Raw genomic sequence first — 115343 nt, forward strand, 5'->3', positions numbered from 1 at the left:
CTGCACCGGGCCACGCTCGACCAGAGTCAGGACGAATTCGCCCTGCTCCAGGCTGATAAAGAAATTGGTGTTTTCGCTGCCGGCGGCGATCCCCTGGAAATCAAGCAGACGGCCAAGCCCGTAAGGGGCGAGAAAGGTTTCCAGCTCGGGCCGAGCCAGGGGAGTGAACACAGACATGGTCAAAAACTGCTCAGTTCAGGCGTCGCGGTCAGGCGACGCCGATTAAAAGTCGGGAAACTTACTTCCAGGTAAAGATTTCCCACGACGGAATCAGCATATCCGGCTGGTCGGAGCGAATGTAGTTCGCGTCCGTACCATCGGCGCGCACCAGGAAATACGGTTTGCCACCCTTTGGCGTGACCTTGATCGCATAGACGAAACCACTGCGACTGTATTCCTGGATAACCTTGTCGCCTTCCGTGTGCGTGTTAATGGTAACTTCCGGCTCCTTTGACGGCGCATCATCCGCCGCCATCGCTGCCAACGGTGAGGCAGCAATCAGACCGACCAGCAGCAAGCGATTTAACGTACGCATGATAACCTTGTCCCTTTGTCGTCAACGGTCCCGCTATTCTAGCGCCGGACCCGCCGAAAAGGTTGATCCTGCTCATGAGCCAAGCCCCCCTCGTCCTGGTGGACGGTTCGTCTTACCTGTACCGCGCGTTTCACGCGCTGCCACCACTGACCACTTCCAAAGGCCTGCCGACCGGTGCGGTCAAAGGCGTGCTGAACATGCTCAAGAGTCTGCGCAAGCAGTACCCGGACAGCCCGTTCGCCGTGGTTTTCGACGCCAAGGGCGGGACATTTCGCGATGAAATGTACGCCGAATACAAAGCCAACCGCCCAAGCATGCCCGACGACATGCGCGTGCAGATCGAGCCGCTGCACCAGAGCGTGATCGCCCTCGGTTTTCCGCTGCTGTGCGTGGAAGGCGTCGAGGCTGACGACGTGATCGGCACCCTGGCGCGCAGCAGCGCGGCGGCGGATCGCCCGGTGATCATCTCCACCGGCGACAAGGACATGGCGCAACTGGTCGATGGCCACATTACTTTGGTCAACACCATGTCCGGTAGCTCGATGGACGTGGAGGGCGTTAAGGAGAAATTCGGCGTCGCTCCGGAGCAGATCATCGATTATCTGGCGCTGATGGGCGATTCGTCCGACAACATTCCGGGCGTTCCCGGCATCGGCCCGAAGACTGCGTCCGGCCTGTTGGTCGGCGTGAATGGCGGCCTCACCGAGCTGTACGCCAATCTCGACATCGTCCCGACCCTGCCGATTCGCGGCGCGAAAACCCTGCCGGCCAAGCTTGAAGAGCACAAGGAGATGGCGTTCCTCTCCTATCAACTGGCGACCATCAAGGTCGACGTGCCGCTGGACGTCGAACTCGATGATCTGCAGATGGGCGCCGAAGACCCGGCCAAGCTCTACGAACTGTACTCGCTGCTGGAATTCAAAAGCTGGATCAACGATCTCGATCGCGACGCCAAACGTCTGGAACTGAGCGCAGCCAGCGAACCTGCGCTGGCCGGCGATCTGTTCAGCGCACCAGCGGAAGAAGCGCCTGCTGCTCCCGCCGAAGCTGCCTACGAAACCATCCTTGATCAGGCGCGCTTCGACGTCTGGCTGGAAAAACTCAACAACGCCAAGCTGTTCGCCTTCGACACCGAAACCACCGGCATCGACGCGCAGCAGGCGCAACTGGTCGGCCTGTCGTTCGCCGTGCAGGCCAACGAAGCCGCGTACATTCCGCTGACCCACTCCTACATCGGCGTGCCGGAACAGCTGGATCGCGACACCGTGCTGCGCGCACTCAAGCCGATTCTCGAAGACCCGAGCAAGCTGAAGGTCGGCCAGCACGCCAAGTTCGATATGAATATTCTGGCCAACTGTGCCATCGGCGGCGATCAGAGCCAAGGCATCAACGTGCGCGGCATCGCCTTCGACACGATGCTTGAGTCCTACGTGCTCAACTCCACCGCCACCCGCCACGACATGGACAGCCTCGCGCAGAAGTACCTGGATCACACCACCGTGAGCTTCCAGGACATCGCCGGCAAAGGCGCCAAGCAGCTGACTTTCGACCAGATCGCTTTGGAACAGGCCGGGCCGTACGCCGCCGAAGACGCTGATATCACCCTGCGCCTGCACCAGACGCTGTTCGAAAAACTCAGCGCGATCCCGAGTCTGGCCAGCGTTTTGACCGACATCGAGATTCCGCTGGTGCCGGTACTGGCGCGCATCGAACGCCAAGGCGCGTTCGTTGACGCTGAGTTGCTCGGCATTCAGAGCATCGAACTGGGCAACAAAATGGTCGCGCTGGAGCGCGAAGCCTTCGAGATCGCCGGGGAAGAATTCAACCTCGGCTCGCCGAAGCAACTGGGCGTGATTCTTTACGAGAAACTCGGCCTGCCGGTACTGAAGAAGACCGCCAAGGGTCAGCCGTCCACTGCTGAAGAAGTGTTGGCGAAACTCGCTGAAGACGATCACCGCTTGCCGAAGGTGCTGATGGAGCACCGCTCGATGAGCAAGCTGAAAAGCACTTACACCGATCGTCTGCCGGAGCAGATCAATCCGCGCACCGGGCGTGTCCACACCTCGTATCACCAGGCTGTGGCATCGACCGGACGTTTGTCCTCGAGCGATCCAAACCTGCAGAACATCCCGGTGCGCACCGCTGAAGGTCGACGCATCCGTCAGGCGTTCGTCGCGCCGAAGGGCTACAAACTGTTGGCGGCGGACTATTCGCAGATCGAGCTGCGGATCATGGCGCACCTGTCCAAGGACGAAGGCCTGATGAATGCCTTCCGCAACAATCTGGACGTGCACACCGCCACCGCTGCCGAAGTGTTCAAGGTCGAACTCAACGAAGTGACCTCCGACCAGCGCCGTGGCGCCAAGGCGATCAACTTTGGCCTGATCTACGGCATGGGCGCACAAAAACTCGGCAAGGACATCGGCGTCGATACCAAGACCGCCAAGGCTTACATCGATACCTACTTCGCCCGTTATCCGGGGGTTCGCGAATATATGGATCGCACCCGCGCGCAGGCAGCGGATCAGGGTTATGTCGAGACGTTTTTCGGTCGTCGTCTGTACCTGCCGGAGATCAACTCGAACAAGCCGCAGGAACGCGCCGCTGCCGAGCGCACAGCGATCAACGCGCCGATGCAGGGCACGGCTGCCGACATCATCAAGAAAGCCATGGTGGCGGTGGATAACTGGCTGGCAACATCCGGGCTGGACGCCAAAGTCATCCTGCAGGTGCACGATGAACTGGTGCTGGAGGTTCGTGAGGATCTGGTCGAACAAGTCAGTGCCGAGATTCGCGTGCACATGAGCGAGGCGGCGAAACTGGATGTGCCGCTGCTGGTCGAAGTGGGTGTGGGCAACAATTGGGATGAGGCTCACTGAGCCATTTGATCTCGGTCTGCCGCGACCTGTTGTCGCGGCAAAGCCGGTAAAACCTGCTTATTTCGAAAAGCGCTTGGGATTATTCCAAAGCTTTTTGAAAAAAATCTGAACTAATCTGGAAGGACACCACTCAGAGATACTGAATGGCTGGTGAAGCCCTTCGATGCTCCTATGTTGTGTTAAGTGTTGGCAGATATCTGAACCCCGCCCTAGCGGTTCGGAACTTAAACCCCGGAATTTCTCCCTCCCCAATGAAATCCGGGGCTTTTTTTGCCCAAAATTTGTCTGTAGCGCGCTCATGCTGCGTTGAAAGCACAGCTCAAATGCTCATTTAGGTCCCCTAAACTCCGCTTTTCACCGTGCTTTCGCCTTGCCTGAACACACTACAAACAAATTTCCATATCCCGACTTACTCGGCTGCCGCCTCGGCGCCTTTGTCTGCCAGTTCCATCCAGCCGGCCAGTACAGTGTAGGCCTCTTCCAGGCCCATGCGTTTTGGCGCGGAGAACAGCTGGATGGTGACCAGGTCGCCCCAACCCTTGCGGATTTCCGACTGCACTTTGAGCAGGGTGTTCTTGGCTGCGCCGTAGGTGAGTTTGTCGGCCTTGGTCAGCAGGATGTGCATCGGCATGCCGGCCGCAACGGCCCAGTCGAGCATCAGCAGGTCGAAGTCGGTCATTGGATGACGGATGTCCATCATCAGAATCAAACCCTTCAAACTCTCGCGGCCACCGAGGTAAGCCTCAAGGTGACGCTGCCAGTGCATCTTCAGCGGGATCGGTACTTTTGCGTAACCGTAGCCCGGCAGGTCGACCAGACGGCGATCTTCGTCTAGCTTGAAGAAGTTCAACAGCTGTGTGCGACCCGGGGTTTTCGAGGTACGCGCCAGGCTGGCGTGAGTCAAAGTGTTCAGCGCGCTGGATTTGCCGGCGTTGGAACGACCGGCGAACGCTACTTCGAAGCCTTCGTCGTCAGGGCATTGATCGACTTTGGCGGCACTGAGCATAAACGTGGACTGTTGGCACAGGCCGAGGATGGGATTCTTGAGTTGCATGGGATTTCCGATGTGGGCGGCGCCGGGATTGGGCGCGGAACGCGGTGTCGCTTCCGTTTCAGTGACGCCAGTATATAATGCCGCAGATTTTGTGTGTGCTTTGTCCCAGCGAAGGATGAAGTTCACGAGAGCGACAGACTTTGATTGCGCATTAGAACGCAGAACGCTCTCAACCCTGAAAAGGTCGTTTTATGACGAAATGGCTGCTGGCTGCCGGAGTCTTGATGCCGCTTTACAGCGCACAGGCTACACAGGATCCGGAAGCTGTGTACAACCGTGTTTGTGGTGCCTGTCATTCCGGCCAACTACCCATGGCGCCCGAAAGAGGCGATCAGGAAGCTTGGACGCCGAGGTTGGCGAAAGGTATGGAGACGCTGGTGCAACACGTGACCCAGGGTTTCAAGGCGATGCCGCCGCGTGGTTTGTGCATGGACTGCAGTGCCGAGGATTACCAAGCCATCATCCTGTGGATGAGCGAGTAAACCCGGTCCATAACTTAACCCTTAGCCGTAGTTGGATTAGCTGATGAACAAATTGATCGTGAGTCTGCTGTTGACCGTGGGAATCTCAGGCTTCGCCCATGCTGCCGGTGATGCCGCAGCAGGCCAGGCAAAAGCCGCCGTATGCGGAGCCTGTCATGGCCCGGACGGGAACAGCATGGCGCCAAACTTTCCGAAACTGGCCGGTCAAGGTGAACGCTACCTGACCAAGCAACTGCACGACATCAAGTCGGGCAAACGCACCGTTCTGGAAATGACCGGCTTGCTGACCAACCTGAGCGATCAGGACCTGGCCGACATCGCCGCCTACTTCGCCAGCCAGAAAGGCAGCGTCGGCGCCGCCGATCCGAAGATCGTCGCTCGCGGTGAAGCGCTGTTCCGTGGCGGCAACCTGGCCAAGGGCCTGCCAGCCTGCACTGGCTGCCATTCGCCGAATGGCGCTGGCAACGCCGCCGCCGGGTTCCCGCACCTGGGTGGCCAACACGCTCAATACATCGCCAAGCAGCTGACCGATTTCCGCAAGGAAGAAGGTGGCCGCACCAACGACGGCGACACCATGACCATGCAGACCATCGCCAAGCGCCTGAGCGACGAAGATATTGCTGCGGTCTCCAGCTACATTCAAGGTCTGCACTAAGAGCATTTGGCAGCGATAGATCTCGTGCAACGTTAACGCTCGATTAATCCGTCGCAGCAAGTATAAAAAGGGTGGCTTTGGCCGCCCTTTTTTGTGGCCGCTGCCGTTACACTACAGAACTCATGCCCGCCAGGATCTGTCTGAAAACAGGTCGCGCGAGGCGACCCAAATTGTCCAGGAGTAAAGCATGCGTAATCTGATCATCAGCGCCGCCCTCGTCGCTGCCAGCCTGTTCGGCGTGACCGCTCAAGCCGCCGAAGCCCCAGCCGCCCCTTACGTGGAACTGGCCAACCCGGTACCGGTTGCAGAGCCTGGCAAGATCGAAGTGGTCGAGCTGTTCTGGTACGGCTGCCCGCACTGCTACGCGTTTGAGCCGGTGATCAACCCGTGGGTTGAAAAACTGCCATCCGACGTCAACTTCGTGCGTATCCCGGCGATGTTCGGCGGCCCGTGGGACGCTCACGGCCAGATGTTCCTGACCCTGGAAGCGATGGGTGTCGAGCACAAGGTTCACAACGCCGTGTTCAACGCAATCCAGAAAGAACACAAGAAGCTGACCGACAAGAACGACATGGCTGACTTCCTCGCCACTCAAGGCGTGGACAAGGACAAGTTCCTCGCCACCTTCGACTCGTTCGCCATCAAAGGCCAGATCGTCAAGGCCCGTGAACTGGCCAAGAAGTACGAAATCACTGGCGTGCCAACCATGATCGTCAACGGCAAGTACCGCTTTGACATCGGCTCTGCCGGTGGTGCCGAGCAGGCGCTGAAACTGGCTGACCAACTGGTTGCCAAAGAGCGAGCGGCAACCAAGGCTGCCGCCAACTAAGCGCGGCGACCGCCATGCGCCGCTGGAAGTCTGAACGCATCGTTGGCCTGCATGATCCGCAGGTCAACGAGCATCACCTGGAGTCCACGGGCCTGCCCGCAGACCAGCGTCTGCGTTTGCTCAGTTTCAATATCCAGGTGGGCATCAGCACCGAGCGTTATCGGCATTACCTGACCCGTAGCTGGCAGCACCTGCTGCCGCACAACGGCCGCTCAGGCAATCTGCAAAAGATCGGCGACCTGCTCGGCGACTTCGATCTGGTCGCGCTGCAGGAAGCCGATGGCGGCAGCCTGCGTTCGGGCTACGTCAATCAGGTCGAACATCTGGCGCAGCTCGGCGCCTTCCCTTATTGGTATCAACAACTCAATCGCAACCTCGGTCGACTGGCCCAGCACAGCAATGGCGTGCTCAGTCGCCTGAAACCGTGGGCGATCGAGGATCACCCGCTGCCCGGTCCGAAAGGTCGCGGCGCGATTCTGCTGCGCTTCGGCGAAGGTCCGGAGGCGTTAGTGGTGGTGATGATGCATCTGGCCCTTGGCGCGCGAACCCGCAGCCTGCAACTGGCCTATATTCGTGAGCTGATCGGTGGCTACAAACACCAGGTATTGATGGGCGACATGAACACCCATGCCAGCGATCTGCTGCAACATTCTCCGTTACGCGATCTCGGCCTGCTGGCACCGCAGGTGGAAGCGACATTCCCCAGCTGGCGTCCTCAGCGTTGCCTTGATCATATATTGCTCAGCCCGACCCTGACCCTGGAAAAGGTCGAAGTGCTGGCCCAACCGATTTCCGATCACCTGCCGGTCGCGGTAGAGATTCGTCTGCCGGGTTCGCTCACGGCCGATGCATTGCCCGCGTTGAGTCCTGCCCCTCGCGGAACCCCTGAATGAGCGACGACGCCCAGCGCTGGAAAGAGAAGTACCTCAAAAGCATCGAACAGCAAGACAAGCTTGAACGGCGCTGGGCCGCCAGGCTCGACTTGCTGCGGCGCGGTCTGGTGCGCAGCACACTAGCGGCTGAAGGCACCGATAAAGTCGTCGATCAGTGCATGAAAGAGATGCGCGACGTGGTGCGCACCGACGATATGGACGCCGGCCTCGCCGCCCTGCTACCGCGCCTGGAAAAAGCCGTGCTCGATTCCGAGCAGCGCCGCGAAACCCGCATCGATCAAGTCAGTACCGCGCTGACATCGCTGGTCACTCAGTTGCAGGCTTTGCCGTTGCCGCGTGAAGTCGCTCAGCCACTGAAGAAATTCGCCAAACAACTGGATAGCCGCGTCGGTTCGGCGCGGGAAATGCCCCTGTTGCTGAGTGAACTCAGCGGCTTGCAGGGCAAGGCTTTGAGTCAGCTGGAAACGCCAGCCGAACCGGGGCGCCCAGGATTGTTGCAGCGTTTGTTTGGTAGCCGTGACAGCGAAGAAGCGCTAGCGACACAATCCCCCGCGCAGGTTCCAGCCTCGCCGCCAGAGCAACCGCTGGCTGCACCGTCACCCACAGCGGAAACCGCACAGCTCGCGCCTGTCGCGGCGGCTGAGCCGGTACCGGCAGCGCCTGCCAGCGAAGCACTTGCGCCTGTTGTCGAACCACCCACGCCAGCCGCTCCAACCCCGTTGGAACCGGCAAATGTAGTGGCCTTCGTGCCGCCAACGGTCGTCAGCGAAGTTATCAGTGAACCGCTCGAACCGGAGGCAGAGCGCTTCGAGCCCGAGCCTGTTTTCGCCCCCGCTTCAGCGCCGGCTCAAGCGCCGATCACCGCTGAGGCGGTCAATCCTGATGAACTGATCCACCCCGGTGATCCATCACCACCGATCATCGACAGCCTGCCCCTGCCCGAACCGATTGCTCAGGCGCTGGCCGCCATCGACCCGGAACAGCCCGAGCACGACATCCTGTTCGCCCTGCCGGACACCCCGGAGCCGTCTTACAGTTCCGTGGCCAAGCACATCGAAGACACCCTGATCGGGCTGCTCGACGACCTGACCCTGCCGGAACGCCACCGCCCGCAAGCCGAAGCCATGCGTGAGCGGCTAAAACACGGTTTGAACTGGTACGAACTGATCCCGATTCTCGACGATCTTGCAACGTTGATGCTGGCGATCACCGATAGCGGCCAGCACGAATTCGAAGCCTATCTGCAACAACTCAATGAACGCCTCGAAGCATTTCAGAGCAATCTGCAAGCCGCCAGCGAGGGCCATGCCGACAACAGCTCGGCGGCGAAAGCCATGGACACGCAGATCCGTGAGCAAGTCGACGGCCTGCAGACCAGCATGCAGGAAGCTGCGGATCTGGAAGACCTCAAGCACGTGCTGGAAAACCATCTTGAAGGCCTGCTCGGCACCATGGACCAGCACCAGAAGCAGCGCGACGCCCGTGAGCAGGAAGTCGCCACGCGGCTGAAAAGCCTGTCCGAACGCGTGGCGCATATGGAGCAGGAAGCCCAGGGTTTCCGCGAGCATCTTGAAGTACAGCGGCAGAAAGCACTGATCGACCCGCTCACCGGCCTGCCGAACCGCGCCGCGTGGAGCGAACGCCTTGAGCATGAAATCAAGCAGTGGCAACAGCACGGCAACACGCTGAGCCTGGCCATGCTCGACCTCGATCACTTCAAGCGGATCAATGACAACTACGGCCATCTGGCCGGCGACAAGGTGCTGAAAATCATCGCCACCGTACTGCGCAAACGTCTGCGCGGCGGCGATTTCATCGCCCGTTTCGGCGGTGAGGAGTTCGTTCTGTTGATGCCGGCGACGCCGCCAGCGGTCGGCGCAAAACTGCTGGAAACCCTGCGCGCCGCTATCGAAGCCTGCCCGTTCCACTTCAAGGGTGAACGAGTGACCATCACCCTTTCCATGGGACTGGCGACATTCCGTGCCGGAGAACACAGCGATCTTGTATTGAAAAGAGCCGATCAGGCGTTGTACCGGGCGAAAAATGCAGGGCGCAACAGGGTCGAGCTGGGCTGAGCAAATTGTTCCATTTTGTTTAAATCCGCCCACTGACCGTCGAGACGCAAGGCAGTACGTTACACTGTTGCATTACTGTCTTGCGTGTACTGTCCTCTGCCATGAAATTCTTTGCCCTCCTCGCGTCGCTGCTCGTTCTGGCCGGTTGTGCCAGCGCCCCGCGTTACGACACTAGCCATCCTTCAGCCAATTACGACAGCCGTATCCAGTTCGTGATCGTCCACTACACCTCGGCGTCGCTGGAACGCTCGCTGCAACTGCTGACCCATGGCGAAGTCAGCAGCCATTACCTGATCGGCGACGACAAGAGCGGCACCATCTACAAGCTGATGGAGGAAAACCAGCGCGCCTGGCACGCCGGCGAAAGCCAATGGCAGGGCCGTACCTGGCTTAACTCAAGCTCGATCGGTATCGAAATCGTCAATCCGGGCTTCAAGGACACCCCGACCGGCCGTCTGTGGTATCCGTACAGCGAAGCGCAGATTCAATCGTTGATCGTCCTGCTCAAGGACATCAGCAAGCGCAACGGCATCAGCCCGCGCCACATCATTGGCCATAGCGACATCGCGCCACTGCGCAAACTCGATCCGGGCCCGTTGTTCCCGTGGAAACGTCTCGCCGCCGAAGGCTTAGGCGTATGGCCGAACGAACAGGCAGTAGCGCGCCAGCAAATGCTGTTCAACAGCAGCGAACTGCCGAGCATCAGCTGGTTCCAGGCACAGTTGGCGCATTTGGGTTATGACACACCGCAGACCGGTGAGCTGGACGTTGCCACACGCCACGTCCTCGCCGCCTTCCAGATGCACTTCCGCCCTTCGCGCTTCGACGGCACGCCGGATGCACAAACGGCAGCGTTGTTGCTGGTACTCAATCAGACAAAATAATGACGCCCGCCCGACGGTCAGGGCGAAATTGCAATCAGCAGCTATAACTCATTGGTAATTCTTCGGATATTCCATGATGGTTGCTACCCGAGAGACGCTGCGTAGCTGGTTTTATCGCCCCTGGTTTTTGGCGATGATCGCGGCTGTCCTCAGTGCCAGCCTGCTGATCGCCGGCGGTATGTTCGTGGCGATGCGTCAGGTCGAGCAAAACGAAAGCCAACAAATGAACGCACAAGGCGAACGTTTTCTGGCCCGCCTCGAACAATTGTTTGGCCAGTTGCGTGAAAGTCTCGATGATCTGGAAGCGCAGCCCTTGCGCAGTTGTGACGATGAAATGATCGCCACCCTGCAGCAAGTCACCTTCAACTATCGCTTCGTCTATGAAGCGGCTTACATGGACGCCTCGCGGATCTGCTCCAACCGTCCGCGCCAGGAAGGTCTGTCAGTGGTCCGCGCGCCAGATATCAAAGGCCCGACCTACAGCTATTGGCTGAACACCACCACCGAACCTGATGAAAACCGCGCGGCGCTGATGTTGGGGCGCGGCAATTTCCGCGTGGCCACCTCGCGCGGGCATCTGACCGACATGGTCGATTTGTCCCCCGGCAGCAGCCTGCTGGTGGTGCTCGATCATGGCACCCGTGCTATCCCGGTGCTTGGCACGGCGCAAGCCTGGCCACCCACGGAACACTGGCCACCGAAAAGTCGCGATGCCCTGCAAGTTACGCAAACCCGGCTGATCTACCGCATGCCCACGGATAATCCGGAATATCAGTTGGTCCTGATCACACCCAGAACCGGCATGCACATTCCGGCTGTCTGGTGGTGGATCATCCCGGCGTGTCTGCTGCTCGGCGCGTTTGTCGGATTTTTCGTGTTCTTACTGGTGCGCCAGCGTCAGTCTCTGGATGCCGAACTACACGGTGCGATCCGCCGTGGCGAGTTGCAGGTGCTCTATCAACCGATCTTCGACCTCGATAGCCGCAACTGCGTCGGTGCCGAGGCCCTGCTGCGCTGGCGCCGCCCCGACGGTACGCTGACCAGCCCTGACCTGTTCATCCCCATGGCAGAAAACACCGGGCAGATCCGGCAGATGACCGACTTCGTCCTGCAGCGCCTGCTGGAGCAACTGGGCCAGTTGCTGCGCGCCAATCCGCAGCTATACATCTCGGTCAACCTGGCAGCCTGCGACGTGATGGTGCCGCGCATCGGCCAGGTCATGGCGCGGCTGCTCACCCTGCATCGCGTGGCGGCGCGGCAGATTGCCTTCGAGGTCACCGAACGTGGCTTGATTGATGTGGTTGTGGCGCGGGAAAACCTGCAAGCCTTGCGCAACGTTGGCCATCAGGTGTTGATCGACGACTTCGGCACCGGCTATTGCAGCCTCGCCTACTTGCAAACCTTGCCAGTGGACTGCTTGAAGATCGACAAAGCATTCATTGATGCACTGGGCCATGACGCGGCCAGCAGCGGCGTCGCCCCGCACATCATTCACATGGCTCAGGCGCTGGATTTGAAAGTGATTGCCGAAGGCATCGAGCTCGAATCCCAAGCGCAATTGCTCAGCAGCGAGGGCGTGAAGTTCGGTCAGGGCTGGTTGTTCGCCCATGCGCTGAGCGCGGTGCAATTCATCGAACTGATCACCCGTGGCCGGCGCCTTGCCGGTCGACGCATGGATGATGAAGCCTAGACAGCGAGCGCCATATAAAACTGCGTACCCTGCCCCGGCCGTGAGTAAACGCCCATACGACCACCATGCAACTGGACGATTTCCTTACACAACGCCAGGCCCAAACCGGCACCGCCCTTCTTGCGCCCTACCTGCACGAAAGGTTCGAAGATCCGCCCCTGCTGGCCGTAGGCAATGCCTTCGCCGTTGTCTTCGACGCTGATAATCAGCCGCTCGCCATGCCGACGTGCCTGCAAGCGGATCTGACCGTCGCGGGCGGTATGGCGCAAGGCGTTGTCGATCAGGTTATCCAGCACACGATCGAGCTGTGCCTGATCGGCCTGCAAACGTGGCAACGGTCCCTGCACTTCGACATGCAGGGCGATGCCCTTGGCCGCCGCCGAATCGGCAAAGCGCAGTTGCGCCTGCTCCAGCAAATCCTCGATGGAGCATGGTGCCAGCGTTAGTTTCTGCAGGCCGTTCTGATAACGCGAGAAGTTGAGCAAGTCGTTTATCAACTGCATCAAGCGCTGCATCTCTTCGTTCACGGTGTCGAGCAAATCGGCTTCGCGCGATTCCGGGGCGTACTTCGCTCGTTCGCGGAACAGCCCGAAGGCCATGTGCATGCCGGTGACCGGCGTGCGCAGCTCATGGGAAGCGCGCAACACGAATTCGCTGCGCACCCGCTCGAAGGCGCGTTGCTCGGTCACGTCATGCAAGACCATCACCGCGCCAAGGATATGCCCCTGCGTGTGGCTGACCGGCGTCAGGCTGTAGGTCAGCAAACGAGATTCGCCGTCGACCTCGATGCTCAGGTCTTCCGGTGCGCGCTCAAGCGAGCCACCGCGCAACACCAGTTGCAACTGCGCATCCAGCTCCGGCCGCTCCAGCGCGGTGCCCAAGCCTTGGCCGAGGCGATCATCGTCCCAACCCAACTGGCGCTGAGCCACCGGATTGAGGTGTTCCAGATGCCCCTCGCGGTCGATCATCAGCAAGCCGTCGTCGATACTGTCGAGCACCGCTTGCAGCCGCTGCTGACCGGCGAACAATTCGTCGACATTGGTCGCCTGATGTTCCCGCAGGGCCTCAGCCATCAGGCCGAAACGCTTGGTCAGCAGGTTCATTTCCATCGCCGAGGAAATCGGCAGGGTCACTTCAAAATTGCCTTGGCCGATATTGTCCGCCGCCTGCGCCAGCGCCTCAATCGGCGCGCCGAAACGCCGGGCAATCCCGTGGGCCGTGATGAAGCCGATGATCAACACCGCCAGCCCGACAAAACCCAACAGACCGGCGATCAACAATGCTCGGTCGCGCGCTTGATGCTGAACCGCGTTGATGTTGTCCAGTGCATGCTTGTGTTCAGTGATCAAACCGTTGCGCAGCGTGTTGAAGCGCTCTCTGAGGTTGGCGTTGCTGCTCAACGCAGTCGCCGGATCACGGGACACATCAAAGGCCTGAAGAAAACTCAGGTAATCAGCCTTGGCCTGACTGAAACCATACTGGCGGCCATCGCCAATGTGCTCTTGGGCGATACCGTCATCAAGCAACTTGAGATACTGCTGCTTTGACGCCTCGAACGCGACCGCATCGGGTTTTTCGGCGAGCATGAGGACCAGTTGATCACCCAGGGTTTGTCGCAGCTTGAGGCCCAGATCGAGAGTGACGAAGTTGTTACGCAGCGTCGTTTCCTGCGAGCCAGCCATTTGCATCACGCTGACCAGCCCGAGCAACAGCCCGAGCAAGGCCACGGTGATGAGCGCGGAAATGCTCAAGAACAAACGGGTCCGCAACTTCATCGCCAATTTCATCGTCGGGCGCTCACAGGTTGTACTGCTTGCGCTTGCGATACAGGGTCGAGGCATCGATGCCGAGCGTTTTCGCCGCCTGGTCCAAGGTGCCGGCGGTGGCGAGGACGGCGCCGATGTGGGCCTTCTCCAACTCGTCGAGACTCAACGCGGCACCGACTCGTGGCGCGTTGTTGGCCGGTTGTTCGGCCATGCCCAGGTGGCTGATCTCCACGCGTTCCTGCGGGCAGATGATGCTCGCCCGCTCGACCACGTTGCGCAACTCGCGAATGTTGCCCGGCCAGCGATAGCCGAGCAGTGCCTCGCGAGCCTCGTCGCTGAAGCCGCGTGCCGGACGCGCATACTCTTTGACGAAGCGCGCGAGGAAACGGTCGGCCAACGTCAGGATGTCCTCGGCACGCTCGCGCAGAGGCGGCAGGTGCAGAGTAATGACGTTGAGGCGATAGAGCAGGTCTTCACGGAATCGGCCGTCACGGACCATGTCTTCCAGATTGAGGTTGGTTGCGGCGAGGATGCGCACATCCGCGCGACGAGTCACCGGATCCCCTACCCGCTCATATTCCTTGTCCTGAATGAAACGCAGCAATTTTGGTTGCAATGTCAGCGGAAAATCGCCGATCTCGTCGAGAAACAGCGTACCGCCGTCGGCCTGATTGACTCGGCCCAGTGTACTTTCGCTGGCACCGGTAAATGCGCCTCGACTGTGGCCAAACAGCTCGCTTTCCATCAGTTCAGCGGTCAACGACGGGCAGTTGATGGTCACGCAGGATTTTTTCTCGCGCTTGCTCCAGCCGTGAATCGCTCGGGCCAGCTCACCTTTACCGGTGCCGGACTCGCCGAGGATCAGAATGTTGGCGTCGGTGCCGGCGACCTGACGTGCAGTTTCCAGTACGACTTTCATTGCCGGGCTGTGGGAATCAAGACCGTCCTTCGGTTTGCGGATCTCGCCTTCGAGGGCTTCGAGGCGCGCCGACAGTTGGCGCACTTCCAGTTGCTTGGCGGTGGCCAGACGCAGCTGATCCGGGCTGCACGGTTTGACCAGATAGTCGGCGGCGCCGGCCTGGATCGCGTCGACGGCGGTATCGACAGCCGAATGCGCGGTGACAATCACCACTCGCATCCATGGTGCCTGAATGCGCATCTGCGCCAGTACGTCGAGGCCGTTGTCTTCACCCAGACGTAAATCAAGGAAGCACAGGTCGAAGACCTGGCGTTGCAGCAAGGCGTCGGCCTGAGCCGCGCTGTTGGCTGTGGCAACCGTATAGCCTTCATCTTCGAGGCAATAACGGAAAGTACGCAGGATGGCGGATTCGTCGTCCACCAGCAGAATGCGGCCTTGATGCTCAGTGGCAGATTCCATTTTTCCTACGCTCCATAGTGATTGGTCTTGGGTTAGTCCCGGAAAAATCGGGCAAGTTGCATGGTTGATTCTGAACGATGCCAGCCATAGGAGGGTAGCTCTCTCCTGCCTTTACGGCCAATACGTTGATTTTGTTGGTTTTTTAAACAAATGCCGATTTGCAGGGCATTCCCTGCGTACTTTTCTGACATCTGCGCCCTGCTCTCAATTCCATAAGAATGAAATCTCCTACGAAAAAATCGTGCATTGCGCACGATCCCAGATGACCCATCGTGCAGGATGCGTCGCGAACGTTTTTTACTAAGATCATAACTAATTGATTTTATTGAATATTTTTCAGTTAAAAAACTGGCATGCAGGCTGCAATACCTCATTCAGCCCGGGCAGAAATGAACTGCCCCAACCGAATAAGAGTGAGGAACCCAGGATGACTCGCCAACGTGCCGCCCAAGTGCGTATCTCGCCACTGCATATTCAGCAAGGTCTGTTTGGCGTACTGGCGCTGTTGATCACCCTGATCGCCTGTCAGCAATACCTGCGCTGGGAAAACAGCCAGCAGGTTGAGCCGCTGATTTCGATCCAGCACAACACGCAAACGCACTTCAGCGCCGTCAGCAGCAGCCAGGCCGAGAGCGCCTCGATGCGCATGATGGATGTCGATCAGGCGCAGCCGCTGGATCAACTGCCACGTGAAGAGCGTTGGGTTTTCTAAAGAACACATGAATTCGGGCGCACAGCGCCAGAACACGTAACACCCCTAAATAGAGAAGTAAGGAGAATCACCATGTTGAGCTGGGCAATTACATTCTTGATCATTGCCATCATCGCTGCAGTACTGGGCTTCGGTGGTATCGCGGGCACCGCCACGGGTATCGCCAAGATTCTCTTTGTCGTGTTCCTGGTGATGTTCATCGCTTCCTTCTTCTTTGGCCGTCGCGGCCGAGGTTAACGATGACTGTGTTAAAGACACTGGCAGCCGCCCTGCTTCTGGGCGGTAGTGCCATGGCGATGGCGGCCAATGACGGCCAGACGCGGGTCAACGAACTGTTGAGTTCCGACCCGCAGTATCGCGAAACCTGGGAAGGCGTGGTGAAGAAGGAAGAACGCCTGCCGGAATGGGTGATGAACCTGTCCGGCACGCCTGACCAGCAGATGAATGCCGTGACTGAAGATGGCGACAAGTATCTGGTCGGCCCCCTCTGCGAATCCGCAGACAAGTGCCTCAACCACCGTTTGATCGTCGCCTTCAGTTTCGACAAGAAAGACGCTTACGCCATGCTCGTTGATGTGCCTGAAGGACTGCCGGCCGACAAGTCGCCGACGCGACATGCGACCTATCGCTTCCTCGGCAAACCCGATCAAGGCATGCAGGATCTTTTGATGGAAACCCTGAAGAAAGATCCGAAGTGGTACTGATTTGAACATGAAGGCAGCAGCCCTGCTGCCTTCCATTGCGCCCACCTGAGGAAGGCAGGCGCATGACCAAGGGGCCGGGACGTTCTGACTGTTGCAGGGTCGGAGTGACCTACGGGGACAGGGAGTGCCTGCGCAAGGGCCGGGTCAGGGTAAAAGCTGCGCCGCAGGTTCGCCGACCCGTAGTGGCTCGACGGACTTGCGCTGAGCTTTCCAACACGCAAAACATTGATCCAGAGCGTCCAGCTCATCCTTTTTATCGCTGACACTGCGCGCGAAAACATTACGCGGTGTTTCATGGCGACCGTATATCGACAAAGAGACCGCTTAAACAGTAGGACTTCTAGTCTTCCTGCGTAGGCTTTTTCCTAATTATTTCGTCGATTTTTCTCGTTCAAAAAATAACCAACCTAGGCTGTGATGACCGGTTCACGGCACTTATGCCGGCCGAAATGTCACAATCGAACCGGTTGGGACGCCAGTTTCATTTAAAAAAGCTCATGCCGATTCGGCATAGGGTAGGCGTTTACGGCATTAGACGGCGCAACCTTGCATCGGAATAGTTGCGCCTTTTTTCGCCTGCCGAAGAGCCGTAACTACGCGCTTCGGGGCACCTTATACGGAGGCAGATGCACAGACTTTTCCGCTAAAGAGCGTTCCAGTTCCTGCATGTGCCTGAGTCAAACGCAAGTAAGGGTAAAGATAATGAAGAAGGCAAAAATCAGCCTCGCCTGGCAGATCCTCATCGGTCTTGTTCTAGGGATTGCAATTGGTGCGTTGCTCAATCACTTCAGTGCCGAGAAGGCCTGGTGGATCAGCAACGTCCTGCAACCGGCAGGCGATATCTTTATCCGTCTGATCAAGATGATCGTGATCCCGATCGTCATCTCTTCCCTGATCGTCGGCATCGCCGGCGTGGGCGACGCCAAGAAACTCGGGCGGATCGGCCTGAAGACGATCATCTATTTCGAAATCGTCACCACCATCGCCATCGTTGTCGGCCTGCTGCTGGCCAACCTGTTCCACCCGGGCACCGGCATCGACATGAGCACCCTGGGTACGGTCGACATCTCGAAGTACCAGGCGACCGCCGCCGAGGTGCAGCATGAACACGCGTTCATCGAGACCATCCTCAACCTGATCCCGTCGAACATCTTCGCGGCCATGGCCCGCGGCGAAATGCTGCCGATCATCTTCTTCTCCGTGCTGTTCGGTCTCGGTCTGTCGAGCCTGCAGTCGGACCTGCGCGAGCCGCTGGTGAAGATGTTCCAGGGCGTCTCGGAAAGCATGTTCAAAGTCACCCACATGATCATGAACTACGCCCCGATCGGCGTGTTCGCACTGATCGCGGTGACCGTGGCCAACTTCGGTTTCGCCTCGCTGCTGCCGCTGGCGAAACTGGTGATCCTGGTTTACGTCGCCATCGCCTTCTTTGCCTTCGTGGTGCTGGGCCTGATCGCCAAGCTGTTCGGTTTCTCTGTGATCAAGCTGATGCGCATCTTCAAGGATGAGCTGGTGCTGGCCTACTCCACCGCGTCTTCGGAAACCGTGCTGCCACGCGTGATCGAGAAGATGGAAGCCTACGGCGCACCGAAAGCCATCTGCAGCTTCGTGGTGCCGACCGGTTATTCGTTCAACCTCGACGGTTCGACCCTGTACCAGTCGATCGCCGCCATCTTTATTGCCCAGCTGTATGGCATCGACCTGTCGATCAGCCAGCAGCTGCTGCTGGTCCTGACCCTGATGGTCACCTCCAAAGGCATCGCCGGTGTACCGGGCGTGTCCTTCGTGGTGCTGCTGGCCACTCTGGGCAGCGTCGGCATTCCTCTGGAAGGCTTGGCGTTCATCGCCGGTGTCGACCGCATCATGGACATGGCGCGTACCGCTCTGAACGTGATCGGCAATGCCCTCGCGGTACTGGTTATCGCACGCTGGGAAGGCATGTACGACGATGCCAAGGGCCAGCGCTACTGGAACTCCCTGCCACACTGGCGCAGCAAGGAAAAATTGCCAGCGGGCGAAATCTCCAAGCCGTAACGCAAAACCCTGTGGGAGCGAGCTTGCTCGCGAAGAGGCCGGCACATTCAACCATTATGTTGATTGACACACCGCCTTCGCGAGCAAGCTCGCTCCCACAGTGATTGATGCAAGGCTTACCAACGAACCCCGGAGAAATCCGGGGTTTGTCGTTTCTGGTGACCCCGCTATCATTCGCGGCATTCTTCGGGGGATTTGACTGATGCTTAATGGCCTGTGGCTTGGCTTCTTCATCGTGGCAGCCGTATCGGCGCTGGCGCAGTGGCTGATCGGCGGCAACGCCGGGATCTTCGCGGCGATGGTGGAAAGCATTTTCGCCATGGCCAAGCTCTCGGTCGAAGTCATGGTGCTGCTGTTCGGCACCCTCACCCTGTGGCTGGGCTTTCTGCGCATTGCCGAGAAGGCCGGCATTGTCGAATGGTTGGCCAAGGTCCTCGGCCCGCTGTTTCTACGGCTGATGCCGGAAGTCCCACCCGGTCACCCTGCCCTTGGCCTGATCACCCTAAACTTCGCCGCCAACGGCTTGGGCCTCGACAATGCCGCGACGCCCATCGGCCTGAAAGCCATGAAGGCGCTGCAAGAGCTCAATCCCAGCGCCACCATCGCCAGTAACGCGCAAATCCTCTTCCTGGTGCTCAACGCCTCCTCCCTGACCCTGCTGCCGGTGACGATCTTCATGTACCGCGCCCAGCAAGGCGCGCCAGATCCGACGCTGGTGTTCCTGCCGATCCTGCTGGCGACCAGTTGTTCGACGATCGTCGGCTTCCTCTCGGTGGCGTTCATGCAGCGCCTGCGGATCTGGGATCCGGTGGTGCTGGCCTATCTGGTACCGGGTGCGCTGTTGTTGGGTGGTTTCATGGCGTTGCTCGGCACCCTTTCAGCGACGGCTTTGGCGGGATTGTCGTCGATCCTCGGCAATATCACGCTGTTCGGGTTGATCATGCTGTTTCTGATCATCGGCGCGTTGAGGAAAGTGAAGGTTTACGAGGCGTTCGTTGAAGGCGCGAAGGAAGGCTTCGACGTCGCGAAGAACCTGCTGCCGTATCTGGTGGCGATGCTCTGCGCGGTCGGCGTACTGCGTGCGTCCGGGGCGCTGGACTTCGGTCTGGACGGCATTCGTCATCTGGTCGAGTGGGCGGGTTGGGACACGCGGTTTGTCGATGCGTTGCCGACGGCGATGGTCAAGCCGTTCTCCGGCAGCGCAGCGCGGGCCATGCTGATCGAGACGATGAAGACCTCGGGCGTCGACAGCTTCCCGGCGCTGGTCGCGGCGACGGTGCAGGGTAGTACCGAGACGACGTTCTATGTGCTGGCAGTGTATTTCGGCGCGGTGGGGATTCAACGCGCGAGGCATGCGGTGGGGTGTGCGTTGCTGGCGGAGTTCGCTGGTGTGGTTGGCGCCATTGCCGTCTGCTACTGGTTCTTCGGCTGAACAAAAATCCATACTGTAGGAGTGAGCCTGCTCGCGATAGCGGTGTATCAGTCACCGATGATGGCGATTGATAAACCGCTATCGCGAGCAGGCTCACTCCTACAGGGGTTGTGTGTCGGGCTTAAGGTTTTGGGGGGGCGAGTTTCTGGCCTTGATCGACAGCCCAAGCGACGACTTTCGCGGTCAGGCGATCACTGGCCTGGCCAAACCCGGCCACCACCGCCGGCACCTGCACATCGCTCAACGGCTGGCGCTCTTCAAAGCGGCGACTGGCGAGAATGCGCTGGTCATAACCGCGCACCAGCAACGCATCGACGCGCACCACAACGCTGGCCTGTGAGCCTTGGTATTCGGTCTGAAACGCCTGCAAACTCCCGCCCAATTCCAGATCCGCCGCAAAGTTGCTGTCATCGGTACTAAGCAACGTCACCCGACCATCACGCTGAAACCCATCGAGCAAGCGATTACGCACCAGCACCGGCGCCGGATCACTCCAGCGCGAGCCCTTGTAACTGCTGATCACGTCGCCCTGCGGAATCACCGCAATCGTCGGCCGGTTCAACGCCTCACTGGCCTGCAACTTGTTCAGCCGCAACGACCAAGACTGAGTCGCCGCTGAACTGGCCGAGGCGGGCGCCTGGGCGGCCGGCAGGCGATAGACATCCGACGGCTCCGACTGGGGCAGAATCGAACAGGCGCTGATCAGCGTGAAGCCGGCGAGAAGGGCAAGTCGAGTCAGCTTCATGGCGTGAATTCCTTGTTCTTGTCACGGCCCAGCAGGTAGCCGCTGGGGTTGGCCTCAAGGCGTTGGGAGATGGCGCGCAGCGAGGTCAGCGTCTCGCGCAGTTCGCGGATCGCCGGGGCCAGGCCATTGAGGCCCTGCATGCCGTTGTCGAGGGAGTTTTCGTTTTTGTTCAGCAGGGTGCTGATCGTCGCGGTACTTTGCTCCAGCGACTTCATGGCTTGTTCGGCACTGCCCAATGCCTGCTTGCCCTGATCGTTGATCAAGCCGTTGGCATTGCGCATCAATAACGAGGTCTGTTCGAGCATGCTGCCGGCCTGTTTGCCAACGCTCGCCAGTTGCTGCATGGCTTGCTTGATGTCACCGCGCTGATCGTTGATGGTGCCGGTGGTCTGCTCCAGATGGGCGAGGGTTTTGCTCACACGCTCGACGTTGTCGGCAGAGAACATCTGGTTGGCGTTTTGCAGCAGCGCGGTGATGCCGCTCATCAAATCATTGCTGTCATTGAGCAGCCGCGAAATAGGCGAGGGCGAAGCGACGATGGTCGGCAGATTGCCGTCATGTCCACGCAGTTTCGGGCTCTCGGGCGTACCGCCGCTGAGCTGGATAATCGACGTACCGGTGATCCCGGCCAGCGCCAGTTTGGCCTGGGTGTCTTCCTTGACTGGCGTGTCACCGGCCAGGCGAATCCGCGCCAGCACCCGCCGTGGGTCCTTCGGATCAAGGCGCAGGTTGATGACATCGCCGACCTTGATCCCGCTGTACTGCACCGGGCTGCCCTTGGACAAGCCACTGACCGCCTCACTGAAGACAATTTCGTAATCCTTGAACTCGGTGTCGACGCTGGACTTGGCCAGCCACAGGCCGAAGAGCAGGGCGCCTGCCACCACAATCACGGTGAACAGGCCGATCAACACATGATGCGCTCGGGTTTCCATGTCAGACCTCGTTGAGCAATTTGGCGGCGTCCAGCGCCGAGCGGCCGCGCGGGCCGTGGAAGTATTCGTGAATCCACGCGTCGTCGGTTTCCGAGACAACGTCGATGGGACCTGCCACTAGCACCTTCTTCTGCGCCAGCACCGCCACGCGGTCAGTGATGGTGTAGAGCGTGTCGAGGTCGTGGGTCACCAGAAACACGCTGAGGCCGAGTGCATCGCGCAGGGTCAGGATCAATTGATCGAATTGCGCCGCGCCAATCGGATCGAGGCCGGCAGTGGGTTCATCGAGAAACAGAATGTCCGGATCCAGCGCCAGCGCCCGGGCCAACGCCGCACGCTTGATCATGCCGCCAGACAACGACGCCGGGTATTTGTCCGCTGCCGACAGCGGCAGCCCGGCCAGCGCCAGTTTCACCGCGGCCAGGTGCTCGGCGTCGTTGCGGCTGAGGCCGGCGTGTTCGATAAGAGGCAGGGCGACGTTCTCGGTGACGGTCAGCGAGGAGAACAGCGCGCCTTTCTGAAACAGCACACCAAAACGGCGTTCGACCAGCGAGCGCTCATGCTCGGACAGGCTCGGCAGGTTCTTGCCGAACACTTTGACGATGCCTTCGCTAGGCCGGCGCAGGCCGACGATGCTGCGCAGCAACACCGATTTGCCGCTGCCGGAGCCGCCGACCACGGCGAGAATCTCGCCTTTGTACAAATCCAGATCGAGGTTCTCGTGCACGCTCTGGCTGCCAAAGCGATTGCACAGGCCACGGACTTCGATCACCGCCTCCGAGGGCCCGCGGGGTAGACGACTCACCAGCCCATCTCCATGAAGAACAGCGCGGCCACCGCGTCGAGCACGATCACCACGAAAATCGATTGCACCACGGCAGACGTGGTGTGCGCGCCAACCGACTCGGCGCTGCCACTGACCTTGAAACCTTCCAGACAACCAATCGCGGCAATCAGGAAAGCGAAGATCGGGGCTTTGACCAGGCCCACCAGAAAATGCTGGATGCCGATGTCCGATTGCAGCAACGACAGAAACATCGCCGGCGAAATATCCAGCGACACCGCACAGACCACGCCGCCACCGATGATCCCGCAAAGCATGGCGAGAAACGTCAGCATCGGCAGCGCCACCAGCATCGCCAATACCCGCGGCACCACCAGCAACTCCATCGGATCGAGGCCGAGGGTGCGGATTGCGTCGATTTCCTCGTTGGCCTTCATCGAGCCGATCTGCGCAGTGAAGGCACTGGCAGTGCGCCCGGCCATGAGGATCGCCGTGAGCAGCACACCGAATTCGCGCAGGAACGAGAAGCCCACCAGGTCCACAGTAAAAATTGTCGCACCGAAACTGGCCAGCACCGTCGCGCCAAGAAACGCCACCACCGCACCCACCAGAAAAGTCAGCAACGCCACAATCGGCGCGGCGTCGAGGCCGGTCTGCTCGATGTGCGCGATCATCGGCGTGATGCGCCAGCGCTTGGGCCGTAACAGGTTGCGAGCGATGGTTTCCATGATCAGGCCGACGAAACCGAGCAGTTGCAGAGTGTCCTGCCAGACGGTGTCGACGGCGCGACCAATGCGCGTCAGCAGTTGCACACTGACGCTGATTTCCGGTTCTTTGATCGGCACGCAGAAATCGGTCATCGAGCAGTACACGGTTTGCAGCAGCGCGCGGTCGGCGGAGGTCAGGGTGCAATCGGGGTGTTCGGCGGATTTGCCCAGGCGTTCGGAGCCGAGCAGTTCGACCAGCAACGAAGCGCCAGCGGTGTCGAGGGCGCCGAGGCTGTTGAGGTCGATCGGGGTGTTGGCATCGTACTGACCGTGGAGCTTTTCGCTCAGTTGCTTGAGCTCGGCGTAATGGGCAAGCGTCCAGTCCCCCGTGACCCGCAGGCGGGCAGGGGTTATCGACGTGTCCAGTTGAGCATTACCGCTGATCGAGCTGCTGGTCATAAGCTCCGTGCTTGTTCGGCCTTTATGCGAACTAACGTAATAGCACGAACCGGATTACTTTTCTTTGATCGCTGTGCTGTCCGTGACTTCGAAACGCAGCACGCCGATCACCTGGCCATCCTCGGTCAACACCCGCACCTGCCACTTGCCCGCCGGATTGCCAGGGAAATTCTGCTTGTGCGTCCACGCCCGGTAGCCTTCCTTGCGCCCGCCGTGGATGTCGAGGGCGATGCGGTCGACCTCTTTGCCGTTGAATTGCCAGACGTGATAAATCCGCTCATCGAGCCCGCGCGGCGCATTGATCGCGGTGTAGGCATAGAGGCCATCGCCACGAATCTGCTCGGCACTGACCGTGTCGAGGCTGGCGCCGGGGGTGCGGTCCTGCATTTGCGTGCTGATCGCCACGTCGGTCATCCACAGCGTCGCCGGCGGCACCCACGAACGCAGCGCCCAACCCACGCCACCGATGCCGACCGTGATGCACAGGATTGCCAAAGCATTGCGCACCGTGCGGATCGGGAAGATCGACGCCAGGCTCGGGAACGACAACAACACGGCAATGCCCAGCGCCCATTTGAAGCTTTGCGCGGTGGTCAGGTGCATGATCACCGGCAACGCGGTGAGCAGGGCGGCGAACAGGGTCAGCGTGTGCAGCGCGAGAAACGCCCAGCGCCGTGGCGCCAGCCATTTGTAATAAAGCGGATCGACGATGGAAATCAGTGCGGCGACGCTGAGCAGCCCGGTGAAAAACAACTGGCCGCTATTCCACGTCGTGGTGATGAAAAAGAACGGCAGGACGAAAAACAGGCTTTCCTGATGAATCATCTGCGTCGCGTAACGCAGCAGCGGCTGGGGAATCTCGCGTTTGAACACGCGGGTGAAGAGGCCGGTGAGGGTGTTTTCCAGCATCAGCCAGATCCAGCTGAGCAGCATGATCACGGTGATCCAGCTCGCCAGGCCCTGCTGACGATCGACCATGATGAAACTGCCGACCCCGGAGATGAACCCGCCAAGCGCAATGACCCCGGGATAACGCTTCATCAGTTCGAGAATGCGCTGGATCAGGAGCTGTATTTTTGGCATTTGGGCGGTTCACGACTTGAGGGGAAAAACCTCGACAGAGTAGCGCCCGTCGGGCGCTGTGGCGAGGCTGCCGGTCAGTAAATCCAACACCTCACCCTGTGGGAGCGAGCTTGCTCGCGAAGGCGGCGGGTCAGTCACCACATTTGTTGAATGACACACCGCTTTCGCGAGCAAGCTCGCTCCCACAGGGTCAGTGTTCGGCGGGTTTTCGGCGGTGATGCAAACGCCAGCCGATCAGGATCAACAACACCAGACCCAAGCCACCCGCACTCAACCACAAAACCTGATCATCACTGATCAACGGCTTCTCGATCCGCAGATACCCCGGTTGCAACAGCAACTCACGCATGGCCTTGTTCGCCGCTTCCAGCGTCACCCCTTGCAGCTCCCGCGCCGGGTTGGCAAAACGACCGTCCTGGTAATCACCGAGGGCGCTCCAGTAATAATCCGCCAGCGCACTGTTGCCTTGCACCGCCCACGCCTGATGGGCGATCGAGGCCTGCTTGATCCGCGCGAAAGTATCCGGGTCTAGGCCATTTTTCAGCAGATCAGCCTTGAGGTCCTCCAGCACCTGAATGGCTTCGTCAACGTCATCACGATCCAGATCGGCGTTCAGACTCATGAAGCCCACACCGCCAAACACCTCACGCTCAGCCCACGGCCCGTAGGACAAACCGTGGTTGAGACGGATCTGTCGGTACAACGCCCAGTCGAGGTAATCCTTGAGGATATCGAACGTCTGGTCGTACTGATCGTCCAGCACCGGTTCCGGCACCAGCCAGTGCAATTTGGCGCTGTCGCCGATAAAGCCACGGGTGAGCGTGCGCTCGTGGGCGGCGCTGGTGCGGATATCCGGCAGTGGGCGGTGTTCGCTTGGCTCGACCGCTTCGAGCGCGCCCCAAGTGCGTTCCAGATACGCCGGCAGCAGTTTGTCGAGTTCGCCGACGACAATCAGCGTCATGTTGTTCGGCGCGTACCAGGCCTTGCGCACCTTCTCCAGTTGCTCCTGAGTCAGATGGCCGACCTCGGCGCGTTGCGGGCATTTGAGGCCCAGTTCAACAGCTAGCTGATTGCTCGCGGTGTGGCCGAGGTCCTGACGATCGAGAAAGCGTTGCAGGCGTGTGTAATGGCCGCCGTCCTCGCGCTCGACCACACGTTTGGCGGCGTTGATCGCGTTGTCGTCGATACGCGTTTGCGTGAGCAGAGCGAGCAGCAGGTCGAGTACCTTGCGCTGGTTTTTCGCCGGAGCTTCGATGACGAAGGTGGTGTCGGCGTTGCTGGTGAAGGCATTCCAGTCACCGCCCAGCGCTTGCATGCGCTCCTCCAGACCACCTTCGCCGGTGGCGTCGATGCCACTGAACAGCAGGTGTTCGAGCAGGTGCGGCAGCTCCTTGTCATCGCACTCGAAATCATCAAGGCCGACGCCGACCACCAGCCGGATCGCCACGTGCCCCCGTTCGGTGCCGGGCTTGAGCATTAGCTGCAAACCGTTGGGCAGCGCATAGCCTTCAACCTGAAAACGATCCAGGGCGAAGGCGGGCAGGGAACCGAGCAACAGACAGGCGAACAACAGGCAACGCATAACAGGCTTCCGTACGGCTGATTTGGAGATCCGTGTCGTCAGTCAGGGCCCCATCGCGAGCAGGCTCACTCCTGCATTTGGAATGCGTCCCCCCTGTAGGAGTGAGCCTGCTCGCGATAGCGGCCTGAAGGCTGAATCAATGTAACTGACTAAACCCAGCCCCAGTCGTTCAAGGCGAATGCGTAATGTCGGCAATATCATCCGCCGCCAGCGCCCCGGTATCCGCCGTTTCCAGCACCACATACGCACTGCCGCAAAACAGCGAATTCAAGCGTTTCATGTCGGCAATCAACTCCAGGTGCAGCGAGCTGGTTTCAATACTCTGCACGATCTTGCGTTGCAAACGGCTGACATGCGCGTGGGCCAGACGACGTTCCTGCGCGCGAAAGCGGCGTTTCTCGCGGAGCAATTGCCGGGCACTTTCGCGGTCGCCGCTGAGAAACACCGACAGGCCCAAACGCAAATTGGCGATCAGTTGCTGTTGCAGCCCGGCCAGGTCCTCCAGACCTTCTTCGGAAAACGAGCGCCGCTGCGAGGTTTTCTGCTGCTGGATCTTGCGCAGCATGCGTTCGATCAAATCGGCGGCCAGTTTCAGATTGATCGCCAGCTCGATGATTTCGGCCCAGCGCCGACTGTCCTGCTCGCCGAGGTCTTCGCGGGGCATCTGCGCCAGGTACAGTTTGATTGCGCTGTACAGCGCTTCGACGTCGTCGGTCAGTCGACGCATTTCCTGGGTGACGGCGGTCTGCTTGCCGTGCAGCACATCGAGGGTCGCGTCGAGCATGTTGTCGAGCAGATCGCCCATGCGCAGGGTTTCCCGCGCGGCGTTGGCCAACGCCAGGCTCGGTGTGACCAGCGCGGTCGCGTCGAGATGGCGGGGTTTGGCGGTGCCGTTGACCTCCGGCCGCTCCGGCAGCAGCCAAGCACACAGGCGTGCCATCGGCCCGACGCTTGGTAGAAGAATCAGGCAGCGCGCGGTGTTGTAGAGCAGGTGGAAGCCGATGACCATTTCCTGCGGGCTGAAATCGAGGCTGTCGATCCAGTGCACCAACGGATCGAGTACCGGAATGATCAGCAGCAAGCCGATCAGTTTGTACAGCAGACTGCCCAGCGCCACTTGCCGCCCGGCCGCGTTCTGCATGCTGGTGCTCATGAACGCAAGAATGCCGCTGCCAATATTGGCGCCGATCACCAGGCCGATCGCCACCGGCAGACTGATCACACTGGCGCCGGCCAGTGTCGCGGTGAGCAACACGGCGGCGAGGCTCGAGTAGGAAATCATCGCGAACAACGCGCCGACCAAGGCGTCGAGAAGGATATCGCCGGTCAGCGAGGCGAAGATCACCTTGACCCCTTGCGCGTGGGTGATCGGTGCGGCGGCCTCGACGATCAATTGCAGCGCGAGAATGATCAGCCCCAGACCGATGCTGACCCGGCCCATCTGCCCGAGCCGCGTCTGTTTGCGCGACAGAAAGAATATCACCCCGAGGAAAATCAGCAGCGGCGACAGCCACGACAAGTCAAACGTCAGCACCCGCGCCATCAGCGCGGTACCGACGTCGGCGCCGAGCATGGTCGCCAGCGCCGGGGTCAGCGCCATCAGGCCCTGGCCGACGAAGGAAGTGACGAGCATGGCCGTAGCATTGCTGCTCTGCACCATCGCGGTAACGACGATGCCGGCGACAAAGGCCAGCCAGCGCTTGGACATGTTCTGGCCGATCACATGGCGCAGATTGGTGCCGTACACCCGCAGGATGCCGGTTCGAACGATGTGCGTGCCCCAGATCAGCAGGGCGACGGCGGAAAGCAGATTGAGCAGGGTGAGCATGCAGACCCCCTGTAATAGCAGTGCCTCAGAGAGGCAAGTTGACGGTACCGCGCGGTTTCTACGTTTTTGATACTTAAGCTGTAGTTGGCTAACGGTCTGGGCGCCAGCATTGCACAGCTAAAGTGTCGATTGAAACAAAAGTGTCATGAAAACGGGTTCATTCACCCACCTGAATCCGACACGTTCCCCCTGCGTTACTCAAAACAAATGTGGGAGCGAGCTTGCTCGCGAAAGCGGTGGGCCAGCCAACATTTCTGTCGACTGACACGAAGCCTTCGCGAGCAAGCTCGCTCCCACAGGGGTATTGCGTGCGTCTGGACTACCGGGTTACTGGCCCGGGATGTCCTTGCGCAGTTTCACCGGGTCTTGCTGCTGTTTTTTCTTGGCCATTGCGCCGCGCAGCTTGATGTTGATCGCTTCCACGGCCAGCGAGAACGCCATGGCGAAGTAGACGTAGCCCTTCGGCACATGCACGTCGAACGACTCGGCAATCAGCACGGTGCCGACCACCAGCAGGAACGACAGCGCCAGCATCTTCAGCGACGGGTGTTTGTCGATGAACTCGCTGATCTTGCCCGAGGCCAGCATCATCACCAGCACCGCCACGACGATCGCCGCGACCATCACCGGCACGTGGGACACCATGCCCACCGCCGTGATCACCGAATCCAGCGAGAAGACGATGTCGATGATTGCAATCTGGATGATGGTGTAGAGGAAGTTGCCACCCTTGCCGCCCGGGGTTTCGTCGCTTTCGTCTTCGCCTTCCAGCGCGTGGTACATCTCTTGCGAGCTCTTCCACAGCAGGAACAGACCACCGAAGAACAGGATCAGGTCACGGCCGGAAATGCCTTGGCCGAACACTTCGAACAGGTCGGCGGTGAGGCGCATGACCCAGGTGATCGACAGCAGCAACAGGATGCGGGTGATCATGGCCAGGCCAAGACCGAAGATCCGGGTGCGCTGTTGCATGTGTTTGGGCATGCGGCTGACCAGGATCGAAATCATGATGATGTTATCGATGCCCAGAACGATTTCCAGGGCGGTCAGGGTAAAGAAGGCAACCCAGATTTCGGGGTTGGTCAGCCAATCCATGTGTATTCCTTTGAGCGAGTGTTAAACCGAAAAAGGCCCGGGCTTCAAACCGCGAAGCCAGGACCCGAAACGGTGAGTCGTGGGCTTATAGAGTGCTGAACACCGGGAAAGTCCCCAACAGCAGTGCAGCAATCAGAATGCAGATACAAACCAGGATCGCCCATTTCAGGGTGAAACGCTGGTGGTCACCAAAATCAATACCGGCCAGGGCCACCAACAGATAGGTCGATGGCACCAACGGGCTCAGCAAGTGGACGGGCTGACCGACGATCGAGGCACGGGCCATTTCCACTGCGGTGATCCCGTAGTGGCTGGCGGCTTCGGCCAACACCGGCAACACGCCATAGTAGAACGCATCGTTGGACATGAAGAAGGTGAACGGCATGCTCACCAGCGCCGTGATCACGGCCAGGTAAGGGCCGAGGAAATCCGGAATCACCGCCAACAGGCTCTTCGACATCGCATCGACCATGCCGGTGCCGCTCAGGATACCGGTGAAGATACCCGCCGCAAAGATCAGCCCGACCACTGCCAGCACGCTACCGGCGTGAGCCGCAACGCGATCCTTCTGCATCTGCAGGCAAGGGTAGTTGACGATCATGGCAATACTGAACGCGACCATGAATAGAACCGGCAGCGGCAGCAGGCCAGCGATCAGGGTGCACATCAGGCCGAAGGTCAGGGCGCCGTTGAACCAGATCAGTTTTGGACGGCGGGCATCCGGGAACTGCGACACGCTGATTTCGCTGTGATCGATATCATCGCCAACCAGATGCAGCTCACCCAGACGCGCACGTTCACGTTTGCCGTAGAAATAAGCGATAACCAGAATCGCGACCACACCCGCGGCCATCGCCGGGATCATCGGTACGAAGATGTCCGACGGGTCAACATGCAGCGCACTCGCGGCCCGGGCAGTCGGGCCACCCCATGGGGTCATGTTCATCACGCCGCCGGCGAGAATGATCAGACCGGCCATGATCCGCGGGCTCATGCCGATGCGGCTGTACAGCGGCAGCATGGCGGCCACGCAGATCATGTAAGTGGTCGCGCCGTCACCATCGAGGGAAACGACGAGCGCCAGTACGGCGGTGCCGACCGAAACCTTCAGCGGGTCGCCCTTGACCAGTTTGAGGATCTTGCGCACGGCCGGGTCGAACAGGCCGGAGTCGATCATCAGGGCGAAATAGAGAATGGCGAACATCAGCATCACGCCAGTCGGCGCGAGCTTGGTGATGCCTTCGAGCATCATCGGGCCGATCTTCGGTGCAAAGCCGCCGAACAGGGCGAAGACGATCGGGATGATGATCAGAGCGATCAGCGCGGACAGGCGCTTGGTCATGATCAGGAACATGAACGTGATGACCATGGCGAAGCCAAGGAAAGTCAGCATGGGAATACTCCAGGCGTAGCGCGGCTAGTTAAATGAGCAGATCGGGCCGATCAGCGCAGAACGGGAAGCACGAGACGTACGAGCGGAGTTGAAGCGAGGAGGCGGGTTGCAGAGGACATCAGAATCACCATTGTTGTTGTTAATTGGGCCTTTAGTGCGAGGTATCACACGCATTGGCCAACCGGTCTGTTGCCGGAAGTGAGGCGATCCTAATCGGGCAAGCTTTCAGCTACCTTTCGCTGCAGAAAGCTTTGAATGAACGGTCAACCGGCCGTCGGATGCGATCTAGAGTCAATAAACACGGGAAGGGGAGCTTTCGAGATGAGCCAATCGCACAGCGGAGGCTGCCACTGCGGACACATTCGTTATCAGTTCAGCGGGGCGTTGCAGGACATAGCCCATTGCCATTGTTCGATTTGCCGCAAGGTCAGCGGCGGCATCGTCACGACGTGGATCACGGTGCCAGCCTCCAGTTTCCAATGGCTGGTCGGTACGCCGTCGCGTTACGACTCGTCTGCCAGTTGTACGCGGTTCTTTTGCCCACAGTGCGGCGCGCAACTGGCGTTGGTGACGTTGCTCAGCCCACAGAGTATCGACGTGACCATCGCCACCCTCGATCAACCCGAGCTGGCGCCCGCCGAACGACACATCTGGACCGACAGCCAATTGCCCTGGCTGCACCTGGACGAGCATCTGCCGGGCGAAGCCGAAGAAACGATCTGATCAGAAAACAGACAGATCCAGCGACCGCATCGCGCCCATCCAGATTGCGTGTTCGGTGTGGTCGAGCAGGTCATCGCCAGTGTCCGGGTGCAGAAACACCACCAGACCTTTGCGGTTCAACACCAGCCACGGCAGCACATCGCTGATCAACTCGGGGCCGAAGGCCAACTGGCAACTCCAGTCCGGATGCGGACCGACCGGACGTTCGTGAACGCGGCCCATTTTCACTGCAAATAACTGCGCGGCCTGCTCGCACAAGGCCCGTGCCTGTTCAATGGTGCTGGCGTCGAAATAGACGTGGGCGTGGTAGCCCTTGATCGCTTGCATCTGAAGCCCTCGGAAATCGGTTCGAACCCTCGGCGTTGCCCGTATGTCACACGTCATACAAGGGATAAGAAAAGGGATCAGCCATGAAAAATGCCGAAACCCCGGCGGTAAAAGTGGTGCTCTATGGTGCCATGAGTAGCCTGGGCAGCGCGTTGATGGCTGAGTTGCTGCGTCGTCAGCATGAAGTCATCGCCATTCTCGACGATCTGACCGCACTTGCGCCGCGTCCCGGACTACGCACCAAGAGCGGCGATCTGTTCGACTCCGAGAGGGTCAATCAAAGTGTGGCCGGCAGTTCGGTGGTCATCTGCTTATTGGATGCGCCAGGTTTGCCATTCAGCAGCGATCACGTTGAGCGCTCTGTCGTACTCGGCCCCGTCGAGCAGGTGCTGGCCGTCGATGCATTGGTCGATGGACTGCAAGCCGCCAACGTTTCGCGGCTGTTTCTGGTGGGGGATTTTGCCGTACTCGATGAGCCGGACGTCGATGATCGCCTGCAACGCCATGCTGCCGAAGAAATTCGCGAAGCCGTGCAAAGCAGCCCGCTGCACTGGACACTGGTCAATGCGCCACACGGCGTGGCCGGGCTGACCATTGAGCATTTCAGCCAGGTCGGCGGCAATCTCGAACCGGGTCTGGCCGAGCCACTGGAGCGGCTGAACCGCGTGGCGGTGGGGATTGCCGATGAGCTACGGCTGAATTTGCATGTAGGGCAGCATGTGAATTTCGTTGCGGCTTCAGATTCGTAAACGATCTTCAAACCGCGATCGAAGGCAGCGTCAAACCGTTGAGGGATTGCGCGCTGCTCGCCTGTTCCGCCATTAACCAATCGACAAACTGTTGAATCAACGCGCCCCGACGTTTGCGCTGGGGCAGCACCACGTAATAACCGAGGCGCGACAAGGTCGTTTCGGCGATGGGGCGGCACAGCAAACCCTGACTCAGCAAGTTATCCACAAGGTGCCGCCAGCCAATCGCTACGCCTTGACCGCCAATCGCCGCTTGAATCAACAGCGTGTAATTGTCGAAGCGCAATTGCCCCGGCGCCGGCGGCGTATTGATACCGAGTTCACGGAACAGACCACTCCAGTCAAACCAGTTGCTGCTGTTTTCCCCACGCAGGTGCAGCAACGGGAACTCCAGCAGTGCGTGAGCAGGCAAGGGCAGGGCGCGATCCTTGAGCAATTGCGGGCTGCACACCGGGAATACTTCTTCGCTGAACAACCAATGGCTTTCGCCCTGCTTGAAACGCCCATCACCGAACAGGATCGCCACGTCGATATCGGTGCGCAGCATGTTGTGGTTGCGTTCGCTGGTCACCAGGCTGACGTCGACCTGCGGGTTAGCTTCATGAAAGCGGTGCAGGCGCGGCATCAGCCAATAAGCAGCGAAGGCAAAGTCGGTGGCAACTTGCAGGACTTCATGTTGTTGCTGTGCGCTGATCGCGCTCAATCCTGCATCGATATTCTGTAAACCGAGAGTAACTTGCTCAAACAGTATCGCGCCGACTTCGGTCAGCTCGATCCCACGGTAAATGCGATCAAATAGTCGCGTACCGAGTTGTTCTTCCAGCCGTTTGATCTGCTGACTGATCGCTGGTTGCGTGGTGCCAAGCTCTACCGCCGCTGCGGTAAAGCTGCGCTGGCGAGCGGCCGCCTCAAAGGCGCGCAACAGGTCGAGGGACAGATCACCCAAGGCTTCATACATAATCTGTGCTTATCCTAGTCATTGTCCGGCGCGGGCTTTACCGGATAAAGCATGGACTCCATGCTCGATCGCAGCAATGTCGCATAAATATTTACTATGGAATGCCGCGATCACATGAAGCGCAAGAATATTCTTTTCATCATGGCCGATCAGATGGCCGCGCCAATGTTGCCGTTCTACGGCCCATCGCCGATCAAACTGCCGAATCTTTCCCGCCTCGCCGCCCAAGGCGTGGTGTTCGATGCCGCTTACTGCAACAGCCCGTTGTGCGCGCCATCGCGGTTCACCCTGGTCAGCGGCCAGTTGCCGAGCAAGATCGGCGCCTACGACAACGCCGCCGATTTCCCTGCCGATGTGCCGACTTATGCCCATTACTTGCGCCGCCTCGGCTACCGCACCGCGCTATCCGGCAAGATGCACTTCTGCGGTCCGGACCAGTTGCACGGTTATGAAGAACGCCTGACCAGTGATATCTACCCGGCCGATTACGGTTGGGCCGTGAACTGGGATGAGCCGGATGTACGGCCGAGCTGGTACCACAACATGTCTTCGGTGCTGCAGGCCGGGCCATGTGTGCGCACCAATCAACTGGATTTCGATGAAGAGGTGGTGTTCAAGGCACAGCAATATCTGTTCGATCACATCCGCGAGGACGGCGATCAGCCGTTCTGCCTGACAGTATCGATGACTCACCCACACGACCCGTACACCATTCCCAAGGCGTTCTGGGATTTGTACGACGATGCCGATATCCCGTTGCCTACAACCCCGGATCAACACGAACTCGATCCGCACTCACAGCGGCTGCTCAAGGTTTATGACCTGTGGGACAAGCCACTGCCTGTGGATAAGATTCGCGATGCACGCCGGGCATATTTCGGTGCATGCAGCTATATCGACGCCAACGTCGGCAAACTTCTGGAAACCCTCGAAGAAACCGGGCTGATCGAAGACACAATTATTGTCTTCTCCGGTGACCACGGCGACATGCTCGGCGAAAAGGGCCTTTGGTACAAAATGCACTGGTACGAAATGGCGGCCCGCGTCCCCCTGTTGATAAGTGCTCCAGGCCAGTTCGATGCCGGGCGTGTCAGCGCTGCCGTATCGACCGCAGACCTGTTGCCAACCTTCGTCGAATTGGCCGGCGGCACGCTGGAACCGGGCCTGCCACTGGATGGCCGCTCGCTGGTATCACACCTTCAAGGGCAGGGCGGTCATGACGAAGTGTTCGGCGAATACATGGCCGAAGGCACCATCAGCCCGCTGATGATGATCCGTCGCGGCGCCTACAAATTTATCTACAGTGAAAGCGACCCTTGCCTACTCTTCGACGTAGATAACGATCCGCATGAACTGGAAGAACTCAGCCAATCGCCGCAACATCGCCCGCTGTTCGACGATTTTCTCGCCGAAGCACGGGCCAAATGGGACATTCAGTCGATTCACCGGGAGGTCCTCGCGAGCCAGCGCCGCCGCCGATTTGTCGCCGACGCGTTGACCCTCGGCAAGCTGAAGAGCTGGGATCACCAGCCACTGGTGGACGCCAGTCAGCAATACATGCGCAACCACATCGACCTCGACGATCTGGAACGCAAAGCACGTTATCCACAACCCTGCCAAAACCAATAATGTTAAGGGGAAGTCCATGCGTAAGTTATCCACAGTAGTGACGATCGGCCTGCTCGCGCTGAGCAGCGCCTCGGCCTTCGCTGAGCAAAGCTGCGACACCGTGAAAATGGCCGATCCGGGCTGGAGCGACATCGCCGCGACCAACGCCATCACCGGGTTTCTGCTGGACGGCATGGGCTACAAGGCCAAGGTCGACACCCTCGCGGTGCCGATCACCTTCGGTGGTTTGAAGGACGGCCAGGTGGACGTGTTTCTCGGCAACTGGATGCCGGCGCAGCAGGGCTTCTACGACAAGTTCGTCGCCACCGGTGACGTCACGCAACTGGCGAAGAACCTCGACGGCACCGAATTCACCCTCGCCGTGCCGGACTACGTGTGGGACGCGGGTGTGCATAACTTTGCCGACCTGAACAAATACGCGGACAAGTTCGATCGTAAGATCTACGGCATCGGTTCGGGTGCGCCGGCGAATATCTCGCTGCAGGAAATCATCAAGAAGAACGACTTCGACATGGGCCAGTGGAAGCTGATCGAATCCAGCGAACAGGCGATGCTGGCTGAAGTGTCGCGGGCGGTGAAGAAACAGAAATTCGTCACCTTCCTCGGCTGGACGCCGCACCCGATGAACGTGCAGTTGAAGATGCATTACCTCAAGGGTGGCGAGAAGTACTTTGGCGACACCGGCAGCGTGTTTACGTTAACGCGCAAGGGCTACGCCGAGGCGTGTCCGAATGTGGGTAAATTGCTGACCAATCTGTCGTTCACGCAGGAGATGGAGAACAGCATCATGGCTGAGGTGGTGAACAAAAAGGTCAGCAATGCCGAGGCGGCGAAGGCTTGGATCAAGGCAAATCCGGCGGTGTTGGATAAGTGGCTGGATGGCGTCAAGACGTCTGACGGGAAGGATGCGTTGGCGGCGGTGAAAGCGAAGCTTTGATCGTGGGGTGGCTGGAATTGTGCTCGGCTCGAGATTTTTGCCCCCTCACCCCAGCCCTCTCCCCAGAGGGGCGAGGGGGAAAGGGAGCCGATATCTGTTGGATTCAACACTTGCGTTCAACTCTGAAATCGCAGGTCGGTGAATCTTGAATAAACACCACGGTCAGTCCCCTCTCCCTTGGGAGAGGGTTAGGGTGAGGGGCCTTTCCCCTGGCACCCTGATAACCTTGAACAAAACCCAACCGCGAGGACCCATGGCCTTCCCCAGCCGCCACTCTCTCTTCCCCTTCCTCACCTGGTTGCCGCGACAAACCCGCGCCAGCGTCGGACGGGATCTGATCGTCGGCCTCAGCGGGGCGATTCTTGCGCTCCCCCAGTCGATTGCCTACGCGTTGATCGCCGGTCTGCCACCCGAGTACGGCCTCTACGCCGCAATCATTCCGGTGCTGATCGCCTGCCTGTGGGGTTCGTCGTGGCATTTGATCTGCGGTCCGACGGCAGCGATTTCGATTGTGCTGTTTGCCAGTGTCAGCCCTTTAGCGGTTCCAGCCTCGCAGGACTACATCACCCTGATCCTGCTGCTGACCTTGCTTGCGGGGATATTCCAGTGGCTGCTCGGTTTGCTGCGCTTTGGCGCGCTGGTGAATTTCGTCTCGCATTCGGTGGTGCTGGGGTTCACCCTTGGCGCGGCGGTGGTGATTGCTATCGGGCAATTGCCAAACCTGCTGGGCCTGGAGTTGCCGGCAAAAGCCACGGCGCTGGCCAGTTTGATGGATCTGCTGCAACACCTGCGGGCTGTGGATAAACCTTCGCTGGTGTTGGGTTTGGCCACGGTGGTCGTCGGTCTGCTGCTCAAACACCTGTTGCCGCGCTGGCCGACGCTGTTGATCACACTGGTGCTGGCCAGTTTGCTGGTGTGGTTGTGGCCGGGCGTGTTCGGCCATGTGCATCTGGTCAGCGCGTTTGTCGGGCGTTTGCCGCCGTTCAGTGGATTGCCGCTGGATCTGGATTTGATCCTGCGATTGCTGCCAAGTGCTGTGGCGGTGGGCATGCTCGGCCTGGTTACCAGTCTGTCGATTGCGCGCTCGATTTCGGCGCGGTCGCAGCAATTGCTTGATGCCAATCAGGAAGTCCGTGCACAGGGCTTGTCGAATATTCTCGGGGCGTTCTTTTCCGGGTCGCTGTCGGCCGGGTCGTTCACACGCTCTGGCCTCAGTTACGAGGCAGGCGCTTGCTCGCCGCTGGCCGGAGTGTTTTCGGCAATCTGGGTGGCGTTGTTCGCAATTTTTGGTGCGGGGCTGATCGCGCATATTCCGATCCCGGCGATGGCCGGGAGCATTCTGTTGATTGCCTGGGGGCTGGTCGACCACCGAGGCATTCGCGCATTGCTGCGTGTCAGCCGCGCCGAGTTCGTAGTCATGGCGCTGACCTGCCTCGCGACTTTGCTACTGGAATTGCAGACGGCGATTTATGCCGGTGTGCTGGCCTCGCTGTTCTTCTACCTCAAGCGCACTTCGCAACCGCGCGTGCAGCACTGGCGCGACGGCGAAGACGATGTGTTGCGTGTCGGCGGATCGATCTTTTTCGGCGCCAGCCATTACCTGCAAGTACGTCTGCAACGGCTGCACGGCCCGCGAGTGGTAATTGAGGCGCAGCAGATCAACTTCATCGACTATTCGGGGGTGGAAATGCTGCATCAGGAGGCGCGGCGCTTGCTTGGCCAGGATCGCAGCCTGACCTTGCGCCGGGCGCGGCCGCAGGTGGTGGAGGAGTTGCGGAAGCTGGAAGGGCCGGAGAAATGTCCGATCCGGTTTGAAGACTGACCCAGAATCGGTGGTGAGGCCATTCGCGAGCAAGCTCGCTCCCACATTTGATCGCATTCCACTGTGGGAGCGAGCTTGCTCGCGAAGCTTTTTAAAGGGCCAGTTGTCGACGCAACTCTGTGAGCACGGGCGCAGTGTCCGGGCGCACACCACGCCACAGGAAAAACGCCTCAGCCGCCTGCTCCGCCAACATCCCCAAGCCATCCATCGCAACCGCCGCGCCATGTTCACGGGCCCAGCGGCAAAACGCCGTCGGCTCTTTGCCGTACATCATGTCGTAGCACAGGGTCTTGCCCGGCTCGATCAGGCTCGGTGCAATCGGCGGCACGTCACCAGTGAGGCTGGCCGATGTGGCATTGATGATCACGTCCACCGGCTCGCGCAACCAGTCGAAACCACTGGCCGAGACCGGCCCGAGGTCGCAGAACAACTCCGCCAGCAACTCAGCCTTGTCCACCGTACGATTGGCGATGATCACCGAGGCCGGTTGTTCCGCCAGCAACGGTTCCAGCGCACCGCGCACCGCACCACCGGCACCGAGCAGCAGAATGCGTTTGCCGGTCAGGCTGAACCCGGCGTTCACCGTCAGATCGCGCACCAGTCCGGCGCCGTCAGTGTTATCACCGAGCAGTGAGCCGTCGGCCAGTTTGCTCAAGGTGTTCACCGCACCGGCCCGTTGTGCGCGAGCGGTCAGGCTATTTGCCAGACGATAGGCGTCTTCCTTGAACGGCACGGTGACGTTGGCGCCGCGACCTTCCTGGAAAAACGCCGTGGCGCAGTTGGCGAAATCTTCAAGCGGCGCCAGCAAGGTGCTGTAGTCGAGGTGCTGGCCGGTCTGCTCGGCGAACAGCTTGTGAATCATCGGCGATTTGCTGTGGCCGATCGGGTTGCCGAAAACGACGTAACGATCCATCAGATGTCCTCAGGCCTCGGCCAGCCAGTCGCGGTCTTGCAGGAAGTACTCGGTCAGGCGTGCTTCTTCGCTGCCAGGCTCGGCTTTCGAGTCATAGCCCCAGCGCACTTGCGGCGGCAACGACATCAGGATCGACTCGGTACGCCCGCCCGATTGCAGACCGAACAAGGTGCCACGGTCATACACCAGGTTGAACTCGACGTAACGGCCACGGCGGAATTCCTGGAATTCACGCTGCTGAGCGGTAAACGCATCGTTTTTGCGGCGCTGCACGATCGGCAGATAAGCATCGATGTAGGCGTCGCCGATGGCCCGCATAAAAGCGAAGCTGGTATCGAAGTCCCACTCGTTCAGGTCATCGAAGAACAAACCGCCAATGCCGCGCGGTTCGTGGCGATGCTTGATGTGGAAGTAGGTGTCACACCAGGCCTTGTAGCGCGGGTAGACGTCCGGGCCAAACGGCGCGCAAGCCTGCTCGGCAACGCGGTGCCAGTGAACGCAATCTTCTTCATTGCCGTAATACGGGGTCAGGTCAAAGCCGCCGCCGAACCACCAGACCGGCTCTTCACCCTCCTTCTCGGCGATGAAAAAGCGCACGTTGGCGTGGGACGTCGGCACATGCGGGTTGTGCGGGTGGATCACCAGCGACACGCCAAGGGCTTCGAAACCGCGGCCAGCCAATTCCGGGCGATGGGCGCTGGCCGACGGTGGCAGACCACTGCCGAAGACGTGGGAAAAGTTGACACCGCCCTTTTCGATTACCGTGCCGTTCTCGATCACGCGAGTACGACCGCCACCGCCGGCGGGCCGGGTCCAGGCGTCTTCGACGAAGCGCGTGCCGCCGTCTTCGGTTTCGAGAGCCGCGCAGATGCGGTCTTGCAGGTCGAGCAGATAGGCCTTTACGGCGTCGGTGCGGGTCGTCATGGCTTCACCTTGAATCGGGCGGCGCCCCGGCAGACGGGCGACGCAAATGGGCGCGTAGCATACCACCGCACAACAACCCGCCGCAGTTGACGAAGATCAAGCATGGGAGTTGGATAGGGGGCTCACAAAAGACCCAAGGAGAGCAGGCAGATGGCAAAGCGTATCCAGTTCCGCGCCCACGGCGGCCCCGAAGTGCTCGAATATGTTGATTACCAACCCGCCGCGCCCGGCCCCAATCAAGTCCGCGTGGCGAACAAGGCGATCGGCCTGAACTTCATCGACACCTATTACCGCAGCGGTCTGTACGCACCGCCCGCCTTGCCGTCCGGCCTGGGTGCTGAAGGTGCGGGGATCGTCGATGCCGTGGGCAGCGACGTCACCCGGTTCAAGGTCGGTGATCGCGTGGCCTATGGCAGCGGCCCGTTGGGGGCCTACAGCGAATTGCATGTGCTGCCCCAGGACAATCTGGTGCATCTGCCCGACGAAATCAGTTTCGAAACGGCTGCCGGTGTAATGCTCAAAGGCCTGACCGTGCAATACCTGCTGCGCCAGACCTATGAACTCAAGGTTGGCGAAACCATTCTGTTCCACGCGGCGGCCGGCGGTGTCGGTTCACTGGCCTGCCAATGGGCCAAAGCGTTAGGCGTGAAGCTGATCGGCACCGTCAGCTCCAAAGAGAAAGCCGAACTGGCCAAGGCCAATGGCGCCTGGGCGACGATCGATTACAGCCACGAAAACGTTGCCCAGCGCGTGCTGGAATTGACCGATGGCAAGAAAGTCCCGGTGGTCTATGACGGTGTTGGCAAGGACACCTGGCTGACGTCCCTCGACAGCGTGTCGCCGCGTGGCCTGGTCGTGAGCTTCGGTAATGCTTCCGGCGCGGTGGACGGCGTGAATCTGGGTATTCTCTCCGCCAAGGGTTCGCTGTACGTGACCCGGCCGACGCTGGCGACTTATGCCAACAACGCCGAAAACCTGCAGCGAATGGCCGATGAGCTGTTCGAGATGATCATCAGCGGCAAGTTGAAGGTGGACGTCAGCCAGCGTTATCCACTGGCTGATGCGGCGAAGGCGCAAACCGAGCTGTCGGCGCGGCGCACTACCGGTTCCACCATCCTGCTGCCTTGATACCTCCCGGCGTCCTGCCAGTCAGGGTTTCAGAACCATGACTGACAGGACGCTTCGAGCGTGTTCAGTACTGCGGTGGATGAGCCGCCAACGGTCTTGGCGCCCAATGACCGACAGTCGCGGAATCAGGCTGTTGCAACGCGGCGAGGATTTGCCGCCACTCGGCTGACAACACCCAGTAATCCCCGCGTGCGCGCTGTTCGATATGCAAGGGATTGGAGGCGACCGGCATCAGACCGAAACGCTGGTACAGGCGCAGCTGCGATGCCCTGCACAACGCGGTGACACCTAGATAGCCCTGTTTTATGGCCCACTCGGCAGCGGCCGCCAGCAGGCTGTCGACGGCAATGGGCTGTTGGCTGGGCGCGTACGAGATCAAGCGACTGAGTTCGACATGCCGTGACAACGCCACCGTGGGCGAAACATGTTGCTGCGCCAGTGATGCCCACTCGAACGGCGCCGGAGTGGCCCTCAATACCGCCAGCAGTTGCTCGTGCCGATACAGCAGAAAGTGGGTACTGCGCGACCGTGTCGCCAGTCGGGTTTCGAGCATCCGCGCCCTGGACGTCAGCATGTAATGCTGCAGCCGAAGCCGAAATTGCCGATCGATAAACCGATCGAACACCTGGGTATCCGACCCCGCTTCAAGCATCACGATACGGCAACCCTCCTGATGACTGTTTAACGTCACCTGGAGCGCCTGCAGGTAATCCGTGAGTTGCAAATCCGTAGTGTCCATTCTTTCTCCGCAGACCTTAACTTATCGAAGTGTTTCGAGTGCAGGGAAAGGATGGTTGCTTTTGGCGATACCGCCACGAAACGCGGTCTGATAATCAGGTGGGAAAATTCAGTTGATTCAGATAGTTGATGATTTTTCCGACGCAGCAATTAGCATCATTGCAGGATAATTCGCAGGCACGTGTAGTACTCCTCGCCATCAAGGCGAGGAGTACCCACGTTACAAATGTTCGAGGCTGAATCAGTCGGGACGAATGACTTTGCCGGTCGCCAGATCACGAATCACGCTGGGGTTCTTGCGCCCACCCAGTTGCCCGCCCAGTATCAGATCGATCTGCCCTCGGAAATACTGCTCGACACGCAATCGCGTGCGCGCCGCCGGGCGGCCCTGCGGGTTGGCTGAGGTCGAAATCAACGGCCCGACCATCGAGCACAGATCGCGTACTTGCGGATGATCACTGACCCGCAGTGCGACGGTATCGTGCATGCCGGTCACCCATTCCGGGAGCAAGCCCTGATGCGGCACCAGCCAGGTGTTCGGCCCCGGCCAGGTGCTGGCCATGCGGTCGATCCATTCTTGCGGGAAGTCTTCGAACAGGAAGTCGAACTGGCGAATGTTGTCGGCAACCAGAATCAGGCCTTTGACCACCGAACGATTCTTGATCGCCAGCAACCGATCCACGGCCTCTTCGTTCCATGGGTCGCAACCCAGCCCCCAGACGGCTTCGGTTGGATAGGCAATCACCGCCCCGGCGCGAATCTCTCGTGCGGCTTGTTGCACACGCCAACTGTTAACCATGAAAAAACTCTCCGCAAACAGGTTTCGCGCAGTTTACCGATCTTCCTTGTAAAACCTAGCGTGTCCTGGCCAACCAGCGACCGTTTTCGCACACTGCACGGCCATCCATTTCCAGTTCGGTGAGTGCCGCCAGCACTTTGGGCAACGTCCAGCCGCTGCTGTCAGCCAAGCCTTCGCTGGTGTGCGGGGCAGCATGGAGCAGGATGAGCAACGGGTGATCGGCTTTCGCCGTGTCAGTGGATAGCGGCAGATGCTGCCAACCACGCAAGGCTTCGAGGATGTGCTCAATGGTTTCCACCAGCACCGCGCCATCGCGGATCAGCTGATGGCAACCGCGAGCGCCGGGGTGATGGATCGAACCGGGAATCGCGTAAACCTCGCGTCCCTGTTCCGCCGCCAGCCGTGCGGTGATCAGCGAACCGCTGGCGACGCTGGCCTCGACCACCAGCACGCCGAGGGACAAACCGCTGATGATGCGGTTACGTCGCGGGAAGTTGCTCGCCGTTGGCCCGGCATCCAGCGGAAACTCGGAAAGCACTGCGCTGCCGCACGCAATCATCGCGTCAGCCAGGCGGCGGTTGCGCTGTGGATAAAAATTTTCCAGCCCCGTGCCGAGGACACCGACCGTCAACCCGCCAACATCCAGCGCGGCCTGATGCGCAGCGGCATCGATGCCTAGCGCCAGGCCGCTGGTGATGACAAAACCGGCCCCGGCGAGACTGCGGGAAAATGCCGCTGCGGTGTCCATGCCCGGACGCGATGCCCGGCGACTGCCAACCATCGCCAGTTGCGGTTTTTCCAAAATCTGCGGATCACCGGCCACGAACAACATTGGCGGCGGGTCGGGAATCTGCGCCAGCAATGCGGGGTAATCGGGTTGGTCCCACATCAGCAAATGCTGATCCGGACGCTCTAGCCAGCGCATTGCATGACTGGCGCCGTCGCGAACTTCGGGGCAGCGCCGCGCTTCGGCGCACGCCGCCGGCAAACCGAGAGAACGCCAGGCGCTGGCCGGCGCGCTGATGGCTTTGGAGGCCGAGCCGAAGGCTTCGAGCAATTTGGCAAAACGCTTCGGGCCAACATCCGGCAAGCGGTGCAGGCGCAGACGCGCTTCCAGTTCCGCCGGGGAAACCGGCGTACAGACAGGCAACATGATGGATCATCCTTGATCGTTATAAGCCCCGAACCATTCGGAACAAGCTGTGGATAACTCTGTTGGTAACTTGTGAAGCACGCTTACGGATTGCGCACCTTGTCGAGCACCGCGAGCGAGCGCGATGCGTTGAGGACGAGGCCGTAGCTGAGTTTGTCGTAAGTGCGGAACACCATCAGCAACCCGGCGCGTTCATCGGGAATCTTCAGTGGCTGGCCGGTGATGCGGTCACGCACGGTTTCGCCGGTTTTCATCACCACCAGCACGTTGCCTTCGGCAAGACCGTCGCGCTTGCCTTTGTTCAACGTGACCACGTCCATCACACCAATCTGGGTGACGCCGCGCGGTACATCGATGATCACGCCGTTGATGCTGGTCGTTGGCGCGCTGGGCATGAAGGTCGAGTTGATCGAGCGCTCTTCGCCGCTGAACAAACGGTCGCCAAGGCGCACTTCCTGGGTGGTGCGTTGCAGGGCGAGGGTGGCGACGTCGCCTTCAGTGGCGACGATTTCGCCGCCGCCGATGTCGTCGGCGTTGATTCCCAGGAACTCCTTGGTCTGTGGATCGGTGTAGACCTTGCCCTGACGGAAGATGCCGTAGACCGGTTGATCAGGATCAAAATGGCCGCGCGCGAAGATCCGGTCACCGGTACCGCTGAGCACGCGTTCGGCATCGCCGGCAACGATGTACGGCGCCTTGTCGAAGTCCTCGACCTTGTCGACGATGCGGTTGCTCAGCAAAAAGCTGTTGATGGATTTCAGCGGAATGCTCGGAATAGCCTCGGCCACCGGGCTGGTGCGAATGCGTGGCGAGAGCTTGATGGTGCCGCGCGACTCGCCGCGATTAAGGGTCAGACGTGGCTGGCCATCGACATAACTGAGCGTCAGCGTGTCGCCGGGATAGATCAGGTTGGGGTTTTCGATTTGCGGATTGGCCCGCCACAGTTGTGGCCACTGCCAGGGCTCGCGCAGGTATTTGCCGGAAATGTCCCAGAGCGTATCCCCCGAAACCACCGTGTATTGCTGTGGAAAACCATCCCTGAGTTGCACTTGCCCTTGCGCCACGCCGGCCGAAGCCAACAGCAGCAGGGCGAGTAGTGTTTTCCTCATGCAGTGAATCCCTTTATCATGTGCATTCGCGTGAACCGTCAGAGCCCCCGTGGCTCGCTTGTGCAAAATGCACAAGCTACGCTTCACAACGGTAGCCTGCATCTTCGGACCTGCCAGGCCATCGCCCGACTTTACTCAACGTGTGCAGCAATCAAAGCCTATGGCCATTTTAAACATCCTCGAATTCCCGGACCCGCGTCTGCGCACTATCGCCAAACCTGTGGCTGTAGTGGACGACGAAGTGCGTCAGTTGGTCGATGACATGTTTGAAACAATGTATGAAGCGCCGGGCATCGGCCTTGCCGCGACCCAGGTCAACGTGCACAAACGTATCGTCGTGATGGACCTTTCCGAAGACCGCACCGAACCGCGGGTGTTCATCAACCCCGAGTTCGAATCGCTGACCGACGAAATGGACCAATACCAGGAAGGTTGCCTGTCGGTACCGGGTTTCTACGAAAACGTCGACCGCCCGCAAAAGGTCAAGATCAAGGCGCTGGACCGCGACGGCAAGCCTTATGAGCTGATCGCCGAAGGCCTGCTCGCGGTGTGCATCCAGCACGAATGCGACCACCTCAACGGCAAATTGTTCGTCGATTACCTGTCCACGCTCAAACGCGACCGGATCAAGAAGAAACTGGAAAAGCAGCACCGCCAGAACGCTTGATGCCCCTCTTCAAAGGCTTGCTGCGGCAAGCCTTTTTCTTTTTATGAGACTCCCTTCATGACTGAGCCACTGCGCATCGTTTTTGCCGGCACCCCGGAATTCGCCGCCGAACACCTCAAGGCCCTGCTGAAAAGCCCTTACGAGATCGTTGCGGTCTACACCCAACCGGATCGTCCGGCCGGTCGCGGGCAAAAACTGATGCCAAGCCCGGTCAAACAGCTCGCCCTGGAAAATAATATCCAGGTGTTGCAGCCGCCGACGTTGCGCAACGCTGACGCTCAGGCAGAACTGGCCGCACTGAAGCCGGACTTGCTGGTGGTGGTCGCCTACGGCTTGATCCTGCCGCAAGTGGTGCTGGATATCCCGCGTCTGGGCTGCATCAACAGCCACGCCTCCTTGCTGCCACGCTGGCGCGGTGCGGCGCCGATTCAGCGCGCCGTCGAACACGGTGACGCGGAAAGCGGCGTGACCGTGATGCGCATGGAAGCGGGCCTCGACACCGGACCGATGCTGCTCAAGGTCGTCACGCCGATCACCGGCGAAGACACCGGCGGCACGCTGCACGACCGCCTCGCCGAAATGGGCCCGCCCGCCGTGGTCCAGGCGATTGCCGGTCTGGCTGCAGGCACGCTGGAAGGTGAAGTGCAGAACGATGAGCGCGCCACTTACGCGCATAAGCTGAACAAAGACGAAGCACGCATCGACTGGAGCCGTCCGGCCGTTGAGCTGGAACGCCTGGTGCGCGCCTTCAACCCATGGCCGATCACCCACAGCACCCTCAACGGTGAAGCGCTGAAAGTACTGGCGGCGACACTCGCCGAAGGTAAAGGCGCGCCGGGTGAAATCCTCAGCGCCAGCAAGGACGGTTTGGTCGTCGCTTGCGGCGAGCGGGCGCTGTGCCTGACCCGCCTGCAATTGCCGGGTGGCAAGGCGCTGAACTTCAGCGACCTGTTCAACAGCCGTCGAGAGAAATTCGCTGTCGGCACCGTGCTCGGCGCAGCGGTGGACGCGCAATGAACCCGCGTCTGGCCGCCGCCAAGGCACTCGCCGCCGTGCTCAGCGGCAAAGCCTCGTTGAACAGCTCCCTGCCGACGCAACTGGACAAGGTCGAGGATCGTGATCGCGGCTTCACTCAGGATCTGGCCTTCGGCACTGCGCGCTGGCAGCCACGCCTGTCGGCACTGGCCGAGAAGCTGCTGCAGAAACCGTTCAAGGCTGCCGACGCCGATGTCGAAGCGCTGCTGCTGGTCGGTCTCTACCAATTGCTCTACACCCGCGTGCCGGCCCATGCCGCCATCGGCGAAACCGTCGGTTGCGCCGACAAGCTAAAAAAACCTTGGGCCAAGGGCCTGCTCAACGCCGTGCTGCGCAATGCCCAGCGCGAAAGCGAAACGATTTTCGCCGAGCTGGAACGTGACCCAGTGGTGCGCACCGCTCACCCGCGCTGGCTGCAAAAATCCCTGAAGGCCTTCTGGCCGGAACAGTGGGAAGCGATTTGCGAGGCGAACAATGCGCATCCGCCGATGATCCTGCGGGTCAACCGCCGTCACCACAGCCGCGACGCCTATCTCGGCTTGCTGACGGAGGCCGGGATTGCCGCGACGCCATGTGTGTACAGTCGCGACGGCATCATTCTCGAAGCCGCCGCCGACGTACGCAGCCTGCCAGGTTTCGCCGAAGGCTGGATCAGCGTGCAGGACGAAGCGGCGCAACTGGCCGCCGATCTGCTCGATCTGGCGCCGGGGCAACGCGTGCTCGACGCCTGCTGCGCGCCGGGCGGCAAGACTTGCCACATCCTCGAAGCCGAACCGGCGCTGGCCGGTGTAGTGGCGGTGGATCTGGAAGCCAAGCGTCTGGTGCGGGTCAAGGAGAACCTTGAACGCCTCGGTCTGAACGCCGAACTGATCGCCGCCGACGGTCGCGATACCGAAAAGTGGTGGGACGGCAAACCGTTCCAGCGCATTCTGCTAGACGCGCCGTGCTCGGCGACCGGCGTGATCCGCCGCCATCCGGACATCAAGCTGACCCGTCAGCCGGACGACATCGTCGCCCTCGCGCAACTGCAAGGCGAACTGCTCGACGCGATGTGGAAAACCCTCGAAGTCGGCGGCATCCTGCTGTACGCCACCTGCTCGACGCTGCCGACCGAGAATACCGAAGTCATCGCTGCGTTCCTTGAGCGTACCCCAGGCGCCCGTGAACTGGATCTGGCCACGTCGGCCGGAATCAAACAGCCCCATGGTCGCCAACTGCTGGCCCAGCAAGGTGGGCATGACGGGTTCTACTACGCCAAGCTGATCAAGATTGCTGCCGCACGCAGCTAAACGGATTTAACGGAGTGACTGGATGAAAATCATCATCCTCGGTGCAGGACAGGTCGGCGGTTCGCTGGCAGAACATCTGGCCAGCGAGGCCAACGATATTACGGTAGTCGACACCGACGGTGAGCGCCTGCGCGACCTCGGCGACCGCCTCGACATCCGCACCGTGCAGGGCCGGGGCTCGCTGCCGTCGGTGCTGCGTCAGGCCGGCGCCGACGACGCGGACATGCTGGTGGCGGTGACCAACAGCGACGAAACCAACATGGTCGCCTGCCAGGTCGCCCACACGCTGTTCCACACCCCGACCAAAATCGCCCGGGTGCGCGAAGCGTCCTACCTCAATCGCGAGGAGCAACTGTTTCAGAACGAAGCGATTCCGGTCGACGTGCTGATCAGCCCCGAGCAGGTGGTGACCAACTACATCAAGCGCCTGATCCAGCATCCGGGCGCCTTGCAGGTGATCGACTTCGCCGAGGGTGCAGCGCAACTGGTAGCGGTGCGCGCCTATTACGGCGGGCCGCTGGTGGGTCAGCAACTGCGGCAGTTGCGTGAGCACATGCCGAATGTCGAGACTCGCGTCGCCGCAATTTTCCGCCGTGACCGGCCGATCCTGCCCCAGGGCGATACGGTGATCGAGGCGGATGACGAAGTCTTTTTCATCGCCGCCCGTGAGAATATTCGCGCGGTGATGAGCGAAATGCGCCGCCTCGACGAAACCTACAAACGCATCGTCATTGCCGGTGGCGGGCAGATCGGTGAACGTCTGGCCGAGGCCATCGAAAGCCGTTATCAGGTGAAGATCATCGAGATGAATCCGGCGCGTTGCCGTTATCTCTCCGACACCCTCGACAGCACCGTGGTGCTGCAGGGCAGTGCATCAGATCGTGATTTACTGATGGAGGAGAACATTGCCGACGCCGATATCTTCCTCGCCCTCACCAACGATGACGAAGCCAACATCATGTCGTCGCTGCTGGCCAAACGGCTGGGGGCGAAGAAGGTCATGACGATCATCAACAACCCGGCCTACGTCGATCTGATTCAAGGCGGCGATATCGACATCGCCATCAGCCCGCAACTGGCGACCATCGGCACCTTGCTGGCGCACGTGCGTCGTGGCGATATCGTCAGCGTGCACTCACTGCGCCGCGGTGCGGCAGAAGCCATCGAGGCGATTGCCCACGGTGATGCGAAGTCGAGCAAGGTCATCGGCAAGCCCATCGAGAAGATTGGCCTGCCGCCCGGCACCACCATTGGCGCGGTCATTCGCAACGAGCAAGTGATCATCGCCCACGACGACACGGTGATCGAAGCAGGCGACCATGTGATCCTGTTCCTTGTGGATAAAAAGCATATTCGCGATGTGGAGAAGCTGTTTCATGTGGGGTTGAGCTTCTTTTGAGGTTTGCGCTGACGGCACTGGCGCCTTCGCGAGCAGGCTCGCTCCCACATCTGGAATGCGTTTCCCCTGTGGGAGCGAGCCTGCTCGCGAAGGCGTTCTCACTAAACCCCATCAACACCTGACAGTCCCAAGAAAGGAATCCACCGATGCTCGACTCCCTGGAAAAAATGCTCGCCAAGGGTGTGGATAACTCTCTGCTGCGCTTCGGCCTGGGCAAGGGTTATCTGGATCTGGGTGAAAACGCCAAGGCCGCCGAGCACTTCCAGCGATGTGTTGGTTTTGATCCAAAGTATTCGGCGGCATGGAAACTGTTAGGCAAGGCGCATCTGGCGCTGGGCGATCACGCCGCCGCACGTCAGGCGTGGGAACAAGGTCTGGAAGCGGCCCGCGCCCATGGCGACAAGCAGGCCGAGAAGGAAATGATGGTGTTTCTGAAGAAGCTTGATCGTCAGGCGCTATAAGTCAAAGGTAGCGAAGACCGATCCCGTCGGCATCTACCGTCACCACTTCCATCCGCACCCGCGGCGCGCCTGTGGGTAAACCCTGCACCTCGCCGTAAACCACTGCGCCTTTGGGCAAAGTAGCCAAAACCGGATGCTGCACAAACACCCCGGTAGGCGAGAGGTTGCGCGTCTGCCCGAGGCATTCGCCAAAGCTGTCGTGGGTAATCTTGATGCGGAAGGATTTGCGTTGTTCGGACATCTTGTTGCGCCCTTTGATGAACGGTTGTGGATAACCTCGCCAGTGAGGTTATCCACAGATCATGCCAATCAGCTCAGTACCAGCGCTCTTCGCCCGGCGGACGCTTCTTGAAGCGCTTCATGCTCCACATGTACTGGCTCGGGTACGCGGCGACGTAACGCTCGACGACTTTACTCATCGCGGCGCAGGATTCGGCGGTATCGGTGCTGTACATGGCTTCTGGCGCGGCTTCGAGGATCACTTTGTAGCCGGAACCGTCGGGCAGGCGCAGCGCATGCAGGAACACACCGACGGCTTTGCCACCGGCGAGCATGTTCGGCACGAATTTGCTGGTCAGCGCTTGAGTGGCGAAGAACGGCACGAAGATCCCGGCGGATTCGGCCGGTTCCGGGTCAGCAGGAATGCCCACTGCACCACCTTTGCGCACTTCCTTGATCACACTGAGGATGCCTTCCTTGGTGGAAGCAGCGACTTTGTTGCCCAATTGCACGCGCTGTTTGCGCAGCAATTCGTCCACAGCTTTGAGCTTCGGCGGACGGTAGAAAATGATCGGTTTGCACTGGCTGCAATAGAAGTGATTGAGCACTTCCCAATTGCCTAAATGGCTGGTGATGCCGACCACGCCTTTGCCCGAGGCCAAGGCATTCTTGAGGATGTCGAGACCTTCGACTTCGCGCACCAGATCGATCGAGCGCTGCGCCGGCCAGATCCACGCGCAGGCGCTTTCGGTCAGCGACTTGCCGATGTCTTTCAGGCTTTGGCCGACCAGACGTTCACGTTCGGCGGCATCCATCTGTGGAAAACATTTCGCAAGGTTGATCCGCACCACTTCGCGGGAACGGTTGGGGGTTTTCCACATGATCCAGCCAATCGCCGAACCTACGGCCTGCACGGCCCGCCATGGCAGCAGGGCAAACAGCCGCAGAGCGCCTACCAGCAAGGCGCCTTTAAACTTTTCCACAGGTCACTCCTGATCTTGTGCGGTGCGCGAGGCGGCCATTCTAACCGGCGTTGACGAGCTGCGCGTAGCGGTCGCAGTCCTGAGTGTGGTCCATGACCATGCCCGAGGCCTGCATCAGTGCGTAGCAAATGGTCGGGCCGACGAACGTGAATCCGGCCTTTTTCAAGCCTTTGCTCATCGCCAGCGCTTCGGGGGTGATCGCCGGGACTTCGCTGCGATCCTTGAAATGATTGATGAGCGGTTGGTCACCGACGAACGACCAGAGGAACGCCACCGGGTCCTCCAGCGCCAGCCAGGCCTGGGCATTACGCCGGGCGGCGTTGAGTTTCAGGCGGTTGCGGATGATCCCAGGATCGAGCATCAATTCGTCGATTTCAGCGTCGCTCATCTGCGCCACGCGCTGTACGTCGAAGCCGAACAACACCTCGCGATAACGCTCGCGCTTGCGCAACACGGTGATCCAGGACAGCCCGGCCTGGAACCCTTCGAGCAAAAGCAACTCGAACAAACCCTGCGCATCGCGTAGCGGCGTGCCCCACTCCTGATCGTGATAAGCCATGTACAGCGGATCTTCGGTACACCAAAAGCAGCGTGGCATAAGGCTCCAGGGGGTGGAGGTGCGACTGAATCGGGTATACTCCCGCTCTTTAAATCGCAGCCCAAGAAACAGGTGAATTTCGTGAGCCAGCCTACGCCAGCCGTGCGTACCTTCCAAGACTTGATCCTCGCGCTCCAGCAATACTGGGCCGAGCAAGGTTGCGTGGTACTTCAGCCCTACGATATGGAAGTAGGCGCCGGCACTTTCCACACCGCGACCTTCCTCCGCGCCATCGGCCCGGAAACCTGGAACGCCGCCTACGTGCAGCCAAGCCGCCGTCCGACTGACGGCCGCTACGGCGAAAACCCGAACCGTCTGCAGCACTACTATCAGTTCCAGGTCGTCCTGAAGCCGAACCCGGATAACTTCCAGGAACTGTACCTGGGCTCGCTCAAGCATGTCGGCCTGGACCCGTTGGTTCACGACATTCGCTTCGTCGAAGACAACTGGGAATCGCCGACCCTCGGCGCCTGGGGTCTGGGCTGGGAAGTCTGGCTGAACGGCATGGAAGTGACTCAGTTCACTTACTTCCAGCAGGCGGGCGGCATCGAGTGCTACCCGGTGACCGGCGAGATCACTTACGGTCTCGAGCGTCTGGCCATGTACCTGCAAGGCGTGGATTCGGTCTACGACCTGGTCTGGGCTGACGGTCCGTTTGGCAAGGTGACCTACGGCGACGTGTTCCACCAGAACGAAGTGGAACAGTCCACTTACAACTTCGAACACGCCAACGTCGACAAGCTGTTCGAACTGTTCGACTTCTATGAAAGCGAAGCCAAACGCCTGATCGAACTCGACCAGCCGCTGCCGTTGCCGAGCTACGAAATGGTGTTGAAGGCGTCGCACACCTTCAACCTGCTGGATGCGCGCCGGGCGATCTCGGTGACCGCGCGTCAGCAATACATTCTGCGCGTACGCACCCTGGCGCGTTCCGTTGCGCAAGCCTACCTGCTGGCGCGCGCCAAGCTGGGCTTCCCGATGGCGACCCCGGACCTGCGTGACGAAGTACTGGCCAAGCTGGAGGCAGCACAATGAGTGCGCAAGATTTTCTGGTTGAACTGGGCACCGAAGAACTGCCACCGAAAGCCCTGAACACCCTGGCTGAAGCGTTTCTCGCCGGTATCGACAAGGGCCTGCAAGCCGCTGGCCTGAGCTACGAGACTAAAACTGTCTACGCCGCACCGCGTCGTCTGGCTGTGCTGATCACCGCGCTGGCTACCCAGCAACCGGATCGCAGCATCAACCTCGACGGCCCGCCACGTCAGGCGGCGTTCGACGCTGACGGCAATCCAACGCAAGCAGCACTGGGCTTCGCCAAGAAGTGCGGCGTCGATCTGAGCGAAATCGATCAGAGCGGCCCGAAACTGCGTTACAGCCAGAGCATCGCCGGCAAGCCGACCGCGAGCCTGCTGCCGACCATCGTCGAAGACTCGCTGAACGACCTGCCGATCCCGAAACGCATGCGTTGGGGTGCGCGCAAGGAAGAGTTCGTGCGTCCGACCCAATGGCTGGTGATGCTGCTCGGTGACCAGGTCATCGACTGCACCATCCTCGCGCAGAAGGCTGGCCGTGATTCCCGTGGTCACCGCTTCCATCACCCGGAAAGCGTGCGCATCGGTTCGCCGTCGAGCTACCTCGCCGACCTGCGTGCCGCTTATGTATTGGCCGATGCCAACGAGCGTCGCGAGATCATCAGCAAGCGCACCGAAGAACTGGCCACCCGTCAGGAAGGCACGGCAATCGTTCCGCCGGCACTGCTCGACGAAGTGACCGCGCTGGTTGAATGGCCGGTGCCGCTGGTGTGCTCGTTCGAGGAGCGTTTCCTCGACGTGCCGCAAGAAGCCCTGATCACCACCATGCAGGACAACCAGAAGTACTTCTGCCTGCTGGATGCCGACGGCAAGTTGCTGCCACGTTTCATCACTGTGGCCAACATCGAAAGCAAAGACCCGCAGCAGATCATCGCCGGTAACGAGAAAGTGGTTCGTCCACGTCTGACCGACGCCGAGTTCTTCTTCAAGCAAGACAAGAAGCAGAAACTCGAAGCCTTCAATGATCGCCTGAAGAACGTGGTGTTCCAGGAAAAACTCGGCAGCGTCTACGACAAGGCCGAGCGCGTATCGAAACTGGCTGCCTACATCGCCGCACGCATTGGCGGCAACGCCTCGTGGGCTGCTCGTGCGGGCCTGCTGTCGAAGTGTGACCTGGCCACCGAAATGGTCGGCGAATTCCCGGAGATGCAAGGTGTCGCTGGTTACTACTACGCCCTCAATGACGGCGAGCCGGAAGACGTCGCGCTGGCGCTCAACGAGCAGTACATGCCACGCGGTGCCGGTGCGGAACTGCCAGCCACCCTGACCGGTGCAGCCGTCGCGATCGCTGACAAGCTCGACACTCTGGTCGGTATCTTCGGTATCGGCATGCTGCCAACCGGCAGCAAAGACCCGTATGCCCTGCGCCGTGCGGCCCTCGGTGTGCTGCGCATCCTGATCGAGAAAAAACTCGACCTCGACCTGAACGACGCCGTGGCTTTCGCCGTGACTGCGTTCGGCGCCAAGGTCAAGGCTGCCGGCCTCAACGAGTCCGTGCTGGAATTCATCTTCGACCGTCTGCGTGCGCGTTACGAAGACGAAGGCGTTGAAGTCGCCACTTACCTGTCGGTGCGTGCCCTGAAGCCGGGTTCGGCGCTGGACTTCGACCAGCGTGTGCAAGCAGTGCAAGCCTTCCGCAAACTGCCGGAAGCGGCAGCGCTGGCGGCGGTGAACAAGCGTGTGTCGAACCTGTTGAGCAAACTCGAAGGCGCGGTACCGACCGAGGTGCAAGCCAAGTACTTCGACAACGCCAACGAGTTCTCGCTGTACTCGGCGATCCAGCAAGCGGATCAAGCGGTGCAGCCAATGGCGGCAGCGCGTCAGTACAACGAATCGCTGGCACGCCTGGCAGCATTGCGTGAGCCAGTCGATGCGTTCTTCGACGCGGTGATGGTCAATGCCGACGACGCCAATGTGCGGGCCAACCGTTACGCGCTGCTGGCGCGTCTGCGTGGTCTGTTCCTCGGTGTTGCCGACATTTCGCTGCTGGGTTGAGGGATTGCTGTTGAAACTGCTGATTCTCGATCGGGACGGAGTGATCAATTACGACTCCGACGCTTACATCAAGTCAGTGGCGGAGTGGATTCCGCTGCCCGGCTCGATCGAGGCGATTGCGCAGTTGAGCAAGGCCGGCTGGACGGTGGCGGTCGCCACCAACCAGTCGGGCATTGCTCGCGGCTACTACGACCTCGCCACCCTCGATGCCATGCACGCGCGACTGCGTACGCTCGTGGCGGAGCAGGGCGGTGAAGTCGGGCTGATCGTGTATTGCCCGCATGGGCCGGACGAAGGCTGCGATTGCCGCAAGCCGAAACCGGGGATGCTGAAAACCATCGCGGCGCATTACAACGTGACGCTGGCCAATGTCTGGTTCGTCGGCGACAGCCTTGGTGACCTGGAAGCTGCCAAAGCCGTCGATTCACAGCCAGTTTTGGTAAAGACCGGAAAGGGCGCAAAGACTCAGGGCAAAACCCTGCCGGTTGGCACTCTGATTTTTGACGATCTGGCGGCGATTGCCGCAGAACTTATCCACAACTAGAGTACTTCTGAAGTTCCTGACCAGGGATTGATCGGGAGTGCGCTTGAACATTCGGGCATTGCCCCGTAACGGTAAACGTCACTATGTCGATACTGCGGGCCATCAGGATTTTTCTCTTTTACCTGCTGCTGGGCACCACCTCCCTGCTGTGGTGCAGCTTGAGTTTTTTTATCGCGCCGTTTTTGCCGTTCAAGGCGCGCTATCGTTTTATCAACGTGTACTGGTGCCGCTGTGCCTTGTGGTTGACCAAGGTGTTCCTCGGTATCCGTTACGAAATCAAAGGCGCGGAAAACGTACCTGACCGGCCCTGCGTGATTCAGTCGAACCACCAGAGCACTTGGGAGACGTTCTTTCTCTCCGCTTATTTTTCGCCGTTGAGCCAGGTGCTCAAGCGCGAGCTGCTTTATGTACCGTTCTTTGGCTGGGCCATGGCCATGCTGCGGCCAATCGCGATTGACCGTGACAACCCGAAAGCTGCACTGAAACAAGTCGCCGCCAAAGGTGACGAGCTGCTCAAGGACAACGTTTGGGTGCTGATCTTTCCTGAAGGCACACGCGTGCCGTTTGGCACTGTCGGCAAGTTCTCCCGCAGTGGTAGCGCTTTGGCGGTAAATGCGGCGCTTCCGGTCCTGCCGATTGCACACAATGCCGGCAAATTCTGGCCGAAAATCGGCTGGGGCAAGAAGTCCGGGGTGATCACCGTGGTCATCGGTGAGCCGATGTATGCCGAAGGCACAGGGCCTCGCGCCATTGCTGATCTGAACGACCGCGTACAAGCGTGGAACGAGAAGACTCAACGGGAAATGGGTTCGCTGCCACCGGCACCGCAAGCACCGGCTGCAAGCGATCAGATCGCTGTCTGAGATTTTGTGGATAACCTGTGTACGGTTTTGTTGAAAAAGCCTGAATATTGAAATTAAGTGATTGATTTACTTATATATTTCTCAAGCTCATAAAACACCGTAAAACGTGCATAAGTTTTTTTCGGATGTAAAAAGACCGGCTGATATAGCCGGTTTTTTTGTGCCTGTTCACTCGGCGATCAACGGTAATTCGAAAAGAAATGTGGTGCCTTGATCGACCATGCTGTGGCACGAGATTTTGCCGCCGTGGTGATCAACCACCGCTTTGACCATCGACAAGCCCAGGCCAACGCCGTCGATGCCTTGTGCGGAGGAAAAACGTCGGTACTGACTGAACAGGTCGGGCAACTCTTGTTCGGCGATGCCTTTGCCTTGATCGGTCAGTTCGCAACGTAGCCACTCTCCTTGGCAACTGACTCGTAGTTCAATCGTGGTATCTGCGGGGCTGTACTTGATCGCATTCTCCAGCAGGTTGAACAGCGCACGCGTCAGCAATCCCTGGTCAGCCATGATCAGGCGCTCTTGGGATTGCTCATCCATGTCGTGCAGCAGTTCGATGCGTTTCTGCTGGGCGATGGGCAAGGCCTGATCCAGCACGTCCAGCACCAACATAGCGAACAGGCTCGGCTGGAACTGATAGGCTTCGGACTCGGCCCGCGCCAGCAAGACGAAACCATCGGTGAGATCCAGCGCGCGACGCACCTGCCGCTCAATCTGTTCGAATAACGGCGAGTCCGCCCCGGCCTGATGGCGGTGAACATCGAGCAGGGCGAGGATCGCCGAATGCGGGGCACGCAAGTCGTGGGAAAGAAAGCGCAGCAATACCCCGCGTTGTTCCTCGGCGGCACGTTCGGCGCTGAGATCGGTGAGGCTGAGCAGCCAACCAATCGGCGTGTCTCCGTCCACCGGCAGCAGGGCGGCACGCTCCAGGCGCAGGCTGCGTTCCTTGTGATCGCGAAACTCCAACAGCGGAATGGCCGACAGTGACGGGCGCAACTCTGTGGACAACTCCGGGTAACCGAGGCTGGCCAGTTGATCGAGGACGTCGTCCCCCACCAGATTGTGATCGAATAGCTGGCGAGCCTTGCGATTGCCCAGCAGGATCTGGCCTTTGGGATCGCTGATCAGTGTGGCGACGGGCAAGTACTCCAGACCGTCGGCAATAAAGCGCCGGGTATCACGGGTGCGACTCATAGCCTGTTCCAGCGCCATGATCTGCCCCTGCAAGCGATCAGCACCGGTGAATTGCGAGCGACGGCGTTCGGGGAAAACCTTCGGCTCGCTGTCCAGTCGTGCCAGCTCCCAGCCGAAATAAGTCAGCACTACGCTCAGGCGCCGCCAGTTCCAGATCAGATAACCGAACAACATCCCCAACACGGCTGGCGTCGGCGACCACCAGCGGCGCGTTTCTGCTAAACCTGCACTGGTCAGCAACGCGCACGCCATGCTGATCAACGTGACCCAGAGCGCCCAGCGCGGGCGCCACAACAGCAGCCCAAGACTGCCGGCCACCAAGGCGACCGACAACAGGGCGCCTTTGGCGGCAGACGCATCGTGCAGGTTAATCTGCGCGCGATAAGACAGCAGCGCAGTCAGCGGCAACAGCACTAGACTTATCCACAACCATTCGCGCACCAACTGTCGAAACAATCGCTGCACCTGGCTCGGTTCACGGCTTTCACGCCGACGCTGATTGTTCATGGGGAAAAAGGGCAGGGCAGTGTGAATGGTTTCATGGGCCACAGGTCTGAGACGTAGACCCGAAGAATCATAGCGGACGTCGACCAACGGCGGGCCGCTTACTTTCACAGCTTGGGCCGAGCGACTATGGTTGTCCGCCAACTGCCCCAGCAACAAGGAATAACCGCGAATGCGCGTTGCGATTCTGGACGACGAACCCGCCGAACTGCGCCGGGTCGAGCAAACCCTGCAGCAAATGGCCGATGCCGGCGATCAGCCATGGTCGCTGCACAGCTTCGAGCGTGGCGAAGACTTGCTGCGCCAGTTGCGCCGGGAAACCTTCGACCTGCTGATCCTCGACTGGCAACTGCCAGACCTGACCGGCCTGGCCCTGCTGCGCTGGACTCGCGAACACATGGAAGCACCGCCGGCGGCGATCATGCTCACCAGTCGTGATGGCGAGAACGATATCGTCCAGGCGTTGAATGCCGGGGCCGACGATTATGTAAGTAAACCGTTCCGCGCCAATGAACTGAAAGCCCGAGTCGCCGCAGTACTACGTCGGCATAGCCAGCCACGCAGCACGGCGACGGAAGCGCTGAGCTTCAATGACCTGACGTTTGATGATGCAGAGCTGACCGTTACCCGGGAGGGAAAGCCGATCGTCATGACCGAGCGTGAATATCGGCTGGCGCGGTGTCTGTTCAGCAATCTGGGCCGGCCGTTGTCGCGGGATTATCTATATGAGCGGTTTTGGCCGCATGAAGAGATGGCGTCGTCGCGACCGTTGGATACGCATATCTACCGGTTGCGGAACAAGCTCGGGCTGACGGCGGATCGAGGGTGGCAGTTGCTGACGATTTATGGGTATGGGTATCGGTTGGAGAGTGTTGCAAGTCTCTTAAACTCGAAATCTAGTTGAGCGGTTCTCAGATGTTAAGAGAATTGCTCAACTGCCTGTTCTACCACCTTAGCCTCTACATCAATATATGATTCAAGTAACTCTACAGAGATTTGAGATGCTGTACGGTTGACAATATCAATAGCTTGGCCATTCTCATCCTTCCTTTTTCCCTTATCTGAGAAAAAGCTAGAATACTGACGAGGTGAAACACCATCAAAACTCTCAAAAATAACTTTTCCGTCAACAATTTGCTCTGACGATATCGCGTCAGAATGCAGTTCCATTGCTAAACTTTTCTCATAAGGTTCTATAAAAACAACTCTACTAATACCTGCTGCGATAATATGCCTAGCACAATTGTGACAGGGATACGTGGTGGTATAGAGAGTACAATTTTCTGAAGATGCATTTTGTTTTCTAGCCAAAGCCAAAATCGCTTCCATTTCTGCATGGATCGCTCTGGAGTATTCTATAATAGAACCTGCTCTTGTCTCTTCTTGTATCAGCTCTGCAATGTGACTGGCATTGGCCTCTGATATACTAACTTCACGACCGATAATGTCGATTATATTTTTTACTAATCGCCCCTTGTAATCATCGTTATAACATTTACGCCCATGATGAATACACCGTTGATCATTAACCTCGTCATCAGAACTGTAAAGCCCTCCATGCGCTTTAGGCACATCATTCCAACCCAATGAAAGTACGTTTCCATTTTTATCTGAGATCGCGGCTCCAACTTGTCGACTCAGACAGGCAGACTTCAGTGAGGCGGAGAAAGCAGCATACATTCCCGACTCATCCTTTGTTGGAGTTAGTCCATTCTTACCGTGAACTAATCCTACAAATCTTGAACATGGCTTGGTTAAATTAGCAACGCTATCTAGATTATATCGAATGAAATAATCAGAGCGTTGTATTGTTTTTTCTAATTTTTGACCGTACTTAGAATTTTCGTTTCTATCTCTTTCGACTAAAGCTAACGCAGAAGTCGGGCTAATCCCTTCTTGCTGTAAATTACGAAGTCGAGTTTGTTGTGGGCTAAGTACACCTACCAGATAAAATATACTTTTATAAACTTGCTTAAAAAGATCTGCCTCCGCAGGGTTTTTTAGCTGATCTACTATGTAAACCGTTCTAGGTGGGTCTTCCTCATTATTGACTTGTTTCTGTAACTCTCGCTCAATAGATATTTTTTTGATCGCTTGTATAGCAAGGGCTTTAGGGTTGACAGACTCTCTAATTTCATTACCCAAATCTTGAAGAACATCATACCTTTCAGCCCCCTCAAGCTGATAAATATTTTTAGTTTCATGTTTTTTGGGAAGAGGTTTTTTGGAGAAATACTCCTTTATAATGTCGCTGATTTTTATATATCGTACTGCATAACCAAAATTTTCAAACTGGGAGGACACTTCTCTAATTACGTCAGAAAGGTTACATCCGACAGCGCCACAGACACCAACTATAATTTCTTTCGTCTGCCGAGATTGAATTCTTTTCGTAATATCTCTTTCTGAGTCCTGATCACCATCATTCGCGGGGGAAACATTTGCAAGTTGGCCCGCAGACATCCTTATCTCCTTATAAAATAGATAATTACCAATCGCTTTTAGCAGCTCTCGATAATATTTTTTGCAACGCTTTCCTATGTTCTTCTTCTTTTCTTCTTTCAGCGAAAGCTTCCGCATTTACAACAACAGAAAAATTCTCGCTCAATTTCAATTGAGCTAAATTTCGGTCTAATTTTTCTGTATTTTTCATAATCCCCTCTCTTGTGTCCGTATCTGGTGGACAAGGCGGCTTATTCTACTGCCCGAGAAAGCAAAATCAACCAGTCCTTTGCCAATCATATTAGTTACTAATAACGCTGAAGCAATGAGATGGACAGCATTTTTCGGCCATAAACTCCTTTTCCTACATCAAATTTCGAAATTTCCGAATTGTTTTTTATAATTAAAAGTTATTAAAAAATATATTATTTTTATAAGCTGCTGATTTTAAATAAAAAACCCGGCCAGAGGCCGGGTTTATCTGAATCTACAAAAAATAGCATTTAAAAGTCTAGGTTCGAAACCGCCAGCGCATTGCTCTCGATGAAGTCACGGCGAGGTTCGACCGCATCACCCATCAGGGTGTTGAAGATCTGGTCTGCGCCAATGGCGTCTTCGATGGTGACTTTCAGCATGCGGCGCACGCTTGGGTCCATGGTGGTTTCCCACAGCTGATCCGGGTTCATTTCGCCCAGACCTTTGTATCGCTGAATGGTGTGGCGCTTGGTGCTTTCCGCCATCAGCCAGTCGAGGGCTTCCTTGAACTCGGTGACTGCCTTCTTGCGCTCGCCACGCTGGATGTACGCGCCGTCGTCGAGCAGGGTGCTCAGTTGAGCGCCAAGGGTGACGACGGTTTTGTAGTCGTTGCTGCCGAAGAAGTCGCGGTTGAAGGTGACGTAGTTCGACAGGCCGTGGGAGATCAGTTCGACCTCCGGCAGCCATACACCACGTTCACGGTCTTCACGCAGGCTGGCCTTGTAGACCAGACCGGACTTCTCGACGGTGCGCAGACGGACTTCGTACTGGGCCAGCCAGTCCTGCATCTTGGCGTGGTCGCCAAGCATTTCCAGGCTCACGGCCGGCAGGTAGATGAAGTGCTCGGTCAGCTCTTGCGGGTACAGGCGCGACAGGCGCTTGAGGGTCTTCATCACCATGCGGAAGTCGTTTACCAGACGCTCCAAAGCTTCACCGGAAATGCCTGGGGCCTCTTCGTTCAGGTGCAGGCTGGCATCTTCCAGAGCCGACTGCGTCATGTACTCTTCCATGGCGTCGTCGTCTTTGATGTATTGCTCTTGCTTGCCTTTCTTGACCTTGTACAGCGGCGGCTGGGCGATGTAGATGTAGCCGCGCTCGATCAGCTCCGGCAACTGACGGAAGAAGAAGGTCAGCAGCAGGGTACGGATGTGCGAACCGTCGACGTCAGCATCGGTCATGATGATGATGTTGTGATAACGCAGCTTGTCGATGTTGTATTCGTCGCGACCGATGCCGCAGCCCAGCGCGGTGATCAAGGTGCCCACTTCCTGGGAAGAGATCATCTTGTCGAAACGCGCTTTCTCGACGTTGAGGATCTTGCCCTTCAACGGCAGGATCGCCTGGGTCTTGCGGTTACGTCCCTGCTTGGCAGAGCCGCCCGCGGAGTCACCTTCCACGAGGTACAGTTCGGAGAGTGCCGGGTCTTTTTCCTGGCAGTCAGCGAGCTTGCCTGGCAGACCGGCAATGTCCAGCGCGCCTTTGCGGCGGGTCATCTCACGGGCCTTGCGCGCAGCTTCACGGGCACGGGCGGCGTCGATCATCTTGCCGACGACCAGCTTGGCTTCGTTCGGGTTTTCCAGGAGGAAGTCGGAGAAGTACTTGCCCATCTCCTGCTCGACCGCAGTCTTCACTTCGGAAGACACCAGCTTGTCTTTGGTCTGCGAGCTGAACTTCGGATCCGGCACTTTCACCGAAATGATCGCGGTCAGGCCTTCACGGGCATCGTCGCCGGTGGTGGCGACTTTGTGCTTCTTCGCCAGACCTTCCTGCTCGATGTAGTTGTTCAGGTTACGCGTCAGGGCCGAGCGGAAGCCCACCAGGTGGGTACCGCCGTCGCGCTGCGGAATGTTGTTGGTGAAGCACAACAGGTTCTCGTTGAAGCTGTCGTTCCACTGCAGGGCGATTTCCACGCCGATGCCGTCTTCACGCTGGATGTTGAAGTGGAACACCTGGTTGACCGCAGTCTTGTTGGTGTTCAGGTATTCAACGAACGCACGCAGGCCACCTTCGTATTTGAACAGCTCTTCCTTGCCGCTGCGCTCATCCTTGAGGACGATGCCGACACCGGAGTTGAGGAAGGACAGTTCACGAATGCGCTTGGCCAAGATGTCCCAGCTGAAGTGAATGTTCTTGAAGGTTTCGCTGGAAGCCTTGAAGTGGATCTGGGTACCGGTGGTTTCGCTGTCGCCAACGATGGCCATCGGTGCCTGAGGTACGCCGTGGACGTAGGTCTGTTCCCAGATCTTGCCGCTGCGGCGAACGGTCAGGACCAGTTCTTCGGACAGTGCGTTCACTACCGATACACCTACGCCGTGCAGACCGCCGGAGACCTTGTAGGAGTTGTCGTCGAACTTACCGCCAGCGTGGAGGACGGTCATGATGACCTCGGCGGCGGAAACGCCTTCCTCTTTGTGCACGTCTACCGGGATGCCACGGCCGTTGTCTTTAACGGTGATGGACTCATCCGGGTGGATGATGATGCTGATGTCGTCGCAGTGGCCGGCGAGGGCTTCGTCGATCGAGTTGTCGACCACCTCGAACACCATGTGGTGCAGACCGCTGCCATCGTCAGTGTCACCAATGTACATACCGGGACGTTTGCGTACGGCATCCAGGCCTTTCAGCACTTTAATGCTCGTTGAGTCGTACGTATTTTCTTCGCTCAATGCCTTCACTCCCGATGGTCGTGGGTCTGGGTGATACGGCCCTGTTCCACGTGGAACAGAGCGACTGGCGTTTCCGTCTGCCAGCCTTCCCTCAATAATTCGTGATCTACACAGGTGATGAACACCTGGCAGCGTAAGTCTTCCAGCAAACGGCACAGCGCGCGACGATGGCCCTCGTCCAGCTCGGACGGCAAGTCATCCACCAGATAAATACACTGACCGCGACGGGCCTGGCTGACCAAATGCCCTTGGGCAATCCGTAGTGCACAGACCACTAACTTCTGCTGACCCCGGGACAATATGTCCGCGGCGTTGTGAGCGCCCAATCTAAGACGCAAATCAGCTCGTTGCGGTCCGGCCTGGGTATGACCCATTTGCTGATCCCGTTGCACGGATCCAGCCAGTACAGCGCTCAATTCCCGGTCTTTGTCCCAGCCTCGGTAATAGCTGAGCGTCAAACCTTCAAGCTCAACCAGTTCGCTCAAGGTTTGTTCAAAGACTGGTTTCAAGGCTTTGATGTAGGCGCGGCGGTATTCATCGATTTCAGCGCTGGCCTGGCACAGTTCCCTGTCCCAAACCGCTTGCGAAACGGCGTCAAGTGTACCATGTCGCAGCCAAGAGTTTCTCTGGCGCAGGGCCTTCTGCAACCGCTGCCAGGTGGCCATAAAGCGCGGCTCGACGTGGAACACGCCCCAGTCGAGAAACTGTCGACGAATCTTCGGCGCACCTTCAAGCAAGCGGAAGCTGTCGGGGTTGATCAACTGCAGCGGCAGGATCTCCGCCAGCTGCGCAGCACTGCGGGCGTTCTGGCCGTCGATGCGGATCTGGAACTCGCCCTGACGATCGCGCGAGATCCCCAACGCACTGTGCCCACCCTCAGCCAATTCGACCTGACCGAACACGGTGCAGGCGAGTTGCTCGTACTGAATGACCGGCAACAGCCGCGTGCTACGAAACGAACGGGCAAGCCCCAGCAGATGAATGGCTTCCAGAACACTGGTTTTGCCGCTGCCGTTGGCGCCGTAAAGAATGTTGATGCGGGGGGAGGGGGAGAAGGTCACCGGGTGCAGATTGCGCACCGCGGTGACCGAAACACGACTTAAGGACATCCAGGGTCAGCTGATTACAGACGCATCGGCATGACAACGTAAGCCGAATCGTCGTTGTCGGACTCTTGCACCAGTGCACTGCTGTTGGAGTCGGACAGGATCAGACGAACCTGCTCGGTGGTCATCACGCCCAGCACGTCGAGCAAATAGCTCACGTTGAAGCCGATTTCCAGAGAGCCGCCGTTGTATTCAACGCCCACTTCCTCTTCCGCTTCTTCCTGTTCCGGGTTGTTGGCCTGGATCTTCAACTGACCGCTGGCCAGTTGCAGACGGATACCACGGTACTTCTCGTTGGACAGAATCGCGGTACGGCTGAACGCTTCACGCAAGGCCTGGCGATCGCCCAATACCAGCTTGTCGCCGCCCTTTGGCAGAACGCGCTCGTAGTCCGGGAACTTGCCGTCAACCAGTTTCGAGGTGAAGGTGAATTCGCCGGTGGTGGCGCGGATGTGATGTTGACCCAGCACGATGCTGACATTGCCGTCCGGCTCGGTGAGCAGACGCGCCAGTTCCAGAATACCTTTGCGCGGCACGATCACCTGATGGCGATCTGGCTGGCCGATATCGGCCTTCATCGAGCACATGGCCAGACGGTGACCGTCGGTGGCCACAGCGCGGATGATGCCTTCGGACACTTCCAGCAGCATGCCATTGAGGTAATAACGCACGTCCTGCTGGGCCATGGCGAAGCTTGTGCGTTCGATCAGGCGACGCAGTTTGCTTTGTTCAAGACTGCAAGTCAGCGAGCCCGGACCTTCTTCAACGGTCGGGAAATCGTTGGCCGGCAGAGTCGACAGGGTGAAGCGGCTACGGCCAGCCTTCACCACCAGCTTCTGCTCGTCGACCTTGATGTCGATCAGCGCGTCGTTGGGCAGGCTTTTGCAGATATCCATCAGCTTGCGCGCAGGCACGGTGATGGAACCTGTTTCAGCCGGCTCTTCAAGTTGCACACGACCGACCAGCTCGACCTCGAGGTCGGTACCGGTCAGCGACAGTTGCTGGCCTTCGACAACCAGCAGCACGTTGGAGAGTACCGGCAAGGTCTGTCGGCGCTCGACGACGCCTGCGACCAGTTGCAGGGGTTTCAACAGGGCTTCGCGTTGAATGGTGAAATGCATGGTCTAGTCCCTTGCCTTAATAAGCTGCGCTGGTGTTCATCAAGTGGTCAGTGTACGCAGCAGGTTCTTGTAGTCCTCGCGGATGTCCGCGTCGGATTCCTTAAGTTCGTTGATCTTTCGACAGGCGTGCAACACCGTGGTGTGGTCGCGGCCGCCGAACACATCGCCGATTTCCGGCAGGCTGTGGTTGGTCAGTTCCTTGGACAAGGCCATGGCGACCTGACGCGGACGAGCCACCGAGCGCGAACGGCGCTTGGACAGCAGATCCGAGATCTTGATCTTGTAGTACTCGGCGACGGTGCGCTGAATGTTATCCACAGAGACCAGTTTGTCCTGCAACGCCAACAGGTCTTTCAGGGATTCGCGAATCAGCTCGATGGTGATGTCGCGGCCCATGAAGTGCGAGTGGGCGATCACGCGTTTCAGCGCACCTTCCAGCTCACGGACGTTGGAGCGAATGCGCTGGGCAATGAAGAACGCGGCGTCATGCGGTAACTCGACTTTGGCCTGGTCGGCCTTCTTCATCAAGATAGCCACGCGGGTTTCCAGTTCCGGCGGCTCGACGGCAACCGTCAGGCCCCAGCCGAAGCGGGATTTGAGGCGTTCTTCAAGGCCTTCGATTTCTTTCGGGTAGCGGTCACTGGTAAGAATGACCTGCTGGCCACCTTCAAGCAGGGCGTTGAAGGTGTGGAAAAACTCTTCCTGCGAGCGCTCTTTGCGGGCGAAGAACTGAATGTCGTCGATCAGCAAGGCATCCACCGAACGGTAGAAACGCTTGAACTCGTTGATCGCGTTCAGTTGCAGTGCCTTGACCATGTCGGCCACGAAACGCTCGGAATGCAGGTAAACGACCTTGGCATTCGGGTTCTTCTTTAATAGATGGTTACCCACCGCGTGCATCAAGTGAGTCTTACCCAGACCAACGCCACCATAAAGGAAGAGTGGGTTGTAGCCGTGCTTGGGGTTGTCCGCCACTTGCCAGGCCGCCGCGCGGGCGAGCTGGTTGGATTTACCTTCGACGAAGTTTTCGAAGGTGAAGGTGCGGTTCAGGTAGCTGGTGTGCTTGAGCGCACCTTCGACCTGCACGGTGCGCTGTTCGGCGCGAACCGGGGCTTGCTGCGAAGCGGCACCGGACATCGGATCGAAACTATCGCGAGACGGTTCATCGCTGACTTCAGGGCTTTTCTGCGTCGAGCGCTTGGCCGTCGGTGCGGGCGTCTGCGTCGGTGCCTGCACGTTCGCAGGTGCGGCATTGACCTGAGCCTGGGAAACCTGAGCGGCGGCCAGCGGTGCATTCGGTGCGGCACGCGGTGCCGAGCTGCGCTTGCTGCCTATTAATAAGGAGAGCGCCGGCGCCGTGCCGTTGCCATGCTCATCCAGCAGTTCAAGGACGCGGCCCAGGTACTTTTCGTTGACCCAGTCCAGCACAAAACGGTTCGGTGCGTAGACGCGCAACTCGTCGCCTTCGGCTTCGACCTGTAGTGGACGGATCCAGGTGTTGAATTGTTGGGCAGGCAGCTCCTCGCGCAAAAGCTCCACGCACTGCTGCCAAAGTTCCACTGACACGGATATCCCCTAAGTTGAAAGCCGGTGAGGCAAAAACAAGCGGCCATTGTAGCGGCGAGCCGTCCACTTATCCACATGCAGGTTGCCCTGTGACCATGATTTATCAATGTGTTAACCGATGAAAAAGCGACCAACGGTGCGTGAATAAGCTCTGTGGATAACCGCCTCTAAGGGCACTGGACAACTGGGGGCTGAACTCGGTGGATAACCTGCCTGTGGATAACAGGCCTTTCCACACACAGGTTATCCGATAGTGCAGCACAGGCTGAACACGGTTTTCCACTGTAGTTGTCATTCTCTGTACATCAGGCGAAATAAGGGCTGATAGCACTTATCCACAGAAGGAGGCATTCCTAGCTTTTATAAGCTTTACAGAAAAGCTTTAAATAATTCCCTTCTTTATTTTTATGTTTGGCAGACAGGCTTTCAGCCAGAGACAGCCCTGAGATCTATTTATAAGGAAACGCTGGTTGGAAATTGACCTGAAGGCTTGCTTTCTCTAGAATCCCCGGTCTCTTAAAACGGGGGCCATTCCGGCCCGTTGTGGACGAACCAGGTAACACGACATGAAACGTACTTTCCAACCAAGCACCATCAAACGCGCCCGTACCCACGGTTTCCGTGCTCGCATGGCTACCAAGAACGGCCGTGCTGTCCTGTCGCGTCGCCGCGCCAAAGGTCGTGCGCGTCTGGCAGTTTGATAATCCGGTACTGGAGGTGAGTCAGGACTTCAGTCGGGAAAAGCGTCTGCTTACTCCCCGGCATTTCAAGGCAGTCTTTGACTCCCCTACCGGCAAGGTTCCGGGGAAAAATCTCCTGCTCCTTGCACGCAACAACGATCTTGATCACCCCCGTCTCGGGCTGGTTATCGGGAAAAAGAGCGTAAAGCTCTCCGTTGAGCGCAATCGCCTCAAACGTTTGATGCGCGAATCGTTCCGTCTGCACCAGGATTCACTGGTCGGCTGGGACATCGTTATCGTCGCGCGCAAAGGTCTGGGCGATGTAGAAAACCCCGAATTGATTCAGCATTTCGGCAAGCTCTGGAAGCGTCTGGCACGCAGCAAGCCAGTTCCAGAAGTCAAAACCGAAACTGTAGGGGTAGACAGTCCAGATGCGTAAACTGGCCCTCGTTCCGATCCAGTTTTATCGCTATGCCATTAGTCCTTTGATGGCCAGTCACTGTCGTTTCTACCCCAGTTGTTCCTGCTACGCGTATGAAGCCATCGAAAATCATGGCCTTCTGCGCGGTGGCTGGCTGACCTTTCGTCGTTTAGGTCGCTGTCATCCGTGGAATCCCGGTGGTTATGACCCGGTTCCACCTATCCCTACCTCCCGTTCTTCTTCGATGGCCGAGTAATCATGGATATCAAACGCACGATCCTGATCGTCGCCCTGGCAATCGTGGCCTACGTTATGGTCCTTAAATGGAACCAGGACTATGGTCAGGCTGCCCTGCCGACTCAGAATGTTGCTTCCAGTACGACTACATCCGGTTTGCCGGACACCGCCACTGGCAATAATGCTGCCGCCAGTGACGATATTCCGCGCGCCGCTAGCGATACCAGCGCACCTGCCGAAACACCGGTAGCCGCCAGCAAGGATCTGATCCAGATCAAAACCGACGTGCTCGATCTGGCGATCGATCCACAAGGTGGTGATGTTGCTCAACTGACCTTGCCTTTGTATCCACGTCGTCAGGATCGTCCTGATGTGCCGTTCCAGCTGTTCGATAACGGCGGCGAACGTGTTTATCTGGCACAAAGCGGCCTGATCGGCACCAATGGCCCGGATGCAAATCCGGCCGGTCGTCCGGTCTACTCTTCGGAGAAGAAGACTTATCAACTGGCTGACGGTCAGGACCAACTGGTCGTCGACCTGAAATTCAGCAAGGACGGCGTCAACTACATCAAGCGTTTCACCCTGAAACGCGGCCTGTATGACGTAGCCGTTTCGTACATTGTGGATAACCAGAGCGCTCAGCCCTGGAACGGCGCAATGTTTGCTCAGTTGAAGCGTGATAACAGCGCTGACCCTTCGTCCACTACTGCTACTGGCACCGCGACCTACCTGGGCGCTGCCCTGTGGACAAGTTCGGAGCCGTACAAGAAAGTGTCCATGAAGGACATGGACAAGGCACAGCTGAAAGAAACCGTCACCGGTGGTTGGGTAGCCTGGCTGCAACACTACTTTGTGACCGCGTGGATTCCGGCCAAGGGCGAAAACAACATCGTCCAGACCCGTAAAGACAGCAAAGGCAACTACATCATCGGTTACACCGGTCCTACACTGACCGCTGCTCCGGGTGCCAAAGTTGAAACCAGCGCTGTGCTGTACGCCGGTCCGAAAAGCCAGGCTGTACTGAAAGAGTTGTCCCCAGGTCTGGAACTGACCGTCGACTACGGCATTCTGTGGTTCATTGCCCAGCCAATCTTTTGGCTGCTGCAACACATCCACGCGATCGTTGGTAACTGGGGCTGGTCGATCATCTTCCTGACCATGCTGATCAAGGGTCTGTTCTTCCCTCTGTCGGCTGCCAGCTACAAATCGATGGCGCGCATGCGTGCCGTCGCGCCGAAACTGGCTGCTCTGAAAGAGCAACATGGCGATGACCGGCAGAAAATGTCGCAAGCCATGATGGAGCTGTACAAGAAAGAGAAGATCAATCCGCTAGGCGGCTGCTTGCCGATCCTCGTGCAGATGCCGGTTTTCCTTTCGCTGTACTGGGTTCTGCTGGAAAGCGTGGAAATGCGCCAGGCGCCGTTCATGCTGTGGATCACTGACCTGTCGATCAAGGATCCGTTCTTCATTCTGCCGATCATCATGGGCGCAACCATGTTCATCCAGCAGCAGCTGAACCCGACTCCGCCGGATCCGATGCAGGCGAAGGTCATGAAAATGATGCCAATCATCTTCACCTTCTTCTTCCTGTGGTTCCCTGCAGGTCTGGTGCTGTACTGGGTTGTGAACAACTGCCTGTCCATCACCCAACAGTGGTACATCACACGTAAGATCGAACGGGCTACCAAAGCAGCCGCTTGATTTACACTGTGGATAACCACTCAAAACGCCCCCTAGTGGGGCGTTTTGCTATCTGCCACTTTTGTCTGGATTCCGGTTTATGAGCACACCTCGTGAAACCATCGCCGCCGTCGCCACCGCTCAGGGTCGCGGCGGTGTGGGCATTGTTCGTATTTCCGGGCCGCTGGCCAGCGTTGCAGCCAAAGCTATAAGCGGCCGCGAGCTGAAACCGCGTTACGCCCATTACGGGCCATTTTTCAGTGATGACCAGCAAGTGCTCGATGAAGGTCTGGCTCTATATTTCCCGGGGCCAAACTCGTTCACCGGCGAAGACGTTCTGGAATTGCAGGGCCACGGTGGGCCGATCGTTCTGGACATGCTGCTCAAACGCTGCCTGGAACTGGGCTGCCGTCTGGCGCGTCCGGGTGAGTTCAGCGAACGCGCGTTCCTCAATGACAAACTCGACCTGGCCCAGGCCGAGGCGATTGCCGATTTGATCGAAGCGAGTTCTGCACAGGCGGCGCGCAATGCCCTGCGTTCTTTGCAAGGCGCGTTTTCCCAGCGTGTGCATAACTTGACCGAACAGTTGATCGGCCTGCGCATCTACGTCGAAGCCGCCATCGACTTCCCGGAAGAAGAAATCGACTTCCTCGCCGATGGCCATGTGCTGAGCATGCTCGACAAAGTCCGTGATGAATTATCCACAGTATTGCGCGAAGCCGGGCAGGGCGCGTTGTTGCGCGATGGCATGACCGTGGTGATTGCCGGTCGTCCGAATGCCGGCAAGTCCAGCCTGTTGAATGCGTTAGCCGGTCGCGAAGCGGCGATCGTCACCGAGATTGCCGGCACCACCCGCGATATTTTGCGTGAACATATCCACATCGACGGTATGCCGTTGCACGTTGTGGATACCGCAGGTTTGCGTGATACCGAAGACCAGGTGGAAAAGATTGGCGTTGAACGCGCATTGAAAGCCATCGGCGAAGCGGATCGCGTCCTGCTGGTGGTCGATGCAACCGCTCCGGAAGCACTGGATCCGTTTGCCTTGTGGCCTGAATTCCTCGAAACCCGCCCGGATCCGGCCAAGGTTACGTTGATCCGTAACAAAGCAGACCTGACTGGTGAATCCATTTCCCTGGAAGTCAGTGAAGATAGCCACGTGACGATCAGTCTGAGCGCCAAATCTGCAGGTGATGGCCTGGAACTCCTGCGTGATCACCTCAAGGCCTGTATGGGCTACGAGCAGACTTCGGAAAGCAGCTTCAGTGCTCGTCGTCGCCATCTGGAAGCGTTGCGCCATGCCAGTGCAGCCCTTGAACACGGTCGTGCGCAACTGACTCTGGCGGGTGCGGGCGAGTTGCTGGCCGAAGACCTGCGTCAGGCTCAGCACTCTCTAGGGGAAATCACCGGGGCATTCAGCTCTGATGATCTGCTGGGACGGATCTTTTCCAGCTTCTGTATCGGTAAATAAACCCTCCGCTTTCCACAGACAGGTCCATTCGCGACCTGTCTGCGCCTCCTCTTTCTCAAACCTTTCTCCAGTGCCGGGCAGATTTCGTCTCCCTGAGCGGATTTCTCGCGCCTGTTATTTCTTCATTCACCGTATTTCTGTGGATTAAGCCCTGTGAATAACTGCCACTAAGGGCAGTTGATAACAGGGCCTGAAAACTGGACATAACCCCCTCTGTGGATAACCAACCCTTTAATCCACAGGCTTAAACCGGTTATCCAAGGCCCTCATTGGCACATGGTCACAGGGTTTTGAATCTCTGTACATATTGTATATAAAGGCCTGTATCAATCTATCCACAGAAAATGGCCTCAGTAGAAATAAACATAAAAACAAAGGTTTTATAAATTTCTCTCTTTTTTATTCTTTTAACCTCGAGTTCTCCACAGCTGGTTAAATTTTGTGCAAAGGGTTCTTTAGGAAGGGCGAAGTCCCTATACTTGTCGACCAGGTTCAGAAACCTGATCTCAAACTATTCCTGAATTACCTACTTAAGCAGGCACGAGGTGCGTGGTGGATTTCCCTTCCCGTTTTGAAGTGATCGTCATCGGCGGCGGTCATGCCGGTACCGAGGCAGCACTGGCCTCAGCACGTATGGGTGCAAAAACCCTGTTGCTGACGCATAACGTGGAAACCCTCGGTGCCATGAGTTGCAACCCGGCCATCGGTGGCATTGGCAAAAGCCATCTGGTCAAGGAAATCGATGCCCTCGGCGGCGCGATGGCCACCGCTACCGATTTGGGTGGCATTCAGTTTCGCGTGTTGAACAGCCGCAAAGGCCCGGCCGTACGGGCGACCCGTGCGCAAGCTGACCGGATTCTGTACAAAGCCGCTGTCCGCGAAATTCTGGAAAACCAGCCGAACCTGTGGATATTTCAACAAGCTGCTGACGACCTGATCGTCGAGCAGGAACAAGTCCGTGGTGTTGTCACGCAAATGGGTCTGCGTTTTCTCGCCGATTCCGTGGTGTTGACCACCGGTACGTTCCTCGGCGGACTTATCCACATCGGTTTGCAGAATTTTTCCGGCGGTCGTGCCGGTGATCCGCCGTCCATCGCACTGGCTCACCGTCTGCGTGAACTGCCGCTGCGTGTCGGTCGCCTGAAAACCGGCACACCGCCGCGTATCGACGGCAAGTCTGTGGATTTCTCGGTAATGACCGAGCAACCAGGCGATACGCCGATCCCGGTGATGTCGTTCATGGGTAACAAAGAACAGCATCCACGTCAGGTCAGTTGCTGGATTACTCACACCAACGCCCGCACCCACGAAATCATCGCGGCGAACCTCGACCGTTCGCCGATGTATTCCGCTGCCGGTGAGATCGAAGGCATTGGCCCGCGCTACTGCCCGTCGATCGAAGACAAGATCCACCGCTTTGCCGACAAGGAAAGCCATCAGGTGTTTATCGAACCGGAAGGTTTGACCACCCATGAGCTGTACCCGAACGGAATATCCACAAGCCTGCCGTTCGACGTGCAATTGCAGATCGTGCAATCGATTCGCGGCATGGAAAACGCGCACATCGTGCGTCCGGGTTATGCGATCGAGTACGACTACTTCGATCCGCGCGACCTGAAGTACAGCCTCGAAACCAAGGTCATCGGCGGTCTGTTCTTTGCCGGACAAATCAACGGCACCACCGGTTACGAAGAAGCTGGCGCCCAGGGTTTGCTGGCCGGGGCCAACGCGGCACTGCGCGCCAAGGGCAAAGAAGCCTGGTGTCCGCGTCGCGATGAAGCGTACATCGGTGTGTTGGTCGACGACCTGATCACCCTCGGTACCCAAGAGCCGTACCGCATGTTCACTTCCCGTGCCGAGTACCGCCTGATACTGCGCGAGGACAACGCCGACCTGCGTTTGACCGAAAAAGGTCGCGAGCTCGGACTGGTCGATGACGCACGTTGGGCAGCCTTCTGCAAGAAACGCGAAAGCATCGAACTCGAAGAACAGCGCCTGAAAAGCACTTGGGTTCGCCCGAATACGCAGCAGGGCGATGCGATCGCGGAAAAATTCGGCACGCCGCTGACTCACGAATACAACTTGCTCAACCTCTTGAGTCGTCCGGAAATCGACTACGCTGGTCTGGTCGAAGTGACCGGCAATGGCGCCGAAGATCCACAGGTCGCCGAACAGGTTGAGATCAAGACCAAATACGCCGGTTACATCGACCGTCAACAGGACGAAATCGCCCGTCTGCGCGCCAGTGAAGACACGAAATTGCCTGTGGATATCGATTACACCAACATTTCCGGTCTCTCCAAGGAGATCCAGAGCAAGCTCGGCGCGACTCGACCAGAGACGCTGGGCCAGGCTTCGCGGATCCCGGGTGTGACCCCGGCAGCGATTTCGCTGTTGATGATTCATTTGAAAAAACGCGGCGCGGGCCGTCAGTTGGAGCAAAGCGCTTGAGTTCTAAGGTCACTTCGCAACACGCCGAAGAGTTATCCACAGGAGCCCGCGAGCTCGGTGTCAACCTCACTGAAGCCCAGCATGAATTGCTGCTGGGTTATCTGGCCCTGTTGATCAAATGGAACCAGGCCTACAACCTGACCGCTGTACGCGATCCGGACGAGATGGTGTCGCGTCACTTGCTCGATAGCCTGAGCGTGATGTCGTTCATCGAAAACGGCCGTTGGCTCGACGTCGGTAGCGGCGGCGGCATGCCGGGAATCCCGTTGGCGATCCTGTATCCGGACTCGCAAGTGACTTGTCTGGACAGCAACGGCAAGAAAACCCGCTTTCTGACCCAGGTCAAACTCGAACTTAAACTGGATAACCTGCAAGTTATCCACAGTCGTGTCGAAGCGTTCCAGCCTGCGCAGCCGTTCAACGGGATCATTTCCCGGGCGTTCAGCAGCATGGAAAACTTCACCAACTGGACTCGCCACTTAGGCGACGCCGATACACGCTGGCTGGCAATGAAGGGCGTTCATCCGGCCGATGAGCTGGTAGCATTGCCGGCAGACTTCAAACTCGATAGCGAACACGCCCTGGCCGTACCCGGTTGCCAAGGCCAACGCCATCTGCTGATACTGCGCCGCACGGCATGATTGGGAACACAAGCAAGAATGGCTAAGGTATTCGCGATAGCGAACCAAAAGGGTGGTGTGGGCAAGACCACCACCTGCATCAACCTCGCAGCATCCCTGGTCGCGACCAAGCGCCGGGTGCTGTTGATCGATCTCGATCCACAGGGCAACGCCACCATGGGTAGCGGTGTGGATAAACACGGCCTGGAAAACTCGGTCTACGACCTGCTGATCGGCGAATGTGATCTGGCTCAGGCCATGCACTATTCCGAACATGGCGGTTACCAACTGCTGCCGGCCAACCGCGATCTGACGGCGGCCGAAGTCGTGCTGCTGGAAATGCAGATGAAGGAAAGCCGTCTGCGCAGCGCGCTGGCGCCAATCCGCGAAAACTACGATTACATTCTGATCGACTGCCCGCCGTCGCTGTCGATGCTTACGCTGAACGCCTTGGTTGCTGCTGACGGGGTAATTATCCCCATGCAGTGCGAGTACTTTGCGCTTGAAGGTCTCAGCGACCTTGTGGATAACATCAAGCGCATCGCTGAACTGCTGAATCCGAACCTGAAAGTCGAAGGGTTGCTGCGGACCATGTATGACCCGCGCCTGAGCCTGATGAACGACGTTTCGGCGCAGCTCAAGGAGCACTTCGGCGATCAGCTGTACGACACGGTGATCCCGCGCAACATCCGCCTGGCCGAAGCGCCGAGCTACGGCATGCCGGCGCTGGCCTACGACAAGCAATCGCGCGGCGCCCTGGCTTATCTGGCCCTGGCCGGCGAGATGGTTCGCCGTCAGCGCAAAAACTCACGCATCGCCGCCGCTCAGGCAACTTAAGGAATCCCCATGGCCGTCAAGAAACGAGGTCTCGGACGTGGACTGGATGCACTGCTGAGTGGTCCGACCGTCAGCGCGCTGGAAGAACAAGCGGCGCAAGCTGACACCCGCGAACTGCAGCACTTGCCGTTGGATCTGCTGCAGCGCGGCAAATACCAGCCGCGCCGCGACATGGATCCGCAGGCGCTGGAAGAACTGGCAGCGTCGATCAAGGCGCAAGGCGTCATGCAGCCGATCGTGGTGCGCCCGATTGGCGGTGGCCGCTTTGAGATCATCGCTGGTGAACGTCGCTGGCGCGCGAGTCAGCAAGCCGGGCAGGAAACCATCCCGGCGATGGTCCGCGATGTGCCGGATGAAACCGCAATCGCCATTGCGCTGATCGAGAACATCCAGCGCGAAGACCTCAACCCGATCGAAGAAGCGGTGGCCCTGCAGCGTTTGCAGCAGGAATTCCAGCTGACGCAGCAGCAGGTCGCCGAGGCTGTGGGTAAGTCCCGCGTCACTGTGGCTAACCTGTTGCGGCTTATTGCACTACCGGAAGTCATCAAGACCATGCTGTCCCATGGCGACCTGGAAATGGGGCATGCCCGTGCTTTGCTCGGTCTGCCGGACAATCAGCAGGTGGAAGGGGCGCGACATGTTGTCGCACGCGGTCTCACCGTGCGCCAAACTGAGGCACTGGTTCGCCAGTGGTTGAGTGGCAAACCGGAGCCTGTGGAAGCGACCAAACCCGACCCGGATATCGCCCGCCTTGAACAGCGTCTGGCCGAGCGCCTAGGCTCTGCGGTGCAGATTCGCCATGGGAAGAAGGGAAAGGGCCAGTTGGTGATCGGTTACAACTCCCTCGATGAGCTTCAAGGTGTGCTCGCACACATCCGCTGAAACATTTCCTCATGTAGCGCGCAGTCGGAAATCACTACCTGACAGTTGAATAGGGGCAGAACCGCCCCTATACTCTGCGCGCATTTTGTCGGCACAAATTATGCCAAGTTATTGAATTCTGGCAGCCGACCATTGGAGAGCAAACGTGATGGAAACCCGCAAGCCAAACCGCCTGCCGTTCCATCGCCTGGCGGTTTTTCCGGTGTTAATGGCTCAATTTGTCATTTTGCTCATTGCCGCTTTGGCGCTCTGGCAATGGCACGGAGTCGTTGCCGGATACTCGGGACTTTGCGGAGGCCTGATAGCCTTGCTGCCCAATGTTTATTTCGCTCACAAGGCATTTCGGTTTTCCGGCGCCCGAGCAGCCCAGTCCATCGTCCGGTCTTTTTATGCCGGCGAGGCAGGCAAACTGATTTTGACGGCAGTGCTCTTTGCACTGGTGTTTGCAGGTGTGAAGCCACTGGCGCCGATAGCTGTATTCGGCGCGTTCGTGCTGACTCAGTCGGTCAGCTGGTTCGCTCCCCTGCTGATGAGAACAAGACTTTCGAGACCTTAGGGCGTTTGAGGCAACCATGGCAGAAACAACCGCTTCGGGCTATATCCAGCACCACTTGCAGAACCTGACCTTCGGTCAGCTACCTAACGGCGGCTGGGGCTTTGCCCATACCGCAGCAGAAGCCAAAGAAATGGGCTTCTGGGCTTTCCACGTCGATACCCTCGGCTGGTCGGTCGCGTTGGGTCTGATCTTCGTACTTCTTTTCCGCATGGCGGCAAAGAAAGCGACTTCGGGTCAGCCGGGTGCTTTGCAGAACTTCGTTGAAGTATTGGTCGAATTCGTCGATGGCAGCGTGAAAGACAGCTTCCATGGCCGTAGCCCGGTGATTGCACCGCTGGCACTGACCATCTTCGTCTGGGTGTTCCTGATGAACGCCGTCGACCTGGTACCGGTCGACTGGATTCCTCAGCTGGCCATCCTGATCACCGGCGACCACCACATCCCGTTCCGCGCCGTGTCGACTACCGACCCGAACGCGACTCTGGGCATGGCGTTCTCGGTTTTCGCATTGATCATTTTCTATAGCATCAAGGTCAAGGGCTTCGGCGGCTTCATCGGCGAACTGACCCTGCACCCGTTCGGCAGCAAGAACATCTTCGTTCAAGCCCTGCTGATCCCGGTGAACTTCCTGCTGGAATTCGTGACCCTGATCGCCAAGCCGATCTCTCTGGCTCTGCGTCTGTTCGGCAACATGTATGCCGGCGAGCTGGTGTTCATTCTGATCGCTGTGATGTTCGGCAGCGGCCTGCTCTGGCTGAGCGGCCTGGGCGTTGTTCTGCAGTGGGCGTGGGCTGTGTTCCACATCCTGATCATCACGCTGCAGGCGTTCATCTTCATGATGCTGACCATCGTCTACCTGTCGATGGCGCACGAAGAAAACCATTAAGGCCAGTCTCGACTAGTCTGATGTCCTTCCCGGTCAAACGGGAAGGGGCTCTTCACAGGGCACCTGAAACGATTTGTTTTACCGCTTTAATCTAAAAAACCTAAACCATACGACGTAAAAGTCGGGAGGAAAGATGGAAACTGTAGTTGGTCTAACCGCTATCGCTGTTGCACTGTTGATCGGCCTGGGCGCACTGGGTACCGCAATTGGTTTCGGCCTGCTGGGCGGCAAGTTCCTGGAAGGCGCAGCGCGTCAGCCAGAAATGGTTCCAATGCTGCAAGTTAAAATGTTCATCGTTGCCGGTCTGCTCGACGCCGTAACCATGATCGGTGTTGGTATCGCTCTGTTCTTCACCTTTGCGAACCCGTTCGTTGGTCAGATCGCTGGCTAATTACCCGGATTCTTCCGAGTAATTTGATGTGATGGACAACGTAACTGCGAGGTGTTGGCGTGAACATTAATGCGACCCTGATTGGCCAGTCCGTTGCGTTCCTGATTTTTGTACTGTTCTGCATGAAGTATGTATGGCCTCCGGTCATCGCTGCTCTGCACGAACGTCAAAAGAAGATCGCTGATGGTCTGGACGCTGCCAGCCGTGCAGCTCGCGACCTGGAGTTGGCCCAAGAAAAAGCGGGTCAGCAACTGCGCGAAGCGAAAGCTCAGGCAGCTGAAATCATCGAGCAAGCCAAGAAACGCGGTAACCAGATTGTCGAAGAGGCCGTTGAAAAGGCCCGTGTCGACGCTGACCGTGTGAAGGTTCAGGCTCAAGCCGAGATCGAACAGGAACTGAACAGTGTCAAGGACAAGCTGCGCGCCCAAGTGGGTTTGCTGGCTGTCGGCGGCGCCGAGAAGATCCTGGGTGCCACAATCGATCAAAACGCGCACGCAGAGCTGGTTAACCAACTGGCTGCTGAAATCTAAGCGAGGGCGATCATGGCAGAACTGACCACGTTGGCCCGACCTTACGCTAAGGCGGCCTTCGAGCACGCTCAGGCCCACCAGCAACTGGCCAATTGGTCAGCCATGCTCGGCCTGGCTGCAGCGGTGTCGCAAGACGACACCATGCAGCGCGTGCTCAAGGCCCCGCGACTGACGAGCGCAGAAAAGGCCGCCACGTTTATTGACGTGTGCGGCGACAAGTTTGATGCCAAGGCACAGAACTTCATCAATGTCGTTGCCGAAAACGACCGTCTCCCGCTTCTGCCGGAGATTGCCGCTCTTTTCGACCTGTACAAGGCCGAACAAGAGAAGTCGGTAGACGTTGAAGTGACCAGTGCTTTTGCATTGAACCAAGAACAGCAAGACAAACTCGCCAAGGTTCTCAGTGCACGACTCAACCGGGAAGTGCGCCTGCAAGTTGCGGAGGATGCTGCCCTTATAGGTGGTGTCGTTATCCGCGCCGGCGACCTGGTTATCGATGGCTCGATTCGCGGCAAAATCGCGAAACTTGCCGAAGCATTGAAATCTTGAGTTTGAAGGGGCAGCAGAGCAATGCAGCAACTCAATCCTTCCGAAATAAGTGAAATTATCAAGGGCCGCATCGACAAGCTCGATGTGACCTCCCAAGCCCGTAACGAAGGCACTGTCGTCAGCGTATCTGACGGCATCGTGCGGATTCACGGTCTGGCCGACGTTATGTACGGCGAGATGATCGAGTTTCCGGGCGGCGTCTACGGTATGGCCCTCAACCTGGAGCAAGACTCCGTAGGTGCCGTTGTACTGGGCGCTTACCAGTCTCTGGCTGAAGGCATGAGCGCCAAGTGCACTGGCCGCATCCTCGAAGTTCCGGTTGGTAAGGAACTGCTGGGTCGCGTAGTCGACGCACTGGGTAACCCTGTTGACGGCAAAGGTCCACTGGGCAACACCGAGACCGACGCGGTCGAGAAAGTTGCACCGGGCGTGATCTGGCGTAAGTCGGTAGACCAGCCTGTACAGACTGGCTACAAGGCTGTCGATGCCATGATCCCTGTCGGCCGTGGCCAGCGTGAGCTGATCATCGGTGACCGTCAGATCGGTAAAACCGCTCTGGCGATCGACGCGATCATCAACCAGAAAGACAGCGGCATTTTCTGCGTCTACGTAGCTATCGGTCAGAAGCAATCGACCATCGCCAACGTGGTTCGCAAGCTGGAAGAAAACGGCGCCCTGGCCAACACGATCATCGTGGCTGCCAGTGCTTCGGAATCTCCTGCGCTGCAATTCCTGGCACCGTACTCCGGTTGCACCATGGGTGAATTCTTCCGCGACCGCGGTGAAGACGCGCTGATCGTTTATGACGATCTGTCCAAGCAAGCAGTGGCTTACCGCCAGATTTCCCTGCTGCTGCGCCGTCCACCAGGCCGTGAAGCTTACCCAGGCGACGTGTTCTATCTCCACTCCCGTCTGCTGGAGCGCGCATCCCGCGTTTCGGAAGAATACGTAGAGAAGTTCACCAACGGCGCAGTGACCGGCAAAACCGGTTCCCTGACCGCACTGCCGATCATCGAAACCCAGGCTGGCGACGTTTCCGCGTTCGTTCCGACCAACGTGATTTCCATCACCGACGGTCAGATCTTCCTGGAATCGGCCATGTTCAACTCGGGCATCCGCCCTGCAGTGAACGCCGGTGTTTCGGTATCCCGTGTGGGTGGTGCCGCTCAGACCAAGATCATCAAGAAGCTCTCCGGTGGTATCCGTACCGCTCTGGCTCAGTACCGTGAACTGGCGGCATTCGCCCAGTTCGCTTCTGACCTGGACGAAGCGACCCGTAAGCAACTTGAGCATGGTCAGCGCGTTACCGAGCTGATGAAGCAGAAGCAATACGCACCAATGTCGATCGCTGACATGGCGCTGTCGCTGTATGCCGCTGAGCGTGGGTTCCTGACTGACATTGAAATCGCCAAGATCGGCAGCTTCGAACAAGCGCTGATTGCTTTCTTCAACCGCGATCACGCCGATTTGATGGCCAAGATCAACGTTAAAGGTGACTTCAATGACGAAATCGACGCTGGCATGAAAGCCGGTATCGAGAAGTTCAAGGCCACCCAAACCTGGTAAGCCGCAGCGGGAGCCGCGAGGCTCCCGCTTGCTAACCTGATAGGTGTTACATGGCAGGCGCAAAAGAGATTCGCAGTAAGATTGCGAGCATCAAAAGCACGCAAAAGATTACCAGCGCCATGGAAAAAGTGGCGGTCAGCAAAATGCGCAAGGCACAAATGCGCATGGCTGCTAGCCGTCCTTATGCGGAGCGTATCCGCCAGGTTATTGGGCATCTGGCCAACGCCAACCCGGAATACCGCCACCCGTTCATGATCGACCGCGCTATCAAGCGTGTCGGTTATGTTGTGGTGAGCAGTGACCGTGGTCTGTGCGGCGGCTTGAATACCAACCTGTTCAAGGCCCTGGTCAAGGACATGGCGGTAAACCGCGAAAACGGCGTCGAGATTGATCTGTGTGTTGTTGGTAGCAAGGGTGCGGCCTTTTTCCGCAACTTCGGCGGTAACGTCGTTGCAGCTATCAGCCACTTGGGTGAAGAGCCGTCGATCAATGATCTGATCGGCAGCGTCAAGGTGATGCTGGATGCCTACCTGGACGGCCGTATTGACCGCCTGTCCGTGGTGTCCAACAAGTTCATCAACACCATGACGCAACAGCCTACCGTGGAGCAGTTGATTCCACTGGTGGCCACCCCGGATCAGGATCTCAAGCACCACTGGGACTATCTCTACGAACCGGATGCCAAAGAGCTGCTTGACGGCTTGATGGTCCGCTACGTTGAGTCGCAGGTCTACCAGGCGGTGGTCGAGAACAACGCGGCTGAACAAGCTGCGCGGATGATCGCGATGAAGAACGCTACCGACAACGCCGGTGATTTGATCAGCGATTTGCAGCTGATCTACAACAAGGCGCGTCAGGCTGCGATCACCCAAGAGATCTCGGAAATCGTCGGCGGCGCTGCCGCGGTTTAACGGTTCAAATATTCAGAGGATCCAGCTATGAGTAGCGGACGTATCGTTCAAATCATCGGCGCCGTTATCGACGTGGAATTTCCACGCGACAGCGTACCGAGCATCTACAACGCGCTGAAAGTAGTGAGCGCGGCTGAAACCACTCTGGAAGTTCAGCAACAGCTGGGCGACGGCGTGGTTCGCACCATTGCGATGGGTTCCACCGAGGGCTTGAAGCGCGGTCTGGAAGTTACCGACTCTGGCGCAGCCATCTCCGTACCGGTCGGTAAAGCGACCCTGGGCCGGATCATGGACGTCCTCGGTAACCCGATCGACGAAGCTGGCCCGATCGACACCGAAGAGCGTTGGGGCATTCACCGTCCAGCGCCTTCGTTCGCTGAACAGGCAGGCGGCAACGACCTGCTGGAAACCGGCATCAAGGTTATCGACCTGGTTTGCCCGTTTGCCAAAGGCGGTAAAGTCGGTCTGTTCGGTGGTGCCGGTGTAGGCAAAACCGTAAACATGATGGAACTGATCCGTAACATCGCCATCGAGCACAGCGGTTATTCCGTGTTCGCCGGTGTGGGTGAGCGTACTCGTGAGGGTAACGACTTCTACCACGAGATGAAGGACTCCAACGTTCTGGACAAAGTGGCACTGGTTTACGGTCAGATGAACGAGCCGCCGGGTAACCGTCTGCGCGTAGCACTGACCGGCCTGACCATGGCCGAGAAGTTCCGTGACGAAGGTAACGACGTTCTGCTGTTCGTCGACAACATCTATCGTTACACCCTGGCCGGTACTGAAGTATCCGCACTGCTGGGCCGTATGCCTTCGGCAGTAGGTTACCAGCCGACCCTGGCTGAAGAGATGGGCGTTCTGCAAGAACGTATCACTTCGACCAAGGAAGGTTCGATCACTTCGATCCAAGCGGTATACGTACCTGCGGATGACTTGACCGACCCGTCGCCAGCGACCACCTTCGCCCACTTGGACGCCACCGTCGTTCTGTCCCGTGACATCGCTTCCCTGGGTATCTACCCAGCGGTAGATCCACTGGATTCGACTTCGCGCCAGCTGGACCCGAACGTAATCGGCCAGGACCACTACGACACCGCTCGCGGCGTTCAGTACGTTCTGCAACGTTACAAAGAGCTGAAGGACATCATCGCGATCCTGGGTATGGACGAGCTGTCGGAAGCCGACAAGCAGTTGGTAAACCGTGCTCGTAAGATCCAGCGCTTCTTGTCGCAGCCGTTCTTCGTGGCTGAAGTCTTCACCGGTGCTTCGGGTAAATACGTTTCCCTGAAAGACACCATTGCTGGCTTCAAAGGCATCCTCAACGGTGACTACGACCACCTGCCAGAACAAGCGTTCTACATGGTTGGCGGCATCGAAGAAGCGATCGAGAAAGCCAAGAAACTGTAATCCCGGCGCCCGGCAACGGGCGCTAATTTAGGTTGAGGCAATCAGATGGCTATGACAGTCCATTGCGATATCGTCAGCGCGGAAGGGGAAATCTTTTCCGGCCTGGTCGAGATGGTGATTGCGCACGGTGCACTGGGTGATCTTGGTATCGCTCTGGGTCACGCGCCGCTGATCACTAATCTGAAGCCAGGTCCGATCCGCCTGATCAAGCAAGGCGGGGAAGCCGAGGTGTTCTACATCTCCGGTGGTTTCCTCGAGGTTCAGCCGAACATGGTCAAGGTACTTGCCGATACCGTGCAACGTGCTGCCGACCTGGATGAAGCCTCCGCTCAGCAAGCCGTTCAGGCTGCCGAGAAGGCATTGCATGAACGTGGCGCCGAGTTCGACTACGGAGCTGCGTCCGCGCGACTGGCCGAGGCTGCAGCTCAGCTGCGCACCGTCCAGCAGATCCGCAAGAAGTTTGGCGGTTAATCCGTCAGCCGCTTGTTGTGCGATTGATAAAAAAGGGTAGCCTCGGCTACCCTTTTTTCTTTTCCGATTTTTACAACCCGGTCGCAGTTGCTGACCACCCAGGATTGGTAGCCAGTCATGTCTCTTGAAATCGTTATCCTCGCGGCCGGTCAAGGCACGCGTATGCGCTCGGCCCTGCCGAAGGTGCTGCACCCGATTGCCGGCAACTCCATGCTGGGTCATGTTATCCACAGCGCTAGGCAACTCGATCCACAACGCATTCATGTGGTGATTGGTCATGGTGCCGACGTGGTGCGCGAGCGACTGGCTGCCGACGATCTGAATTTCGTCCTGCAGGACAAGCAACTCGGCACCGGCCACGCCACCGCTCAAGCGGTGCCGTTCATTACTGCCGACACCGTGCTGATCCTCTACGGGGACGTGCCGCTGATCGAAGTCGAAACCCTGCAGCGTCTGCTCAAGCATGTCGTGCCTGGACAGATGGGCTTGCTCACCGTCGAGCTGGATGACCCGACCGGTTACGGCCGCATCGTGCGCGATGCCGACGGTAAGGTGGCCGCGATCGTTGAGCACAAAGATGCCAGCGAAGCGCAACGCGCAATTACTGAAGGCAACACCGGCATTCTTGCTGTCCCGGCCAATCGTCTGGCTGACTGGATGAGCCGTCTGTCGAACAACAACGCTCAAGGCGAGTACTACCTGACCGACGTGATCGAGATGGCGGTCAATGATGGTCTGGTGGTCGCCACCGAGCAACCACACGACCCGATGGAAGTGCAGGGCGCCAATGACCGCAAGCAGCTGTCTGAGCTGGAGCGTCATTACCAGTTGCGCGCTGGTCGTCGGTTTATGGCGCAAGGCGTCACTTTGCGTGATCCGGCGCGCTTTGACGTGCGTGGTGAAGTGACCGTCGGTCGCGATGTGCTGATCGACATCAACGTGATCCTCGAAGGCAATGTGGTCATCGAAGATGACGTGGTGATCGGCCCGAACTGCGTGATCAAGGACAGCACCCTGCGCAAAGGCGTGGTCATCAAAGCCAACAGTCATATCGAAGGTGCCGTACTGGGCGAGGGCAGTGACGCCGGCCCGTTCGCGCGTCTGCGTCCAGGCACCGTGCTTGAAGCACGCGCGCATGTGGGTAACTTCGTTGAGCTGAAAAATGCCCGCATGGGCGAAGGCGCCAAGGCGGGACACCTGACTTATCTGGGCGATGCCGAGATCGGTGCGCGTACCAACATCGGCGCCGGCACCATCACTTGCAACTACGATGGCGCCAACAAGTGGAGAACCGTGCTGGGTGCAGATGTGTTCATCGGTTCCAATAATTCGCTGGTCGCGCCTGTGGATATCTCCGACGGTGCAACCACGGCGGCCGGCTCGACGATTACGCAGAATGTGGATAACGCGCAGTTGGCCGTGGGCCGAGCGCGGCAGAGAAATATCGACGGCTGGAAGCGGCCGGAGAAGTTCAAGAAGAGCTGAGTTATCCACAGTTTCTTTTTAACGACGAAAATCCAATGTGGGAGCGAACTTGCTCGCGAATGCCGTAGATCATTCAACATTGATGTTGACTGACACGATGCCTTCGCGAGCAAGCTCGCTCCCACATTTTTGTTTGTGTCGTTTTCAAAAAAGCCTTGCTGCCGCTTGACGATTTAGAGCCGATAGGTTTTGATTGCTTCCGTTATCTTTCGAAACGAAACTTAAGTCGCCATGTCGAAACGCAACACGCCGCAACGCCGTCACAACATCCTCGCCTTGCTCAACGAGCAGGGCGAAGTCAGTGTGGATGAACTGGCCAAGCGCTTCGAAACCTCGGAAGTTACGATCCGCAAGGATCTCGCCGCCCTGGAAAGCCACGGTCTGTTGCTGCGCCGCTACGGCGGGGCGATCACCATGCCGCAGGAACTGGTCGCGGAAACCGCGCAGAGCGTTTCCAAGTACAAACAGGCCATCGCCCGCGCGGCGGTGAAACGCATCCGCGAACACGCGCGGATCATCATCGACAGCGGCAGCACCACCGCCGCGATGATCCCCGAACTTGGCCAGCAGCCGGGTTTGGTGGTGATGACCAATTCCCTGCACGTCGCCAACGCCCTGAGTGAACTCGAGCACGAACCGGTGCTGTTGATGACCGGCGGCACCTGGGATCCGCATTCGGAATCCTTTCAGGGCCAGGTCGCCGAGCAGGTACTACGCTCTTACGACTTCGACCAGTTGTTCATTGGCGCCGACGGTATCGATCTGGTGCGCGGCACGACGACTTTCAATGAATTGCTGGGACTGAGCCGGGTCATGGCCGAGGTGGCGCGAGAAGTCATCGTCATGGTCGAGGCCGACAAGATCGGTCGCAAGATCCCCAATCTGGAACTGCCGTGGAGCAGCGTCCATACCCTCATTACCGATGATCGCCTGCCTATCGAAGCGCGCGATCAGATACAGGCCCGCGGTATCACCGTGATTTGCGCGGCTGTCAGTCAGGAGAAATAAGCATGTGTGGAATTGTCGGCGCAGTTGCTGAACGTAATATCACCGCCATCCTGCTCGAAGGCCTCAAGCGCCTTGAATACCGTGGCTATGACAGCGCCGGTGTCGCGGTCTTCACCAACGACGAAACCCTCGAGCGCATGCGTCGCCCGGGCAAGGTCAGTGAACTCGAAGCGGCGCTGGCCGAACACCCACTGGTGGGCCGTCTCGGCATTGCTCACACCCGTTGGGCCACCCACGGCGCTCCTTGCGAGCGTAACGCGCACCCGCATTTCTCCGGCGACATCGCGGTGGTGCACAACGGCATCATCGAAAACCACGAAGCCCTGCGTGAACAACTGAAAGCGCTGGGTTACGTGTTTACTTCGGACACCGACACCGAAGTCATTGCCCACCTGCTCAACCACAAGCTCAAGGACCAGCCAGACCTGAGCGTTGCGCTTAAAGCGACGGTCAAGGAACTGCACGGTGCTTACGGTCTGGCCGTGATCAATGCCAAACAGCCGGATCGTCTGGTCGCCGCGCGCAGTGGCAGCCCGTTGGTGATCGGTCTGGGTCTGGGCGAGAATTTCCTCGCCTCTGACCAATTGGCCCTGCGTCAGGTCACGGACCGCTTCATGTACCTGGAAGAAGGCGATATCGCCGAAATTCGCCGCGATAACGTGCAGATCTGGGACATCAACGGTAATGCCGTCGAGCGCCAGACCGTGCAGTACAGCGATGGTGCCGAAGCTGCCGACAAAGGTGAATACCGCCACTACATGCTCAAGGAAATCCACGAGCAACCGGCCGTTGTACAACGCACCCTCGAAGGTCGCCTGAGCAACGATCAGGTGCTGGTGCAAGCGTTCGGTCCACAAGCGGCCGAACTGTTCGCCAAAGTCCGCAACGTACAGATCGTCGCCTGTGGCACCAGCTATCACGCCGGCATGGTCGCGCGTTACTGGCTCGAAGAACTGGCCGGTATCCCGTGCCAGGTCGAAGTCGCCAGCGAATTCCGCTACCGCAAAGTGGTGGTGCAGCCGGACACCTTGTTCGTGACCATCTCGCAGTCCGGCGAAACCGCCGACACCCTGGCGGCGCTGCGCAATGCCAAGGAACTGGGCTTCCTCGCCAGCCTGGCCATCTGCAACGTTGGCATCAGCTCACTGGTGCGCGAATCCGACCTGACCCTGCTGACCCAGGCCGGCCGCGAAATCGGCGTCGCCTCGACCAAAGCCTTCACCACGCAATTGGTCGGCCTATTGCTGCTGACCCTGTCGCTGGGCCAAGTGCGCGGCACACTGGCCGACGGCGTCGAAGCACGTCTGGTCGAAGAACTGCGTCGCCTGCCAACCCGTCTCGGCGAAGCACTGGCCATGGACAGCACGGTGGAAAAAATCGCCGAGCTGTTCGCCGAGAAGAACCACACGCTATTTCTCGGTCGTGGTGCGCAATTCCCGGTAGCAATGGAAGGCGCCCTGAAACTCAAGGAAATCTCCTACATCCACGCCGAAGCCTATCCGGCCGGCGAACTGAAACACGGCCCGCTGGCGCTTGTGGATAACGATATGCCGGTGGTTACCGTCGCGCCGAACAACGAACTGCTGGAAAAGCTCAAATCCAACCTGCAGGAAGTCCGCGCCCGTGGCGGTGAACTGATCGTGTTCGCCGACGAAAAATCCGGGATGACCAACGGCGAAGGCACTCACGTGGTGCAGATGCCGCACATCCACGACATCCTCTCACCGATCCTTTACACGGTTCCGCTGCAGTTGCTGTCGTACTACGTGGCGGTGCTCAAGGGCACGGACGTCGATCAGCCGCGTAACCTGGCGAAGTCGGTGACGGTGGAATAAGTTATCCACAGCTGACCTACGCGCAAAAATCGCAGCTTCGGCTGCGATTTTTGTATCTGACTCGAGAGGCACCATGGATCGCTTCCAGGAAATGCACATCTTCACCACCGTCGCCCAAGAGCAAGGCTTTTCCTCTGCCGCGCGGCGTCTGGGTTTGTCAGCGGCCAGCGTCACGCGTGCGGTGGCGGCGCTGGAGTTGCGCATCGGCACGCAGTTGCTGATTCGTACTACGCGCAGTGTGCATTTGAGCGAAGCCGGGCAGCGTTATCTGGAGGATTGTCGGAGGATTCTCGCTGAGGTGCAGGAAGCCGAGGATTCGGCAGCGGGCAGTCATGCCGAGCCGCGTGGGCAACTGACGGTCACAGCGCCGGTGTTGTTCGGTGATTTGTTTGTGACGCCGCTGATGGCGCGTTATCTGGCGCAGTATCCGGATGTCACGATCAATGCGGTACTGGTCGATCGGATCGTCAACATGGTCGAGGAGGGCATCGATGTGGCGGTGCGTATCGGTGATCTGCCGGACAGCAGTCAGCATGCTGTTCGCGTGGGTGAGGTGCGTAGGGTCATTTGCGGCTCGCCGGACTACTTTGCCAAATATGGCCGACCGGCTCATCCCCACGCGTTGGCGGGCGCGCCAGTGGTGGCGACTTCAGCGATTGGCCAGCAACGCAGTTGGCCGTTTCTCGACGCGGGTGAACCGCTTAGCGTGCGTCCTGAGCCGCGTCTGATCGTGACCGCCAATCAGGCAGCGATTACCGCAGCCTGCATGGGGCTGGGCTTGACTCGGGTGCTGTCTTATCAAGTTGCCAGCAAAATCGCGACCGGTGAGCTGGAAATCGTCCTCGCTGAATTTGAACTGCCGACATTGCCGATCCATGTGGTGTATCAGGGCGGGCGCAAGGCGCCGGCGCGGATCCGCAGTTTTGTCGATTTCACCGCCAACGCTTTGCGCGAACATCCTGCTTTGAAAGGCGCTGCGTTATTGCACCCAATGAAATAATCGATTGCAGTTACTGGTTATTCTGTTGTTTTTGCGATCAGCGCAAGATGGCCTCCATCGGCGCTCTCATTCCCGCAGTGGCGCCCCTGTTCAGCGGAGTCGACCATGCAAGCGATCAAACTCTACAACTTTCCACGTTCCGGCCACGCCCACCGTGTCGAGCTGATGTTGTCCCTGCTGCAACTGCCGACCGAGCTGGTTTTCGTCGATCTGGCCAAGGGTGAGCACAAGCAGCCGGCGTATCTGGCGATCAACAGTTTTGGCCAAGTACCGGCGATTGATGACGGCGGCGTGGTGCTGGCCGACTCCAACGCGATTCTGGTGTACCTGGCGCAGAAATACGGCAACGGCCGTTGGTTGCCAACGGATCCTGTCGGCGCCGCACGTGTGCAGCGCTGGTTGTCGGCCGCAGCCGGACCTATCGCTTTCGGGCCCGCTGCAGCGCGACTGGTCACGGTGTTTGGCGCACAACTGAATGCGGACGAGGCAATCACCCGGGCGCATAACCTGCTCAAGGTGATGGACATCGAGTTGGGCAAAACCGCGTACCTGGCCGGCGACGAACCGACCATTGCCGACGTTTCTGCCTACAGTTACATCGCCCACGCACCGGAAGGCAACGTGTCGCTGGACGACTACGGCAACGTCCGCGCCTGGCTGGCGCGGGTTGAAGCCTTGCCTGGTTTCGTCGGCATGCCGCGTACGGTTGCCGGTCTGCAAACCACTGCCTGATTTTCGCAATCGACACTGTGCCGACGGTGCAGGGGAGAGGTCGTGATGGAACGTTCACCGTGGCACGCTGGCGAACAGCAATTGCAGGCCCATGTCGGCGTTGCCGATCGTATGGAAGCCTTCGGGCGTAAGGTGATTCGCACCTGGATGCCGGATCAGCACCGTGAGTTCTATCAGCAACTGCCCTTCATGCTGTACGGCGCAGTCGATGCGCAGGGGATGCCGTGGGCCAGTGTGCTCGAAGGTGCGCCGGGGTTTGCCCGGTCGCCGGATCCCGAGCATTTGCATTTCGCCAGCCAGCCTGCTGCCGATGACCCGGCGCAACTGCGCAATGGCGAGCCGATCGGTTTGCTCGGCATCGAATTGCACACCCGCCGGCGCAATCGCCTCAACGGCCATGTCGGCAATCTGAGCGCTGATGGTTTTGACGTGAGCGTGGATCAGGCCTTCGGCAACTGCCCGCAGTACATTCAACTGCGTCAGTTTCAGCGGGTGCCGCTGACAGATCCGCAGACACGCCCGGCTGAGCATCTGAGCGGCCTTGATGATGCAGCCATGGCGCTGATCGCCGGCGCTGATACGTTTTTTGTCGCCAGTTATGTGGATGTCGACGGCCAGCGTGCGGTGGATGTTTCTCACCGGGGTGGCCAGGCCGGTTTCGTACGGGTGGAAGGCAATCGTCTGACCATCCCTGACTTTGCCGGCAACCTGCATTTCAACACCCTCGGCAATCTGCTGCTCAATCCCAAGGCCGGCTTGCTGTTCATCGACTTTTCCACAGGTGATCTGCTGCAACTCAGCGGGCGTACCGAGATCCTTCTCGATGACCCGCAGATCGAGGCCTTTCAAGGTGCGGAACGGCTGTGGACATTTGAGGTGGAAAAACTGGTGCGGCGTCCGGCAGCTCTGGCGTTGCGCTGGCGCTTCGAAGGCATGTCGCCGACCAGCCTGCTGACCGGTAATTGGGCCGAAGCCGACGCCCGTTTGCAGGCGCAGGCACTGGGTAATCAATGGCGGCCGCTGCGCGTGGCGAAGATCGAAGCAGAAAGTCGCAGCATCCGTTCAATCTATCTGGAGCCAACCGATGGCGCCGGGTTGCCAGTGTTTCTCGCGGGTCAGCATTTGCCAGTGCGTTTCACTATTGATGGCGAGGTGCATATCCGCACCTACAGTCTTTCGAGTGCGCCATCGGATGGTTTCTACCGGATCAGCGTGAAGCGCGAAGGGCTGATTTCCTCGCACCTGCATGAGCAGATTCGCGTTGGTGATGTGCTCGAGGCGCGGGCGCCGCAGGGACATTTCACCGTGGCGCCGCTGGAACAGCGACCGTTGGTGCTGCTGGCTGCCGGGGTCGGCATCACGCCGTTGCTGTCGATGCTGCGCGAGGTTGTGTACCAGGGCTTGCGCACGCGGGGGATTCGTCCGACGTTGTTGCTGCAGAGTTCGCGCAGTCTGGCGGATCAGCCATTTCGAAAGGAGCTGGATCGTTTGCTCGAAACCGCAGGCGATTCTGTACGAGTGCTGCGTCTGCTCAGCCAGCCGGAAGCCGATCTGCAAGAGGGTGAGGATTTCGATCTGCATGGGCGCATCGACGGCGCGGTGCTGAGGAACCTGCTGGAGGCCGAGGATTTCGATCAGCTCGACTTTGTGCTCTGCGGCCCCGGTGGTTTTACCCAAGGGCTGTACGACACTTTGCGCGAACTGGATGTGCGCGACACGCAGATTCACGCGGAAACCTTTGGCCCGTCGACCCTGAAACGTCAGGCCGATCCGGATGCGATCGTGATCGAGCAACCGCCCGCAGCGACCACTTCGGTGCCGGTGGTGTTTGAGCGCTCGGCGAAAGAGGCACGTTGGCAACCCGATGGCGGCAGTTTGCTGGAACTGGCAGAAAGTCGCGGACTACGCCCGGAGTTCAGTTGCCGTGGTGGGTCGTGCGGTACCTGCAAGACCCGGCTGGTCAGTGGCGCGGTGAATTATCCACAGGTGCCGGCGGATATTCCGGAGGCGGGGCATGTGCTGATTTGTTGTGCAGTTCCGGCACAAAGCAATCAGCCGCTTGTACTGGATCTGTAACCTGACCCTGTAGGAGTGAGCCTGCTCGCGATCGCGTCGGGTCAATCAACATCATTGTTGCTGACAGACCGCTATCGCGAGCAGGCTCACTCCTACAATGAATCTGTGTTGAATAGCATTAAGCGTAAGACAAGGATTTCTCTTCCAGCAATTCCTGATACAGCTCTGTCCACTTGCGGCCCATGTCATCGGCTGTGAATAACTGCCGGTAACGCGCTTCGGCTTTCACACCCATGGCGGCGGCGCGCACCGGGTCTTCCCACAGTGTGCGCATCGCCTCGCGAAACGCCTGTGGATGACTCGGAGGCACCACCAGCCCGGTTTCGTTGTGAATATTGATGTAGCTGGTGCCAGTGCCGATCTCGCTGGAAATCATCGGCTTGCCGTACATCGCACCTTCCAGCAGGGAGATGCCGAAAGCTTCCGAGCGCAGGTGCGAAGGGAAGACGATGGCGTAGCTCAGTTGCAGCAGTGCGACTTTGTCTTCGTCACCCAGGCGCCCGAGGAAATGAATGTTGCGCAGGCCCAGCGCCCGAGCCTGAGCGTGCAGTTCCAGTTCCAGAGGCCCGGCGCCGACAATGACCACGGGATAGTCCACGTCTTTCAGGGCCTCAAGCAGGATGTGCAGGCCTTTGTAGTAACGCATCACGCCGACAAACAGAAAAAACTTGTCCCCAACCCGCTGGCGCCAGCGATTCATTCGTTCGGTATCCGGCTGTGGATAACCGGCCTTGTTCAAACCGTAGGGAATCACTCGGGTCTTGTCCTGGAACTGCTGCAGCACATCGCTGGTGTGCAGGTAGTTCGGTGAAGCGGCAACGATGCGGTCGGCGCTGGCGAGGAAGCGATTCATCAACGGGCGATAGAGTTTGAGCAGGTGCTTTTGGCGAATGATGTCCGAATGGTAGGTCACCACGCTTGGTTTATTCATCGCACTGGCGAAATGCACCATGTCCATGAACGGCCACGGGAAGTGGTAATTGACCACGTCGGCCTCGGCGGCCAGCTCGCGAAACTGTTTGAACACACTCCAGGAAAAACCGGTGGAGGCGAATTGAATATCGAGTTTGGCCCGGTGCACTTCGTGCTGACCGAGTTGCACCACGGCCGGTGTCGGGTCAGCGCTCAATGTCAGCACCTGGCCATCGATGCCGTGCTGGGCGCCGCTCTCGCAGAGCTGGAAGATCACTTGCTCAATGCCGCCGACGGAGTCAGGCAGGTACGTCTTGAAAAAATGAAGAACTCGCATTCAACCTCCCATGGCCTGGCGGTAGGCACTGGCTGTGGCCTGTGCACAACGCTCCCAGGAAAAAAGCCGTGACTGCTGTAACCCGGCTTCTTGGCATGCCTGCCAATGCGCTTGATCGTCGATCAGTCGGCTCAGCGCGTCACGCAGGCCTTCTGCATCGTCAGCTTCAATATAGTTGCCCGCCGCGCCCGCGACTTCCGGCATCGCTGAAGAACGCGTGAGCACCACCGGTGTGCCGCTGGCCATGGCCTCCAATACCGGCAGACCAAAACCTTCATACAGTGATGGAAAAATCAGCGCCCGGGCGCCGGCCAGCAGTTGCGCGACCTGTTCATCGGGCAGATAACCGAGCAGGCACACGTGCCCGCTGGCCAGTGCCTGACGCAAGGGGTCGCTGAACTGTTCGCGCTCCCACCCGGCCATACCGACGATCAACAGCGGAAAGCGCTGGCGCACAGCCTCCGGCAACAGGGCATGGGCACGTAGGGCCAGGCCAAGATTCTTGCGCGGCTCCAGCGTACCCACACTCAGGAAATATTCCCGCGCCTCGACCGCGTGCGCCTTGAGCACCGCGTCAATGGTGCTCGCCTCGCGTGGATGAAAGCGCTCGGCGACGCCCAGTGGCGCCACCACAAAACGCTCGGCAGGCAGGCCGAAATAAGCTTGAGCTTCCTCAGCAATGGCTTGCGAGTCGGTGAGAATCACCTGCGCCTGTTGCACACCCTGAGCCAAGCGACGCTCGATTTCCTTGAGCCGTGCCGGGGGCTGGGTCTCGGGGAAATGCAGGTGTGTCAGGTCGTGCAGGGTGATTACGGTCGGGCCGTCGAAGGCCAGCGGCCACAGACTTGGCTCGTGATAGAGGTCGATACCTTGCGCGCGCCCCTGATCGAAGCGTTTCTGCTCCAGCCAGCGGCGCGCCTGATAGGCACCGGGGATTTGCCGCAGCAGTGGCGTCAGACGCGAGTAACCGGGCATGGCCGCTTCCGGCAGCGCCGAACTCCAGCCCCAGCCATGGAATAACGTCACATCCATATCAGGCTCGCTGCGCAAGGCGTTGACCAGTTCGGCGACGTAGTGGCCGATGCCGGTACGCGGCGCCTGGAGAATTCGTGCGTTAAGGGCAATGCGCATGCAGCCTCGCTGGCGCCGCCGGCGCTTGCAGAACATTCCGCACACTGCGTTCAGCCAGTTGCAGACTGGCTTCGCGCCAGCCGATCCACTGCCAGTCCGCGACGTCGCGAGCAGCGGGGAACTGGCCGTTGCGCTGGAATTGGTTGATCAGGTCGGCAAGGCTTTGCGGATCCTGCAGATCAAAGTACGCCATGAACTCGCCGCCGATTTCGCGGAACACCGCGATATCACTGCCCATCGCCGGCAAGCCACGCTGCATGGCTTCCACCAGGGGCAGACCAAAGCCTTCGACGAACGAGGGAAACACCAGCGCACTGGCGTGGGCGTAGGCGTGTTCAAGGCTGGTGTCACTGAGGTCGTTGAACATGAACAGACGCTGGTTCAGCTCGGGATGATTGCGCACCCGGGCGAGGAGGGTGTCGCATTTCCAGCCGACCCGCCCGGCGATGCACAGCCGGGCCGTCGAGCCTGTGGCCCAGGCGCGTTCGAAGGCATCGAGCAGATACGCATGATTCTTGCGCGGCTCGATGGTGCTGACCATCAGGTAAACCGGGTCTGTTGTCGTGAACAATTGTCTCAGGCGTGGATCAACCGTGGCCTGGTCGTTGTGCAGATCCAGTTCGGAGCCCAAGTGAAAGAAATCGAACCAGCGCTTATTGGACTGCTCGGCACCGATTCTGCGCTGCATCTCTTCATGCATTTGATCGCGCACCGTGGCGGAAATCGCCATGTAGCCATCCGCTGTGCGAGTGATCCAGTCGAACCATTCGCTGAAGACCTCGACCAGACGCGTATCGTAAAACTGTGGGTGAGTCAGCGGGATCAGGTCGTAGATCACCGCAATCATGCCGACGCCGTCGCGTTTTAGCCGCTCGACGTGGGCAAAAAAATCCGAGTGCCAGGATGAATCCAGCAGCACCAATTGATCGCCCGGCTGATGTTGCAGTGGTGAACAACGCTTGAGCAATTGCCTGCGGTTGATTCTTCGGATCAGGCGGATCGGCAGGCCGAATGCGCCGAAGATTGTGAGCCGGTATCCGACATACAAAATTCGTCGCGCCAGCTTCGAGGTGCATTGGGCGTCACGCCGCTGGTGCCATTGCCAGACGCGATGGGCGAGGCGCTCCAGGCGTCCACCGAAGGTTTCCAGCGCGTTGAAAAAAGGCGTATCGAGCGATGCCAGTTGCAATACGCGATAGAGTTCGCCATTGAGCACCACCACCGGCATGCACTCCACACCTGCGGCGCTGGCGGGCAGTTGCTTGATGACGTTGCGCACCACCCGCTGAATACCCGAATTGATGGCCGGGTGTTTGAACACATGGGTGCATTCGACGAGCAAGCGGGTCATGGCAAGCGCTCGGCCGGCCGGGCTTCGGTGTCGCGCATGATAGTGGTCTTGGCGCCGAGCCATGAGCAGCCAACGAAATCTTCCTGACGGTTGTTGATCACGTGGAACACCAACCCGTAGTCGCGCCATTCGAAATTGCGATCGAGGTGCGAGTCCAGACGCGACAGGCTCAGCGACACGGAATAATTGCCTTTGCCCAAACCCATGATGAACGAGAAGCGGTAGGTAAAGCGCTCGCCGGCGTGCAGGTCGGTCAATGCCTTGTCGAGGCGATGGGTGTTGATGCCGTACATCATCTGGCCCAGGCGATCCTTGAGGATAAAGCCCAGCACCAGTCGTTCGATGTCCTTGCGTACTTCGACCTGAACTTCGAGCACCACCGGTTGGCCGACTTCGGCGGCGTCGATGCTGCGATCGTTTTCATCGAGCAGGCGCACGCCGAGAATCGCCGCTTCGCCGGTGCCTGATATCGTTTGCACTTCGCCGCCGGCGAGCATTTCCTGACGGACGATCTGGCCTTCGCGTTCGGCCATCAGCGCGTTGTAGTAGTCGAGCACCGCCTCCGGTTTGCCGTACATGGCCATGCGGCCGTCCTTGAGCAGGATGGCCGAGTCGCAGATCGACTGAATCGCCGAGCGGTCGTGGGACACGATTAGCAGCGTGGTGCCGGATTTGCGGAAACTGCGGATGCGTTCGAAGCTTTTGTGCTGGAAGTAGGCGTCGCCCACCGACAGTGCCTCGTCGACGATAAGAATGTCCGGGCGCCGGGCTGTGGCAACGCTGAACGCCAGGCGCATCTGCATGCCGCTGGAGTAAGTGCGTACCGGATGGTCGATGGCGTCGCCAATCTCGGCGAAATGCTCGATCTCGGGCATCAGTGCTTCGATTTCTTCGAGCTGCATGCCCAGCAACTGACCGGCCATGATTGCGTTCTGGCGACCGGTGAAATCCGGGTGGAACCCCATGCCCAGTTCCAGCAGCGCGGCCACGCGGCCTTGCAGTTCGATCTTGCCGGTGGTGGGTTGGGTGGTGCCGGTGATCATCTTCAGCAGGGTGCTTTTGCCCGCGCCGTTGGCACCGACGATGCCCACCGCTTCACCGGGGGCGATTTCGAATTCGACGTCCTGCAGCACCCAGTGTTGGTGGTGGCGGATTGGCGAAAACGGAATCAGCCACTCAGCCAGTCGGCTCCAGCGGTTGGGATATTGTTTGTAGGCCTTGCTCAGGCCGGTGACGCGAATATGCCCCATCAGAGTTCATCCACCATTTCGCCAACGCGTTGGCGAAACAGCCGCAGACCGATCAGACAAAACAGCACGCCCGTAACGAAGATCGGCAGCAGCGAGCTCCAGACCGGCCACTGTCCGTAGAGAAACAGGTTCTGATAACTGCTGAACAGGTTGGTCAGCGGATTGAGTTGCAACAGGCGCTGCACCCATTCCGGCAGGATCGTGATCGGGTAAACGATCGGCGTCAGCCAGAACCAGAATTGCAGGCAGATGCCGAAGAGCTGGCCGACATCGCGGAAGAACACGTTCAATACGCCGAGCACCATGCCTAACCCGGCGCAGAACATCATTTGCAGGGCGATCAATGGAATCAGCGCCAGCAGCGCCATGCCCGGCCAGCGCCCGGTGATCAGCAGAAAGCCGAGAAACAGACTGATGATGATCGCGAAATTGATCCCGGCATTGCACAGCACAATCACTGGCAGACAGATACGCGGGAAACTGATTTTCTTCAGCAGGTTGGCGTTTTCCAGAAACATGTTCTGGCTGCGCAGGGTGATTTCGGAAAACAGTCCCCACGCCAGCAACCCGGCGCAGAGGTAAACACTGTAGGCCATGCTGTCATCCACACCCGGCAAGCGGGCGCGCATGATGTGGGAAAAGATCACGGTGTAAACAATGATCATCGACAGCGGATTGAAAATCGGCCACAAGGCGCCGAACAGCGAATTGCGGTATCGCGCTTGAAACTCTCGCTGCACGCTGCCGAGGATGAAACCCCGGTAGCCATGCAACGAGCGATACAGGGAAAGCAGCATTTAAACCGTCCTGCCGTATTGGTCTTCGAAGCGGACGATGTCGTCCTCTCCCAGGTATTCGCCGCTTTGCACTTCGATGATCACCAGATCGATCACCCCAGGGTTTTCAAGGCGATGGCGGTGGCCGGCAGCGATGAACGTCGATTCGTTTTTCGCCACCAGATGGGTACCGCTGCCATTGTTGGTGACCTTGGCCATGCCTTCGACCACTACCCAGTGTTCATTGCGGTGATGGTGCATTTGCAGCGACAACTTGCCGCCAGGCTTGACCACGATGCGCTTGATCTTGAAGCGCGGACCTTCTTCGAGAACCGTGTAAGTACCCCACGGGCGGCTGACGGTACGATGCAACCGATAGGCTTCGTGGGATTTGTCCTTGAGTTGCTTGGCCACGCGGCGTACGTCTTGCGCACGGTCGGCGTGGGCCACCAGCACCGCGTCGGCGGTGTCGACCACGATCAGGTTATCCACACCCACTGTCGCTACCAGCCGGCCATCGCTCTGGACGAAATTGTTATGGCTGTCGATAAAGATCGCTTCACCGCTGGCGCGGTTGTTGTCGGCATCGGCCGGTACCAGCGCCGCGACGGCGCCCCACGAACCGATGTCGCTCCAGTCGAAACCGGCGGGCACGACCACCACTTTTTCCGAGCGCTCCATCAGTGCGTAGTCGATCGAGATGTCAGTGATTTCCGCGAACAGTGCCGGCGACAGTTCCTGTTGCAGGCAGCCGACGGTTTCAATCGGCGCGCTGACATCTATGCAGGCGCGGGTCTGCTCCAGCAACTCGGGCGCGTGCAATTGCAGTTCAGCAATCAAGGTCGCGGTGGTGAAGCAGAACATCCCCGAATTCCACAGGAAGTTGCCGCTCTCCAGATAATGCGTGGCAGTTTGCAGGTCGGGTTTCTCGACGAAGCGCTGCACTTTCGCCGCGCCTCTGGCGTCCAGCGGGGCACCGGTTTCGATGTAGCCGAAGCCGGTTTCCGGCGCCGTCGGGATTACGCCGAAGGTCACCAGATAACCGTCTTTGGCCAGATTGACCGCGTGCTCGACGGCCGTTTTCAGCGCGTCCTGATTGACGATCAAATGATCGGCGGGCATCACCACCATGATCGCGTCGTCACCGTGCAGTGCTTGCAGCGACAACGCGGCAGCAGCAATGGCCGGCGCGGTGTTGCGCCCGGTCGGCTCCAGCAGGAAATGCCCGCGATGACGCGAGACATGGGCGGCGCAATAGTGATCCTTGCTCTGGAAGTAGTACTCGCGGTTGGTCACCGTGACGATGTCGCCCCAGCCGTCGAGCAACGCTGCCGCACGCTGATAGGTCTTGCCCAGCAGCGATTGGCCGTCGGGCAGATTCATGAACGGTTTCGGATGGCCCTCGCGGGACACCGGCCACAAACGGGTGCCGGCACCGCCGGACAGTATCACGGGGATCAGCATGGCCTACTCCTTGGCGACGCGTTTCATGTCCGCATCCATCATCATGCGGATCAAGGTATCCAGGTCGGTTTTCGGCTTCCAGCCCAGCACGCGCTGAGCCTTGGCCGGATTGCCGAGCAGCACTTCGACTTCGGCGGGGCGGAAGAACGCCGGGTCGATCTTCACGTAATCACGGTAGTTGAGGCCGACGTGATCGAAGGCGATGCGGCACATTTCCCGCACGGTAGTGGTGACGCCGGTGGCCACCACAAAATCGTCAGGCTTGTCCTGTTGCAGCATCAGCCACATGGCTTCGACGTAGTCGCCGGCAAAACCCCAATCGCGTTTCGCATCGATGTTGCCCAGGGCCAGCTCCTGCTGTTTGCCTTGCTTGATGCGTGCGGCAGCATCGGTGACCTTGCGGGTGACGAACTCGATGCCGCGCAGCGGCGATTCGTGGTTGAAGAGGATGCCGCTGTTGGCGTGCAGGTTGAAACTTTCGCGGTAGTTGACGGTAATCCAGTGACCGTAGAGTTTGGCCACCCCGTAAGGGCTGCGCGGATAGAACGGCGTGTTTTCATCCTGTTGCTCGGCCTGGATCAGACCGAACATTTCGCTGGTCGAGGCTTGATAGAACCGGGTGTGCGGGCTGAACTGGCGGATCGCTTCGAGCAGGTGGGTAACGCCCAGGCCATCGACGATGCCGGTGGTCACCGGTTGACTCCACGACGCGGCGACAAAGCTCTGCGCGGCGAGGTTATAGACCTCGTCCGGCGCTGATTGAATGACTGCTCGCTGTACCGAACAGGCATCGGCCATGTCACCGTCCAGATAGACGATGTCGGCTTCGACGCCCATTTCGCGCAGACGCCAGCGCGAGTCGCTGCTGCGTCGTGCAACGAGGCCGTGAACCTTGTAGCCCTTGTCGAGCAGCAACTTGGCCAGATACGCGCCGTCCTGGCCGGTGATCCCTGTGATGAGTGCACTTTTTGTCATTCTTGTCGTACTCGCGTCTCCCAGTCGGACAGGATCGTCCGCAGGGATTGTTGTGTGGTGATGGCTGGCGACCATCCGGTGGCTTTGGCCAGTTTTGCGTGGCTGCCGCAAACGCGACGCTGATCGGCGCGGCGTATGCGCGCGGGGTCTTGCACCAGTTGCATCTCCACTTCGGCCAGGTCGCCGAGTTGCTCGATCAGGCTGCGGATGCTTTGCTCACGACCCGAGCAGATGTTGTAGACCTGGCCGGGTGCGCCTTTTTCCAGCAGCGCGAGATAGGCCGAAATCACATCGCCGACATCGAGAAAATCCCGCGTCACGTCGATATCGCCGACTTCTAGCTGCGGGGCTTGCAGGCCCTGTTTGATGCGATTGATCTGGCGGGCGGCACTGGCGATGACGAAACTTTCTTTTTGCCCTGTGCCAATGTGGTTGAACGGCCGTGCGACGAGTACCGGCCAGCCCTCACTCAAACCCCATTGCAGGCTGAGAAACTCGGCCGAGAGTTTGCTCACCGCATACGGATTGCGCGGGCAGGGCGCTTGTCGTTCGGTGATCGGCAGATCGCTTTCGCTGACCTGGCCGTAAACGTCGCCGGAGCTGACGTACAGGAAGGTACCCTGAAAACCACGGGCCTTAAGAGCCTGCAACAGATTGAGGGTGCCGAGCAGATTGATGTCGAAGGTACGTGCCGGGTCGCGGAAGGCTTCGGGGACGAAAGTCTGGCCGGCCAGATGCATGACCGCGTCAGGCATTTGCGGCCACTGGTCGACAAGGCTGTCCGGATCCGTCAGGTCGTAACGTGAAGCTGCAGGCAGCAGTTCCCACGCTGAGTCAGGCGAGGCCAAACATGACTGAATATGTTGTCCAACGAATCCACTGAGACCCGTGACGAACAGACGCTTTTTCAAACAGCGACCCCTTAGTCTTGAACTTGCGCCACTTTCTCACAGGCTTTAAGGAGAGGTCTGTCAGACCGTAGGAAAAACCGGGTGAAAGACAGGCGAAGTCAGTTGTTGTAGTTGTTTGTTACCAATCTGTGCCAATTACTCAGCAATTTCAACAGGCCAAACCGTGACCGGTCAGTTCTCGTTAGCGTAGTCCGATTTATTCCCGTCCGGCGGTTCCCGGATCGTTGATGGATGTGTTTAGAATGGCCCTCGTCGCTATTCCCAAGGTTCGCCGTGGGCGTAGCGCAACGGGGTGAAACTGACCACTAAAACAAAAACGAAGACGTTCCCGAGGATGATGGACAAGCAGCAGCGATGCCGACTTGAACCAGCGCCCGGTCGTCATAGCATGAGGTTGCCAGGACGGCAGCTTCATCGTGGGATGCCATGAATTTCATTCTTTACTCGGACGTCAACGACCGCTCCATCAGCCAGAGTCTCGGGCGTCCCGAATACAGTTATTACTTCGTGCTCAAGGCCTATCGCCCGGTGCTGGAAAGCCTTGGGCATGTGCACGTGGTGTCGTCCACCGCCGATGTCGATCCGCTGTATCGACAACTGCTTGCCGCCGGCGAAGACAGCCTGTTCCTGTCGTTCACTCCACCGCAGAAAACCCCGGTCGACCTCGAATGCCCGACGGTGTGTGTGGTGGCCTGGGAGTTCGACTCGATTCCTGACGAGCAATGGGACAACGACCCGCGTCAGGACTGGACGCAGATGCTCGCTCGCCATGGGCGGGTTATCACCCTGTCGAGCCACACCGCCCGGGCCATTCGTCGCGCCATGGGCGAAAACTTCCCGGTGTTGGTATTGCCCACGCCGCTATGGGAAAACTTCGCGGCGATTCGTCAGCAGACGCTCAGTCTGCCGGTCAAACCAGGCACGTCGCTGGCGATAAAAGGCTGCATTTTCGATACCCGTACCCTTGGCCTCTGCGCCGATGCGCTGATCCCGACGCCGATCACGCCTGAAGAGGAAGCCGCGCTGGCGGCCGAAATCGAAGCCGCGCGGCCGCCACCGCTGACCCTCAAACGCCGCTTCGTCATTGCCCGGCATTACCTGCGTCTATGGGCGCTGAATCTGGGACACGCGCAGGCAGAGCCGGTGCCACGGGTGAAGTTTCTCTATCACTGGTATTGGGAAGGTATTCGCGATCTGGTGCCTGACATGCTGCACGGCTGGCTCGAACAGCGCCTGCCGGCTGTGTGCGGGCCGCTGCCAGTGCCCGTAGTCGAACCAGTGACGCTGGACTTGCCGGACACCACATCGGTGGTCGAAACCACAGTCGACGGTGTGGTGTATGTCACCGTGTTCAACCCCAAGGACGGGCGCAAGAACTGGCATCAACTGATTACCGCATTTTGTTGGGCGTTTCGCGAAACGTCCGACGCGACGCTTGTGTTGAAGATTACCCAGAACGATCTGGCGTCCTACTACAGCGAGTTGATGACATTGCTTGCGCAACTCACGCCGTTCGCCTGCCGGGTGGTGGTGATGCACGGTTACCTCGACGACGCGCAGTACGCCAGGCTGTATCAGGCCGCGAGTTTCTACGTGAACGCCTCGCGCTGTGAAGGCCTGTGCCTGCCGCTCATGGAGTTCATGTCCAGCGGCACACCGGTGATCGCCCCCGATCACACGGCGATGGAAGACTACATCGATGACGCGGTGGCATTCGTGGTCAAGTCCAGCGAAGAGCTGACGATCTGGCCGCAGGACACCCGCATCATCTACCGCACATTGCGTTATCGCCCGGACTGGGGCTCGCTGAAAAACGCCTACGAACACAGCTATCGGATGGCCAGGACCCAGCCTCAGGACTATCAGCGGATGTCCATGGCCGCCATCGAACGCATGCACGATTACTGCGCGTTCGCCCCGGTGCAAAAACGCATGGCGGACTTTTTCGCGCTGGCACCCAGGACTGCCGATGCCGCGCCCGTGACGGATAACGCCTCATGCTGATCATCATTCACTCGGAAACCAACCAGCACACCATCGCGCAGAACCTCGGACGTTCGGAGTACAGCTATTACTTTGTGCTCAAGGAATACCGTCCGGTACTCGAACGACTCGGGCGGGTGGTGGAAGTGCTCGATCCGAAGGTTGAGGTCGATGCGCTGTACCTGGAGTGCCTGAGCCGGGGCGAGCCGTGTGTGTTTCTGTCGTTCTCGCCGCCACATCGCACCCCGGTACACCTGGCGTGTCCGACATTGCCGGTGTTTGCGTGGGAATTCAGCACCATCCCCAACGAGCCGTTTGCCGCTGAGTCGCGCAACGATTGGCGCACGGTGTTGGCTGCCTGTGGCGCGGCGATCACTCATTCGAGTTACACGGTGAACGCCGTGCGCGAAGCGATGACGGATGACTACCCGATCGTTGCGGTGCCGGCGCCGGTGTGGGATCGCTTTGCAGCGCGTGGCGCGCAGTTGCATGGGGCACCGCGGGAAGAGCCGTTGCGCCTGACAATCAAAGGCCTGGTAGCAGACAGTCGCACGCTCGATCTGAATGCGTTCGGCCCGGCCCATTTGCGCAGTGGCCCCGGCATCGATTTCACCGCGCCGGTCGCCGAGCAGGAGCTATTGCTCGATGGCGTTGTGTACACGTCGGTGTTCAACCCCGGCGACGGGCGCAAGAACTGGGAAGACATGCTCAGCGCTTTCTGTGTGAGTTTTCGCGACGTCGAAGATGCCACGCTGGTGCTGAAACTGACCCACCACGATGCCGAAGAAGCCCTCAGCGACATCCTCCATCACCTGTACAAAAACCAGTCCTACCGCTGCCGCATCGTGTTGATCTATGGCTACCTTGCCGATCCGGATTATGAGCGGTTGGTGCAGGCCACCCGTTACGTGGTTAACACTTCGTATGGCGAAGGTCAGTGCTTGCCGCTGATGGAGTTCATGTCCTGCGGCAAACCGGCGGTGGCGCCGCGCACCACGGCCATGATCGATTACCTGAGCGCCGACAATGCCTTTCTGATCGAGTCCACCGACGAACTGACCGCCTGGCCGCACGACCCGCGTCGGGCCTTTCGCACCTTGCGTTATGTGACCAACTGGGCGTCGTTGTGTGCAGCCTACAAAGCCAGTTACGACGTGGCGAAAAACCATCCGGCGCGTTACGCACAGATGTCGGCACACGCCGTCAGCAGCCTGCAAGGTTTCTGCAGTCAGGCCGTGGCTGAACAGCGTCTGCAGGTATTCCTCGCACAGTTGTTCGAACAGCGCTGCATGGCCATGGAAACTCCCCAAGCATGAGCAGCAAACGGATCATGGACATTGAAGTCCTGCGCGCCATTGCCGTGCTGGGCGTGCTGTTCCACCACCTGCAGGGCAGCCTGTTCACCGACCCGGTGCCGTTGCTGGAGAAGATTCATGGCTGGGCGCAGCCATGGTGGGGCGTCGATCTGTTCTTCGCGATTTCCGGTTTTGTCATCGCCCGTAGCCTGATTCCGACGCTGCAAGGCTGTACGACTCGCCGGGAATATTGGCAGCAAACGCGCAATTTCTGGTTGCGCCGGGCGTTTCGCCTGTTGCCGTCGGCCTGGTTGTGGCTGGCGCTGATGCTGCTGGCCTGCGTGTTTCTCAATTGCTCCGGGGCGTTTGGCACGTTGAGCGCCAACCTGCAAGCGACGCTGGCCGGGGTGCTGCAGTACGCGAACTTCCGTTTTGCCGACAGCTTCTTTCATTACGAGTACGGCAGCAGTTTCGTTTACTGGAGCCTGGCGCTGGAGGAGCAATTTTATCTGCTGTTTCCGCTGTTGATTCTGCTGTTTCGCCGGCGTCTGGTCTGGGCATTGCTGGCGCTGGTGGCGGTGCAGATTCTGACCGTGCGCACGCCGTTGCTGATGGTCGTGCGTACCGACGCGCTGGCCCTCGGCGTGCTGTTGGCGATGTGGAGCGCGCAGCCGGGTTATCAACGCTGGGAGCCGACCTTCCTGCGTCGACCGTGGGCCGGCATTTCGGCGCTGATCGCCATCGGATCACTGTTGAGCTTCATGGCCACCGACCGTTTCACCTTTGCCCCTTACCGCATCGGATCGATTGCCGTACTCGGCGCCTTGCTGGTGTGGATCGCTTCGTACAACCGCGACTACCTGATGCCTGCCGGTGCTGTGCAGCGTGTGCTGGCGTGGGTCGGCAGTCGCTCCTACGGTATGTACCTGATCCACATTCCGGCCTATCAACTGGTGCGTGAACTGATCTTCCGTTTGCAGAACGCGGGTTTGCCCAGCCCTGCCGGGCATCCGATCGTCACCCTGTTGCTAGCGTTCGGCCTGATCGTGCTGCTCAGTGAACTGAATTATCGCCTTGTCGAAATGCCGATGCGCAACCGTGGCGCTGCGCTGGTCAAACGCCTCGGCACGTCCCGAACCGCCATCCCATCCTCTGGAGCCACCTCATGCTGAGCCTTTTGAAGAAACTCACGGCGGGCACGCCTGCTCCGGCCGCCGCGCAGCCCGTCGCGGCGGTCGCCGAGAAGACCGATCCGTACATGCTCGGCCTGCACGATGCGATGCTCAGTGGCTGGTTCAACCAGGAAACCGGCGAGCTGTTCAAAGACTTTCCGGTGACCGCCGATGACACCCTGCTCGACGTCGGCTGCGGTGATGGCGGCAACGTGCATTTCTGCGGCATGCGTGGGGCGAAGATCATCATTGCCGACATTGACGGAGCGAAGGTCGAAGCGACCCGTCAGCGTCTCAGCGATACCCCGGCGCGGGGCATCGAATGCCACGTCACCGACTGCAATCCGCTGCCGATTGCCGACGGCACGGCCACGCGTGTGGTCTCCACGGAAGTCATCGAGCACGTCGACGACCCGGCGCAGTTCCTTGCCGAACTGGTACGCGTCGGCAAGCCAGGCGCCCTGTACTTGCTGAGCGTGCCGCACCCTAGCTCCGAAGATTTGCAAAAAGATATCGCCGCGGCCGAGTATTTCCAGAAGCCCAACCACATTCGCATCATCAGCGAAGACCAGTTCAAGGCGATGGTCAGTGAAGCGGGGCTGGAGATCATCAGCCACAGCCAATACGGTTTTTACTGGTCGATGTGGATGTTGCTGTTCTGGGAAGCCAAGGTCGATTTCAGTAATCCGGATCATCCGCTGCTCAATCACTGGGCCGACACCTGGCAAGCGGTGCTGGACTCGCCGCGTGGCGCGCAGATCAAACAGGCGCTGGATGCGGTGGTTGCGAAAAGCCAGGTGATCATTGCCCGTAAACCCGCCGCACCCCTGTAGCTGCGGCACGCGGCGATCTTTTGATCTTGATCCTGAAAAAAGAAGATCAAAAGATCGCAGCCTCGTTTCACTCGACAGCTCCGACAGGGTTTTTGTGTAACCTTGCAGCCTTGTGTTGTCAGGGGGCTGGAAGGTATGCGGTTTATTGTGGGTCTGTTTTTGGGCATCGTTATCGCGGGTTGCGAGCAACACGACGCGCCCCCTCTCGACCAACAACTCTACATCTGGCAACGCCAATGGACGCCGGCCCACGAGGCGGCGCTGCGTGACAGTCGCCAGGATTTCTCGACGTTACGCGTCCTTGCACTGCAAGCCTTTCCCAATGCCGGATGGAGCCGCGCGCGGATCGATGCGCACTTACTGAAAGCCGATGGCCGTCCATTGATAGCCGTGATTCGTCTCGACGGCCAACTCAAGTCGCTGGATCAGGATCAGGTCACCGCGCAGATTCTGCAGGTGCTTGCCGATTGGCAGGCGCAAGGCCTGACGCTGAGCGGTGTCGAAATCGACCACGACGCGGGCAATGCGCGGTTGCCGGCGTTTGCTGAATTTCTCAGACATCTGCGCTCGGCCTTACCGACGAATCTGCCCTTGAGCATCACGGCACTACCGGCCTGGCTCGGCAGTGTGCAATTGCCCGAACTTCTGCAAACCGTCGACAGCAGCGTGCTGCAAGTCCACGCCGTCAGCGATCCGCGTCGGGGTTTGTTCGATCCTGATCAGGCGTTGAAGTGGGCCAAGGCCTGGGCACGGATTACCGACAAACCTTTTTATCTCGCGCTGCCGGCTTACGGTGTCGCGCTGTTGCCGGATGACGGCGGGGCGCCGGTGGTGGAAAGCGAGGTGCAACTTGAGCGCGGCGGTGAGCGTCAGGAGTTGCTCGCCGATCCGCTGCAGTTGAGCCAACTCGGCAAGACCCTGCGCGAAGACCCGCCGGCGCATCTGGCCGGGCTGATCTGGTTTCGCTTGCCGCTGGCCAATGATCGCCGCGCCTGGAGCCTGACCACCCTGCGCGCGGTGGCCCGGGGTGATCAACTCGTCAGCCAGCTCGGCGTGACGTTCAGCGAACACGACGGTCTCTACGACATCAAACTCGAAAACCCCGGTAACCTCGACAGTGCCTGGCCTGCGCAAATCACCTTGAAGGCGCAAAGCTGTGAAGGCGCCGATGCGCTCGCCGGTTACTCGTTGCAACTAGCCCCGGATCTGCTTACCTTCACCCGCCTGCGCGACGGCCGTTTGCCGGCGGGCGGGCAGCGCGCCATCGGTTGGGCGCGCTGCGCCAATATTGATCAAGGAGGTTCGCATGTTGACCCGTAACTGGCCCCGCCATCTGCTCTGCCTGAGCCTCTGCCTGCCGCTGGGTTCGGCGCTGGCCTGCGGACCGGATTTCCCCATGCGCCTGCTCGACAATCGCGGGCAAACCCTCGCGGATCTGCCTGAGGGCAACTTCAACTTCGAACTCAGTCGCCTCGGCAAAGCCATCGCCGGGCTGAAGAATGTCACCGCGGCAACGCACAATCCGAACGATATGTACGGCGAGGAAAACGCGGCCGCCGAGGCACGGGAGAAGGCCGAGCAGGCCGGACTGAGCGCCGAGCAGCAAGCGTTGGTCAAACAACTGCGTGGCCTGACCGATGCGCGTCAGGTCGAGGTGCAGGGCGCCAGTCTGCCGACGGAAATCCGTTTGTACGTGGCCGGTGCGGTGGCGTTTGCCACGGGCGATCATCAACTCGCCGTCGCGTATTTCAACAAGCTGCTGGCGCTGCCGGCAGATCAGCGTCCGTTGCGCAGCACGTGGGCGGCGTATTCGATGGGCCGTACCTGGTTTGCGATGAGCAGCGAAGGAGGGGATGGGGTCGAGGCGCTGGAACAATCGCGTGATGCGTTCCGCCAGGCCCGGCAACTGAGCATCGACGGTTTCAGCGATCCGCTGGAGTTGGGTGTTGCCAGCCTCGGTGAAGAGGCGCGGGTGTTGCGCTCGGCGGGCGACTGGAGCGGCGCCATCGAATTGTATGAAGCACAGAATCTGCACGGTTCGGCCGTGGGTTACACCTCGCTCAAGCAATTGATGAATGAACTGGCGGAGTTGCCCGAGGCCGAACTGGCCGAGCTGCTGCAACACAAAGCCGTGCAGCAAATGGTCACGGCATCGCTGGTCAGCCGCCAAGGCTGGTCGTTTGGCGATGAGCCGCCGAACGAGAAGAAACTGGTCAAGCTGCTGCAAAACAGCACCCGTGGCAGCCTCGACAACGCTGATCGTCTGGCGGCAATGAGTTATCAACAGGGTGATTACGCTGGGGCCAAGGCTTTTCTCGAGAACGCCGGCGACGGCGGATTGGCGTGGTGGCTACGGGCGAAACTGGCGGTGCGTGACGGCGATAAAAATGCCGCGGCCGCCGCCTATTCGAAAGCCGCGCAGGCCTTCCCGCAGAGCGAAGACTGGGGTTACCGGCGCACCCCGGACTGGGCGTATGAAGCCGTTCAGCCGAAGTGCCGGGTCGAGGGCGAAAGCGCGATTCTCGCCTTGCAGCGCGGCGAATACCTGCAAGCCTTCGTGCAGTTGTATCGCAGCAACAGCACCTATTGGTTCGACGCTGCGACCGTGGCCGAACGCGTGCTGACGGTCGAGGAATTGAAAAAATACGTCGACGACAACGTCCCGGCGCCGCCGGCGTTGACCCAGCAGGAGCGTGACAACTACGTGCCGCTGCCGGTCGCCGCCAGCCTGCGCAATCTGCTCGGTCGACGCTTGCTGCGTGAAGGGCATTACGCCGACGCGGTGGGTTATTTCGACAATTCCGACCTGCAAAACAAGGCCCGACTCTACGGCGAACAACGGCTGAAGGCTGATGCCGCGTGGTGGCCGACCAAGCGCGCCAGTGCCTTGTACAACGCGGCGTGGACAGCCCGCGAGTGGGGCATGGATATTCTCGGTTACGAGATGGCGCCGGACTACGCCACGTTCGGCGGCAACTACAGCCTGGAAAGTACCGAGCTGAAAGTCGGTCCGCTGGTGAGCGAAGCCGAAGTGCAACGTCAGGTCGCCAGCGAAGCGAAACCGGATCAGCGCTATCACTACCGTTTCGTCGCCACCGCGCTGGCCGGGCGCGCCGCTGACAACCTGCCGCACACCAGTCAGGCGTTTGCCGCAGTGCTGTGCAACGCCGCTGGCTGGAACAGCAGCCTGGAAGATCAGAGCGCGCTGTATCAGCGTTACATCAAGGAAGGTCCGTTTGTCCCGTGGGCGGTGGATTTCGGCAATCAGTGCCCGTACCCGGATTTCGAAAACGCCGACAAGCGTTACGTCACCCAGGTCACGGATGCCGTGCGTTCATCGCTGCGGCCGTACAAGTGGCCGGTGCAGATCGGCGCGGTTGTGCTGGTCGCCGGTGCTGCGTTGCTGTTGATCAGCCGTCGCCAGCGCAAGGTCCGTAAAGGCTAAGCTTGCTGGACGAAGGTCAGGCGCACGGCGAAACCGATCAGCAAGCTGCCGAACAACCATTGTTGTACGCGTTGGGCCGTTGGACTGTGTTGCAGCCAACGACCCAGCGCGGCGCCGGTGAGGGCGTAGGCACTGTCGAACAGCAGGCCGATACCGACAAGCAGCATGCCCAGCACGGCGAACTGGCTTAGCACCGCCACGCCGTCATTGACGATGAACTGCGGCAGCAACACCGAGCAGAACAGCAGCGCTTTGGGGTTGAGCAGGTTGGTCAGCAAACCGCGTCGGACGGCTTCGCGCCATTGCCCGTGCGCGTCGACAGCTTCACCGGTATTCAGGTTCGGCAGCAGGGTGCTGCGCAGGCATTGAATGCCGATCCACAGCAGATATGCTGCCCCCGCCAATCGCACCACCTCGAATGTCCACGGCGCCGCTTTGAACAGCGCCGCCAGCCCCAACGCCGCAAGGGCCACGTGACAACCACGGGCGATGCCCAGACCGACAGCGGTGGCCAGCGCCGCGCCGCGTCCCTGCCGAGCGCCGGTTTGCAGCAGCAGGATCATGTCCGGGCCGGGCAACAGATAGACCACCGCCAATGCCAGGAAGAACAGCCAGAGACTCGCCATGTTGCAGCCCTTTCGTTGTCGATTCGGTGCGCCAAGTCTAGGCCCGAAAGGTGAGGCAGGTGCTTGCGTAGTCCGCTTCAAAAGCCTGCTGCTTTGGCATAATCTGCTGGTTTTCAACGCCCCGACTATCAGGATCTGCCAACCATGAAACTCGACGCCTTCGACCGCAAGATTCTCGCGGCGCTGCAACGCAACGGACGCCTGAGCAATGTCGAGCTGGCGGACGAAATCGGCTTGTCGGCCTCACCGTGTCTGCGCCGGGTGCGGATGCTCGAGGAGGCCGGGGTGATTCGCGGTTATCAGGCCAATCTCGATCGCGATGAAGTCGGGCTGGGACTGACGGTGTTTGTCGGGGTCAAGGTCGAGCGCCACAACGATGCACAGGCCGAGGTGTTTTACACCGCAGTGACGGCATTACCGGAAGTGATTTCAGCATTTCTGGTGTCGGGGGAGTCGGACTTTTTGCTGCAAGTGGTGGTGCCGGATTTGCGCGCATATGACCGTTTTCTCAGCGGCTGCCTGTTGAAGCTGCCGGGGGTGAGTGACATCCGCAGCAACTTTGCGATTCACACGGTGAAGACGCCGGGGGCGTTGCCGCTGGGGCATCTTCCTGCCTGAGACCGAGTTGTCCCCAATCGCGAGCAGGCTCGCTCCCACATTGATCGCGGTGCTTCTGAACAAACGCGATCAACTGTAGGAGTGAGCCTGCTCGCGATAGCAGACGCCCAGTCACCACATACTTTTTTGCTTACATCTGCGTCGCCATCCCCTCGACATTCATCGCCGCCTGGCGCAACGCCTCTGACCGCGTTGGATGCGGATGGCACGTCAACGCAATGTCCTCCGCCGAAGCACTGAACTCCATCGCCACGCAAAACTCGCCAATCATTTCACTCACGCTCGGACCGACCAGGTGTACGCCGAGGACTTCATCAGTGCGCTCGTCGGCGATGACTTTGGCAAACCCCTCGGTTTCGTGGTTGATCTTCGCCCGGCTGTTGGCGGTGAACGGGAATTTGCCGACCTTGTAGGCGCGTCCTTCAGCCTTGAGCTGTTCTTCGGTCTTGCCGACGCTGGCCAGTTCCGGTTTGGTGTAGATCACGTTGGGGATCAGGTCGTAATTGACCTCGCCGGCCTTGCCATGGATCTGCTCGACGCAGGCCATCGCTTCGTCTTCAGCCTTGTGCGCGAGCATTGGCCCGGAGGTCACATCGCCGATCACCCAGACCCCGGCGGCTTCGGTGCGGTGCTGTTTGTTGGCGAGCATGCCGCGCTTGTCGGTGCTCAGGCCGACGTTTTCCAGACCTAGGCCCTGGGTATAAGGGCGGCGACCGATAGCGACCAGCACGTAATCGGCTTCCAGCAACTCGGCAGTGCCGCCAGCGGCCGGCTCGACGCTGAGTTGCACACCGTTGGCGGAAGCGGTGGCGCTGGTGACTTTCGAACTCAACTTGAATGCGATGCCCTGTTTGCTCAGCGAGCGTTGCAGGGTTTTGCCGGCCTCGCCATCGACGCCCGGGCAGATGCGGTCGAGGTATTCGACCACGGTGACCTGCGCGCCGAGCCGCCGCCACACCGAGCCCAACTCCAGACCGATCACACCGGCACCGATCACCACCAGGTGTTTGGGCACTTCACTCAGGGAAAGCGCACCGGTCGAATCAAGGATACGTTTGTTGTCGATCTCGACACCGGGCAGGGGAGTGGGCTCGGAACCGGTGGCGATGATGATGTCCTTGGCGGTCAGTTCGACTTTGCCGCCCTGATCGTCGGTCACCGTAACCTTGCCGGGGCCGTCGATATGGCCCCAGCCCTTGATCCAGTCGACCTTGTTCTTGCGAAACAGAAATTCGATGCCTTTGGTCAGGCCTGCCACGCTTTCGTCTTTCTGTTTCATCATTTGCGCGAGGTTTAGCGTCGGTTTGACCTCGATGCCGAGGTTGGCGAATTCCGCACCCATCGCCGCATCGTAAAGCTCTGATGCATGCAGCAAGGCTTTGGACGGCATGCAACCAACGTTCAGGCAGGTGCCGCCGAGGGTTGCCCGGCCTTCGACGCAAGCGGCCTTGAGGCCCAACTGGCCGGCGCGGATCGCCGCGTTATAACCACCGGGGCCGCCGCCCAGAATCACCACGTCATAGTTGCTCATGTGCTTGCTCCTGATGGATGGATGCAGATCGCTAACGGTAGTTCGGATAAAAATTACGAGCGTAATATGTGCGTTTGCGGACATTTCGGTCAAGGCTTCAGCCAAGCGACAGGTTGGGCATCTTTGAATAAGCGTAATTGTGTACGAATATTTCACGCTTTTCGTTATATCGTAACGATATGCAGTGTTGGCTAATGAATTGGGGTGATATGCAAGTCGATCTGGAGGTGGATGGCACGCACGTGACCGGACTGCCGCGCTTTCAACAGGCGGCCGTGCAGAGCCGGCGTCTGCGCCGCTGGGCGATCGGCTTCGGCGGATTGGCCGGGGCAGGCTGGGTGCTGGCGTTCTTTGTCGGGCTGTTTGCCCCGCAGTCATTGTGGCTGCCGCTGCTGGTCAATCAGAGCGCCGCGCTGCTGGTGCTGGTTGCCGGGCTGCAATCGGCGTGGTGGGTGACACAGTGGCGCGCGCGGGTGATCAATCCTGTGGTGCTGGCGCCGCTTGCCGTGGAGGAACAACCCGCGCCGCAAGGGTGGTATGAGCGGCTGCTGGATCGCTTGAGTCAGCGCGGTTTGCATTTGCTTGGTCAGATCGGCGCGGCGACGCTTTGGTTGGGGGGCTGGGCGCTGCTGACGGTGCTGAGCATCGAGCAAGTGTGGAACCTGACGTTGCCGGCCGCTGCGGTGGGTTTATCGGCAACGGTGGGCGCAGCGCTGGCATTGTTGCTGGCGTTCGGTCTGCTGGTGCTGGAGCGGCAACTGGCCCAGGAAAACCCGGCGCAATGGCCCGAAGCGGTTTCACTCGCGCAACTGACGCGTGTGGCGATCATCAGCCTGGTGCTAGGCGCACTGTGTTTGTTGTTCGCTGGCGAGAATGCAGTGTGGCCAGTTCGCGTCGCTGTCCTGATCGGTATCTTGCCGGGATTGGTCGCGATCGAGTTGTTATTGCGCGCCGTTCTTTCAGTGTTCAGCCCTCGTCGCGAGCAGCTTGAGCCGCGCCTGCTGGCGCGCAGTTTTGTCGCCGATATGTTGCGCTGGCCGCCACAACCTTTACTCGCGTTGCAGCATGAATTGCACAACCGTTTTGGCATCGATCTGCGCCAGATCTGGGCGTTCAGCTACATGCGCCGTGCTTTTCTACCGGTGCTGGTGCTAGTAGCTGCAGCCGGTTGGTTGCTCACCGGGATCCATGAAATTCCGTTACAGGGACGCGGTATTTATGAGCGCTTCGGCAAACCGGTGCAGGTATTCGGCCCGGGGTTGCACAGCGGCTTACCATGGCCGCTGGGGCGGGTGCGGATCATCGAAAACGGCGTGGTGCATGAACTGGCCACCAGCGTCGGCGACAACCCGGTCCCGCTGCAAGCCGACCCTGCTGAGGGTCCGGCACCGATGACCGCCAACCGTTTGTGGGACGCCAGCCACGTCAACGACAAATCGCAAGTGATCGCCAGCAGTCGTGGCGAGCAACAGAGCTTTCAGATCGTCAACATGGACGTGCGCTTCGTCTATCGCATTGGCCTCAGCGATCAGGCCGCACTGGCGGCGACGTATAACAGCGCCGATGTGCCAACGCTGATTCGCAGCACCGCCAGCCGGATTCTGGTGCACTACTTTGCCTCGCGCACGCTGGACGGCTTACTTGGTCAAGACCGGGTAGGGCTGGGCGATGAGATTGGTCGCGCGGTGCAGCGTGATCTGCAAACACTCAACAGTGGCGTGGAGATTCTCGCCACGGTCGTCGAAGCCATTCACCCGCCGGCCGGTGCTGCCAATGCCTATCACAGCGTGCAAGCCGCGCAGATCGGCGCGCAGGCATTGATCTCCCGCGAGCGTGGCGCGGCAGCTGAAGCGAGTAATCAGGCGCAATTGCAAGCCAGCCTGGCTCACGATCAGGCCAGCGCCAGTGCCCGGGAAATCAATGCTACGGCGCAGGCGGCAGATCTGAAATTCAGCGCCGAGCAAAAAGCTTACGCCAGTGCCGGCCAGGCTTTCGTGCTGGAGCAATACCTCGGTCAGCTCAGCCAAGGGCTGAGCAAGGCCAAGTTGCTGGTACTCGACCATCGTCTCGGGGGCAGCAGCAATGCGCCGACCATCGACTTGCGGACCTTCACGCTGCCGGCTGACCCGACGCCCGCGCGTACCACCGCTCAACCAGGAGTCGCCCATTGAGCCAGTCGCATACTCACGAACCGCATGATCACAGCGGCCACGATCATGGCAACGGCGGACATCACCATCATCATGGGCATCATCACCATCACCACGGTGCGCCGGAAGAGGCAGGGCCTTTCCCGTGGCGACGCATGAGTTGGGCCCTATTGCTGGTGGCGTTCGCCATCGCGGCGGCCAGCCTGGTGCAAGTGCGCTCGGGCGAGGCCACGGTCATCACGCGTTTTGGTAACCCTGCGCGGGTGTTGCTTGATCCGGGTTTGAGCTGGCGTTGGCCAGCGCCGTTCGAGGCGGCGATTCCGGTCGACTTGCGTTTGCGCACGACGTCCAGTGGCTTGCAGGATGTCGGCACCCGTGACGGCTTGCGCATCATTGTGCAGGCCTACGTCGCGTGGCAGGTGCAGGGCGATGCGGACAATGTGCAGCGTTTCATGCGTGCGGTGCAGAATCAGCCGGACGAAGCGGCGCGGCAGATTCGTACCTTTGTCGGCTCGGCGCTGGAAACCACCGCGAGCAGTTTTGATCTGGCGAATCTGGTGAACACCGATGCCAGTCAGGTGCGTATCGCCGATTTCGAAGCGCAGTTGCGCCAGCAGATCGATCAGCAATTGCTCGCGACGTATGGCGTGCGGGTTGTGCAAGTCGGCATCGAGCGTTTGACCTTGCCGTCGGTGACACTCACTGCCACGGTCGATCGCATGCGCGCCGAGCGTGAAACAATTGCCACTGAACGCACGGCGGTCGGCAAACGTGAGGCCGCGCAAATCCGTTCCGCAGCTGAGCGCGATGCGCGAATTGTGCAGGCTGACGCGACGGTAAAAGCGGCAGAGATCGAAGCGCAGTCTCGTGTCGAAGCGGCGCAGATTTATGGCCGTGCTTACGCCAGCTCACCGCAGCTCTACAATTTGCTGCGCTCGCTGGACACCCTCGGCACCATCGTTACGCCGGACACCAAACTGATTCTGCGTACAGACGCCGCCCCATTTCGAGTATTGGTCGACGGCCCGCCGACACTCGACAGCAAAACCGGATCGCAGCCATGAATGACGAAGTTCCACGTGGAACACATTCGCTGAACAGTCCGTGGATTCAAGCTGGGCGCTTGGCGTTTTTTGCCTTGTACGCGGTGACGATCCTGGCGGCGTTAGTTTGGGTGTTTTCCAATGTGCGGCAAATCGATCCGCAAAATCGCGCAGTGGTTTTGCATTTCGGCGCGCTGGATCGCATCCAGAATGCCGGTCTGCTATTGGCTTGGCCGCAGCCATTCGAACAGGTGATTTTGCTGCCGGCAGCCGATCGGGTGATCGAGCGTCGCGTCGAGAATCTGTTGCGCAGTGATGAGGCGCTGAAGGCCGATCGG

105 protein-coding genes (2 of these 105 cut by a window edge) are annotated in these 115343 nt (G+C 59.1%); 63 read left to right on the plus strand and 42 right to left on the minus strand.

Annotated features, from left to right (window positions below; translation table 11 throughout):
- Window positions 1-177 carry the 5' portion of a homoserine kinase gene (locus tag BMY54_RS00300; RefSeq protein WP_093429503.1) on the minus strand. It extends 777 nt beyond the left edge of the window, so 177 of the gene's 954 nt are visible here — the first part of the coding sequence; the start codon lies at window positions 175-177; its stop codon lies off the left edge, out of view.
- 61 nt (window positions 178-238) lie between these two features.
- Complete coding sequence (locus BMY54_RS00305; RefSeq protein WP_093429504.1) at window positions 239-535, minus strand: DUF2782 domain-containing protein; 297 nt, start codon at window positions 533-535, stop codon at window positions 239-241.
- Window positions 536-609: 74 nt separating this feature from the next.
- On the opposite strand from BMY54_RS00305, the gene polA reads away from it, so the two are divergent.
- Window positions 610-3414 carry a DNA polymerase I gene (gene polA / locus BMY54_RS00310; RefSeq protein ID WP_093429505.1) on the plus strand — a complete coding sequence of 935 codons (2805 nt, stop codon included), beginning with the start codon at window positions 610-612 and terminating at the stop codon, window positions 3412-3414.
- 409 nt (window positions 3415-3823) lie between these two features.
- Here the strand turns inward: polA and yihA are convergent, their stop codons facing one another.
- Window positions 3824-4468, minus strand: coding sequence for a ribosome biogenesis GTP-binding protein YihA/YsxC (yihA, locus tag BMY54_RS00315; RefSeq protein ID WP_008081236.1), 645 nt, complete (start codon window positions 4466-4468; stop codon window positions 3824-3826).
- A 191-nt stretch (window positions 4469-4659) separates the two neighbouring features.
- On the opposite strand from yihA, the gene BMY54_RS00320 reads away from it, so the two are divergent.
- The 7 genes from BMY54_RS00320 to BMY54_RS00350 all read left to right on the plus strand — a co-directional run bounded on the left by BMY54_RS00320 (window position 4660) and on the right by BMY54_RS00350 (window position 11976).
- Complete coding sequence (locus tag BMY54_RS00320) at window positions 4660-4950, plus strand: c-type cytochrome (RefSeq protein WP_034152239.1); 291 nt, start codon at window positions 4660-4662, stop codon at window positions 4948-4950.
- A gap of 43 nt (window positions 4951-4993) precedes the next feature.
- Window positions 4994-5605, plus strand: a complete 612-nt coding sequence (locus BMY54_RS00325) for a c-type cytochrome (protein WP_008081240.1) — start codon at window positions 4994-4996, stop codon at window positions 5603-5605.
- Between the two features lie 187 nt (window positions 5606-5792).
- The gene (locus tag BMY54_RS00330; RefSeq protein WP_093429506.1) at window positions 5793-6434 is read left to right on the plus strand and encodes a thiol:disulfide interchange protein DsbA/DsbL; all 642 of its coding nucleotides are present in this window, start codon (window positions 5793-5795) and stop codon (window positions 6432-6434) included.
- A gap of 14 nt (window positions 6435-6448) precedes the next feature.
- Window positions 6449-7327, plus strand: coding sequence for an endonuclease/exonuclease/phosphatase family protein (locus BMY54_RS00335; protein ID WP_093429507.1), 879 nt, complete (start codon window positions 6449-6451; stop codon window positions 7325-7327).
- Window positions 7324-9402, plus strand: a complete 2079-nt coding sequence (locus BMY54_RS00340; RefSeq protein ID WP_093429508.1) for a GGDEF domain-containing protein — start codon at window positions 7324-7326, stop codon at window positions 9400-9402. Before BMY54_RS00335 ends, BMY54_RS00340 begins: the two co-directional genes overlap by 4 nt.
- 101 nt (window positions 9403-9503) lie before the next feature.
- Entirely contained in the window at window positions 9504-10286 is a 783-nt protein-coding gene (locus tag BMY54_RS00345) for an N-acetylmuramoyl-L-alanine amidase (RefSeq protein WP_093429509.1), read from the plus strand.
- A 76-nt stretch (window positions 10287-10362) separates the two neighbouring features.
- Window positions 10363-11976, plus strand: a complete 1614-nt coding sequence (locus tag BMY54_RS00350; protein WP_175559542.1) for an EAL domain-containing protein — start codon at window positions 10363-10365, stop codon at window positions 11974-11976.
- On the opposite strand, the gene BMY54_RS00355 is transcribed toward BMY54_RS00350, so the two are convergent.
- Together BMY54_RS00355 and algB are read right to left on the minus strand one after the other, a co-directional pair.
- A complete protein-coding gene (locus tag BMY54_RS00355) occupies window positions 11973-13763 on the minus strand; it encodes a KinB sensor domain-containing domain (RefSeq protein WP_093429511.1) in 1791 nt (596 codons plus the stop codon). The two genes, BMY54_RS00350 and BMY54_RS00355, sit on opposite strands and share 4 nt — an antisense overlap.
- A gap of 10 nt (window positions 13764-13773) precedes the next feature.
- On the minus strand, window positions 13774-15120 hold the full coding sequence (gene algB / locus BMY54_RS00360) for a sigma-54-dependent response regulator transcription factor AlgB (RefSeq protein ID WP_007954049.1): 1347 nt from the start codon (window positions 15118-15120) through the stop codon (window positions 13774-13776).
- A gap of 427 nt (window positions 15121-15547) precedes the next feature.
- On the opposite strand from algB, the gene BMY54_RS00365 reads away from it, so the two are divergent.
- The 5 genes from BMY54_RS00365 to BMY54_RS00390 all read left to right on the plus strand — a co-directional run bounded on the left by BMY54_RS00365 (window position 15548) and on the right by BMY54_RS00390 (window position 20002).
- On the plus strand, window positions 15548-15832 hold the full coding sequence (locus BMY54_RS00365) for a hypothetical protein (RefSeq protein ID WP_093429512.1): 285 nt from the start codon (window positions 15548-15550) through the stop codon (window positions 15830-15832).
- A gap of 72 nt (window positions 15833-15904) precedes the next feature.
- Window positions 15905-16069, plus strand: coding sequence for a DUF1328 domain-containing protein (locus tag BMY54_RS00370; RefSeq protein ID WP_003177151.1), 165 nt, complete (start codon window positions 15905-15907; stop codon window positions 16067-16069).
- A 2-nt stretch (window positions 16070-16071) separates the two neighbouring features.
- Window positions 16072-16536 carry an inhibitor of vertebrate lysozyme family protein gene (locus tag BMY54_RS00375; protein ID WP_093429513.1) on the plus strand — a complete coding sequence of 155 codons (465 nt, stop codon included), beginning with the start codon at window positions 16072-16074 and terminating at the stop codon, window positions 16534-16536.
- 702 nt (window positions 16537-17238) lie between these two features.
- Window positions 17239-18570: a glutamate/aspartate:proton symporter GltP gene (gltP, locus tag BMY54_RS00385; RefSeq protein WP_093429514.1), complete on the plus strand. Its 1332-nt coding sequence runs from the start codon at window positions 17239-17241 to the stop codon at window positions 18568-18570.
- 202 nt (window positions 18571-18772) lie between these two features.
- Window positions 18773-20002 carry a nucleoside recognition domain-containing protein gene (locus BMY54_RS00390; RefSeq protein ID WP_093429515.1) on the plus strand — a complete coding sequence of 410 codons (1230 nt, stop codon included), beginning with the start codon at window positions 18773-18775 and terminating at the stop codon, window positions 20000-20002.
- A gap of 121 nt (window positions 20003-20123) precedes the next feature.
- Here BMY54_RS00390 and BMY54_RS00395 read toward each other — a convergent pair whose 3' ends face one another.
- The 9 genes from BMY54_RS00395 to BMY54_RS00440 form a co-directional block, all read right to left on the minus strand.
- Window positions 20124-20747 carry an ABC-type transport auxiliary lipoprotein family protein gene (locus tag BMY54_RS00395; protein WP_093429516.1) on the minus strand — a complete coding sequence of 208 codons (624 nt, stop codon included), beginning with the start codon at window positions 20745-20747 and terminating at the stop codon, window positions 20124-20126.
- Window positions 20744-21682, minus strand: coding sequence for an MlaD family protein (locus BMY54_RS00400; RefSeq protein ID WP_093429517.1), 939 nt, complete (start codon window positions 21680-21682; stop codon window positions 20744-20746). The genes BMY54_RS00395 and BMY54_RS00400 overlap by 4 nt, the downstream gene beginning before the upstream one ends.
- Before the next feature lies 1 nt (window position 21683).
- Window positions 21684-22487: an ABC transporter ATP-binding protein gene (locus BMY54_RS00405; RefSeq protein ID WP_093429518.1), complete on the minus strand. Its 804-nt coding sequence runs from the start codon at window positions 22485-22487 to the stop codon at window positions 21684-21686.
- Window positions 22484-23632 (minus strand): ABC transporter permease, encoded by a 1149-nt coding sequence (locus BMY54_RS00410; RefSeq protein WP_093429519.1) that lies wholly within the window; start codon window positions 23630-23632, stop codon window positions 22484-22486. Before BMY54_RS00410 ends, BMY54_RS00405 begins: the two co-directional genes overlap by 4 nt.
- 54 nt (window positions 23633-23686) lie before the next feature.
- Window positions 23687-24715: a DUF5924 family protein gene (locus BMY54_RS00415; protein ID WP_016986428.1), complete on the minus strand. Its 1029-nt coding sequence runs from the start codon at window positions 24713-24715 to the stop codon at window positions 23687-23689.
- A 190-nt stretch (window positions 24716-24905) separates the two neighbouring features.
- On the minus strand, window positions 24906-26297 hold the full coding sequence (locus BMY54_RS00420; RefSeq protein ID WP_093429520.1) for a M16 family metallopeptidase: 1392 nt from the start codon (window positions 26295-26297) through the stop codon (window positions 24906-24908).
- A 169-nt stretch (window positions 26298-26466) separates the two neighbouring features.
- Window positions 26467-28125, minus strand: a complete 1659-nt coding sequence (locus BMY54_RS00425) for a Na/Pi cotransporter family protein (protein ID WP_093429521.1) — start codon at window positions 28123-28125, stop codon at window positions 26467-26469.
- 327 nt (window positions 28126-28452) lie between these two features.
- Complete coding sequence (locus tag BMY54_RS00435; protein WP_093429523.1) at window positions 28453-29220, minus strand: TerC family protein; 768 nt, start codon at window positions 29218-29220, stop codon at window positions 28453-28455.
- Window positions 29221-29305: 85 nt separating this feature from the next.
- Complete coding sequence (locus BMY54_RS00440; protein WP_007911819.1) at window positions 29306-30613, minus strand: CitMHS family transporter; 1308 nt, start codon at window positions 30611-30613, stop codon at window positions 29306-29308.
- A 321-nt stretch (window positions 30614-30934) separates the two neighbouring features.
- Here BMY54_RS00440 and BMY54_RS00445 point away from each other — a divergent pair, with 321 nt between their 5' ends.
- On the plus strand, window positions 30935-31336 hold the full coding sequence (locus BMY54_RS00445; RefSeq protein WP_093429524.1) for a GFA family protein: 402 nt from the start codon (window positions 30935-30937) through the stop codon (window positions 31334-31336).
- Here the strand turns inward: BMY54_RS00445 and BMY54_RS00450 are convergent, their stop codons facing one another.
- Window positions 31337-31663, minus strand: a complete 327-nt coding sequence (locus tag BMY54_RS00450; protein WP_093429525.1) for a DOPA 4,5-dioxygenase family protein — start codon at window positions 31661-31663, stop codon at window positions 31337-31339.
- An 83-nt stretch (window positions 31664-31746) separates the two neighbouring features.
- On the opposite strand from BMY54_RS00450, the gene BMY54_RS00455 reads away from it, so the two are divergent.
- The gene (locus BMY54_RS00455; RefSeq protein WP_093429526.1) at window positions 31747-32412 is read left to right on the plus strand and encodes an NAD(P)-dependent oxidoreductase; all 666 of its coding nucleotides are present in this window, start codon (window positions 31747-31749) and stop codon (window positions 32410-32412) included.
- Window positions 32413-32419: 7 nt separating this feature from the next.
- On the opposite strand, the gene BMY54_RS00460 is transcribed toward BMY54_RS00455, so the two are convergent.
- A complete protein-coding gene (locus BMY54_RS00460; protein ID WP_093429527.1) occupies window positions 32420-33370 on the minus strand; it encodes a choline sulfate utilization transcriptional regulator in 951 nt (316 codons plus the stop codon).
- A gap of 114 nt (window positions 33371-33484) precedes the next feature.
- Between BMY54_RS00460 and betC the strand changes: the two genes are divergently transcribed.
- The 3 genes from betC (at window position 33485) to BMY54_RS00475 (ending at window position 37758) form a co-directional block, all read left to right on the plus strand.
- On the plus strand, window positions 33485-34999 hold the full coding sequence (gene betC, locus BMY54_RS00465) for a choline-sulfatase (RefSeq protein ID WP_093429528.1): 1515 nt from the start codon (window positions 33485-33487) through the stop codon (window positions 34997-34999).
- Window positions 35000-35015: 16 nt separating this feature from the next.
- Entirely contained in the window at window positions 35016-35936 is a 921-nt protein-coding gene (gene choX, locus BMY54_RS00470) for a choline ABC transporter substrate-binding protein (protein ID WP_093429529.1), read from the plus strand.
- Window positions 35937-36189: 253 nt separating this feature from the next.
- Complete coding sequence (locus tag BMY54_RS00475) at window positions 36190-37758, plus strand: SulP family inorganic anion transporter (RefSeq protein ID WP_093429530.1); 1569 nt, start codon at window positions 36190-36192, stop codon at window positions 37756-37758.
- A gap of 91 nt (window positions 37759-37849) precedes the next feature.
- Here the strand turns inward: BMY54_RS00475 and aroE are convergent, their stop codons facing one another.
- Together aroE and hemF are read right to left on the minus strand one after the other, a co-directional pair.
- Entirely contained in the window at window positions 37850-38671 is an 822-nt protein-coding gene (aroE, locus tag BMY54_RS00480; protein ID WP_093429531.1) for a shikimate dehydrogenase, read from the minus strand.
- 9 nt (window positions 38672-38680) lie between these two features.
- Window positions 38681-39595 (minus strand): oxygen-dependent coproporphyrinogen oxidase, encoded by a 915-nt coding sequence (hemF, locus tag BMY54_RS00485; protein WP_093429532.1) that lies wholly within the window; start codon window positions 39593-39595, stop codon window positions 38681-38683.
- 150 nt (window positions 39596-39745) lie between these two features.
- On the opposite strand from hemF, the gene BMY54_RS00490 reads away from it, so the two are divergent.
- The gene (locus BMY54_RS00490) at window positions 39746-40723 is read left to right on the plus strand and encodes an NADPH:quinone reductase (RefSeq protein ID WP_093429533.1); all 978 of its coding nucleotides are present in this window, start codon (window positions 39746-39748) and stop codon (window positions 40721-40723) included.
- Between the two features lie 64 nt (window positions 40724-40787).
- Here BMY54_RS00490 and BMY54_RS00495 read toward each other — a convergent pair whose 3' ends face one another.
- From BMY54_RS00495 to BMY54_RS00510, 4 genes are all read right to left on the minus strand, one after another.
- Window positions 40788-41462 carry a hypothetical protein gene (locus tag BMY54_RS00495; RefSeq protein WP_093429534.1) on the minus strand — a complete coding sequence of 225 codons (675 nt, stop codon included), beginning with the start codon at window positions 41460-41462 and terminating at the stop codon, window positions 40788-40790.
- Window positions 41463-41702: 240 nt separating this feature from the next.
- Window positions 41703-42260, minus strand: a complete 558-nt coding sequence (locus BMY54_RS00500) for an L-threonylcarbamoyladenylate synthase type 1 TsaC (protein ID WP_093429535.1) — start codon at window positions 42258-42260, stop codon at window positions 41703-41705.
- A 55-nt stretch (window positions 42261-42315) separates the two neighbouring features.
- A complete protein-coding gene (gene dprA, locus BMY54_RS00505) occupies window positions 42316-43416 on the minus strand; it encodes a DNA-processing protein DprA (RefSeq protein WP_093429536.1) in 1101 nt (366 codons plus the stop codon).
- An 80-nt stretch (window positions 43417-43496) separates the two neighbouring features.
- Window positions 43497-44522, minus strand: coding sequence for a LysM peptidoglycan-binding domain-containing protein (locus BMY54_RS00510; protein ID WP_077575172.1), 1026 nt, complete (start codon window positions 44520-44522; stop codon window positions 43497-43499).
- Between the two features lie 160 nt (window positions 44523-44682).
- Between BMY54_RS00510 and def the strand changes: the two genes are divergently transcribed.
- The 5 genes from def (at window position 44683) to BMY54_RS00535 (ending at window position 49373) form a co-directional block, all read left to right on the plus strand.
- A complete protein-coding gene (gene def / locus BMY54_RS00515; RefSeq protein ID WP_016984087.1) occupies window positions 44683-45189 on the plus strand; it encodes a peptide deformylase in 507 nt (168 codons plus the stop codon).
- Between the two features lie 57 nt (window positions 45190-45246).
- The gene (gene fmt, locus BMY54_RS00520; RefSeq protein WP_093429537.1) at window positions 45247-46206 is read left to right on the plus strand and encodes a methionyl-tRNA formyltransferase; all 960 of its coding nucleotides are present in this window, start codon (window positions 45247-45249) and stop codon (window positions 46204-46206) included.
- On the plus strand, window positions 46203-47513 hold the full coding sequence (gene rsmB, locus BMY54_RS00525; RefSeq protein WP_093429538.1) for a 16S rRNA (cytosine(967)-C(5))-methyltransferase RsmB: 1311 nt from the start codon (window positions 46203-46205) through the stop codon (window positions 47511-47513). Before fmt ends, rsmB begins: the two co-directional genes overlap by 4 nt.
- Before the next feature lie 22 nt (window positions 47514-47535).
- A complete protein-coding gene (trkA, locus tag BMY54_RS00530; RefSeq protein ID WP_093429539.1) occupies window positions 47536-48912 on the plus strand; it encodes a Trk system potassium transporter TrkA in 1377 nt (458 codons plus the stop codon).
- Window positions 48913-49058: 146 nt separating this feature from the next.
- A complete protein-coding gene (locus BMY54_RS00535; protein ID WP_093429540.1) occupies window positions 49059-49373 on the plus strand; it encodes a tetratricopeptide repeat protein in 315 nt (104 codons plus the stop codon).
- Between the two features lies 1 nt (window position 49374).
- Here the strand turns inward: BMY54_RS00535 and BMY54_RS00540 are convergent, their stop codons facing one another.
- From BMY54_RS00540 to BMY54_RS00550, 3 genes are all read right to left on the minus strand, one after another.
- The gene (locus BMY54_RS00540; RefSeq protein WP_093429541.1) at window positions 49375-49614 is read right to left on the minus strand and encodes a PilZ domain-containing protein; all 240 of its coding nucleotides are present in this window, start codon (window positions 49612-49614) and stop codon (window positions 49375-49377) included.
- 73 nt (window positions 49615-49687) lie between these two features.
- The gene (locus tag BMY54_RS00545) at window positions 49688-50575 is read right to left on the minus strand and encodes a lysophospholipid acyltransferase (RefSeq protein WP_093429542.1); all 888 of its coding nucleotides are present in this window, start codon (window positions 50573-50575) and stop codon (window positions 49688-49690) included.
- Window positions 50576-50615: 40 nt separating this feature from the next.
- Window positions 50616-51173: a DNA-3-methyladenine glycosylase I gene (locus BMY54_RS00550; RefSeq protein ID WP_093429543.1), complete on the minus strand. Its 558-nt coding sequence runs from the start codon at window positions 51171-51173 to the stop codon at window positions 50616-50618.
- Window positions 51174-51254: 81 nt separating this feature from the next.
- Here BMY54_RS00550 and glyQ point away from each other — a divergent pair, with 81 nt between their 5' ends.
- From glyQ to BMY54_RS00570, 4 genes are all read left to right on the plus strand, one after another.
- Window positions 51255-52208 carry a glycine--tRNA ligase subunit alpha gene (gene glyQ / locus BMY54_RS00555; RefSeq protein ID WP_003187265.1) on the plus strand — a complete coding sequence of 318 codons (954 nt, stop codon included), beginning with the start codon at window positions 51255-51257 and terminating at the stop codon, window positions 52206-52208.
- Window positions 52205-54259, plus strand: a complete 2055-nt coding sequence (gene glyS / locus BMY54_RS00560) for a glycine--tRNA ligase subunit beta (RefSeq protein WP_093429544.1) — start codon at window positions 52205-52207, stop codon at window positions 54257-54259. Before glyQ ends, glyS begins: the two co-directional genes overlap by 4 nt.
- Window positions 54260-54263: 4 nt before the next feature.
- Window positions 54264-54803, plus strand: coding sequence for a D-glycero-beta-D-manno-heptose 1,7-bisphosphate 7-phosphatase (gmhB, locus tag BMY54_RS00565; protein ID WP_175559537.1), 540 nt, complete (start codon window positions 54264-54266; stop codon window positions 54801-54803).
- 83 nt (window positions 54804-54886) lie between these two features.
- The gene (locus BMY54_RS00570; RefSeq protein WP_093429546.1) at window positions 54887-55666 is read left to right on the plus strand and encodes a lysophospholipid acyltransferase family protein; all 780 of its coding nucleotides are present in this window, start codon (window positions 54887-54889) and stop codon (window positions 55664-55666) included.
- 168 nt (window positions 55667-55834) lie between these two features.
- Here BMY54_RS00570 and BMY54_RS00575 read toward each other — a convergent pair whose 3' ends face one another.
- Window positions 55835-57367: a sensor histidine kinase gene (locus BMY54_RS00575; protein ID WP_093429547.1), complete on the minus strand. Its 1533-nt coding sequence runs from the start codon at window positions 57365-57367 to the stop codon at window positions 55835-55837.
- A 169-nt stretch (window positions 57368-57536) separates the two neighbouring features.
- Between BMY54_RS00575 and BMY54_RS00580 the strand changes: the two genes are divergently transcribed.
- Entirely contained in the window at window positions 57537-58268 is a 732-nt protein-coding gene (locus tag BMY54_RS00580; protein ID WP_093429548.1) for a response regulator transcription factor, read from the plus strand.
- A 14-nt stretch (window positions 58269-58282) separates the two neighbouring features.
- On the opposite strand, the gene BMY54_RS00585 is transcribed toward BMY54_RS00580, so the two are convergent.
- From BMY54_RS00585 to dnaA, 6 genes are all read right to left on the minus strand, one after another.
- A complete protein-coding gene (locus BMY54_RS00585; protein WP_093429964.1) occupies window positions 58283-59827 on the minus strand; it encodes an anti-phage dCTP deaminase in 1545 nt (514 codons plus the stop codon).
- 25 nt (window positions 59828-59852) lie between these two features.
- Window positions 59853-60017, minus strand: a complete 165-nt coding sequence (locus BMY54_RS30530; RefSeq protein WP_175559538.1) for a hypothetical protein — start codon at window positions 60015-60017, stop codon at window positions 59853-59855.
- Window positions 60018-60309: 292 nt separating this feature from the next.
- A complete protein-coding gene (gene gyrB / locus BMY54_RS00590; protein WP_093429549.1) occupies window positions 60310-62727 on the minus strand; it encodes a DNA topoisomerase (ATP-hydrolyzing) subunit B in 2418 nt (805 codons plus the stop codon).
- Between the two features lie 5 nt (window positions 62728-62732).
- Complete coding sequence (recF, locus tag BMY54_RS00595; protein ID WP_038359568.1) at window positions 62733-63836, minus strand: DNA replication/repair protein RecF; 1104 nt, start codon at window positions 63834-63836, stop codon at window positions 62733-62735.
- 14 nt (window positions 63837-63850) lie between these two features.
- Window positions 63851-64954 carry a DNA polymerase III subunit beta gene (gene dnaN / locus BMY54_RS00600; protein ID WP_007911887.1) on the minus strand — a complete coding sequence of 368 codons (1104 nt, stop codon included), beginning with the start codon at window positions 64952-64954 and terminating at the stop codon, window positions 63851-63853.
- 39 nt (window positions 64955-64993) lie between these two features.
- Window positions 64994-66520, minus strand: coding sequence for a chromosomal replication initiator protein DnaA (dnaA, locus tag BMY54_RS00605; protein ID WP_093429550.1), 1527 nt, complete (start codon window positions 66518-66520; stop codon window positions 64994-64996).
- Window positions 66521-67086: 566 nt separating this feature from the next.
- On the opposite strand from dnaA, the gene rpmH reads away from it, so the two are divergent.
- From rpmH to BMY54_RS00730, 24 genes are all read left to right on the plus strand, one after another.
- Window positions 67087-67221, plus strand: a complete 135-nt coding sequence (gene rpmH / locus BMY54_RS00610; RefSeq protein WP_003213577.1) for a 50S ribosomal protein L34 — start codon at window positions 67087-67089, stop codon at window positions 67219-67221.
- A gap of 16 nt (window positions 67222-67237) precedes the next feature.
- Complete coding sequence (gene rnpA / locus BMY54_RS00615; RefSeq protein ID WP_042704971.1) at window positions 67238-67639, plus strand: ribonuclease P protein component; 402 nt, start codon at window positions 67238-67240, stop codon at window positions 67637-67639.
- Window positions 67632-67877, plus strand: coding sequence for a membrane protein insertion efficiency factor YidD (gene yidD / locus BMY54_RS00620; RefSeq protein WP_010465488.1), 246 nt, complete (start codon window positions 67632-67634; stop codon window positions 67875-67877). Before rnpA ends, yidD begins: the two co-directional genes overlap by 8 nt.
- 2 nt (window positions 67878-67879) lie before the next feature.
- Entirely contained in the window at window positions 67880-69559 is a 1680-nt protein-coding gene (gene yidC / locus BMY54_RS00625) for a membrane protein insertase YidC (protein ID WP_064389679.1), read from the plus strand.
- A gap of 79 nt (window positions 69560-69638) precedes the next feature.
- Window positions 69639-71009 (plus strand): tRNA uridine-5-carboxymethylaminomethyl(34) synthesis GTPase MnmE, encoded by a 1371-nt coding sequence (gene mnmE / locus BMY54_RS00630; RefSeq protein ID WP_093429551.1) that lies wholly within the window; start codon window positions 69639-69641, stop codon window positions 71007-71009.
- A 552-nt stretch (window positions 71010-71561) separates the two neighbouring features.
- On the plus strand, window positions 71562-73460 hold the full coding sequence (gene mnmG / locus BMY54_RS00640; protein ID WP_093429552.1) for a tRNA uridine-5-carboxymethylaminomethyl(34) synthesis enzyme MnmG: 1899 nt from the start codon (window positions 71562-71564) through the stop codon (window positions 73458-73460).
- Window positions 73457-74101 carry a 16S rRNA (guanine(527)-N(7))-methyltransferase RsmG gene (rsmG, locus tag BMY54_RS00645; RefSeq protein ID WP_038359549.1) on the plus strand — a complete coding sequence of 215 codons (645 nt, stop codon included), beginning with the start codon at window positions 73457-73459 and terminating at the stop codon, window positions 74099-74101. Before mnmG ends, rsmG begins: the two co-directional genes overlap by 4 nt.
- Before the next feature lie 18 nt (window positions 74102-74119).
- Window positions 74120-74917, plus strand: a complete 798-nt coding sequence (locus tag BMY54_RS00650; protein WP_008084406.1) for a ParA family protein — start codon at window positions 74120-74122, stop codon at window positions 74915-74917.
- Window positions 74918-74926: 9 nt separating this feature from the next.
- Entirely contained in the window at window positions 74927-75799 is an 873-nt protein-coding gene (locus tag BMY54_RS00655; RefSeq protein ID WP_034152184.1) for a ParB/RepB/Spo0J family partition protein, read from the plus strand.
- Window positions 75800-75947: 148 nt separating this feature from the next.
- Window positions 75948-76355, plus strand: coding sequence for a F0F1 ATP synthase subunit I (locus tag BMY54_RS00660; RefSeq protein WP_003229783.1), 408 nt, complete (start codon window positions 75948-75950; stop codon window positions 76353-76355).
- A 16-nt stretch (window positions 76356-76371) separates the two neighbouring features.
- Window positions 76372-77241, plus strand: coding sequence for a F0F1 ATP synthase subunit A (gene atpB / locus BMY54_RS00665; protein ID WP_093429553.1), 870 nt, complete (start codon window positions 76372-76374; stop codon window positions 77239-77241).
- Between the two features lie 133 nt (window positions 77242-77374).
- Window positions 77375-77632, plus strand: coding sequence for a F0F1 ATP synthase subunit C (gene atpE, locus BMY54_RS00670; RefSeq protein ID WP_003097235.1), 258 nt, complete (start codon window positions 77375-77377; stop codon window positions 77630-77632).
- A gap of 59 nt (window positions 77633-77691) precedes the next feature.
- Window positions 77692-78162: a F0F1 ATP synthase subunit B gene (locus tag BMY54_RS00675; RefSeq protein ID WP_003229781.1), complete on the plus strand. Its 471-nt coding sequence runs from the start codon at window positions 77692-77694 to the stop codon at window positions 78160-78162.
- A gap of 12 nt (window positions 78163-78174) precedes the next feature.
- Window positions 78175-78711 (plus strand): F0F1 ATP synthase subunit delta, encoded by a 537-nt coding sequence (locus BMY54_RS00680; RefSeq protein ID WP_007911956.1) that lies wholly within the window; start codon window positions 78175-78177, stop codon window positions 78709-78711.
- A gap of 21 nt (window positions 78712-78732) precedes the next feature.
- Window positions 78733-80277, plus strand: a complete 1545-nt coding sequence (gene atpA / locus BMY54_RS00685) for a F0F1 ATP synthase subunit alpha (RefSeq protein ID WP_016984064.1) — start codon at window positions 78733-78735, stop codon at window positions 80275-80277.
- A gap of 50 nt (window positions 80278-80327) precedes the next feature.
- Window positions 80328-81188 carry a F0F1 ATP synthase subunit gamma gene (atpG, locus tag BMY54_RS00690; RefSeq protein ID WP_008084419.1) on the plus strand — a complete coding sequence of 287 codons (861 nt, stop codon included), beginning with the start codon at window positions 80328-80330 and terminating at the stop codon, window positions 81186-81188.
- Between the two features lie 27 nt (window positions 81189-81215).
- Window positions 81216-82595 carry a F0F1 ATP synthase subunit beta gene (gene atpD, locus BMY54_RS00695; protein ID WP_007911961.1) on the plus strand — a complete coding sequence of 460 codons (1380 nt, stop codon included), beginning with the start codon at window positions 81216-81218 and terminating at the stop codon, window positions 82593-82595.
- A gap of 45 nt (window positions 82596-82640) precedes the next feature.
- Window positions 82641-83066, plus strand: coding sequence for a F0F1 ATP synthase subunit epsilon (locus BMY54_RS00700; protein ID WP_093429554.1), 426 nt, complete (start codon window positions 82641-82643; stop codon window positions 83064-83066).
- Window positions 83067-83183: 117 nt separating this feature from the next.
- Window positions 83184-84551 (plus strand): bifunctional UDP-N-acetylglucosamine diphosphorylase/glucosamine-1-phosphate N-acetyltransferase GlmU, encoded by a 1368-nt coding sequence (gene glmU, locus BMY54_RS00705; protein WP_093429555.1) that lies wholly within the window; start codon window positions 83184-83186, stop codon window positions 84549-84551.
- A 231-nt stretch (window positions 84552-84782) separates the two neighbouring features.
- Complete coding sequence (locus tag BMY54_RS00710; RefSeq protein ID WP_007911964.1) at window positions 84783-85559, plus strand: DeoR/GlpR family DNA-binding transcription regulator; 777 nt, start codon at window positions 84783-84785, stop codon at window positions 85557-85559.
- 2 nt (window positions 85560-85561) lie between these two features.
- Complete coding sequence (glmS, locus tag BMY54_RS00715) at window positions 85562-87394, plus strand: glutamine--fructose-6-phosphate transaminase (isomerizing) (RefSeq protein WP_093429556.1); 1833 nt, start codon at window positions 85562-85564, stop codon at window positions 87392-87394.
- Between the two features lie 73 nt (window positions 87395-87467).
- Complete coding sequence (locus BMY54_RS00720; RefSeq protein WP_093429557.1) at window positions 87468-88394, plus strand: LysR family transcriptional regulator; 927 nt, start codon at window positions 87468-87470, stop codon at window positions 88392-88394.
- Between the two features lie 105 nt (window positions 88395-88499).
- A complete protein-coding gene (locus BMY54_RS00725; RefSeq protein ID WP_093429558.1) occupies window positions 88500-89126 on the plus strand; it encodes a glutathione S-transferase family protein in 627 nt (208 codons plus the stop codon).
- A 45-nt stretch (window positions 89127-89171) separates the two neighbouring features.
- On the plus strand, window positions 89172-91202 hold the full coding sequence (locus BMY54_RS00730) for a pyridoxamine 5'-phosphate oxidase family protein (RefSeq protein WP_093429559.1): 2031 nt from the start codon (window positions 89172-89174) through the stop codon (window positions 91200-91202).
- A gap of 118 nt (window positions 91203-91320) precedes the next feature.
- Here the strand turns inward: BMY54_RS00730 and BMY54_RS00735 are convergent, their stop codons facing one another.
- The 8 genes from BMY54_RS00735 to BMY54_RS00770 are packed head-to-tail and all read right to left on the minus strand — an operon-like array spanning window position 91321 to window position 100309.
- Window positions 91321-92451 carry a glycosyltransferase family 4 protein gene (locus tag BMY54_RS00735; RefSeq protein ID WP_093429560.1) on the minus strand — a complete coding sequence of 377 codons (1131 nt, stop codon included), beginning with the start codon at window positions 92449-92451 and terminating at the stop codon, window positions 91321-91323.
- Entirely contained in the window at window positions 92452-93582 is a 1131-nt protein-coding gene (locus BMY54_RS00740; protein ID WP_093429561.1) for a glycosyltransferase family 4 protein, read from the minus strand.
- Window positions 93566-94933, minus strand: coding sequence for a glycosyltransferase family 4 protein (locus BMY54_RS00745; RefSeq protein WP_093429562.1), 1368 nt, complete (start codon window positions 94931-94933; stop codon window positions 93566-93568). The genes BMY54_RS00740 and BMY54_RS00745 overlap by 17 nt, the downstream gene beginning before the upstream one ends.
- Window positions 94930-96183 carry an ABC transporter ATP-binding protein gene (locus BMY54_RS00750; RefSeq protein WP_093429563.1) on the minus strand — a complete coding sequence of 418 codons (1254 nt, stop codon included), beginning with the start codon at window positions 96181-96183 and terminating at the stop codon, window positions 94930-94932. The genes BMY54_RS00745 and BMY54_RS00750 overlap by 4 nt, the downstream gene beginning before the upstream one ends.
- A complete protein-coding gene (locus tag BMY54_RS00755) occupies window positions 96183-96980 on the minus strand; it encodes an ABC transporter permease (RefSeq protein WP_093429564.1) in 798 nt (265 codons plus the stop codon). Before BMY54_RS00755 ends, BMY54_RS00750 begins: the two co-directional genes overlap by 1 nt.
- Window positions 96981-98423, minus strand: coding sequence for a mannose-1-phosphate guanylyltransferase/mannose-6-phosphate isomerase (locus tag BMY54_RS00760; protein WP_093429565.1), 1443 nt, complete (start codon window positions 98421-98423; stop codon window positions 96981-96983).
- A gap of 3 nt (window positions 98424-98426) precedes the next feature.
- Window positions 98427-99398, minus strand: a complete 972-nt coding sequence (gene gmd / locus BMY54_RS00765; RefSeq protein WP_093429566.1) for a GDP-mannose 4,6-dehydratase — start codon at window positions 99396-99398, stop codon at window positions 98427-98429.
- Window positions 99395-100309 (minus strand): GDP-mannose 4,6-dehydratase, encoded by a 915-nt coding sequence (locus BMY54_RS00770; RefSeq protein WP_093429567.1) that lies wholly within the window; start codon window positions 100307-100309, stop codon window positions 99395-99397. Before BMY54_RS00770 ends, gmd begins: the two co-directional genes overlap by 4 nt.
- A 426-nt stretch (window positions 100310-100735) precedes the next feature.
- Between BMY54_RS00770 and BMY54_RS00775 the strand changes: the two genes are divergently transcribed.
- From BMY54_RS00775 to BMY54_RS00800, 6 genes are all read left to right on the plus strand, one after another.
- Entirely contained in the window at window positions 100736-102313 is a 1578-nt protein-coding gene (locus BMY54_RS00775; RefSeq protein WP_093429568.1) for a glycosyltransferase, read from the plus strand.
- A complete protein-coding gene (locus BMY54_RS00780) occupies window positions 102307-103608 on the plus strand; it encodes a glycosyltransferase (RefSeq protein ID WP_093429569.1) in 1302 nt (433 codons plus the stop codon). Before BMY54_RS00775 ends, BMY54_RS00780 begins: the two co-directional genes overlap by 7 nt.
- Complete coding sequence (locus tag BMY54_RS00785; protein WP_093429570.1) at window positions 103605-104759, plus strand: acyltransferase family protein; 1155 nt, start codon at window positions 103605-103607, stop codon at window positions 104757-104759. The genes BMY54_RS00780 and BMY54_RS00785 overlap by 4 nt, the downstream gene beginning before the upstream one ends.
- Entirely contained in the window at window positions 104753-105592 is an 840-nt protein-coding gene (locus BMY54_RS00790) for a class I SAM-dependent methyltransferase (RefSeq protein WP_093429571.1), read from the plus strand. Before BMY54_RS00785 ends, BMY54_RS00790 begins: the two co-directional genes overlap by 7 nt.
- 135 nt (window positions 105593-105727) lie before the next feature.
- The gene (locus BMY54_RS00795) at window positions 105728-106912 is read left to right on the plus strand and encodes a DUF3142 domain-containing protein (protein ID WP_093429572.1); all 1185 of its coding nucleotides are present in this window, start codon (window positions 105728-105730) and stop codon (window positions 106910-106912) included.
- Entirely contained in the window at window positions 106899-109037 is a 2139-nt protein-coding gene (locus BMY54_RS00800) for a hypothetical protein (RefSeq protein ID WP_093429573.1), read from the plus strand. The genes BMY54_RS00795 and BMY54_RS00800 overlap by 14 nt, the downstream gene beginning before the upstream one ends.
- Here the strand turns inward: BMY54_RS00800 and BMY54_RS00805 are convergent.
- Complete coding sequence (locus BMY54_RS00805) at window positions 109034-109663, minus strand: LysE family translocator (RefSeq protein WP_093429574.1); 630 nt, start codon at window positions 109661-109663, stop codon at window positions 109034-109036. The two genes, BMY54_RS00800 and BMY54_RS00805, sit on opposite strands and share 4 nt — an antisense overlap.
- A 144-nt stretch (window positions 109664-109807) precedes the next feature.
- On the opposite strand from BMY54_RS00805, the gene BMY54_RS00810 reads away from it, so the two are divergent.
- On the plus strand, window positions 109808-110281 hold the full coding sequence (locus BMY54_RS00810) for an Lrp/AsnC family transcriptional regulator (protein ID WP_093429575.1): 474 nt from the start codon (window positions 109808-109810) through the stop codon (window positions 110279-110281).
- Between the two features lie 130 nt (window positions 110282-110411).
- Here the strand turns inward: BMY54_RS00810 and lpdA are convergent, their stop codons facing one another.
- Window positions 110412-111812 (minus strand): dihydrolipoyl dehydrogenase, encoded by a 1401-nt coding sequence (gene lpdA / locus BMY54_RS00815; protein WP_093429576.1) that lies wholly within the window; start codon window positions 111810-111812, stop codon window positions 110412-110414.
- Window positions 111813-112021: 209 nt separating this feature from the next.
- On the opposite strand from lpdA, the gene hflK (BMY54_RS00820) reads away from it, so the two are divergent.
- The 3 genes in view from hflK (BMY54_RS00820) to hflK (BMY54_RS00830) are tightly spaced (each overlapping or abutting the next) and all read left to right on the plus strand, a layout consistent with a single transcriptional unit that may run on beyond the window.
- Window positions 112022-113983: a protease modulator HflK gene (gene hflK, locus BMY54_RS00820; protein WP_093429577.1), complete on the plus strand. Its 1962-nt coding sequence runs from the start codon at window positions 112022-112024 to the stop codon at window positions 113981-113983.
- Entirely contained in the window at window positions 113980-115026 is a 1047-nt protein-coding gene (hflC, locus tag BMY54_RS00825) for a protease modulator HflC (RefSeq protein WP_093429578.1), read from the plus strand. Before hflK (BMY54_RS00820) ends, hflC begins: the two co-directional genes overlap by 4 nt.
- On the plus strand, window positions 115023-115343 hold the start of the coding sequence (hflK, locus tag BMY54_RS00830; RefSeq protein WP_093429579.1) for a protease modulator HflK. It continues 729 nt past the right edge of the window; 321 of the gene's 1050 nt are visible here — the first part of the coding sequence; its start codon is at window positions 115023-115025; its stop codon lies beyond the right edge, outside the window. The genes hflC and hflK (BMY54_RS00830) overlap by 4 nt, the downstream gene beginning before the upstream one ends.

Origin of the sequence: Pseudomonas sp. ok266, assembly GCF_900110195.1 — a bacterium.
GTDB lineage: Bacteria > Pseudomonadota > Gammaproteobacteria > Pseudomonadales > Pseudomonadaceae > Aquipseudomonas > Aquipseudomonas neuropathica.

Bases quoted from the DNA above. Each gene is read 5' to 3' on its own strand.
- atpD (WP_007911961.1), top strand. From the start codon at position 81,216: ATGAGTAGCGGACGTATCGTTCAAATCATCGGCGCCGTTATCGACGTG.
- BMY54_RS00785 (WP_093429570.1), top strand. From the start codon at position 103,605: ATGAGCAGCAAACGGATCATGGACATTGAAGTCCTGCGCGCCATTGCC.
- BMY54_RS00775 (WP_093429568.1), top strand. From the start codon at position 100,736: ATGAATTTCATTCTTTACTCGGACGTCAACGACCGCTCCATCAGCCAG.
- algB (WP_007954049.1), bottom strand. From the start codon at position 15,120: ATGGAATCTGCCACTGAGCATCAAGGCCGCATTCTGCTGGTGGACGAC.
- BMY54_RS00585 (WP_093429964.1), bottom strand. From the start codon at position 59,827: ATGTCTGCGGGCCAACTTGCAAATGTTTCCCCCGCGAATGATGGTGAT.
- BMY54_RS00735 (WP_093429560.1), bottom strand. From the start codon at position 92,451: ATGCGAGTTCTTCATTTTTTCAAGACGTACCTGCCTGACTCCGTCGGC.
- BMY54_RS00745 (WP_093429562.1), bottom strand. From the start codon at position 94,933: ATGACCCGCTTGCTCGTCGAATGCACCCATGTGTTCAAACACCCGGCC.
- fmt (WP_093429537.1), top strand. From the start codon at position 45,247: ATGACTGAGCCACTGCGCATCGTTTTTGCCGGCACCCCGGAATTCGCC.
- BMY54_RS00450 (WP_093429525.1), bottom strand. From the start codon at position 31,663: ATGCAAGCGATCAAGGGCTACCACGCCCACGTCTATTTCGACGCCAGC.
- glmU (WP_093429555.1), top strand. From the start codon at position 83,184: ATGTCTCTTGAAATCGTTATCCTCGCGGCCGGTCAAGGCACGCGTATG.
- glmS (WP_093429556.1), top strand. From the start codon at position 85,562: ATGTGTGGAATTGTCGGCGCAGTTGCTGAACGTAATATCACCGCCATC.
- trkA (WP_093429539.1), top strand. From the start codon at position 47,536: ATGAAAATCATCATCCTCGGTGCAGGACAGGTCGGCGGTTCGCTGGCA.
- aroE (WP_093429531.1), bottom strand. From the start codon at position 38,671: ATGGATCGTTACGTCGTTTTCGGCAACCCGATCGGCCACAGCAAATCG.
- BMY54_RS00335 (WP_093429507.1), top strand. From the start codon at position 6,449: ATGCGCCGCTGGAAGTCTGAACGCATCGTTGGCCTGCATGATCCGCAG.
- atpB (WP_093429553.1), top strand. From the start codon at position 76,372: ATGGCAGAAACAACCGCTTCGGGCTATATCCAGCACCACTTGCAGAAC.
- BMY54_RS00780 (WP_093429569.1), top strand. From the start codon at position 102,307: ATGCTGATCATCATTCACTCGGAAACCAACCAGCACACCATCGCGCAG.
- BMY54_RS00510 (WP_077575172.1), bottom strand. From the start codon at position 44,522: ATGAGGAAAACACTACTCGCCCTGCTGCTGTTGGCTTCGGCCGGCGTG.
- BMY54_RS00325 (WP_008081240.1), top strand. From the start codon at position 4,994: ATGAACAAATTGATCGTGAGTCTGCTGTTGACCGTGGGAATCTCAGGC.
- BMY54_RS00575 (WP_093429547.1), bottom strand. From the start codon at position 57,367: ATGAACAATCAGCGTCGGCGTGAAAGCCGTGAACCGAGCCAGGTGCAG.
- BMY54_RS00350 (WP_175559542.1), top strand. From the start codon at position 10,363: ATGGTTGCTACCCGAGAGACGCTGCGTAGCTGGTTTTATCGCCCCTGG.
- BMY54_RS00490 (WP_093429533.1), top strand. From the start codon at position 39,746: ATGGCAAAGCGTATCCAGTTCCGCGCCCACGGCGGCCCCGAAGTGCTC.
- BMY54_RS00365 (WP_093429512.1), top strand. From the start codon at position 15,548: ATGACTCGCCAACGTGCCGCCCAAGTGCGTATCTCGCCACTGCATATT.
- BMY54_RS00425 (WP_093429521.1), bottom strand. From the start codon at position 28,125: ATGCTCACCCTGCTCAATCTGCTTTCCGCCGTCGCCCTGCTGATCTGG.
- BMY54_RS00445 (WP_093429524.1), top strand. From the start codon at position 30,935: ATGAGCCAATCGCACAGCGGAGGCTGCCACTGCGGACACATTCGTTAT.
- dnaN (WP_007911887.1), bottom strand. From the start codon at position 64,954: ATGCATTTCACCATTCAACGCGAAGCCCTGTTGAAACCCCTGCAACTG.
- BMY54_RS30530 (WP_175559538.1), bottom strand. From the start codon at position 60,017: ATGAAAAATACAGAAAAATTAGACCGAAATTTAGCTCAATTGAAATTG.
- BMY54_RS00370 (WP_003177151.1), top strand. From the start codon at position 15,905: ATGTTGAGCTGGGCAATTACATTCTTGATCATTGCCATCATCGCTGCA.
- rsmB (WP_093429538.1), top strand. From the start codon at position 46,203: ATGAACCCGCGTCTGGCCGCCGCCAAGGCACTCGCCGCCGTGCTCAGC.
- BMY54_RS00410 (WP_093429519.1), bottom strand. From the start codon at position 23,632: ATGACCAGCAGCTCGATCAGCGGTAATGCTCAACTGGACACGTCGATA.
- BMY54_RS00750 (WP_093429563.1), bottom strand. From the start codon at position 96,183: ATGGGGCATATTCGCGTCACCGGCCTGAGCAAGGCCTACAAACAATAT.
- rpmH (WP_003213577.1), top strand. From the start codon at position 67,087: ATGAAACGTACTTTCCAACCAAGCACCATCAAACGCGCCCGTACCCAC.
- atpE (WP_003097235.1), top strand. From the start codon at position 77,375: ATGGAAACTGTAGTTGGTCTAACCGCTATCGCTGTTGCACTGTTGATC.
- BMY54_RS00395 (WP_093429516.1), bottom strand. From the start codon at position 20,747: ATGAAGCTGACTCGACTTGCCCTTCTCGCCGGCTTCACGCTGATCAGC.
- BMY54_RS00415 (WP_016986428.1), bottom strand. From the start codon at position 24,715: ATGCCAAAAATACAGCTCCTGATCCAGCGCATTCTCGAACTGATGAAG.
- polA (WP_093429505.1), top strand. From the start codon at position 610: ATGAGCCAAGCCCCCCTCGTCCTGGTGGACGGTTCGTCTTACCTGTAC.
- BMY54_RS00755 (WP_093429564.1), bottom strand. From the start codon at position 96,980: ATGCTGCTTTCCCTGTATCGCTCGTTGCATGGCTACCGGGGTTTCATC.
- BMY54_RS00345 (WP_093429509.1), top strand. From the start codon at position 9,504: ATGAAATTCTTTGCCCTCCTCGCGTCGCTGCTCGTTCTGGCCGGTTGT.
- BMY54_RS00460 (WP_093429527.1), bottom strand. From the start codon at position 33,370: ATGTATGAAGCCTTGGGTGATCTGTCCCTCGACCTGTTGCGCGCCTTT.
- yidC (WP_064389679.1), top strand. From the start codon at position 67,880: ATGGATATCAAACGCACGATCCTGATCGTCGCCCTGGCAATCGTGGCC.
- lpdA (WP_093429576.1), bottom strand. From the start codon at position 111,812: ATGAGCAACTATGACGTGGTGATTCTGGGCGGCGGCCCCGGTGGTTAT.
- BMY54_RS00570 (WP_093429546.1), top strand. From the start codon at position 54,887: ATGTCGATACTGCGGGCCATCAGGATTTTTCTCTTTTACCTGCTGCTG.
- BMY54_RS00495 (WP_093429534.1), bottom strand. From the start codon at position 41,462: ATGGACACTACGGATTTGCAACTCACGGATTACCTGCAGGCGCTCCAG.
- gltP (WP_093429514.1), top strand. From the start codon at position 17,239: ATGAAGAAGGCAAAAATCAGCCTCGCCTGGCAGATCCTCATCGGTCTT.
- atpG (WP_008084419.1), top strand. From the start codon at position 80,328: ATGGCAGGCGCAAAAGAGATTCGCAGTAAGATTGCGAGCATCAAAAGC.
- def (WP_016984087.1), top strand. From the start codon at position 44,683: ATGGCCATTTTAAACATCCTCGAATTCCCGGACCCGCGTCTGCGCACT.
- BMY54_RS00400 (WP_093429517.1), bottom strand. From the start codon at position 21,682: ATGGAAACCCGAGCGCATCATGTGTTGATCGGCCTGTTCACCGTGATT.
- BMY54_RS00305 (WP_093429504.1), bottom strand. From the start codon at position 535: ATGCGTACGTTAAATCGCTTGCTGCTGGTCGGTCTGATTGCTGCCTCA.
- BMY54_RS00790 (WP_093429571.1), top strand. From the start codon at position 104,753: ATGCTGAGCCTTTTGAAGAAACTCACGGCGGGCACGCCTGCTCCGGCC.
- BMY54_RS00805 (WP_093429574.1), bottom strand. From the start codon at position 109,663: ATGGCGAGTCTCTGGCTGTTCTTCCTGGCATTGGCGGTGGTCTATCTG.
- BMY54_RS00720 (WP_093429557.1), top strand. From the start codon at position 87,468: ATGGATCGCTTCCAGGAAATGCACATCTTCACCACCGTCGCCCAAGAG.
- BMY54_RS00420 (WP_093429520.1), bottom strand. From the start codon at position 26,297: ATGCGTTGCCTGTTGTTCGCCTGTCTGTTGCTCGGTTCCCTGCCCGCC.
- atpA (WP_016984064.1), top strand. From the start codon at position 78,733: ATGCAGCAACTCAATCCTTCCGAAATAAGTGAAATTATCAAGGGCCGC.
- BMY54_RS00330 (WP_093429506.1), top strand. From the start codon at position 5,793: ATGCGTAATCTGATCATCAGCGCCGCCCTCGTCGCTGCCAGCCTGTTC.
- BMY54_RS00725 (WP_093429558.1), top strand. From the start codon at position 88,500: ATGCAAGCGATCAAACTCTACAACTTTCCACGTTCCGGCCACGCCCAC.
- yihA (WP_008081236.1), bottom strand. From the start codon at position 4,468: ATGCAACTCAAGAATCCCATCCTCGGCCTGTGCCAACAGTCCACGTTT.
- BMY54_RS00500 (WP_093429535.1), bottom strand. From the start codon at position 42,260: ATGGTTAACAGTTGGCGTGTGCAACAAGCCGCACGAGAGATTCGCGCC.
- BMY54_RS00550 (WP_093429543.1), bottom strand. From the start codon at position 51,173: ATGCCACGCTGCTTTTGGTGTACCGAAGATCCGCTGTACATGGCTTAT.
- glyS (WP_093429544.1), top strand. From the start codon at position 52,205: ATGAGTGCGCAAGATTTTCTGGTTGAACTGGGCACCGAAGAACTGCCA.
- BMY54_RS00475 (WP_093429530.1), top strand. From the start codon at position 36,190: ATGGCCTTCCCCAGCCGCCACTCTCTCTTCCCCTTCCTCACCTGGTTG.
- BMY54_RS00340 (WP_093429508.1), top strand. From the start codon at position 7,324: ATGAGCGACGACGCCCAGCGCTGGAAAGAGAAGTACCTCAAAAGCATC.
- recF (WP_038359568.1), bottom strand. From the start codon at position 63,836: ATGTCCTTAAGTCGTGTTTCGGTCACCGCGGTGCGCAATCTGCACCCG.
- BMY54_RS00390 (WP_093429515.1), top strand. From the start codon at position 18,773: ATGCTTAATGGCCTGTGGCTTGGCTTCTTCATCGTGGCAGCCGTATCG.
- BMY54_RS00660 (WP_003229783.1), top strand. From the start codon at position 75,948: ATGGAAACCCGCAAGCCAAACCGCCTGCCGTTCCATCGCCTGGCGGTT.
- mnmE (WP_093429551.1), top strand. From the start codon at position 69,639: ATGAGCACACCTCGTGAAACCATCGCCGCCGTCGCCACCGCTCAGGGT.
- hflK (WP_093429577.1), top strand. From the start codon at position 112,022: ATGCAAGTCGATCTGGAGGTGGATGGCACGCACGTGACCGGACTGCCG.
- BMY54_RS00440 (WP_007911819.1), bottom strand. From the start codon at position 30,613: ATGCTGACTTTCCTTGGCTTCGCCATGGTCATCACGTTCATGTTCCTG.
- BMY54_RS00740 (WP_093429561.1), bottom strand. From the start codon at position 93,582: ATGCGCATTGCCCTTAACGCACGAATTCTCCAGGCGCCGCGTACCGGC.
- BMY54_RS00760 (WP_093429565.1), bottom strand. From the start codon at position 98,423: ATGCTGATCCCCGTGATACTGTCCGGCGGTGCCGGCACCCGTTTGTGG.
- betC (WP_093429528.1), top strand. From the start codon at position 33,485: ATGAAGCGCAAGAATATTCTTTTCATCATGGCCGATCAGATGGCCGCG.
- BMY54_RS00435 (WP_093429523.1), bottom strand. From the start codon at position 29,220: ATGGATTGGCTGACCAACCCCGAAATCTGGGTTGCCTTCTTTACCCTG.
- BMY54_RS00800 (WP_093429573.1), top strand. From the start codon at position 106,899: ATGTTGACCCGTAACTGGCCCCGCCATCTGCTCTGCCTGAGCCTCTGC.
- BMY54_RS00580 (WP_093429548.1), top strand. From the start codon at position 57,537: ATGCGCGTTGCGATTCTGGACGACGAACCCGCCGAACTGCGCCGGGTC.
- BMY54_RS00700 (WP_093429554.1), top strand. From the start codon at position 82,641: ATGGCTATGACAGTCCATTGCGATATCGTCAGCGCGGAAGGGGAAATC.
- BMY54_RS00680 (WP_007911956.1), top strand. From the start codon at position 78,175: ATGGCAGAACTGACCACGTTGGCCCGACCTTACGCTAAGGCGGCCTTC.
- BMY54_RS00655 (WP_034152184.1), top strand. From the start codon at position 74,927: ATGGCCGTCAAGAAACGAGGTCTCGGACGTGGACTGGATGCACTGCTG.
- BMY54_RS00320 (WP_034152239.1), top strand. From the start codon at position 4,660: ATGACGAAATGGCTGCTGGCTGCCGGAGTCTTGATGCCGCTTTACAGC.
- BMY54_RS00455 (WP_093429526.1), top strand. From the start codon at position 31,747: ATGAAAAATGCCGAAACCCCGGCGGTAAAAGTGGTGCTCTATGGTGCC.
- gmd (WP_093429566.1), bottom strand. From the start codon at position 99,398: ATGACAAAAAGTGCACTCATCACAGGGATCACCGGCCAGGACGGCGCG.
- BMY54_RS00730 (WP_093429559.1), top strand. From the start codon at position 89,172: ATGGAACGTTCACCGTGGCACGCTGGCGAACAGCAATTGCAGGCCCAT.
- yidD (WP_010465488.1), top strand. From the start codon at position 67,632: ATGCGTAAACTGGCCCTCGTTCCGATCCAGTTTTATCGCTATGCCATT.
- BMY54_RS00650 (WP_008084406.1), top strand. From the start codon at position 74,120: ATGGCTAAGGTATTCGCGATAGCGAACCAAAAGGGTGGTGTGGGCAAG.
- BMY54_RS00710 (WP_007911964.1), top strand. From the start codon at position 84,783: ATGTCGAAACGCAACACGCCGCAACGCCGTCACAACATCCTCGCCTTG.
- choX (WP_093429529.1), top strand. From the start codon at position 35,016: ATGCGTAAGTTATCCACAGTAGTGACGATCGGCCTGCTCGCGCTGAGC.
- BMY54_RS00795 (WP_093429572.1), top strand. From the start codon at position 105,728: ATGCGGTTTATTGTGGGTCTGTTTTTGGGCATCGTTATCGCGGGTTGC.
- BMY54_RS00355 (WP_093429511.1), bottom strand. From the start codon at position 13,763: ATGAAATTGGCGATGAAGTTGCGGACCCGTTTGTTCTTGAGCATTTCC.
- BMY54_RS00540 (WP_093429541.1), bottom strand. From the start codon at position 49,614: ATGTCCGAACAACGCAAATCCTTCCGCATCAAGATTACCCACGACAGC.
- hemF (WP_093429532.1), bottom strand. From the start codon at position 39,595: ATGACGACCCGCACCGACGCCGTAAAGGCCTATCTGCTCGACCTGCAA.
- BMY54_RS00810 (WP_093429575.1), top strand. From the start codon at position 109,808: ATGAAACTCGACGCCTTCGACCGCAAGATTCTCGCGGCGCTGCAACGC.
- BMY54_RS00535 (WP_093429540.1), top strand. From the start codon at position 49,059: ATGCTCGACTCCCTGGAAAAAATGCTCGCCAAGGGTGTGGATAACTCT.
- BMY54_RS00375 (WP_093429513.1), top strand. From the start codon at position 16,072: ATGACTGTGTTAAAGACACTGGCAGCCGCCCTGCTTCTGGGCGGTAGT.